Source organism: Chitinophaga sp. YR573 (assembly GCF_900110995.1).
Taxonomy (GTDB): Bacteria; Bacteroidota; Bacteroidia; order Chitinophagales; family Chitinophagaceae; genus Chitinophaga.
This window is the reverse complement of the sequence record NZ_FOJF01000001.1, coordinates 3,140,116-3,255,458: the sequence shown is the minus strand read 5'-3', so window position 1 is coordinate 3,255,458 and position 115,343 is coordinate 3,140,116. Positions and strand designations below refer to the sequence as shown.

Sequence of the window (115,343 nt, the reverse complement as noted above, 5' to 3'; positions counted from 1 at the left end):
ATTAATAACGAACGGTGTATCACCATTGACAATTGCTTTGATCATTGTTGCACTTTAACTGAGCTGAACAAAAATAGTATTTTTAAGCACTTTAGCGGGCGCAGGCATTGCGAACGATCCCTAATTATAGCCAATTATCACGATTTAGCCAATATTAACAGTATGAGGTACTATTATTTGTGATAATTCCTGTTAATTCGTGGCAAAAATTGATCTATAAGATGTCTAAACCTTTTAAGCAAGTGCTGAAAAGCCTGCTGTTGGGAGGTGTTACCGGAATGTTCTTTCTTACTCCGGCAGTCGCACAGCAACAGGAAACCCCTCCGCAAAACGATCCCCTGCTAAAAATCTACCGGGGCACCACTACCAGGATAAATGATCTGGTGAACACCAAACTGGATGTACGTTTCGACTATCCTAAAAGATACCTCTACGGGAAAGCCTGGATCACATTAAAACCCCACTTCTACGCTACTGATTCCCTTTTGTTGGACGCTAAAGGTATGGAAATCAAACAAATAGCAGTAGTAAAAAATGGTAAAAATACACCTTTAAAATATGAGTACGACGGCTCCCAGCTGCACATTAAGCTGGATAAATCCTATCAGCGTACCGAGTCATATATTATATATGCAGACTATACTGCCCGTCCTGAAGAGGTAAAAGCAGAAGGCAGCGCGGCTATTACAGATGCCAAAGGTCTTTATTTCATTAACCATGATGGTACTGAACCCAATAAACCCATACAGATATGGACACAGGGTGAAACGGAATCCAACTCCGTATGGTTCCCTACTATAGACAGGACCGCTCAGAAAATGACGGATGAAATCAGTATGACCGTGGAAAAGAAATATGTAACCCTTTCCAATGGTAAGCTCGTAAGCCAGAAAGATAATGCAGATGGTACCCGTACCGATACCTGGAAAATGGAACTCCCCCACTCTCCTTACCTGGTAATGATGGCAGTTGGAGATTTCTCCATTGTAAAAGACCAATGGCGTGGTAAAGAGGTCAACTACTATGTAGAAAAACCTTACGCTCCATATGCCAAGGCCATCTTCGGTAACACACCGGAAATGCTCAGTTTCTATTCTGATATCCTGGGTTACGAATATCCCTGGGCGAAATACTCCCAGATCGTAGTAAGAGATTATGTATCAGGCGCTATGGAAAATACCACTGCTACCCTGCATGGCGATTTCCTCCAGAAAACTGATCGTGAACTGCTGGACAACAACCATTATGACGAAGCTGTTGTAGCACATGAACTGTTCCACCACTGGTTCGGTGACCTGGCTACTGCTGAATCATGGAGCAATCTTACCCTCAACGAATCTTTTGCAGACTATAGCGAATACCTCTGGCTTTCCCATAAATACGGGAAAGATATGGCGGATGATCATGCTTATAAAGCTGCTAAAAATTATATACAGTTTACAGAATATGCTGGTGACCGCGACCTGGTCCGCTTCCATTACCATGATAAAGAAGATATGTTCGATGCTGTTAGCTACCAGAAGGGTGGCCGTATCCTGAACATGCTGCGGAATGTGGTAGGTGACAGCGCGTTCTTTAAATCCTTAAATCTTTACCTGAAAACGAATGCCTTTAAATCTGCCGAAGCACATCAGCTGCGTCTTGCTTTTGAAGAAGTGAGCGGACAGGATTTAAACTGGTTCTTTAACCAGTGGTACTTTGGTCAGGGATACCCTATCCTGGATATCAGTTATAATTATGATGATGCAGGTAAAAAGGTAAGTGTGATCATTCAGCAGAAACAACCCGGTGATAAAGTATTCGAACTGCCGATTGCTATTGATGTATACGCTGGTGGTAAGAAAACACGCCATCTTGTTACCATTAATGATAAGTCTGAAACCTTTACTTTCCCTTATACTACCAGGCCTGATTTTGTGAATGTGGATGCGGAGAAAGTAATTCTGGATGATAAAGATGATCATCGTGATATAAATACTTACATCTTTGAGTATGCGAATGCGCCTGAATATGGTGATCGCCGTGAAGCTATTGAGGCTTGTCTGAAAGAACAGACAACCAATCCTGCTGCACGTAAGACCGTTATTGCTGCACTGAAAGATAAGTTCTATGGCCTGCGTTCCCTTACTGTAGCGGGTCTTGAAATGGAAGATGAAAGCGTGAAAACTGCTGCTCTTCCTGTATTACAGCAACTGGCTCAGAATGATGAGAATTCCTCTGTAAGGGCTGCTGCACTGAGACAATTAGGCAAACTGAAAGATAAACAACTGATCCCTTTGTTTGAGAAGGCAACAAAAGACCGCTCTTATGCTGCTGCAGGTGCCGGATTAGCTGGCCTGGCACAGCTGGACCTGGAAAAATCGTACGCCCTGGCTAAACAACTGGAAGCAGAATCCAAAGGTGCATTGAGTAATGCAATTGCTACTGTGTACGCACAGAAAGGGAATGATGCTGATGTAGCCTTCTTTGCAAAAGCATTTGACGAAGCGAACGGGCAGGAGAAGTTTGAGGCTGCCATGCAGTACATCGGCATCTTAGCGAATGTTGATAACACAGAAACTGTGATCAAAGGGCTGGACCAGATCCAAAATATGGCTAAGTTGTTTAACAATAAAATGGTAAACAGCTATCTTGTTAAGATGCTGCAACCGCTTGCCAAAAAGAAACAGGATAAGGCTTCTCTGGCTACTCCTGAAATAAAAGCGGAGTTGAATAAACAGAGTGATTATATATTGAAGATTGTGAATAGTCTGAATAAATAGATAATTCCTTTACAAAAAGAGGATGTATCGTTTGATACATCCTCTTTTTTATTTTGTAGATTTTACTTAAAGAGGAACAGAAGAGCAACTGATAAGCTTCAAAAGAGCTTTATCTTACGCTTATCCTTCGCTTTTTAGCGTAAGACAAGCGTAAGATAAAGCTCTTCAGTTGCCCTTCAGAACCTATTCAGTGTATTGTTACAGTGCTATTTCCGAATGTCTCTCAGGTATTATAATATCAAAGAATCCCTTTTTCTTCAACCAATCGGCTAAAATAAGCTGTACTTCGTACTCCCCATGTACCAGGAATAATTTCTTTACTTTTTGCGGGTCCTGGCAGGCTAACCAATGCCCAAGGTCTTCATAATCTCCATGCGCACTCATAGAACGGATAGATCCTACTTCTGCCTTCACTTCATAATGGGTACCATAAATAGATACTTCCTTCGCACCTCTCATCAGCCTTCCGCCCAGGGATTGGGGCTCACAATAACCAACCAGCAGGATCGTGTTCTTCGGATTATTAATATTATTGACGATATGATGTTTTACACGCCCAGCTTCCGCCATACCCGATGCAGAAATGATTACGCAAGGTTCCTCCCGGAAGTTGAGTTGTTTGGATTCATCTACCGTTTCGATAAAATGCAGGCCGGGAAAGTCGAAAGGATCATCATCTATCTCCAGTAACTTCGTCAGTTTTTTATTAAAGACTTCCGGATGGCTTCTTACTACTTCTGTTGCTTCCATTGACAACGGACTATCTACAAAGATCTCCACCCTGGGTAACCTCCCCTCTAACTGCGCCTTATTTAATGTATATAATAATTCCTGGGTACGCCCTACGCTAAAGGCAGGGATGATCAGTTTACCCCTTTTCTCTATACAGGTATGCTGAATATGTTGCAGAAGCAAAGGCTCGGAAGGAGCAGCTTCTGCATGCAACGTACTGCCATAGGTAGATTCCATCAGGATATAATCCGATTGAGGGAATACATCCGGGGAACGGAGAATATCATCATTATAGCGGCCAATGTCTCCGCTAAAAGAGATTTGTGTAGTCTTACCATCTTCCTTAATCCGCAGGTGTACTGCGGCACTGCCGATGATATGGCCCGCATCGGTAAATAATACTTCCACATCTTCATCTACCTTAAACCAGGTCTTATAATTTACGGGTTTAAGCGCCTTTACACTCTTTTCCGCATCAGGAATGGTATATAAAGGCGCTATTGGTGGCTGTCCTTCCTTTTGCCTTTTCTTATTGATATACTTTACATCATCTTCCTGGATCTTTGCAGAGTCCATCAATAAGATTTCTGTAAGATCGAGTGTAGCAGGGGTACAGAAGATCGTCCCTTTAAAACCTCTTTTTATCAGTAAAGGGATCAGACCAGTGTGGTCTATATGCGCATGGGACAGGATCATGTGTGTTACCTGTGATGCATCAAACCCAAAGTCTTCATTCAGCGCATCTGTTTCTTTTCCCATTCCCTGGAACAATCCACAATCCAGCAAGATCTTCTTGCCATTTTTTAAAGTGATCAGGTGTTTAGAACCGGTGACAGTCCGTGCTGCTCCGTGAAATGCTATCTTCATATTTATATTTTTGCCTTAAAAGACCAGGTGATCCTGAAGATTGCAATTGCTGTACCATCATGGCTTTTACCGGTACTGTCAACTGTGAGTGTTACTCCTTCTCCTGTCTCTATTGCTTTATTTACGGCTGTTGCTATTGCACTCCCTCCATCGCAGGTGAAATATGTTTTACCTGTAGCCTTTTTCACAAAGGTGGCTTCCATACCGGTTACCAGCATGGATACCTGTTTGGGGGCAGCAGCGCGGACATGTATAATGGCCAGCATTCCTGTACTCATTTCAGCCGCCATACCCAGGCATGCGAAATAGGTAGAACGAAAAGGATTCTGCGAGAGCCATTTGTATGGTACTACTGTTATACAACTATCTTCCTGTATTTGTTTTACTCTCACACCTGCCAGCCAGGCGCTGGGCAGTTTCCATAACAGGTATAATGAGAACTTTAGCGGATGCTGTACAAAACGGATGAAGGAAGTGTTGCTCATGGGTTATTGGTTTACATAATGGGCAGGGTTCAGTGCATCCGGCGACCATTCCTTCAACATCGCCTCTACTTTCTGCTTGTCGTAAGTGTCAGCAGATTCCAGCAAAGCCGAGTTTTGTGTATGCAGTCTTTTCCCTTTGGCATCAAGAATAACCAATACCGGAAATCCGAAACGCTGGGGATAACCCAGGCTCTGAAGTATAGGCAGGTTCTTGTTCTCTTTGCTATAGTTGAGGTGATATACGATATAGTTTTTGTCTGCGAGGGCGTGTAATGTGGTATCATCCTGCACAAACTTATAAAAGCGTTTGCACCAGATACACCAGTTGCCGCCTATCTGTAACAGGATATGTTTATTCTCAGCTGCTGCCTGCTTTTCTGCTTTGGCCAGGTCGGCGCTGGCATCAGCCGTTGGATCATAAATATGTTCCAGGTCCTGGGCCTTCAGCACAGGAGCGGCTAACAATAAAAGAGTTGCTATGATTAACGCCTTCATATGATTAATGATTTAGAGCTTCCACATATGCATGTATGGCCATTTGTGCATTTACCAGGGCTTCTCCCGGTGCCGGTTTCACTGGAACATTGTGCATGTTGGCATCCAGCATTGCTGCATTGGTATTATCAGCCAGCTGTAAGCGGATGATTTCCTTCAACTGCTCCTGTAACTGCGGTTCATAAATGGGGAAACATACTTCTATACGGCGGAGAAGGTTGCGGTTCATCCAGTCGGCAGAACCCATGTACACTTCTTCCTGCCCGTCATTGTGAAATATGAATACCCTGGCATGTTCCAGGTAACGGTCTACGATACGCCTTACTGTAATGTTACGACTTTCAGGTTGTTCCGGCAAGAGGCAGCAGATACTCCTTACAAGCATCCGTACTTCTACCCCGGCATCGCTGGCAGCGTACAGTCTGGCAATCATGTCTTTTTCCTGTAAGTTATTGAGCTTAATAGTGATACGGGCAGGTTTACCGGCTTTCGCATTGGAGATTTCCCGGTCTATCATTTCAGAGAAGCGGTCTACCAGGTTGAATTGTGCTACCAGCAGGTGCTTAAAAGGCAGGTAGCTGTAACGCCCCGGTTGCTCTCTTGTTTGCAGATAGAGGAATAACAGTTCCAGCTCCTGCGTCATACCCCGGTGGGCAGTCAGTAATACATGGTCTGTATAGAAACGGGCAGTGCTTTCGTTGAAATTACCGGTAGCCATCAGGCCGGCGTAGTCCCATACATAACCACGGCGGCGTTTTACCAGGGCTATCTTGGCATGGACTTTCAGTCCGGGGATGCTGTACACGATTTTCACGCCGGCGGCTTTCATCTTCTTGGCCCAGCGGATATTATTCGCTTCATCAAAGCGGGCTTTAAGTTCCACGAACACGGTCACCTGCTTACCGTTGCGGGCAGCACTGATCAGTGCGTTGGCGATCTGTGAGCCGGAAGCGATCCGATACAGGGTGATATAGATTTCCACCACGGTAGGATCTACAGCGGCTTCGTTGAAGAAGCGGAGTATATAATCGTATCGTTGGTAGGGAGCATGTAAAAGGATATCCCGCTTCAGCACTTCTTCCAGTAAGCGGGGTACATTGTCCAGCGCATGCATCTGTACGGCTGGCTGACGGGGGTAAGTGAATAAAGGGGATTTGACCGGCATCGGCAGGTCCATCAGGTCTTTCAGGTTATGATAACGCCCTCCCCTCACCATCTCTTCCGGCAGAATTTTAAAGTATACTGCCAGTAGTTGCCTTAATGCCAAAGGCGTGGCCGCATCATACAGGAAGCGGGTAGGAATGCCCAGTTCTCTTTTGGCGATCATGGTTTCTACCTGTTCCAGCACATCGTTCGCCAGCTCATTCATATCGGTTTCAGCATCCCGGGTAATCTTAATGCTGTAGCAGCCATTGACGGTATAACCAGGGAATATAAAACCGACATTCTCACGGATCACATCATCCAGCATGATGATGTAGGATATATCATCTATGGACGGCAACTCGGTAAAACGGGGTAACTGATTGCTGGGAATATTCACCAGCGCATATTTCAGCATATCCGGTTCTTCCGCTGTTGACAACGATACCACTACATACAGCAGGTTGTTTTCCAGGAATACGTCTTCCGGTTGATGCCCCTGCAGCCATAAGGGTTGCAGGAAAGCCAGCACACGGGTGAGGAAATATTCCCTGATATCTGCCTTGTGCGCTGCATGTACCGGCTCATTATAGTAAAGATGTATGTGATTGTTATGTAAAGCAGGCAGCAGGCTTTGTGTAAGGGTCTGACCAAACTCGCCCAGCTGACGGCTGATCTCTTCCTGTACAGCGGGCAGCATACTTTCGGCGGAACCAGCTGCAGAAGGATCTGTACGGAGCAGGTGATCTACTGCCAGCACTGCGGGCATACGTACACGAAAAAACTCATCCAGGTTGGATGAGAAGATAGACAGGAATTTTATACGTTCGTATAAAGGCACCGTGCTATCGTTGGCCATGCACAATACCCGATAGTTAAAAGACAACCAGCTCAGATCGCGGTCGAACAGCGGCAGATTCACAGAGATATTATCCATTGGTTAGTTCTTCACCGGAAAAAAGAGTGCAGCAATCAGGAATGCCAGCACTGATATAATCAAACCGAACATAAAGATGTTGTATGCTATCCTCAGTTGTTTGTATTTTTTACCAAGTACTACGCCAAGGTGATAAATATCCTGGATCATACTTGCATATACGTAGTCGTTGTCTCTCATCATTTCCGTCATACCCCAGGTATAATCTTCCAGGGACATTTTATGGAAATTACCGAAGAACAGGAGATTGGTCTTTTTCTTGTCAATGTCATCCCGGGTAAAACGTCCGACATTTACATTGGGGCGGGTAGCCAGTACAGAGAAAATGATGGTTACTACTCCTGTAAGTAAGAAGATAACAGCAGGAATAATCAGGTTGGGATAGTCTTCCAGTCTTCTGAACAATACACCCAATATCACTGATACGATAATTGAATTTACCGAAATCATGATATGCGCCTTACTATCTGCCATGGAACTCAAACGGATATGGTTAGTGGAAGTAGTACGGAACATCGTTTCTACCCCACGGCCAGGTTTAGGTTCTTTAGGCTCTTTTTCTTTCTTCTTTTTAGGCTCTTCTGCTACAGGTTTCTCCACCACTGCAAAAGCAGCTTCTTCTCTTGCCCCTTTTTTACCGGCAGCAACAACGGCTGCTTCTGCCTCTTTAACTTCATGTTTATGTTTCTTCTTTGCCTTATCCAATTGCTTTTCGAGTTTTTCTTTTAACCACTCAATATTCGCTTCTTTCTGTTGTTGCAATAATGCTTTGCAATAGGCGGTATGATAATGCTGTTCTTCCAGCAGACGCAGGGAACCTTCTGTCCAAACGGCTCCCGGAATTTCCTTGCCATACGTCAGTTCCATTTCCTCATGCAGCAGCTTGGTACGGGTCTTGAAATCTTTGGTACCCAGGTTGAACAGGTCTGCATCACAAACAATCTGTTCCAAAAGGTTATGAGGGTCCTGCGGCATTTTGGTAGCCATAATACAATCGCTTACCTGCTGTTGTACATTTAGCGGAACCTGTTGTACAATTAAAAAATTCCGTGCCAGCTCCACCCCCTTCTCTTCATGTGTTTTAGCCTCTCCCAACAGGTATCCCAGGTCATGAAACCAGGCCGCTACATATACTACCAGCAGGTCCGTGTCTTCCAGCCTGTAATGCGCTGCAATCTGCTCTGCTGCTGCAACCACCTGTCTTGTGTGTTCAAGATTATGATACACCAGCTGGGGATGCGGATGATCTTTATACTGTGCCGTTACATATTGTTGGGCAGCCTCTATGATTAAACCTGTTTGCATAAGCATTAGTTAAAAAAGCACTACTAATACAGCAAGTTACTGCATTTTTAAGTTAATTTTATTTCACGAATCGTAAATACAAACAGCTTTCATTAAACGTGCACTAAATAATAGGAAATGTGCAACAATTAATTCCGGATTTATGCGTATATGGCATCTTGTAATACCCCTCGTTCTCCTTTCCTGTAACCAGTTTAAAAACCGGCAGGATAAAAATTTCGACTCTCCCAAAGGTTATGATCTTAGGGAGCCAGTACGTTATTATGTAAGACAGTCTATGCAGGAAATATCAGGTATTCTGCTGGCTCCGGATGAGCAGCATATACTGGCTATCAATGATGAACAGGGCCGTGTATTTTCTATAGATGTTAATGCCAATAAACCCTATCCTTCCTGGAAATTTGATAAAAGCGGTGACTATGAAGACATTGCTACCGATGGGAAAGATGTGATGGTACTCAAAAGCAACGGACATCTTTACCATGTACTTAACCTCTTCTCAGATTCTACCGATGCAGAATCTTATAAATTTCGTGAACCGGGTAAAAGGGAATTTGAATCACTCTACTTCGACTCTACCCGCAATAGTATGATCCTGGTCTGCAAAGCCTGTGAAGAAGATAAAGGACAACGCAGAACAACTGCCTACAGCTTCAATATGGCTACATGGGAGTTTAGTGATACCCCTGCTTACCAGATCAATATAGAAGAGATTGAAAAAATAACCGGTGATAAGATCGCGCAATTCAAACCTTCTGCTGCGCTGATACATCCCATAGAGAAAAGGTTGTATATCCTTGCCGCCGTGAACAGATTACTGGTGATCACAGACCTCAACGGCAAGGTGCTGGAAGCATACAACCTCAGGCATACTATATTCAGACAACCAGAAGGAATCTCGTTCGCTCCAAACGGAGATATGTATATATCCAACGAATCAGCAGACGAAGCACAGGCGAATATTTTAAAATTCAAATATCACCATTGAATTTATAACGATGATGAAAATTAGACACATACTCCCCTTATTACTCCTTCCTGCACTTGCACAGGCGCAGACAGACAGCCTCGCCCGCAGGATCATCCTGATAGGCGATGCAGGAGAATTACACCAGGACGGACACAACCCGGTAATAGATGCGGTGAAGAAACGTTTCGATCTTCAGGATTCCAGGAACACAGTACTGTTCCTGGGTGATAACGTATACCCGCTGGGAATGCCAGACCCCGCGTCTTCCCGCTTCCCGCAGGCAAAACAGATACTGGATTACCAGGTAGACCTGGTACGCAATACTGCGGCACAGGCGATCTTTATTCCGGGTAACCACGACTGGAAACGGTCTAAGCCCGATGGATGGCGGACCGTTATGAATGAACAGCAGTACATAGACTCACTGCAACTACCCAACGTTAACTTCCTGCCAAAGGATGGTTGCCCGGGACCAGTGGAAGTGGCGCTGGATAAAAACGTAACACTGATCATCATGGATACGGAATGGTGGCTGTTCCCTTTTTCCAAACCGGGACCAGAATCTTCCTGCGACTGTAAAACAAAAGACGATGTGCTGGCACAGCTGAGTGATATCATCAGCCGCAACCGTAATAAACTGATTATCTTTGCGGCGCATCATCCTTTCCGCAGTTATAGCGTACATGGTGGCTATTATACCATCAAGCAACATATCTTCCCTTTTACTGATCTTAAACCCAATTTATATATCCCGCTACCCGTTATCGGTTCTATCTACCCACTTACCCGTGGGGTATTTGGTACTCCGGAAGATATTCCAAATCCAGACTACCAGCAGATGATAAAGGGTGTGGAAGCGGCCATGAAACCACATGGTCCTGCGGTATTTGTTTCGGGGCATGACCATACTTTACAACTGATCAAAGACCAGCAGAACTTTTATGTAGTGAGTGGCAGTGGCGCTAAAGAGAACCGTGTGAAGAAAGGCAGTAAGTCTTTGTTTGCCAGTAATGAAAACGGTTACACGGCCCTGGAGATTTCTACCAGCGGTGCAGTATCTGTAAAATATTACACAGTAGAGAAAACTGAAGCCCCTGTTTATGGAGCACAGCTTTTCAGCATACAGGATGTACGTTCACAGGAAATAGCGAATACCACTCCGCCAGCCAGTGAATTACCTTCTACCATCAGAATGGCGGCTGATACGCAATACACAAACAAAAGCAGTTTCCACCGCTGGCTGCTGGGGAACAACTATCGTGAGGTATGGGCTACCCCGCTGAACTTCCCGGTAATGGACCTGCACAAAGAAAAAGGCGGGTTAACCATTTTACAGCGTGGGGGTGGTATGCAGACGTTATCATTACGTCTGAAAGATAGTAATGGCGAAGAATGGGTATTGCGCTCCCTGAAGAAATATCCTGAGAAAGCAATCCCTGAACCACTGAAGCAAACAGTGGCCAAAGAAGTGGTACAGGACCAGATCTCTGCTTCCAATCCTTATGGTCCACTGGTAGTAGCGCCACTGGCAGAAGCTGCGGGTATTCCTCATAATAACCCAACATTTGTATATCTCCCGAAAGATACTTCCCTGGGTATTTATATGAATACCTTCGGAGATGATGTTTATCTGTTTGAAGAACGTGAAGCGGATGTAAAAGGCAAGACACTCAATACACTGAAAGTATTAGATCAAATACAAGGTGACAATGATAATACAACTGACCAGCCGGCAACTTTAAATGCACGACTGCTGGATATCATGATGGCTGACTGGGACCGCCACGATGACCAGTGGCGCTGGGGTGTAGAAAAGAACAAGAAAGAAAAAACGAAAGTGTTTTATCCTATTCCACGCGACAGGGACCAGGCATTTTTCGTTAATGAAGGTGTTATCCCAAGAGCCGCTTCACATAAATGGGGGCTGCCTAACTTCCAGGGATTCCGTAAAAACATTCCTAACGTAGAAAGGTTCAATGTATCTGCACAGGTTTTCGACCGCTCTTTCATGAATGAACTGAGTGAGCAGCAATGGAAAGATATCACACATGCTTTTGTATTAAAGATGACGGATACCGTACTTGCCGGTGCTGTAAACAAGCTGCCCGATACTATTAAAGCAATGGTAGGCAACCGTACTTATACTACGATGCAGGCCCGCAGGGATATCCTGGAAAAAGAATCCAACAAGTTCTATCGTTTCCTTGCACATAACGTGGATGTAACGGGTAGTAAGAAACAGGAATTATTCTCTATAGAACGTTTGCCTGAAGGACGTTTATCCGTTAATGTGAATAAGGTCAATAAAAAAGGAGAGCTGGAACAAAGCATTTATTCCCGCGTTTTTGATCCTAAAGATACCCGTGAAATAAGGTTGTACGGTTTAGGCGGAGAGGATAAATTTGAGATCAGGGGAGATAATCATACCCCTATCAAAGTACGTATCATTGGCGGTAAAGATACTGATACTTATGTAGATAGTTCGGGGATGCGTGCAGGCGGACATATTAAGATCTATGATCTTTCCAACGGTAAAGACAGCTTCTTACTGAGTGGTCATGAGAGAAAGATCTTATCATCAGATCCTGAAGTAATCAGTTATAAGCGAATCTTCCCTTATAAATACGATAAACTGATGCCGCTGGCAACAGCAGGATATAACCCGGATGATGGTATTTCCCTGGGCTTAGGATTTCAGTTTACAGGACAGGGCTTCCGTAAATCTCCTTTTGCCGTAAGACATACGCTCACGGCAGGGCATGCACTGGCTACCAATGCATGGCAGTTCCGTTACCTGGGAGAGTTTACAGATGTTATTGGTCATACGGACTTTGTATTGTCTGCCTCTGCCAAAGCACCGGATAATACGATCAACTTCTTCGGATATGGTAATGAAACTGTGTATGACAAGAATAATCCGCTGAAAATCCGTTATTACAGGGCAAGATTTAGTCTGTACGACTTACAACCATTACTGCAAAGCAAATTATCTCCTGATGTAAAACTGATCTATGGTCCTACATTTAATTATTACAGGATGGATCAACCGGATAATATAAACCGTAATATTTTTGACTTTGCACATAACGGACTTGACTCTGCGGATGTATACCAGGCAAAGACCTATGCAGGTTTAAAACTGGGTTTACAGATAGATACCCGTGATAATAAGGTCTCTGCTACCAGGGGAATATTATGGTCTACCTATTTACATGGTAACCAGGGACTGAACCAGGAGAACAGGCATTACCTGCAGTTACAGACAGATATGAGTATCTATACCAGCTTCAACGTTCCTGCCAAACTGGTATTGGTAACACGTTTCGGAGCTAATAAGATCTGGGGAGAGTATGAATACTTCCAGGCTGTAACGCTGGGTGGTGCGCAGAATCTGCGTGGTTACCGTAACTATCGTTTTGCAGGAAATGCTTCTGTATATAATAATACAGAGTTAAGGTTGAAACTGTTTGAATTCCAGTCTTACCTTTTCCCTGCAAGTGTGGGACTGATTGCATTTAATGATGTAGGGCGTGTATGGCTGAAAGGTGAAACATCCAAGGTATGGCATGATGGGTATGGCGGAGGATTGTACTTCTCTCCTATCAATATGTTTATACTGACGGCTACAGTAGGTAATTCAAATGAAGGCTTGTTGCCGTATATTTCGTTCGGATTTAAGTTCTGATAAAAGATATAAAAAAAGCCCTGTTGCTCTCCGCAACAGGGCTTTTTTATTTATATATAGTCTGGTTAGTCCACGATCACTTTTACCCTCACGGCTCTTAGCCCACTCACTCCCTGTAAATCTTCCAGGTCCAGCATTTCTACATCAGAAGACAGGATACCTTTGTTTTGCAGGAAGTTGATATATTTCAGATATTCTTCCATCTCTTTCGCATATGCATATACGATAGCAATAGTACCTGGCTGCGTCAAACGTTCACCGGTCTGGCGTACTCTTACTTTATCTATCCGTTTTTTGATGATCTCATAACGGATATTATAAGCGCCTTCCACATCAAAGCGGCGTTCATCCTGGCGGAAGCTGATATCTATAGGGTTGCTGTGCGCCAGTATCAGCTGTGTGGTTAATAAAGGCACTTTCAGTTTAGGGACCAGTTTATGTGTAAGCCTTGCAATCTCCGCCATAGATGACATCTGCCACAGGCGCAGGTTGCGCAGGTATAACATGTCGAACTTACGGTTTTGTGCAATAGCCTGACCTATATAGATATTGTATTCCAGTCCATCGGTACGGTACTTCTCGAAGTAACATGGGAAAGACTGCTGGATTTTATCTTTCTCTACATCCAGGTACTGACCTATTTCAACATTGAGTTGAGCCAGGCTGTCTTCATATTCTTCACGGTGATGCTGAATATGTCCTTCTGTTTTACCTACCAGAGAAAAGTAGTTTTCAAGGGCAGGTTGTAGAATCGGGTGACTATCATACAGGTGACGGAATAGCGGTTGTATTTCATCATCCAGGTAATCATTCACCTTTAGTTCATCTTCAGACAACATACCACTGGTGATACCGGTGATCAGGTCATTATTTTTATATTGCAGCTCTTCCAGGAGAGGCAGGTAAATAGCCTCACTGGCGTGTTGCAGGGTATCTTTGATAAGCAATAACTGTTCTTTCAGATCGTCGTGAATAGCATTACTACGTTCTGTGGAAGAGTTGCGGATATCTACCGCACCATATAAAGGATATACATCTTCAAAAGAAATGTTACCGATGTCTTCTCTTTCCTTTTTAGGTGTATGCAGGTAATGCCATGCAGCATCTATGAATTTCCATTCTACAGCAGGCTGTAAAGCAGTGAACTGTTCTTTTATAACACCTACGATCTTATTATTCAGGATATCCAGTCCACGGTTAAGTAACATGATCACCAGCGAATACGCAGGTATTGCCCTGCCCATTGTTTCCTGACTGATCCTGTTTGGGATGGAAGAGGCCAGCTCTACGATACCCAGCAACTGATCTTCGTGCCATATAGGGCACATTACAAAACTCCTGATCCCTTTCAGCGGAAGATATTTCAGGAAAGGATAGCTGATAGGGGTTGTTTCATTTACATCAGGAATCAATAAAGGATCGCGGTGAGACATTACATACTGCTGCAGTTGCTGAAACAATTGCTGCTGTTGTTTTTCATTTCCCTTCACGCCTAACATCAGACCTGTTTCGCACAGATTGCATTCCAGTACGTAGCGCCCATTGATTTTAGGAACGGGTATGATATGTACTGTCAAATCCGTTTCCTGCATCAGTGACTGCACTTCCTCTTCCATGCGGCGGTAGGTTTGCTGTTCGTTACCTTCCGACATATTCAGGATCAGGTTCCTCATGCTGTTCTGCACTTCATCTCTGGTTACATCCTGTACGGTCCAGATTACAAATCCTTCCAGGGAAAAGTTTTGCAGTGGTATTAACTCCTGTAATGCATCCAGTGAAAACTGGCGCATACAGAGGTTATCGTAAGCGACCTTTGGCGCATCTCCTTTTATCTTTACATCAACGAAACGGGGATCGATATTTACTTTTATGTATTTCTTCAATCCATTTCCTTCCGGTACTGTTATCTGGTGAATGATTTCGTTTGCGTATGTTACCGGGAACCCATATACTTTTTCCAGAATCAGTTTATACAGCCACTCCAGTCTATCCCGTTTAATCTTCTCATGCGGGATTCCTTGTGGTACAGCCACCAGTCCTTCTCCATTAGCTCCGAACAGATCTTTGAAAAGATCTGAATAATAGAAAATTGCGAATTTACTAGGGATACCTATACCATAGATATCTTTATTCATGTCTACTGTAACCGGAAATATAGTAGCGATTACCAGGTCAATATATTCCTGGTAAGCAGACATGTCGTCTGCTCCTGCGATAGGACCCAGCAGAGCCGGATTACCTTCAAAGCGTTTTATGATCTGTTGGTAGTACGCGGCACGTGCGTCTTCTTTGTTGTTTGCCTTTTGTTTCAGAAAATTTACATAAGGGGCGAACGAGATATGGCTGTCTATCAGAACTTCTCCTTCCTTAAATATTTCCGAATTGGCGGATAATACTTTCATAATCTAATATGTGTAAAAATGACTCATCTCTTATATTTAGACGATTAAGAGCATAATATATTGTGTCTGTTAAAAGCAGTGGTGTCAGTGTGCAGGATTAAGCAAAAGGTTGAGATAAGATTTAGCAAAGTTATAACAATTCACTTATATCAGGAGCAAAAAAAATTGCAGATTTGCCTTCGCAAACCTGCAATAATATTTTAACATCTGTAATTGTTATAGTTCTATCTGGTTACGCAACAGGTCTTCAAAAACATCTCTTTTTCTGATAAGCTGAGCTTTGCCATCTTTGATCAGCACTTCAGCCGGTTTAAAACGGGAATTGAAGTTTGATGACATTTCGAAGCCGTAAGCACCTGCATTATAGAATACCAGGTAATCACCTTCTCTTACATCATTCAGTTTACGGTCCCAGCCGAAAGTATCGGTTTCGCAGATATTTCCCACTACGGTATAGATCCGTTCTGTTCCTTTAGGATTGGAGATGTTGCGGATCAGGTGGAAGGCATCGTAGAACATAGGGCGGATCAGGTGGTTAAAGCCTGAATTTACACCTACGAAAACGGTAGCAGTGGTTTGCTTGATAACATTTGCTTTTACCACGAAATAACCACTCTGGCTTACGAGGAACTTACCAGGTTCGAACCACACCTGCAATGGGCGGGTATAAGTTTTATTGAACTTATTGAAAGCCTCAGACAGTTTTCTGCCCAGTAATGCGATATCTGTTTCAGGATCACCCTGTTGGTAAGCTACTTTGAATCCGCTACCCAGGTCGATGAATTCCAGGTCGGGGAAGTTTACGGCCAGTTCGAACATGATATCTACTCCGCGCAGGAATACATCCACGTCTTTGATTTCTGAGCCGGTATGCATATGTAAACCCGTCACTTTCAGTTTGGTGCTCTTCACGATGCGTTCGATATGGCGCAGCTGGTGAATGGAGATACCGAACTTGCTGTCTACGTGGCCGGTAGAGATCTTGTAGTTCCCACCTGCCATGATATGCGGGTTCAGCCTGATACAGATAGGGTAGCTATCGCCGAAGCGGTTACCAAACTGTTCCAGGATGGAGATATTATCAATATTGATGTTTACACCCAGGTCTTTTGCAGCGATGATCTCATCCAGATCTACACAGTTAGGGGTAAAAATGATGTTTTTAGGCTCAAATCCTGCCTTTAGACCCAGTTGTACCTCATTGATGGATACAGTATCCAGTCCGCAGCCAAGGGAGTTAATATACTTCAGGATATTGATATTGGTAAGGGCCTTACAGGCATAGAAGAAGCGGGCATCCGTCTTTATGAAAGCATTTTGCAGCTTTTCGTACTGGATTTTTATTTTTTCTGCATGGTATATGTATACCGGTGTTCCAAATTCTTCTGCCACTTTCACCAGGAACTCTGTGGAGAGGACGTCGCTTTGTTTAGACATTTATGCATTCAGATTTACAAAATTCATATCGGAGCCTTTCGGACTCTTCCTAAAAGTCTGCGAATTTACTACGCAAATTCCAGAAAAGAGAATATACTATTGGGTAGTATGGGTCCGATTTAAACTTTTGCGTGGGGGCCACTCACTATTCTTCTTCGTCTTTATCATCCATAAAGTCGTCAAGGCTGCGTCTTTCCTTTTTGGTAGGCCTACCGATCTTGCTGGGGCGTTTACCGGTGTCAAAGCTGAAGGCGGTACTCTGCATGGCCAGTTTATCTTCTTCAGGGGTGATATCCAGGTAGTGTTTAATGGCTTCTGCATATTGTACCCTGCTTGGCAACAGGCTGAGGACTTCGATTTTCCATTTACGGGCTTCGTTCCTGATGTCGTACTTATCTCCTATTGCTACTGCACGGGAAGCCTTCACGGATATACCATTCAGCTTTACTTTCCCTGCTTCGCAGGCAGCGGATGCCTGGGAACGGGTCTTAAAGATGCGGATAGCCCAGAGATATTTATCCAGCCGGAGTTTTTCTGTGTTCTGCATAGACTTATTTTGATCAAAAAGCAACTTCTTTGTGACAGAGCTTCGCTCCATCACAAAGAAATTGAAAGGATCTTGCAGGGCTTCGCCCTGCACCCAATTTATTTACTCAGTTCGGCAAAGTACTGATGAAAATAAGGGATTGTTTCGATACCCTTATAGAAGTTAGCCAAACCATACTTTTCATTGGGAGAGTGCAGGTTATCGCTATCCAGACCAAAGCCCATCAGGATGGTTTTAAGTCCCAGCTCTTTCTCAAACAGCGCTACGATAGGAATACTTCCACCGCCACGCATAGGGATGGGAGACTTACCAAAGGTAGCTTTGATGGCTTCGCTGGCAGCTTTGAAAGCTACGTGATCGATAGGCGTAACATAAGGGCTGCCACCATGGTGGGTGGTTACCTTTACTTTTACTGACTTAGGTGCTATTTTCTCAAAATGGGCTTTGAAGAGTTCGGAGATCTCGATCCAGTCCTGATTAGGCACCAGGCGCATAGAGATTTTAGCAGATGCTTTTGAAGGCAATACTGTTTTGGAACCTTCGCCGGTATAACCACCCCAGATACCGTTTACTTCCAGAGTAGGACGGATACCGGTACGTTCGATAGGTGTATATCCTTTTTCGCCCCAGAGTTCATTCACGCCCAGATCGGCTTTATATTCCGCTTCGTCGAACGGAGCAGCGTTGAGGGCAGCTCTTTCTTCTTTGCTCAGGTCCTGTACTTTATCATAGAAACCCGGAATGGTGACATGATTGTTTTCATCATGCATGGAGGCAATCATCTGACAGAGGATAGTAGCAGGGTTGGCTACTGCGCCACCATATACACCACTGTGCAGGTCGCGGTTAGGGCCGGTTACTTCCACTTCCATGTATGACAGTCCGCGCAGGCCGGTATCCAGGGAAGGATTTTCCAGGCTTAACATGGAGGTGTCGGAGATGAGTACTACATCTGCCTTCAGGCGTTCTTTATTTTCTTTGATAAAGATACCGAGGTTGGCAGAGCCCACTTCTTCCTCTCCTTCTATCATAAATTTGATATTGCAGGGGAGGGTATTGGTTTGGGTCATGGTTTCAAATGCCTTTACGTGCATATAAAACTGACCTTTATCGTCCGCGCTGCCACGGGCGTAGATCTTATCATCTTTAATAACCGGTTCAAACGGACCGCTATCCCACAGTTCAAGCGGATCGGCGGGTTGTACATCATAATGACCATATACCAGAACGGTAGGGAGCGCTTTATCGATGATCTTTTCACCATATACAATAGGGTGTCCGGCGGTAGGACATACCTCTACTTTCTCAGCTCCGGCTTCGAGTAACCGCTGCTTTACGGCTTCAGCACAAGCCTTTACATCTTTGCTGTAGCTTGAATCTGCACTTACAGAAGGGATGCGCAGCAGTGCCAGCAGCTCATCCAGAAAACGATCTTTATTCTTTGCCTGATAATCTTTCCAAACTTGCATGTTTCAGTGTAGTTGACTTTAAGAATGCTGCAATTTAAGGGAAAGTCATAAATTAAAGTGGGGAGTATTTCATTGTTATTTATGATCGTTAACCAGTCATTAACAATTTTCTGGATCTTTTATTCGAACTTGAACGCCTGTTTTAAACCATAAAACCGTACACCATTACAAATACCATTGCGTATGCAAACCAGCGAGGATACCGCTATGTTATCCGCATTAAAGGATAGCAACCTTGATGCCTACCAGTACTTTTTCATGAAATACTACAAGCCCCTTTGCGTAAAAGCATGTCAGATGTTGGGGGATATGGAAAAAGCGAAGGAAATGGTGCAGGGTCTTTTCATAGAAGTATGGCAAACAGGCGCATATAGAACGATTGATCATTCCCCCGGAGGATTTTTTTATCAGCTTGTGTGTCAGGAATGCAGTCATCTGCAGACAGGTACAGAACGGATAAAGGCACAATGCCCACCCTGTAAGACCGGGCCGGCACTTATACCCCAGGCATTGCACCCGCAATTGCTTGTATGAACGAATGACAGATTTAACCAATCACCCTCTATAACCTCTTCTTTGTATGAGATACGACCAAGAGTATATATACACATTACTATTGCGAAAGCAACTTGGCGACTTGAGCGAAGTAGAAGACAAGCTACTGCAAAAGGTGATGGAAACTGATGAGCAGGTGCGTAACTGCTGGATCGAACAGGAAGAAGCCAGGCGTTATACGTTTAATGCTTTTCTGGAAGACCTGCGTGTGGAACACGACTGGTGTAAAATAAGGGCGGTGTTAACACCTAAACCTTTACATACGCGTATTTACTATTTCCTGAAAAGGTACAGGGCTGTTGCGGCCATGCTGGTTGCTGCTATGCTGACGGCAGCTGTATTTGTTAGTACCCGTCAGCATAAAGCGCCATCGGCTATCGCTCATTTTGCACCACATAAGAAAGTAACACGTTACCATTCTTTTATTGCACCGGTGATTATTCATCCGGATGAACCAATAGAGGAGGAAACCGCAGCTGTAACAGATACTGCTATGCCTGTTGTGCAGGTCGTTGCCAGGCATATAGAGAACGATACGATTTACCAGAGCAGTACTATTGAATGGAATACACTTACGGTACCTCCGCAAACAGATTATCATATTGAACTGGCCGATGGCACAGAAGTGCACTTAAATGCCAGTTCCACACTGCGCTTCCCTTTCATTTTCCCGGGAAAAACGAGGGAAGTATACCTGGAAGGAGAGGCTTACTTCACCGTAGCGCATAACCCTGCACAGCCATTTATTGTACATACTGGCACGGCATCGGTCATCGCATTGGGCACAGCTTTTAATGTCAACTCCTATGATAACAAGGTGATGACAACATCGCTGGTACAAGGCACGGTAATAACAGATGTAGGAGATAGCCTGGATGTAACCCTTAAACCGGGTTATGAAGCCATTTACAGGCCAGGAGAACCATTTAAGGTAAAGCGCTTTGATGAAACGGTCACCCTTGGTTGGAGGGATGGTATGTACCGCTTTGTGAATAAACCGCTGGAAGATATTGGCCCGGTAATCATGCGCTGGTTTGGTCTGAAACTTGATTTTTCAACACCTGCATTATCTCATCACTTATTCTCTGCTAATCTTGATAAAGACAAACCCCTGTCTACGTTCCTGAATGAAATAAGCAGTGAGTCGGACATTGATTACAAAGTGTACGATGAAACAATACATTTCAGCATACGTAAATCAGGAAATTAATTTCTGACGTAATAAAAACTCCAGTTTTTCATTTACGTCCAGCAGTTTTGCCGTTAACTCCTTGTTTTCTTTACGGAGAGAATACACTTCGTATGCCTTCTCAATATTATGCCTTAACTCTTCTTCGTTCCATGGTTTGGAAAAGTACTTGTACACCTGTCCTTTGTTGATAGCGTCTATTACGGCATTGATATCTGCATAACCGGTAAGTAATATGCGGATAGGTTCGGGGTACTTGTCCAGGATAGATTCGAAAAATTCGATGCCCGTCATTTTAGGCATCCGTTGATCTGAAATGATGATCTGGATTTCTTCTTTTGCCAGCACCGCTTCTGCCTCTTCCGCAGAGGCTGCCGTAAACACGGTGTAAAGTCTACGGAAAGATGCTTTAAAAGCATTTAGATTATGAATCTCATCATCTATATACAGAATATGGATGTGTTGTGCACTCATTGACGCAGACTTAAATTCAATTTAATTAAAAATAAAAAGCGTTACAAACGAATGAAAGACGAGTGGGTATGCGTAGTAAAAGTTTGCTCTGTTTAAAACGCCATAACTCCCTTATAGATAATCTGTTCCATATCTGGTTACCGGGAAATGACTGTAAAATTATAGAGAAAGCCGCATTCGGAGTTTGTTTTTTTCGACAATGACAACAACTTTTCTGTGAAAGTAAAGTAACGACGTTTTATCGTTCTACGAACAGTGTATGATTAAAAAATGCAGACAGGTTTGTTTTTGCATTTTGCATAATTTCGTGTAGGTTTGATATACTCAGTACTCTTGTGTACTAATATGCACATAACCAAAGAAATATACTCGTAGTATTGTTTAATGTGTTTATCAGCATTTAACTCTAAATTAAAACTCAAATGAAAAAAAGTACACTCGTTATCGTGATTATCCTTGCCGTAGTAGTTATTTTCGGCGGCTGTGGTGTTAAGAAATATAATTCTCTGGTACAGCAGGATGAAGTTGTAAAAAGCAAATGGGGCGCCGTTCAAAGCCAGTACCAACGCAGAGCAGACCTGATACCTAATCTGGTAAGCACTGTAAGAGGCGCGGCTAACTTTGAGAAAGAAACTTTAACCCAGGTAATGGAAGCCCGCGCCAAGGCCACGCAAATCACGGTGAATGCAGACGATCTTTCCCCTGAGAAAATTCAGCAGTTCCAGGCAGCACAGGGACAATTAAGTTCGGCATTAGGCAGGTTACTGGCAGTGTCTGAAGCATACCCTGAATTAAAAGCTAACCAGAACTTCCAGGATTTACAGGCACAACTGGAAGGAACTGAAAACAGGATTGCTGTTGCACGTAATGATTTTAACGATTCAGTAAAAGGGTACAACAGTGCTGTACGTACCTTCCCTGGTAATATCGTTGCCGGTTTTGGCGGATTCCATGAAAAAGGATATTTCGAAGCAGATAAAGGATCTGAAAATGCGCCTAAAGTGCAATTCTAAAAACCAGTTCTATGGGCATATTTCCTTTCTCAAAGAAAGAGTTGTTAACCGAAGCTGAGAAGCAACGGCTGGTACAGGCCATCCGCGCAGCCGAAAGGCTTACAAGCGGAGAGATACGGCTATACGTAGAAAGTCATTGCAAATTTGTAAACCCTATAGACAGGGCAGAAATAATATTCCTGCAACTGGGGATGCACAAAACAAAACGCAGCAATGGCGTGCTACTTTATATTGCTCTTAAAGACCGCCAATACGCTATTGTAGGCGATAAAGGCATTCATGAAAAAGTAGGGGACGAATTCTGGCAACAGCAATCAAAGTTGTTACTCTCCCATTTTTCCGGTCAAAGGGTGATAGATGGTATCGAAGCCTGTATCAAAGAAATAGGAGAATCATTGTGTCAGCACTTCCCTTTTGAAGCCGGTGATGATAATGAATTACCGGATGATATCGTTATCGGGAAATAAATAAATTATTAAACCATGAGGAAATTTGGCTGGTTATGGATGCTTGCGCTATTGGTCACCACCGTTACTGGATGGGCACAGGATGTTCCTGCACGCCCTGATCCTCCGCGCCTGGTCAATGACCTTGCCGGCGTTCTGCTGAGTAATGAGGCGGATGCGCTGGAAAGCAAACTGATAGCCTATAACGACAGCACCTCTACCCAAATAGCCGTTGTTACTATAAAAACTACCGGCGTTTATGACATCAGCGAAGTAGCCTTAAAAATACTGCGGGGCTGGGGTGTAGGGACTAAAGAAAAGAATAACGGGGTTGTTTTACTGATTGCAGTAGACGATCATAAAATAAGAATTGAAACAGGTTCCGGCATGGAAGGCGTACTGCCTGATGCTATCGCCAACAGGATCATAGACCAGATCATCGCTCCTAATTTCCGTGAGGGACATTATTACCAGGGGATAGATGAAGGCGTTGATAAGATCATACAGGCAGCTGCGGGAGAGTACAAAGGTATTCCCTCAAGCCGCAAAGGCAGTGGTGGCGGTGGCGCCATACTGGTGGGTATTATCATTCTCGTGATTATCATCTCCTATTTTAATAACCGTGGCGGCGGTGGTGGTGGTACTACCATCAGCAGACGCGGATGGGGAGGCTGGATAGCCCCTATGATAATAGGTAACGCTCTTGGTGGAGGATTTGGCGGTGGTAGTCGTGGTGGTGGTGGTTTCGGCGGCGGTGGAGGCGGCTTTGGTGGCTTCGGAGGAGGCTCCGGCGGCGGCGGTGGCGCCAGTGGAAGCTGGTAAAAAATATCAGGCTCTCAAACATATTAAGGCTCCGTTAGGAGCCCCGTGTTTGTAGCAACAATCTATCTTCTACATAATAGACTCCGTTAGGAGTCCCCTAAAATTGCTAATATCAGGGGACTCCTAACGGAGTCTGTGTTTTGTTGTTTAACATGTTTTCTACAAACACGGGGCTCCTGACGGAGCCTATTATGCTTCTCCTAATGGGAACCATACATTTACTTTAGTCCCGCAAGCCTGTCCGTCCTCATCAAACAGATCTTCAATATCGAATGTAGCATCTAAATTAAAACGCTTGTTATAGAGGGCCAGCCTGTCTCTTGTAATTTGTAATCCTTTTGAATTATGTCCGGATTGTTGTCTCAGCGCTGCTGCTCCTACCCTTCCAATCCCATTATCCTGAATGATACAGAGTACCCGGTCCTTTACTTTATGGAAAGCAATGCTCACATTTCCTCTTTCCTTTTTATGCAGTAAGCCATGCCATATTGCATTCTCTAAAAATGGTTGCAGCACCATTGTAGGGATATCTGTGTAGTCCGCATCCAGCTCATCATCAATTGTAATCTCATAAGTAAACTGATCAGCAAAACGTAGTTTCTCCAGCTCCAGGTAGTTCTCCAGCATCTTTATTTCTTTGGATACGGGGATGATGTTCAACTGGGATGTATCCAACACATTCCTTATCAGTCGAGCAAAACGGCTGAGGTAAGAGAGGGCCTGTTCTGTCTCATTCTTCATCATGAACGTCTGGATAGAGTTCAATGCATTAAAGATAAAGTGAGGATTCATCTGCGCACGCAGCGCTTTCATTTCCAGCTGGGCCATCTGCTGCTGGATAACTGCTCTGCGTCTGGCAGCCCGTTTAATATAATAAATGCGCATCCTGAAGTAGAGATAGATCAGGGATATGATCAGCAACAGCACCAGCATCCTGAACCAGGTCGTTTGCCAGAAGGCGGGCAGAATATTGATCTTTAGTTCCGTGATACCTTCTGAAAAGGTACCTGCTGTATTTACACTTCTCACCCTGAATGTATAGTTACCCGGGGGCAGGTTCGTATATCTTGCTACCAGGATATTCTCTGCCTTCAGCCATTCTTCATCCACTCCTTCCAGTTGGTAGAGATAGCGGATGGGTTCATGATGATATTGCAGGCTTTTAAATTCTATGCTGATAAAGTTCTGACGGTAACTTAATGTAACCGGCTTCCCCGTTGTCATATGTACGGTGCTGTCCATCGTACGGAAACTGAGTATTGTTACATCCGGTGGTGGTGGCGCTACATTTAATTTAGCCGGATCAAATATCACGAAGTGATCGGAAGCGCCTACCATGAGTCGCCCGTCTTTTAGCCTGGCAATACAACGTCTTACTTTACGGTTGTTATCGATGATATCTCCGGACTGTACAAATGTACTGAGGGTGAAATTTGCTGCATTGAAGCGATAGAAGCCGTATTGCGTAGTGAACCACAGTCCGTTTTCACCATCCTTTTGCATGCTTAATACCCATTCATCAAACAGGGCACTGTTGATTTTTAAGGGTTTTAAACTGCCGTTACGGGTATCATAAAGCCATAGGCCATGGTCTGTACCGGCAACTAAAGTGGTGTCATTCAGCAAATTCAGACAGGTGATATTACTGATAGACAGTTTATCAATATGAAAAATTGTTGCGCTGCTAACGTTTTGGGTAAAGCGGTTGAACCGGATTAATCCCGCATCGCTGGTAGCCAGCCATAACAGGGAATCATACTGCGGGGCGATATCCATGACGGTGGTAGGCCGTTTTAAGTAGCTGGTAAGCGCCGTATAATGATAGAACCGCTCATGTTTAGGATCCCAGCGTGCCAGTCCTTTTTTATACAGACCTATCCATACAGCGGTGTCGCTTTCTACCTTCATGTTCATGGATGTCTGATCTCCAAATAAAGGGGACTGATGGTGTGCGATAAATTCGCCTTTATCCGGATCAAACACTGATATCCATCCATTTTCCTGTCCTATAAGGACTTTCCCATCCGGCATTTCTGCAAAACTCCATACCAGGCTGCGCCCTTCGGGTAAGTTTTCTTTGTGGGTGAATTGTTTTTTGAGGACCATGGATGGCGTCATCCAGCTGAAACCCTTTCCCCAGTAACCGGCATAGATATAGCCTTTACTGTCCTGGAACAGACCTGTTACCTCTGCTTTGGGTAATCCCGCAGCGTTGTCATCCATGATATGAAAAGACTTATCAGGCAAACTCAGAATATTCACTCCTTCGTCTGTACCTATCCACAGATAACCATCACGGTCATTGAGGATACAGTTTACCTCATATGCATAGTGTAATCCGCCTTCATCTTTATTATTAGCAACAATATGTGTAGCGAATGTTCTGGTACTGTCATCAAACCTGTAAATACCATTCAGTTCCGTAGAAATCCATACACGATGATCTTTATCGGAAGTAATATCCGTGATCATATTGTCTTTGAGATAACATGTCAGTTGTCCTTTATCATAACAATAAAGGGTATGACCAATACGGGCAGAGACCCATAAACGATGTTGTTCATCTATATAAAACTTTCTTACGCTACCGACGACTGAGAGCAAAGGGTTTTTATCCGGGTTATTGGTAGCGCTATACAGTTTTTTCCTGCTGGCATCCAGCATGTAAACACTGTTCTTGCCGCTGATCCACAGGTTGCCGTCATCATCTTCTATGATGGCGCTGTACATTTCCTTTCTTAATTCTTCCGGAATACCGGGTGGTTTTATGAATGTTTCCCTTCGTTCATCGTATTGCAGCAGTCCTTCCTGGGTGGTAATCCATATGATACCTGCACGGTCCTGTACTATCTGACTGCAATTAAGGTTGCCTTGTACGGCAGGGAAAATATCTGTTTTAAGTACTTTTAGTTTAGCACTGTTAGGGTCGTAAAAACGGATATTGTCCGGGGCACCCATCCATATTCTTCCCGCCCGGTCTTCACACAGGCAGATATCATCATAATAAATAGATCCAGGTACTTTATCGAAACTGGCTACGGTGACCAGGTTATATCCGTCATAGCGTTGGAGGGCTGTACTGGCTATCCAGATAAATCCTTTTCTATCCTGCATAATAGCGGAGACGTGGTTGCTGGCCAGTCCGCTTTTTATATCCAGGTGTATGAAAGAGTAAGAGATGCCAGGGTCCTGAGCCCGGACAGGCAATGTAATCAGCCATAAAAATGCGAGCATCCATCTCATAAGGTGGCCTCTAAATTAAGTATTCTGTGTTGCCTTAAGATACATTTCTTCATCAAAGGCATTTTCACTTTTAGCCATTACTATTGTTGCTACTCCATTGCCTATCAGGTTGGTAATAGCTCTTGCTTCCGACATGAAGCGGTCTACACCTATCAGGATTGCCAGTCCTTCTACAGGAATTACTTTGATAACAGACAGTGTAGATGCCAGCACAATGAACCCGCTGCCGGTGATTCCTGCCGCTCCTTTTGAGGTGATCATCAGGATACCGAGCACCGTTAATTCCTGCCAGATGGTTAAAGGTACGTTGAATACCTGCGCCAGGAATATGACCGCCATAGAGAGGTAAATACTGGTGCCATCCAGGTTGAAGGAGTATCCGGCAGGGACTACCAGTCCAACCACTTCCCTTGAACAGCCTAGTTTTTCCAGGCGTTCCATTAATCCGGGTAAGGCGGATTCCGAAGAGGAAGTGCCCAATACCAGCAGTATTTCGTTCTTTATGAATTTGAGGTAGCGCCAGAGATTGAAGCGGTAGTATTTAGCAATAATATTCAGGACTACGAAGATGAAGAGGAACATGGTGAGGTATACGCATCCCATCAGTTTAACCATGGGCTTCAGGGAGTCTACACCGAAACTTCCTATCGTGTATACCATGCCACCGAAGGCGCCTAGTGGAGCCAGTTTCATGATGAATTTGAGGATATTGAAGAAGACTTCCGAGAGTCTTTCAAAGGTGGCCAGTAGTGATGTGCCACCGTTTTTCATTTTGGTGATGCCGTAACCGAATAAGATCGCGAATACCAGTACCTGAAGAATATCTCCTTTCGCGAAGGCATCTACGGCATTGGAAGGAATAATATGCATCAGGAATTCGGTCCAGCTGAAGCCGGCAGCATCTTTTTCTATTTTGGCGAGGGCGGTAACGTTTGTGTTGGTGAAGACGACGCCTTGTCCAGGTTTGAGCAGGTTGGCCAGGATGATACCTATGGTGATGGCCATGGTGGTCACTATTTCAAAGTAGAGTAAGGCTTTGCCTCCTACCCTGCCTACTTTCTTCATATCGCCCATGCGGGCAATTCCCAGGACGATGGTGAGGAAGATGATGGGGGCGATGAGCATTTTGATCAGGTTGATAAAGACCTCACTGATTATTTTGCCTGTGCCTGCCATACCGGGGAAGTATGCCCCTACGAGTATACCTAGGATGATAGCGATGATTACCTGGAAGTATAGGTGCCGGATCAATTTGCTCATCCATCAATATACAAAAAAAAATAAACGCCTGGCACTCTTGCAGTGTCAGGCGTTATAAGTGATTATCCTTTAATAGCTGCGATACCTGGTAATACTTTGCCTTCAAAGTATTCCAGCATAGCGCCACCACCGGTAGAAACGTAACTAACTTTGTCTGCCAGGCCAAACTGGTTTACAGCAGCAACGGAGTCTCCACCACCTACCAGGGAGAAAGCACCCTGTGAAGTAGCCTTAACGATTGCATCTGCAATTGCTTTGGTACCGTGCTGGAAAGCTGCCATTTCAAATACACCCATAGGACCGTTCCACAGGATAGTTTTTGATTGCTGGATCGTTTCGCTGAAGATAGCGACAGACTTCTCTCCTATATCCAGGCCCATCCATCCTGCAGGGATGTTATCATTGCTTACCAGCTGAGTGTTAGCGTCGGCAGCGAATTTATCTGCAGCGATAGAATCAACGGGCAGGATCAGTGCAACACCTTTCGCTTTGGCTTTAGCGAGGAGTTCCAGCGCCAGGTCGAGTTTTTCGGTTTCACAGAGTGAGTTACCGATTTCTTTACCCTGTGCTTTGAGGAAGGTATATGCCATACCACCACCGATGATGATGTTATTGGCTTTTTCCATCAGGTTTTCTATGATGAGGATTTTGTCGCTCACCTTAGCACCACCGAGGATGGCTGTGAATGGTTTTTCTGATTTGTGCAGTACTTTCTCTGCGTTACCAACTTCAGCTTCCATCAGCAGACCGAACATACGTTTGTCGGCAGGATAGTACTGGGCGATAACAGCGGTAGAAGCGTGGGCACGGTGAGCGGTACCGAAGGCATCGTTCACGTATACATCTCCTAATTTAGAGAGTTTTTCTGCGAAGGCGGTATCGCCTTTTTCTTCTTCTTTGTAGAAGCGCAGGTTTTCCAGGAGCAGGACTTCTCCGGCCTGGAGGTTTTTAGCAGCTGCTTCTGCAACGGGACCGATGCAGTCAGTAGCAAACTTTACTGTTACGCCACCGAGGAGTTTTATCAGGTGGTTTACCAGGTGTTTGAGAGAGTATTTATCGGTGGGACCGTCTTTTGGACGACCTAAGTGCGACATTAATATAACGCTACCGCCATCTTTCAGGATTTTCTGAATGGTAGGAACGGCGGCGGTCATGCGATTATCGTCAGTAATTTCAAATTTATCATTCAGGGGAACGTTAAAGTCTACGCGTACGAGGGCTTTATGACCACTGAAGTTGAAATCGGAGAATTTGCTCATTGGTGAACTATTTATTTATGGTAAAATGGTGAACAGTGAATGGTGATCAACACCATTTACTATTCACCATTTACATAGTTATATGATAACTTATTTGCTGATCAGACCTGCGAAGTACTTAACGGTACGTACCAGCTGGGATACGTAGCTCATTTCGTTGTCGTACCAGGAAACGGTTTTAACCAGTTGTTTGTCACCTACGGTGATTACTTTAGTTTGTGTAGCATCGTACAGGGAACCGAAGTGGATACCGATGATATCGCTGCTAACGATTTCGTCTTCGGTATAACCGAAAGATTCGTTAGAAGCAGCCTTCATAGCGGCGTTGATTTCTTCTGCAGTTACTTTTTTGTTCAGGATGGTAGTCAGTTCAGTTAAAGAACCGGTGATGGTTGGTACACGTTGAGCGCTACCGTCCAGTTTACCTTTCAGTTTAGGCAGTACCAGTCCGATTGCTTTAGCAGCACCGGTGCTGTTAGGTACGATGTTAGCTGCGGCAGCGCGTGCGCGGCGCAGGTCGCCTTTTGGATGAGGAGCATCCAGGGTGTTCTGGTCGTTGGTGTAAGCGTGGATGGTGGTCATGAAGCCGAGTTCAATACCGTATTTGTCATCCAGAACTTTCGCCATTGGAGCCAGACAGTTAGTTGTGCAGGAAGCGCATGAGATAACTGTTTCGCTACCATCGAGGATATCGTGGTTAACGTTAAATACAACAGTTTTCAGGTCGCCGGTAGCGGGAGCAGAGATAACTACTCTTTTAGCGCCGGCAGTGATGTGAGCAGCAGCTTTGTCTCTGTCTGCGAAGAAACCAGTAGATTCTATCACCACGTCAATACCATGCTGTCCCCAGGGAATCTGAGAAGGATCTCTCTGTGCGTATATCTTAATTTCTGCACCGTCTACAGAAATTGAATTTTCAGAATGCTTCACGTCTGCATCAAAGCGACCCTGAGCAGAGTCATACTTCAGCAAATGAGCTAAAACAGCGGGACTTGTAAGGTCATTAATAGCTACCACGTCTATGCCGGGCATTTTAGAGATCTGACGGTAAACTAAACGGCCAATACGACCGAAACCATTAATACCGATTTTAAGAGTAGTTCCCATTTTACACTGAGTTTGTTGAGATTGAAAAAAATTGAGTAGCGAATTTACAAGCAATACAGGGATTAAGCAATATAAATTTAAGTTAAGCAACTTTTTTTTGAAAATATCAAAATACGGGCTACCTTTGCAGTCCTAAATTAGACGCCGCGTTGGTAAATCGGTTAATACACCTCCCTTTCACGGAGGAATGACGGGTTCGACTCCCGTACGCGGTACCAACAACGACGGGGATAGTACGAAAGTATTATCCCCGTTTTTATTTTCGGGCAGTTGCCCCGCCTGTTGGGCAATGTCGAGGAAAACTTCATTTACACGCGAGGTTCGACACTAGTCGTTTTTCGGTTATTAGATTTTAAGCGTATTGAAAAGCGACATGAACCGTTCCCGAAATTCCTTATCACTTTGCAAAAAATATTCCCTGCTCCTTTTGCCTAATTCATGAAGGTCGTTACGCGCCAACACTTCTTCAACAGTTTTTCTGATAGATGCTGGATCGATATAAACTCCACTTCCCAGACTATTGGGTAATGTATATTCCACCTGAGCTGGTATATAGAAATTGCATTTAAATTCATTCATAGGCGGGTAGTCAGTTGTGATAACCACTGCACCACAAGACATAGCCTCATTAATACAGTGCCCAAAACCTTCCACCTGCGAAGGGTATATATGAATGAGTGTGCTGTTTCGAAGCCGACTGTATTCTTCCTTAGATAAATAATAATGAGCAGATATTGATTCGTTGGTAATGGTTGCTGTGTCAATAGTGCGGGTTGCCAGGTGTAACCTGGCGTCAGTAAAATTGTCCCAGGCATATATTAAAAGCTGTGTGCCTTTTGCCTTTGAATTGCCGGCCGCATGAAAACACTCTTTAGCTTTTTCTGACGGCACGTAACAATCTATTGACGTGAAACCTGTATAGTGAACATTGTTATGATAATTATTAAATATATTGTATGCATACCTTGATTTGCAGAATATCGCTTCAAATTTATGCAGGGACGGTAGCCATTTTCTCATAAACCACTCCTGGTTAGGAATAAGAATATTTCTCTTGCCAAAGCACCGCTCATCCACAACTTCAAGATGTATGCACAGATCAGTATCTTCACTTAACGGGGCAAAATCCCGATTGTCGCGAGCATCAACATCAAAGTTGTGCTCCTGCAACAATTTCGTTAGGATGATCTTATCCTTTTCGAGGCCTCCGTTATTATTAGCTCCGATTATTGTTATTTTCATAGGTCTATCATTTTTCCGTTTTCATTTACAGATATTTCTACGCGAAGGGGATACCCTTCTATACGCTCCTGCCGATGATGATAATTATATACCCTGATCCCTTTTTTCCAGGTCCTGTATCTTGCATCCAGGGCTTCAACAGAGTTTGCGACTATCTTGAAAGCTGCATTTTCAAAGATGATCTCCTGGTATGGGTATTGAGCAGAGCCGGGTGAAATAATGCCATTATTTGCCACCAGATCTTTGCCTATAATTTTAAAAAGCCATAGATCAACAAAAGGAAACTTATAATCATAACCATCTATCTGCTCCCCGTCGTCCATCCATAATTTATAAAACGGAATTCCCGACCTCTCTTCAATTTTCATCATTTGATACAGTCCTGTTGTTTTTTCTACTTCGGCTAAAAATGCGGGTAGGTCCTTTTCATTTATTCCAAGGTCAACATCATCATCCCATGGCATGATACCACCATGTCTTACATACCCAAGATGCGAACCTCCCTGTAATAAGAGGTCTATATTTAGCTTGGCGGCTATATTACTGATCGTCTTTAAAAGTAACTGTACCTTTTCCTTATTTTGCGGGGTCCAACGGCTTCTTTCCGTGATGGCCTCATAAATGGCCCTATTCCGGTCTCTAGACTTTAGTACTGGCTGTTGCCCATAATTAAACCATTCAACCTCCTGGCAAAAAACCTCGATCTTTTCATCCATAGAAAGTTGTAGAATTTCATCATCCACTCGTTGTCTGATACTAGTGTTTCCCATCAGTTTACGGCAGCCCTGTTTGCTGAGAAAATAAATACTATTGCCCCAGGAAAAACCAAGCAGATGAGGCAGAGGATCCTTTTTTTCCTTGGAATTCCAGTTTATCATGGAACGTAGCTTTTCCATTATTAACGCATTTTCCTCTTCCTGGATAGTCATCCTGTCAAACGGGAAAAAGACGTCCCAACCTTCGTCTAAAGTTTGCATCACCTCATTAATGGCTGTAGCAGAAGCCTCTAATTTTACCGAAGCATCAACTATTAAGCACCAATCGTCATTTTGCTTTAAGAATAACTGCCAGGCATTGTAGTGAAGCTGGTAATTTTTAATCTCAGAAGGTGACAGGTAGAAACCATATTGTTCAAAATGCCAGGATGGGTCAATCTTTAAGGTAATATCCAGGTTTTCAGGGGATAGGTAATGAATGTTGGCATCCACTCCAGGTATGCTAACAATAGGTTGCAGGTCACCCGTCAGTTCCTGATCACTGACCAATGGTATGAAATAAATAAGCATAGTATATAGGTTACATTAATAATAATTTATCTATTAATCCATTATCCAAATCATTGAGGTAATCGGTCAATACAATACCTATACCTGCTAAATCCCTGGTACAAGTGCCTTTTAATACCTCAGCATTAATTACCGCAATCCAGAAATTATATTCCGTACCTGCAACAGACAAGTCGAACGTTCTATGTAGTTTTTTGAAGATATAGGCCCACTCACCTAACCCATTTATACAGGTTAGGGGAAGAGGTGAATTTAATAAGTCTTCTCTCTTACTATATAAATCATTCAATATAAGCAACGCAAAGTCTTTCTGATGCTCATTTCCAATTTGTAACAGGATAAAGCATAAACGTAATTCGAAGAATAAGTACTCACTCTCATTATTCAAACGTTTAAGATCACTTCTCACTCCTACTATCCAGTCAGCAAAGCTGGATAACCCGGCATCTATGCCAGTGATTTGAGGAAGCAACTTCCTGAACTGTATTAATATTTTAACAATGTTGGTAATTTGATCGAGGATACGTAAGATCATGCTTCCATTCGCCCGTGTTGCGCCAGCACTAAGATATTCCATAATACCATCCATGTAAATGCCCAGTAATTTACTATCTGCCATAAGTGAGTGTACCTGGTGGAGATAACCTTTGGCCCTGGCATCAGGTAACCTTTCATACGCATATGGCACCGCCCCTAAACCTCCCTCCCAAAAATCATAATGTCCCTGAACAATAGACCGGAGAGATGATATATATACCGGCGTATCAATTGATTCACTCAACTCCCCGGCATCAATAGCAATGACGCCGGCATTCATCATGTAATTAATAGACAGGGCGACGCCAAAACTACCATCCCTGAAAGAAATGTCCTCCATCCCGGCATAGGCCTCGACAGCGGCTGTAATGAGTTCCCTGCTTTTTTCCAGATGAGATTCATTTTCGGAAGTTAAGTACAGCTGATGGTAAAAAATACTCAGGCCTGCACTACCACCTATCAATCCATCACCACTGGCACTTATTACACCTTCAATTTTCTCTAAAGCCGGCAATAATGCTATTTTATTTTTTTGCATTTCAACATTTCATTAAGAGATGGCGACCGATAATTAAAATCATATATTCTGAAACGTTGCTCAATATCACTCCAACCTACGCGTTGCCATGCCAGATAAGGGTATATAACGTAACAGGGATATTTCTGCTGAAGAAATGCATAGTAAACGTCCACAGGCAGCTCACATTTAGTCAGGAGTTCTATAAGTTCATCATAAAAATGAGATTGTATGCCAATCGCATGTGCCATGAGCATATTTGACACTTTTAGAATACCTGGTATAACCTCGGTTTGAGTGCCTTTTTCATTACCACCGAGATAAAGCAGCGACCAATCATCTGGCAATCCATCAATAGAGTCGAAAAACCTGTTTTGGATATCATCAACAAACTGAACGTCGTCCTCCAGGATTAGAATATTACTATAGTTGTGTGCTTTCGCTGCTTTTATAACCTCAAGATGAGATAACAGGCATCCAATTCTACCGGCTAACCTCACCTTATAATTATTATCATTCACTTCCAGGCCCATAGTTCCGTAGTCATTAAATGCTATCGGGATGCCTTCAATCGCCTCAAACCTTTCTACGCCCTTAATTTCATGTTTATCGAACTCCACCAGGCATTCTGCCCATCTATCACTGCGTGAGGAAAGATTTATACAATAAATATGATCAAAAAAAGAGTTTAAAGAATTAATCATATGGCATTACCATTAATAAATAAAAACTGCTGCTGACAACTCAGCTTAACTTCATTCTGACTAACCTGTTTAAAACACTATCTTCTATTCTCTCCAATAGTATTGAGATAGAGCCTTTGCAACAATCTCATGTCTTTAGTTACAACTTCTGCACCTGCTATCAGTCCTTCTCTGAATTGTATTTTTTTGCTGAAGGTCGTTTTTAAACCATCTGATAACCTAACCCTTGCCAGGTAACCACTATCTGTATTAATGTCACTTATAAATTCGATCTTTCCTCTCAATTCACCATATTCCTGGTAAGGGTAAGATGGGAATTTCAGGTTCACATCCTGATTAACCTCCACCTTTCCGAGATTAGTCTGAGTAATAAATACCTCTGCGAAGTATGCTGAGTTTAATGGGTTTACAAAACAGATTACCTGGTTACTCTGCAATTGTTGGTTTTCCTGGAAAAATTCAGCAAATGTTACTTTCCCGTCTACAGGAGACACGAGCAGGTATTTCTTCTGCCAATCCTCAATCTGGCTTTTTAACGTATTGACAGACTGTGAAAATATTGTTTGTTGCTGGGCGATTGTATTCTCCAATAGCTGAATCTCTTTTATCTTCTCATTCTGCTGCATTTCATTATTCAACAACTCAGTTGAAATTTGAGACACTTCAATTTTTTTACTGATTAACTTGCTTTTCTCACTTCTAAAGTTGAATTCGGAGATTACTCTATCTGCCTTCAGCGTTTCATTGGCTTTAAATGTACTCTCAGTCAAATCGAGGTCCTGTTCAAATAATGCCTGTTGCTTTAGCAAGATGGCATGGGCCTTTTTATAGTTAGCCTGGTCATACAACAATAACTTCATCTGCCGGTCGTAAAACCCATCCGGCAGGTATTGCCTGAATACCTGATATGAATTTATAAATGACTGATAAGACTGCTGCAACTCGCCAAGATTCTTGAAGCCTGCTAAGTCAATGGCCAGGTTGCCTTCGAATTTAGACGTCCTTAATTGCAATAAGTCGATTTGTTTAACCAGTTTAATGACTTCTTCATGGTTTGCGGTACTTTCAACAAAACCGAGTACTTTTCCTGTTTTAACGTATTCGCCCTCCTTTGCAAATAATTTTACCAATTTTCCATTTACGATCGCTATCACACGTTTGGGGGCATTTATAGACTTAAGTTTGGCTTTGGCAAAAACGATATCAGGAGCTTTCACAAACCAACTGGCAACAACAAGGCTAACAAGGATCAATAAAAGAAACATAATCCCGAACCGGATAAGAAATCCGGGCCTGTTTGAAATTATTTCCTGAAATGAGTCAGAGATATTTACGCTATCTACGGCTTCGGTATCATGAATAGTTTTTGCCATTATAATATATCAATTACCAAGTTCCAACTGATTTTTTACTAGCTCGTAATATTTCCCTTTCAGATTAGTTAACTCCAGGTGATTACCCTCCTCAATTATTTCCCCATCATTCAACACGAGTATTTTGTCTGCGTTTTTAACAGTACTTAATCTGTGAGCCACAATTACAACTGTTCTTTGTTTAAAAAAGTCAAGTAAATTATCCATAATGACTCTTTCATTATTGGCGTCCAAAGCATTAGTCGCCTCATCAAAGAAAATGAATTCAGGATCTTTGTAAACCGCCCTGGCAATTAAAATACGCTGTTTCTGGCCAGCGCTTATGCCACTACCTTCTGCACCAATTTTGGTACTGAACCCCATTGGCATGTTTTCTATAAACTTCAGGATATTAGCAACCTTGCAGGCGTGTAGTAATTTTTCCCTGTCAATGTTTTCACTTCCGATGGCAATATTTTTCTCTATGCTGTCACTAAATATAAATCCATCCTGCATAACACTTCCCGTAATGCTACGCCAATAATGATTATCAAGGTATTTCAAATTGGTATTTCCAATGTTTATTTGTCCACTGTAATTTTGAAAAAACTTAAGGAGAAGTTTCAATAACGTAGTTTTTCCACTTCCACTCATTCCCACTATCGCCGTTATCTTTCCACTGGCAAATTTTGTTGAAAGGCTTTTTATTACAGGTTGTTTATTTGTGCCTTCATATTCGAAATTAAGGTCTTCAATCACAATATCTCTATTATCAGATGAGATATTAATAATTGTTTCACCACCGGATTGTTCATCATCCAGTTGATAAATTTCATTCAGTCGTTCAATAGAAATTTTTGCATCCTGTGACTGCCAGGTAAACTGAACCAGTTGTGTAATAGGGTTGTTCAACTGTCCAATCATGTACTGAATGGCCAGCATTTGACCTAATGTTAATTCACCCCTTAGCACAAGGGTTGCAACCATGTATGTAATGAAAATATTCTTCCCTTCATTTATAAATACAGCTCCAATTTGCTGGTATTGAGATAATGAAAGCGCTTTGTAGTTAACCTTAAATAATGAGGCCTGTACACTTTCCCATTCCTGCCTCTTCATCTGCTCCGCATTGTTAAGCTTTATCTCCTGCATGCCAAGAACAAGCTGCATTGTCAATGAGTTTTCCCGGCTTAAAATTTGAAAGTTTTTATGGTCAAGACTTCTACGATATTTCAGAAAAAAACGTATCCAAAAAAAGTATAACAAACTTCCAGCAAAAAAGATAGTGAATACAGTTAGGTTATAGTATAACAAAACTATCGAAAAGGTGATAAGACTAAATATGGCAAATATGGTCTGGAGTGCTGTGCCGGTTAAAAAGGCTTCAATACGTTTGTGATCGCCAATTCTCTGAAAGATGTCTCCGATTTGTTTACTGTCAAAAAAGTTTAATGGCAACTTCATCAGCTTAATCCAATAGTCGGATAAAATGCTTAGATTAATATGAGTGCTCATGAATAACAATATCCTGCTTCGCAACAATTCAATGGCCGTTCTTGCGAAGAACAATGTGAACTGGGCTAACAGTATAAGTTGAATGAAAGTGATGTTATGGGTATTGATACCAACGTCAATAATACTTTGTGTAAGGAAGGGTAATGCCAGCTGCAGGAGATTGCCCAGTATCAACCCTAGGAACAATTGTATTACCTGTGCTTTATACTTTGTAGTATATCTTGAGAACAAGCTCCATCCTACGACTTTACCACCTTCATTTTTCAATTCATAAAACGAAGCAGTAGGCTCAAGCAACAATGCGAAGCCTTTTTCAACACCTTCATTTTTTAACGATATCCAATGCTTTTTGAATTCCGCCCTGGTATAGGTTACAAGCCCCTGTGCCGGATCAGCTATTACCAGTTTGTTTTTACTGATTTTTGGGGTTACAACTACAAAATGAGCCTGGTCCCAATGAACGATGCAAGGCTTATCTACATCTTCCATTAGTTCTTCAAAGGTAATAGCGGCGTTAATTGATCTTAAACCAACCTTTTCTGCTGCGGTGCTTAATCCTAATAAAGAAACACCTGATCGTGTTATGCCAGTGTATTTTCTAAGGGTTTCAAGTGAAATACTTTTCCCGTAATACTTAACAATCATTTTGAGACATGTAGGGCCACAATCCTTCTTGTCGAATTGCTTAAAATATGGAAAGCCTTTCATTAAAATCCATTTTTCGAAGTTGACAACGGGTCAAAGGTGTGCAATAATTTTGTCTAACGGGTGAACATTTATAAAGTCGATAATGAAATACTCAAAATATACTCAATTTGCAATTCAGTCCTTACTCGTACAAATTATATTTTTATCCGCAAATCGTACGTACATTAAATTAACATTAATTTGAACTATAAAAAATATTTATGCATTGAACTAATGATTACTTTGGAGTATTGTTAACTTAAATATACCCATAATGTCAAAAGAAGACAAAAAACCCGAAAAGCTCAAATTAAGCAAGAAAACCATTTCAGCTTTAGATTCAGCTACAGCCAGCCGCGTAGTAGGTGGCGATGACACTATCACCCGTCTCTGGACACCAACTTATTGCAGCATTCCGACACAAGTATATTTGTGTCCTACCAGCGTACAAACAGGATGTGCCAGTTGCTAATCTTTGGGACTGCTTTCAAATCGAAAGCAGTCTGATTTTCAACTTCGCAACTCATGCAGATTTAGGATACCAGCAGGCAGTTATCCCATTCCGATAATCCGTTTAACTGGGTGATTAACACTAACCCGATACCAGCTACGCCTTCCAGAACACCATAACAGTTTCTCCACCGGTGAATTGTTTTCTGGTCTTTTTCGTAGAAACGGTATTGACGAAAGCCGGCAGGACCGCTTTGATGCCTTGCAAGTGCTAGCGTCTTTTCAATCCATAATTCTGAAGTATCCTGAAATTTAGTTATACCTGTCAGATTATAATAGGATTTGAATAGGTGAGCTACTCCCGAGGAGCCATGACAAAAGCAGGCATCAAGATATTGGTAGTTGAATGATTCAAATCGCGTAGTTGACTTCGTCATCAGGTCTGTGGCTTGGGTTTGCCATTCTGTAATACCGAAATCCCGGCCACATTTCCAAAGGACGTTTGCAATCATCAGATCACCGTAACACCATGATAGATTAGTAGGGATAGGGTTCCGACGCAGGTCGTCCCTCACATTTGAAGGAAAGGCTGACACACTTTTCATATCGGTGATCCTGCAACTCCTGGTAAATTCTATTCCTCCGGTTATTAATTTTTTAGTTTCCTCAGGAAACAAGCCTGCCTGGTTAATTCTTCTAAGAGTTTCAACAATAGAAGGAATGCCATGCGCAAAACCTAAATTATATAATCTTGCACCTGCTTTACCAGGGTTGTTGAGAAAATCTGAATCCTCCCATTTTAACCCGGATTCATCTATAATTTTTATTCTATCGATCTCATTAATGAAATGTGAAATGAATAGCCTTGCCCGTTCTGTATGTACCCTTTCCAATGCGTATAAAGCTGCACCAATGCCACCGTGTAAAAAATCATACTTCCCGATACTCAGACAGTCTTCAGAAGTATGATATATCATATCATCCAGCTGTTCAAAGATATCCTCATCATAAGGACCAATAAACCCTTTTTTGAGTAAGTAATTAATTCCCCATGCAACACCTGTAAAGCCACTGCAAAAGGAATGAGTTATCAGCACCCGTGATAAACGTTTTATTGTTGTATCAATAATAGAATTGCACTTCTTTAAGAAAGAGCTATCACCAGTTAATTCGTATAGGTGTGCGTAAAAGATGGCGATACCAGTAGATCCCAGTAATAGGGACAAATCGTTAACTTTTTGTTGGGACAATGAGGATTCAATTTCAAGGATTTTCTCAAGAATACCTTTCATAAGTAATGATTAATTAACAAACTGTATTGAGTCAAAACGAAGGTAAATAATAAAAGTTGCTCAGCATGATTAAAAAACAAGCATTCATTTTGGCGGGTGATTTTCTTATAAGAACGCCGGTTTCACCCATCAATAGATTGGACCTCTCACATAACGACCTCAAACTCTTTGCACACGAACTAGCAAAAGATGATTTCTTTCTGGATGCAATTATAGCTTCCTCATCTGAAGTGTATGAAAGATTTGCCGAATGGAATAAAAACGGGTTCGACAAACCTGATAATGAGTTAAAACTACATTTAACACTTTTAAAGTACTGGATCAGAATGGCTAGCAGATGTACTCCATATGGAGCGTTTGCGGGCGTTGCTCCGGGATTAACCGGCAATAATACAAACCTGAATATACAAGGCCGCGACGAGCATATATTTAGTTCAAGAATTGACATGGGCTGTCTATCAGCAATCATCGAAGATTTAAATAATCGTAATGAGGTTAAAAGTCATGTAAGATATTTCATCAATAACACTATATATAAAATATCAGATCATTACAGGTATATTGAATTCAAAAACACAGGCAAACGTTTCAGGTATGCTATATCTGAAGTAGAATTCAATGAATACCTTGAGCTGGTGCTGAACAAAGCTATAGCCGGGTGTACGATTGGCGAACTGGTTGAGATACTCACTCAGGAAGAAATTTCGCAGGAGGATGCATTTGACTTCGTCCTGGAAATTATTGAGAGTAAACTACTGGTAAGCGAACTGGAGCCACTTATTACAGGAAATGACCCTTTGGAAACCCTGATTCATAAGATAAATAATATCCCATCCCTGGATGACATCGTAAATCGACTGAAAACTATTAAATCCATACTTTCAACAAGTAAATTGTTAAGTGTTAATGAACATAACCAGATATGTAGTCAATTAGAAAAAATTACTCCCGGATTTGTAAATTCCGCAATTATCCAAACCGACCTGTTTCTTTCAGGAAATTTTTCACTCAAGAAAGAAGTTCTTGAAGAAATCGTTCGTGACGCTACGAAGATTTACATGTCCAGGGCACAACGATATAAAGGCACGGCCATTGAAGCCTTCATAAACAGGTTTATGCAACGCTTCCCGGGACGGGAAATTCAATTAGTACTAGCATTGGATATGGAATACGGAATTGGGTATGGAGATTTTACAAATGAAAGAACAGACAAACCCAACCTTTTAAATGAGCTCGAAATTTTGGAAAATGAGCATATCGAAGACCCTGTTTACATGAACACCTACAAGCGTTTCCAGTTAAAAAAGCTGCATGAATCATTGGTAAATGGTGCGCGCGAAATCATGATCACCAATGAGGAAATGGACCGACTGATAAAAAGCGCAAATGTAGAAGCGCACGATAGCATGTCTATTTTTGGTTCCTTATTGGGGAAGAGCCACGAGGACATAGATAAAGGCAACTATAGCTTTTTTCTTTCTAACTGCGGCGGCCCTACATCATCAGTATACCTTGGCAGGTTCTGCTTAGGTAATGAACGTATCTTAGAAATGGTTAAGACACACCTGTCAGATGAAGCAGCCATGGAACCAGATTGCATTTTTGCAGAGATCGTTCACAATCCAGAGCCAAGACTGGCGAATGTGACAACACGACCAGTGTTAAGGCAATACGAAATTCCTATAGTAACCCAGAGTGCGGTAGAAAGTGCGAATAGGATTGCAATATCAGACTTGTATATTTCGATTGAAAACAGAGATATCATTCTTAAAAGCAAGTCTTTAAACAAACGTGTTATTCCGCGCTTGGCCAATGCCCACAACACGAAAAATAGTACTATTCCCGTTTATAGATTTTTATCCGATTTACAATATCATAACTATGCTCCCAGGTATTTTTGGGATTGGGGCGAACTAAGCGAATCCCCATTTTTACCACGGGTCACGTTTGGAAAAATTATATTATTCCCAGCGCAATGGCAATTAAAGAAAGAAGATCACGAAATATTAAAAGATTTTGATGCTTCTGAACTGGAAAAGTACTTTAAAGAAATTGCATCGAAGTTAGGTCTGCCAAAATTTGTTTTGATGGCAGAGTCGGACAATTACCTGGTGGTCGATATTGAAAATGGAAGTTGTTTATCCATTCTAAGGAACGAGCTGCTTAAAAAGGGGACAATATCTCTCAGGGAGTTTTTTGCTACACCAGACAATTGTGTGGTAACCGATAAAGATGGGAATAAGTACTGTAACGAAATAGTTATACCTATAAAGAAAAAGAACAAAGATACACCCCGGCGGGCTTTAAGGGAGATGCCCTCAATTAAACCAGAGTCATTTTCCCCAGGCAGTCAATGGCTCTATTTTAAGGTATATTGTGGAACCAAGACAGCTGAAAGACTGATGATAGAAGTAATTTCACCATTGGTTTCAAATCTGCATGAAGAAAAAATAATAAGCAAATGGTTTTTTATCCGGTACCGGGACCCTGAGCATCATCTTCGTATAAGATTTCATGTATCACAACCTGAAAAGATCGGAAACGTCCTTTCCCTCTTCAATAATTATACAAAACAATATTTAAAAGATGAGTTAATACATAATATCCAATTAGATAGTTATATCAGGGAAAATGATAGATATCTGCCATTTAATATAGAGCTTTCTGAAGAACTATTCCATTTTGACAGTGATGCAATGCTAAAAATTGTCGGACTCCTAAATGAGAGTGGTGATGAGCGCATGCGCTGGCTTATTGGAATGCGCGCATTAGACATGTTTTTGAATGAACTGGAATTTAACCTTGACGACAAAATTAGCCTGCTTACAAAACTCGAACATAACTTCGCTCAGGAATTTTTAAGTCATGAATTGTTAAGAGCAAACATGAATGCGAGATATAGACAGGAAACCAAATCGATCTTTAATGTATTGGACTATACCAGTGAACACAATCCATTGGTTGAAATGGCTATCCAGATATTCCATGAACGATCACTAAAAATGGCACCACTATTGTCAACAGTTAAAGAATATCGCTCAGCCTTTAAAGACATAGATCTTTCGCCCTTCATAGCGAGCCATATACACATGTTTTTCAATAAGCTGTTTGATTCGAATCCAAGAAAACAGGAATGGGTAATTTATAATTTCCAACTGAGATATTATAAATCAAATTTAGCGATCGCCAAATCAAAACTTCATAGGTAAACTACAAGAAATGTCAGAAAACCCTTTGGATTTGCAGGCACCAAGTGGTTACACCAGTATAATTTCGCACCTGGTTGCACAATTGACCATGACAAAATATGTTATTGTACAAAAAGTTAAGCCATTAAGTGTCGATAACCTGGATGCCAGAATAGTAAATCATGCCAACACAATTGGTTTGCTATTGAAACACATGATAGCCCTGGAAAAAAGAACACAAACAATAGTTTTTCTCAACCGCGACCTGAACGAGTTGGAAAAAACAATCTGGAATGAAGCGTTCTCCCCCAATCTATCTTTAAGTATTACAAAAGCTAATAGTATTGAATACTATTTAAACCTTTGGAAAGACGTTAGGAATTTTACCCTCGAGCATCTTAAAGCAGTCGATGATGCGTGGTTGTATAAACGTCCACATGGGTATTTAGCAGGATTGGGGAATAACTATTACTGCATATTTCACTTCATGGAAGATCAGATAAGCCACTATGGTCAGATCAAAAGTATGATCAAATATCTTTAAACAAAGAGATAATACAAAAAGAAGGTTGTATGTCTTCATGATGGAGATTAAAAAAGACTCAGGAATGAAAAAGATCCAAATGAAAAAATAAATAATGATATCCCTATTCTACTTGTTTATGAAGAAGCTCATAAATATGTACCTAACAGTGATTTAGCTAAGTATCACTCTTCTAAAAAATCTATTGAAAAATAGCTAAAGAGGGCAGAAAATATGGAATTATGTTACTTCTCGCAAGTCAACGGCCTTCCGAAATCTCAGAAACAATATTCTCCCAATGCAATAATTTCATAGCTATGCGTTTAACAAATCCTGTTGATCAAGGCTATGTAAAAAAACTTCTTCCGGATACATTAGGGACTTTAATTGATACAATGCCATCGCTAAAACAAGGCGAAGCTCTCCTTGTTGGAGAATCTATTATATTACCTTCTATAGTTCAAATTGATAGATGCACCAATGAACCGTCTTCTAATGACATACCTTACTAGGAATTATGAAAAGAAGAATGGAAAAATATGAGCATCTAAGAAATTAAGAATGAATGGTATAGTTAAACGTATAGTTAGGCGCATACTTAGCTTCGAAAACAGATTACATACTCCAGACTTTCGTGGATCATTTTAGAAGAGCTAGAGGGATTTTCCTTGATAAATCTCAGGATTTCAGTTTGATGGTTATTTGCCATTTTTATACATTTTTCATTTCAAGCCCAAAACACAGACAAATGTAGCCCAAATAACGCATTATTTGGGCTACAATCAGCCTATAAATGGGCTTGAAATTAATTGGGAATGGATTTTCCTGTCAAATCGCATATCCCTATTCCCGAAGGCTGCAGATTCTCCTTAATGACCTGCTTATTAATAAGTGGAATTAACTCCTTCAGTTATATAATGAGTTTCATGTATATCGTAAACTTTATTTAAAGATTGCAAAATTTCATGTATATCGTAAACTCAATATTATTGTAGTTTCTATGCTAAAAGTGTTGCATAAAATGAGGCAAAGTGAGGAAATCCTTTGAAGCAGGCTTAATTTGTAACAAAATAAGCCCATTTTAACCTATTATTTGTAACAGAATAAACCCATTTAAAAAATGAGCTTATTCTCTCTAATGTTCGTTTTATCATATTACCGGATTACAATCCAGAAATTACATAATATTACCGGATTACAATCCGGAATTACAATAATATTGCTGGTTCTAAGGCTTTTATTATAAAAATATTCTATTTCAAGACCGACAGAAAAGGCGAGTACTAAATAAATCCGCAGGAAATAGCTGATACAGTAACCAAACTGGTAGAGATGTAGCCTGGTACAAGACCATTTCACACCACTGTGAACCGCATTACCGATAACCTGGAGCAGGAGTATGCAGATACAAAAACATCGTATAACCAAGAATGGATAAAACGCATGGGCTTGGGCAAATGGTTGTAAGCGTTGAAATTTTAAGCGATATGGCCGTTTCGACAGTAAACAAACAATTATATGAAATAAAGAAGAGGGTGTTAGACACCCTCTTCTTTATTATTTTCTATCAACAGGGCGGTTTGCATGTCTCAAAAATGGTATAGAAACACCACATCCCCCGTGTAAGCTGGCTTTGCCTTACCTTTAATACTGAGAGTCGCACCAATTATCACTTTCGTGACACCTCTTAAATCGACTATAGAATTGAGTTTCGCTTTCAATTGAACTTCGTCGTTCACAAGCACCGCCTGACCAAATTTAAAATGCTCTATACCGTAGTTTATTTCCATTTTAACATTGCGGATTTCTGCAATTTGCTTCCATAAATAGGGAATTAACGCCAACGTCAAATAACCATGGGCAATAGTGCTCTTGAAAGGCCCTTCATTTTTTGCTCTTTCCTCATCGCAATGGATCCATTGATGATCAAGCGTTGCATCAGCAAATTTATTGATCTGTTCCTGATCTATTTTATGCCATTCAGAACTGCCTATTTCTTTACCCTCGTATGCTTGATATTCTGCAAAACTATTGACGATTACCATATTTTTTTGTTTATTATTTAAAGTTAAAAGAGCCTGAATAAACGAGTTTATAACCTACTCCTATTTCTTCATGTATCCAAACATTATTTCATTTTCATCTTAAAAACCCAAGATTTAACAGAATTTTTAGTTTGAGTAGTGACTGTTCGATGTAAGCTGTATAAGTCTCTATAGGTAGATCGCCCATTGTTTTCATATGCATTTCCCTGATCCTATTATACGATATTCTGTTGCACCAACCACGGTAAATAATCAGGGAGTTGTGTACCCAAATAGTACGGAAGATTCATTAATAAATAAGGCTTTTTATTGGGGGTGATTGCTTTTTCAATAGAGAAGGTACCACCATAAATTCTGATAGCATAGGGATGATCAACAGCATCTATAAATTGATGAAGTGACCGGAGTGAACCTGTGCTACCTGATTTTATCTCTATTGGAATTAAAAATTCACGATACACCTGTACCAGGTCTATTTCCGCATTTGATTGTGATTTCTCTCTTACCCAAAAAAGCGGATTGTTAGGAGATACTGTTTGTAGTGATATGAGCTCCTGTGTAATCAAATGAGGGATCACAGCGCCCTTATAGGCACTACTTAAATCATCCATACCCAACATCTGCGCCTGAATGGATAGCGTATAATTAACAAGACCGGCATCCAGTATCTGAAATCGCGGTGATTTTTTAAGATCAGCCCTGGGTGGTGGCAGCAAATCTGTGGTGGGATAAATTAAACGGATAATTTTTGCTTCTTCCAACGTTCTGAATGCCTCACTTACTTCTCTGGACCGGTAGGAGGAATTGCCAAATCCCTGGAATTTAACCCGCTCGTCTAAATAAAGAGGAGCAGTATCCATAATATGTTTGATGATCTTCCTTTCATTATCACTGGTTGTATATTTCTCTACATCATTTTTATACGTTCCCCATATACTTTCATATATTCTTGTAAGATCTGCCAGGTTATTTTTATCAATATCTGTTTTAATGATTTCGGGCATTCCGCCAATAATAGCATATCGATGAAATTGATCCATTAAGACTTTATGAGCAACTGGTTTTACAGGAACTGTTTTTAGCTGTTTAATGAGAGACTCCCTACCTACAGCTACCAGATATTCTTCGAAATTCATTGGATGGAGATATAAAAACTCTACCCTTCCAACAGGAAAACTTTTTACTTTTTGAATGGCAAATTCTAATAGTGATCCCGCACTGATAATGTGTAAGGCGGGTATTTCTTCATAAAAGAAACGTAGCAACTGAATAGCTTTCGGGCTCTCCTGTATTTCGTCAATAAACAACAATGTATTGCTTACCTCCAACAAAGGAATGTTATAGGTTAAAAACAGCGATTCACAAATTGTTTTTACATCATCAAAGTCCTCAAAGTACCTTCTATCAGCTGCTTTTTCCAGGTTAAGCATGATAAAATGAGAGTAAGACCTGGCAAAATCCTTTACCAGCGTTGTTTTTCCAACTTGTCGTGCGCCTCTGATAATCAGTGGCTTACGGGTAGGGTTAATTTTCCAGTCGTGGAGATATATTTCGACACTTCTTTTAAAAGCCATAATTGATTTGTCATAAAACAAGGGCAAATTTACGCTTATTTTGTAATAAAACAAGCCCATTTTAGTCGACAAATTGTAACAAAACAAACCCATTAATATTAATATGTTGTATATCAATATTTTATAAATAAACATGATAAAAAACTCACTATAACCAGATTCGGGCTTTAATTTACTATTAGCCTTCCCTTTCAAGAAAGTTTGACATTCATCTACTGACACTTGTTTCAAAAAATAATTTCTCTGCGTATATTGTCCCTCCGGGGCTTGCCCTGATACGATATATTACAATCCAATAATTGCATGAGAAGGCTGCCTTTTATTTTAACTTATCTGATTCTTGTATTTCTCTGGTGTGTACTATTTTACAAGTTCCTCGCTCCTGTAAAGGAATCTCAACTCATTCTGCTTCTACTTGCAGGAAGTCTTTTTTATAGTCTGATATGGGGGATATTCATTTCACTCTTTCAACGTATTGTGGGATGGAAAGGATATGGTATGTTATTGATCCCTATTGCTATTATGATCGTCTTTTTCCTGGGTATGGCCAAATCGACGTTCTTATTTATGGGTGGACTAATCCTTATAAGCGAACTTGTGTCTTTAGCTAAAATCTTTTCATACAATCGTAAAAAAGGGAATTAGCATCCACAGTTCAGCTTAAAATGAACTGTTAAGGTTTCAGCGATTACTGTTAAGAAGAACTTTAAGATGCTGTTCAAAATGCTTCCCTACAGGTATTTCTTCACCCTCAATGGTAATTATCCTTTGCTTTACCGATTCAATGCGGTTTACAGGGACTATGTAAGAACGGTGTACCCTTATAAATTCTTTCTCACTCAGCTTTTCTAACAATGTCTTCATGGTCATCCGGACAACTATTGGCAATTGGTTCTGCAAGTGAATTTTCAGATAATTATCCAGGCCCTCGATAAATAATATATCAGTCAGTACAACCTTTACAACACCATAATCAACTTTTAACATTAAATGTTTTGATTGTTCTGCAACCGTTGCGTGGTGAACCAGATTATAAATCTCTTTGGCCTTTTCAACTGCCTTTTCAAACCGGCTCAGCGTAAACGGTTTTAGTAAATAATCAACCGCATTAAGCTCATAACTCTCCAATGCGAATTCACTATACGAAGTGGTAAATATCAGCATTGGTTTATATGAGAGTGATTTGTAAAAATCAATCCCTGAAACGGCAGGCATTTTTATATCAAGAAATAATAATTGAACTGGATTTTTCTCAAGATATTGTAATGCTGCCTTTGTTTTAGTGAACCCTTTTTCAAATTGAAGGAAATCAATTTTCTCGCAGAATGCTTCAATTAATTCAAGAGCCAATGGCTCATCATCTAGTGCAATTGCTTTAATCATGACAACTGAAGTGAAAGAGTGACCGAGTATGTTTCTTTATTTTCACTAATCTGCAAGTTATGCTTTTCAGGATAAAGATGCTTCAACCGCTCACTGGTATTACTCATGCCAATACCTGTAGAATGATTCCCGGATGAACTTTGTACCTTTTTATTAAATACATATAATCTGATCCCGGTATCAGTAATCTGCAATGTTATTTCCACTATACAATCATCCACATCAGGATTGATCCCATATTTAAAAGCATTTTCAATATAGGTAATTAATATTAACGGAGTAATTTCCTTATTCCCCGGATCCCCCGAACATTCAAATCGAACATAGGTTGTATTTCCAAGCCTGGCCTTTTGCAGTTCAATATAATTCCCGATGTAATCAATTTCCTTTTGTAAAGGGATTTTATAATCATTAGCATCCTTAATCACATAACGCATGAGACCAGCAAGATGAATGATCGCCTCACTTGCCTTATTATCTTTCATTACCGATAAAGCATAGATACTATTAAGTGTGTTAAACAGGAAATGTGGGTTTATCTGTGATTTAAGCGATGATAACTCTGCTTTCAACTTCTCCTCCTTTACTTCAGACAAATGTTCTCTGGTCCTTAAAAGGAAAGAAAAAAAAGTGGCTGTAAAAAACAGATAAAGATGCCGCCGCAATTCGTCATACAAAAAGAAAAATGGGGAACGATTATGTGGTGGATGTGGAATATCTATATTGCCTCTGTGTGGAAGAAATTCATGAAAATCATGCTCCATTCTGAGCAAATGGGTTACTATGACATATGGAAGTACAAACGCTATGGTTAGCGAAAGCAATACACAGGATATGTATATAACATATTTGTGATTGAAAAAGAGCCTGGGGATGAAAATATAGTAATTGAGGTAAAAAAAACAGAGCAGCATACAATTTGCGATCGTATCCTGAACAAAAGGTCTGTTCAATTCAAAAACAGACTCTCCCGGAGGTCTGAGAAATACAAGAATAGGAACTACTATAAAAAGAAAAAGAAAAAAAATATGTGTCGTTATACCTCCTTTTATCTTTTTGAACATCTCGTCCTGTTTGGATACAAAGATCATTTTTATTTCCCTGCTTATATTAAGATTGTGGCAAAATATAGCTCCGGAGGGGTGATAATTCAAATAAAACCCCGGTATTAAATCAGAAAATTAACTTATAGATATTATTAATTTTTATAATTTTACTATTTCATAATAATGTATAACCTATATGAGATTCATTTCCCTGTACGCATTAGCGTCTATAATCCTATTTATATCAGCCTGTAAGAAGGATGACCCTTCACCTGAACAACCTGCTAGCATCGATTACACCACAGTAAGTTTTACCTATGATAAGTTCGGCTCAACTGAACTGTATTATATGCTTTCGAGTGTTAATCCCGGGGCAAAAATAAGCACCGGTAAATCCTCCAGCTCTTTCAGTTATGAATTAACCGGTAGCAATGGATTGAAAAGAGCATCAGATACCCTTATAAAAGGCAGTGGCACACTAGATGGAGCAGGTAATACCACCCTCCCATTATGGGGATTATGGAATTATAAGGATGGAGAGATTACCTTGAAAGTACACTTCACTGCAACGGATTCAACTATACAGGTAAAAACACAAAAAATAGAGTATCAGATCAGGAATTACCGGGATTTCATGTATATGAGCCCTTTCGGTACTGCTGATACTTCCGACCATTTCGTACAGGTAAATGACATCGCTTTCCCGGATACGGTATTTACAAAAGCACCATGGAACTCATACTTACTTGGAAGTTATGATGGGAAAGGATTTAAAATCACCAATCTCACTATTAAGTCTCCCGGAGCAACTTCCAACGAAATTGCACGTATTGCCTTATTCGCAGGCGCTGATAGCGGAAGTGTATTGAAAAACATACGACTGGAACTCTCTGATGCCGGCATTACATCTACTGGACAAGTTGAGTGCGGCGGATTGGTTGCTTTTGCCTCTGGTTGCACTATCAGCCAATGCTCTGTAAAAGGAAATATCCTGATCCCAAAAGATGTATCCTCCTTTATAGGAGGTATTTCCGGTCATAATAACAAAGTTACGATGACTGGTTGTTCTTTCAGAGGACGCATCACCGGAAGTAATGTCGGCGGATTAATGGGTAGCATGGGCACATCCTCAGTAATAAATATGTGTTATGCCTATTTCTCATTTGATTCCTATGCGGTTGGTGGAATCGGATCGGTGTATTCACCTTCTTCCGTTTTAAGTATTTCCAATAGTTATGTAGTTGCTCATGATTATACTTCACCAACATTTGTAGCTATAGGCCCTGTACAATATGCAATGACATCAACAACTGTTACCAATTGTTTTGCAAATGCAGGAACAGCACAGACAGGAGTAACTATTTTTGCTTCTACTACTGACATTAATACTAACCTCTCTACATTTACAATAGCCAACTGGCCTGCAGAAGCAACAGCCCCTGCAGACAAAAAGCCTTATAAATATGATACGGACCCTACTGCTCCAATGAAATTGTGGTGGGAATAATCAGGAATCTCTTGTATATAAAAGGGGAACAATACGTGTATTGTTCCCCTTTTTATTACTTTTAAAGTATGGAAGCAAAAGAAATATTAAAAGAACATATAGCTAAAACAGCTTCATTAACTGATGAGCAGTTCGATTATTTCTTTTCCCATTTTAAACTGCTATCCTACAAGAAAGGACAAACCGTAATTACGGAAGGGGATAAAGTTGACTGTGAATATTTTGTACTCTCAGGATGCTTAAAGGCGTTTTTTATTAATGATGATATCAAAATGTACATTTTACAGTTTGCCATGCCCACCTGGTGGACATCAGACTATAACGCGCTTTACAATAACTCCAGAGCAACTATAAATATAGACTGCATCACAGATGTAGAAATACTTTGCCTTTCAGGCGCCGACAGAGAAAAACTCTGTAATGAAATACACCAGGTAGAACATTTCTTCCGGTGGAGGACAAACAGAGGCTATGTGGCTTCTCAAAAAAGATTGTTGTCATTTATGAACAACGATGCCAGGAAACGGTATGAAGAACTTCTGGCATTATATCCTCAGCTATATAACCTCGTTCCCAAGCACCTGATCGCTGCTTATCTGGGTATTAGCCGGGAAACATTAAGCCGGCTTTACAGCGCTCATTAGAATGTGATGTACATCACGTAGCTATCTTCCCTTTCCTTCCTTCCTTTGTGTTGTAATAAAAACACAAACAAATGGGAACACAGAAATTTGCTGTAACAGGCACACAAAGCAACATCGAATGGACCGGCAGAAAAATAACCGGTTCGCATAACGGGACTATCGCTATTAAAGAAGGTTACCTTGACCTGAATAATAGCAAGCTCACTGCTGGCAGGTTTATCATTGATACTACTTCCATTAAAATACTGGATGTAACGGATCCTGCTACTAATGCACAGTTTGCCGGTCATCTGGCATCTGATGACTTCTTCTCTATTGAAAAATTTCCGGAAGCCGTTTTGGAGATTACTCATGTTATTGATGAACACATTGAAGGAAATCTGGTTATTAAAGGTATCAGTCAGCCTGTAGGTTTTGATGCTGCTATCACTACTAATGGCGATACCTTAACCGCATCAGGTAAACTTGTGATCGATCGTACCAAATATGATATGAAATTTCGCTCCGGTAATTTCTTCAAAGACCTGGGTGATACCCTTATCTACAACGACTTTGATCTGAATGTAAACATCACCGCAAAAGCTGTCTGACAAGACGGCTTTTGCTCAAAAAAATTAGTTATGCCATACGTAAAAATCGAGGTTACACGCGAAGGTGTTACCCGCGAACAAAAACAACAACTCATTAAAGGGGTGACAGATCTTATTGTGGATGTATTAAACAAAGATCCTCATCTGACACATGTGGTTATTCAGGAAATAGAACTGGATGACTGGGGATATGCCGGAGACCAGGTATCTGTTTTAAGAGAAAAAGGGATCACCGCTAATAAGAAATAAAATGAGGACTTTATTATTAACTGCTTTACTGGTTTGCAATCTGCTGGTCAGTAAAGCACAAAAAAACAAGGCAATGAAAACTGATTCATTGGCGATTTCGCAAGCGCTGGAGAATTATTATTTCAAGGGAATATATGAAGGAGATCTTGCGCTTTTACATCATATCTATTATCCCGGCACATTACTTTTCGGAGATGTCAAAGGTCAGCCTTATGCCAAAACACTTGATCAATATCTTGATGGTGTAGCGCATCGTCAAAGTCCGAAAGATTCAGGCAAGCCATTTAAAGGAGAGATTTTATCTGTTCGTGTCATCAACTCTATCGGAGTAGCAGAAGTGAAAGTGAAAATGTATGATTTCCTTTATCATGAGTTTTTATCTTTTCATAAAATTGATGGTACCTGGCTGATTGTAAATAAAATGATCTCTGACGTTAATCAATAAATCATGTGGTATAATACTAAAGCCAAGGAAATACTGGGAATTGAATATCCCATCCTGCAAGGGCCTTTTGGAGGTAACCTTTCCACAGTAGAGCTGGTAGCTACAGTATCCAATGCCGGTGGACTCGGTGGTTATGGGGCTTATACATTGAGTCCGCAGGAGATTATTGATGTAGACAAGCAGATAAAAACTGCTACTGATAAGCCTTATAATATTAATCTCTGGGTGTCTGATAATGATGGTTCAACTATCACAGATGAGCAATATAATCGGGCCAGACAGTTATTCCAGCCTTACTTTGATGAAGCAGGTATTCCTTTGCCGGACAAGCCCGCCCCATTTAGTTCCAGGTTTGAAAACCAGCTGCAAGTGATACTGGATATTCGACCGAAGGTGTTCAGCTTTATATCTGGTGTGCTGTCTGCTGATGTTCTGGAGTTATGCCGTAAACGGGGGATTATCACTGTCGGTGCTGCCACTACATTAGATGAGGCACTTGTATTGGAAGCGACAGGTGTTGATATGATCATTGCTTCGGGTTTTGAAGCGGGTGGACATCGCCCTTCGTTCTTAGCCTCTGCGGAGGCTTCCACTACGGGGACCTTTGTATTGCTGCAACTGATCAGGGAGAAGGTAAAAACGCCTGTTATTGCCGCGGGAGGCATTGCCAATGGCAGAGGAGTTGCTGCCGCGCTTATGCTGGGAGCAAGTGCGGCGCAAATAGGCACAGCCTTTCTGGCTTGTGATGAATCGAATGCTTTGCCTATACACAGGCAAATGTTATTCTCTGAGGCGGCTAAATACACTACTTTATCCCGGGCTTTTACCGGCAGACTTGGCAGGGGACTTACCAGCAGGATTGCCAAAGACCTGTCGGGCAAAGAATTCCTGCCATTCCCTTTGCAAACCACCTTCATGTCTCCTCTGCGAAAAGCAGCCCTGGACCAGCAAAAATGGGATATGATATTGTTCTGGGGAGGACAGATCGCACCGATATTAAAACACACCAAGGCGACAGCGCTGATGCAATCCTTAATTGAAGAAACGACTGATTATTTAAAATCAGTATTGTAGTTTACCTGTTTATTTTCTGCAACCTAACTGCATTATTCTGCCACATAAAGCAACCAACTGAAAAAACGGCAATTGCCACTATCAGCCATATTGCATATTGGTACGCGCCTGTAATAAGCCCTGTGATGAAATTTGGTACGCCTGTATAGCGCTCCACAATCCATGCAATGGAAACAATACCGGCCGCCACTGCTGCCGTCACACGAAACCGGCTGTACATAGGTGTTTGGCTTAATAATAATAACCAGGGAATAATAAGTGCAACAATGAAAAGCTGCATCAGTTCAATACCCAGGTTGAAACCAAGTATGCTTAATGCCAGTGTGCGTGCGCCCAATCCCATACCAGACAATACAGAGGCAAATGCCATTCCGTGGATCAGTCCAAAGCCACCGGCTACAAAATACTCTTTGCCGGGAAAAATGGGGCGTAAAGCATGAATAGCAGAAACCAGGATTGACACGGCTATCAGCACTTCAATAGGCTGCGCTGGTGGCCGGAACCAGCCCAATGCTCCTATCAGCAAAGTAATGGAATGTCCAACAGTAAAGGCGCTAACTATTTTAAACAACCGGGTAAGGCTGTATTTTGTACCGGCATACTTTGTCCATTTTCTATTCTTTACCATTAGCGTTGCAGGCAGCAGCAATACAATTAAAAACAATAAATGGTCGGTTCCTTCCTTAATATGTTGCATTCCCAGCTCCACCATATTTTCAAACCCTTTCCACCAGCTACCGTTTTCAAGATTGATAGTGAGTGGTTCAAATTTTCCAATCTTAAAATTGGTTGCAATTACCCCCAATGGCTCTCCTGCATTTTCCGAATACAAGCCACTCTTCCAGTCATTTTTCAGATATACTAATATGCTGTGCGTTATGATCTGGTGAACGATAACATCGTAGTCAAACAAAAATTTCCTGAGGTTACCCCCTTTTGGCGGGACCATTGTAAACCATACGATCACTTCACGGTAGTTTCCCACATTTACATCTACATTATCTTCCGTACCTATGCTGTCGATGGTAGTTGCCCATAGTTCCTGCCCGTTGTATGATTTGATATGCTGGCGAAAATACTCTTTGAAAAATGGGGTATTTATATCAAGGTAATTGTTTGCCTCCATTTTCAGAGCGCCTTCAATATCAAGCAAAGGCATTTTCGCTTCGCCTGTAATGCTGTTCTCCAGGACAGACAGGGTGACAATCGAGCTTGGCATTGGGTGCGCAAATGAGCAAAACCCTGATAATAACAGCAATGTGCTTAAAATATACCGCTTCATAAAAAATCAAATTAAATTATAACTGCGCCTGTTTCCAGGCGCAGTTGTCCAATATCCACTAGCTCTCAATTAGTTTTTAGTTCCTCCATAGTCGTATGATTTATCTCTCCAAACTGAATGCGGATGTGTATAGCTTGGTAATACAACACCACCACCAACGGAGTATTCGATCCATACGTGAGGTCCATCGATCCTTATATAGTCATACTTTGTTTTTAGGCCTGTACTACCTGAATAAGCTATATATGTGCTAGACAGCTCATTGGTATAAGTAGTAATGAAAGATGAAGAATCTGCGATGTCATCTACATATGTTTTAATCGCAGTTAACAACAATGCTTTTTCAGACGATGACAAGCTGCTGCCTACAACACCTATTGAAGTGGTTGGGAAACTCCAGTCCTTTTGCGGACCGCAAACCAAGTCACTGTAAGTGCTGCTCTGCAGGGCAGATGCCAGATTGCTGCTGCTAAGTCCTGTAAGCAGGGCAGATAATGCGGTGCCTTCCTGATCCATCGGTACAATGCTTGTACCATTGTAAGTGAAAGATGTTCCAGCGCTATAGCTGCATGGCTCTACACCTCTGAAAGAAGGAGTACCGCCTACCAGCGTACCGTTTATATAAGTGTTGGAAAGTTGTGTATGGTGACCGCCAAAATAAATTTCAAAAGTACCACTTGTAGAAGGTGTACCTAAAATACAAATATGGAAATTAGCCTGGCCATAATCGGTACCACCGCCATTAGCGCTCAGGTAATTGTCAGCAGCAAGCAATTGCATCAGTTCACTGAAGCCCTCATTTGCACTGGTTCCGGATACTGCTTTTAATAATGAATCTGCCAGAGCGATCTGCGCGGTGGACATATCACCAAACGTCAAACCTATTCTATTACCATAAATAGCATCAGGGAAGTTAGACCATCTTATTGCGTAAGAATAAGCATAGCTAAGTTGCAAAGATGCCAACTGTGTAGAACTGAGTGATGCTTCAAGACTACTTATAAGGCAAAGCACCTTGTCAATACCGGTCTTTGAAGAACAGTCTGTAGTAGTAGTTGTTGTTGCAGAGTCCACACTTAATGCAAATGTGCAGCTTTGTCCTCCGAAAGTGATAGCGAAAGAGGCTGTACCGCTATCCGATGGCGTACCGCTGATGGTGTAGCTGAGGTTGCCGGAGCCACTGGCCAATGTTCCTGCTACTAAAGTAGCTGTAAGCCCCGTAACACCTGTTGAACTAATAGCACTACCTGCGCTGTAAGTCGCCCCGTTTCCGCCGGAATAAGGCACGGTAGCAGTAGCGGAGTACGCTGTACCTGCTTTAGCCGAATCAGAGAATGTAACCGAAGAACAACTTAATGCAGTAATCGTAGCCGATGTGGTAGTAGTACTACTCGTATCCTTCTTACAGGCATTAAGAACTGCCGCAGTTAATAATCCGGTAGCAAAGAGCAGCAAAAGGTTTTGTTTCATTTTCGTAAGTTTAAGTAATAGTATTTGGCTTTATAGGTTGATACCGGGTCGGTTGAATTATACCCGGTATGCTATAAATTTCTTATCAAGTAGACACAGAAATACAACAATGGTTTAGTTAAGAAAATACAATTGGGGTAAAGTGTGGGAGTTGTGGGGTAAAATGAAATGTGGGTGTAATTAATGATAATTTTCTAAGGACAAACAGGGCTTCCGGGCTTTGTTTTCATATCATTAAGCAAATTCTTAAATCCCTGCTCAATAATTTTTTCGGGAACATCTCCTTTTACTATCACTTCATAAATATAATTACTGCAAGGCTTTTCCTTATTGCCTTTGAATACTCTCAGAATGAATTTCACTCTATTATCCTCTTCGGAAAGATCTCCAATAACAAATGTCCCCGCAGTAGAATCTTCTACTACGGCTTTAAACTTCCTTTCTTTATAGAAATCAGCTAATGCAGCTGAGTATTCATCGTTCTTTTCATTATTTACTTTGACGATTACGCTGATATCTGGAACTCCGTTAGTTCTCTTTTTATCTGATGACGTACATCCAAATAATAAAATACAGGTTATAATTAATATACTATTTCTCTTATGATTCCTCATAGCAATAAAGTTAACTATTAAATTCTTAAGAGAAGAGTAGTACCTCAGTTTGAATGTTATGACAGCGTAGATTGCCAGATGTTATTGCTCATAAATACACTACATCTGACTGTTTAGTTCTCTGATTTAGCTTTAGAATATGGGTTCAGGGTTTGTTTTCCAATTTGACCTCACCTAATATTCACGTCAGATAAGGTGTATTTATAAGCAATAACACCTGGCACGAAGATTATGTAATCAAACTGAGGCACTACCAAGATTAGAGAGGTAACAATTGTTTGTATCTGTTGATATAATAGAAATGCCTGCGATCATGAAAACATCATTCTTACTTATAGCTTTTGTCCTTATTATACAATCCTGCACACCTACTGCACCTCCTACACCTGCAGCGACTACTTACCACCCTATGGATTTATCTATCCCCAATTTCACGAATGCGAATGGTTATCAGCAACAGAAAACAATGGACCTGAAAACACATGCGTACAGCTTTACTGCCAGTCAGGCTGCAACCATTACCAAGCTGGGATATCAGCCGTGGGTAACGGGGATTACTTATAAACTAGCCTTGTGGCAGGTAGGAAATACTACACCATTGGCGACTATTACTGTAACACCTTCTACGATAGGTGTGATGCAGTTCTTTCCGTTATCAACGCCTGTTGCTGTTACTACCGGTAATACGTATATCGTAAGCCGGATGTATATATCTGGTGGTCCAACCGGTTACACCAGTGATTTTGTTGGCAATGTGGCCAATATGAACGGGAATTCAGTCTATCCGTATACACAACAGGCTATTACCTTTACGGATGGGTACTTTACTGATAATTTTGATCCTTTGCTTACAGGAAGTAATACAGTTAATGCACCGAATAATACACTGCTGCCTTTTCTGGATGTAGAGTATCAATAAAAATATGGGTATGGGACATGGCTTAGGGGCAGGGAGGGATCTTTGCCCCTTTCCTATTTGTAGGTTTTCAGTAAGCGGTCCCAGATACTGGTGTAAAAACCGAAATTATATTTAACATCCTGGTGATGGTTGTGATGGAAAGTAGAAGTACCTAAATATTTTATTACCGGCAGATTGCTGATTCTTCCTGGTAAAGGTTCTATTCCTAAATGCCCTATCAAACCAAAGACAACGTTTACAACCAGGTAGGTTATGATTGCGTAAATGTTGAAAGGATATAGTGTTAATAGTATCAGCCATAAACTTCCAAATCCAATCGTTTCTATTGGGTGTAAGACGAATAAATCAATTGGGCTTGGATCTATTGATTGATGGTGTAACTGATGCACCGCTTTAAATAGAAATGTTTTGTGGATGATGTAATGAAAGATGAACATGAGTAAGTCCATCGCTAAAAAGAGGATCAGGAAATCTATTACGATCATCCATGAGATATTTGTAGCAATGTGAATGATGCTATTCTTCCACATCCAGAAACCGGCGTAGGTGACTATTGTGTTTAGTATGTTGGTAAGGATGCAGATTCTCCACTCTCTTGCAGTATAGGTGTAAGGAGCTTTGTGTAATAGCCTGCCTGAGAATAATACCATCGCAGTGATTATTACATTTTCAAGGAAGAAAATGAGCCATAGTGATAATACCGGCAGATGTAATAAATAACTGAGCGCTGATGGCATATGCTATAAAATTAAACAATTTAGATTATCCGGGAGCAGCGCGATATATCTTTGAAAGAGAGGGTGTTTTGTATGGTCTATTGAGTACTACTATTTTAGGTGGTTTATTCTTTTTGATAACAGGTTTAACAGTCTTAGTTCGTTTAGGTACCGGCAGATATTCTCTTGTTAGCCTGGTTATGATAACATCTTCTTTCTCCCCTGCTTTCAGCAGGAGTATAGCTTTACCGGTAATCTCCCGGTATATCGTATGTTTCTTTACAGGCAGCTGCCGGTAGATTTTAGACCCAATACGCGAAGCATCTCTCAGTCTTACAGAACTATTACGGAAACCTTTGAAAGCAGGATCTTTCTTAATTCTTTTGCCGGTAATGGAACTTTGCAGGCGTACGTAGTACTGCTCATCATCTTTGAGCCGGTAAACGGTAATACCGTCTTTTGTACCCGTAAAAGGAGGAGGCTTTTGCCCGCACCATCTTGCCATAGTTTGTGTCTTTTACTAAATTTAATGAATTTTTACGCCATTTCCATGACAATATCTTTTGACCTTGATGATACTTTAATACCTGGTGTTAAGCGTTTTAATACTGAGCCACAAACCTTTTTACAGAAGCTTTGTGGTATTGAGAAATTGAGACTTGGCACTATTGATCTTATACAAACTTTACAGGCACAGGGACATACAATATTCATTTATACTACATCTTTCCGGAAAACGAGAAAGATCTGGTGGACATTCCGTTCATATGGTATTAAACCAGACAAAATCATCAATCAGACTATTCATGAAAAGATACTGGGAGAAAACCGTAAATATTACTCAAAATATCCTCCTGCTTTTGCAATAGATATTCATATAGATGATTCTAAAGGTGTTGAAATGGAAGGAAACCGGTTTAACTTTAAAACGATCATTATAGCAGAAGATAATCCCAACTGGACTGAGTTTATCCTGAATACAATAAGTGCATAGATTCGCTTTAACCGCGCACTTTTACAAGGCCCAAACTTATGCCCGGGGCCGCATCGCACGTTAAACCTGCGTAACGAACGAAGGATGAACGTAGGATGACCGAATCTATACCGGAATCAGCAGCCTGAGATAAACCCTTACAATAATCCCTTACTCAATTCCGTTTAATACCAGACCTGTGGCAACCTTAACCGAATAACCATACCTTAAATCCTCTACATGAAATACCCAATTTTACTATTTGCTTTATTGCTAAATGTACTGTTCGTCAATGCGGGAGACATTGTGCTTCCTCCGGTATCTGCGTCCATTAAATTTACTAATCCCGTGGTAGCCAGTAATATGGCGTTTGGGATAGAAACCAATGCCAGTGGCGAAGGATATACAGAGATTACTACCGTTGATGGTGTACCCTGCCGTAAGATTCCCGCAGGGAAGTTTATGTACGTAAACAGTAACAGATCCGCAGTTCCCAGTACTGCTAAACAGCTGATCCTTTCCATTACCTATTACGATAACAGCATGAGCTACCTCTGGTTAAACTATACCAGGACAGGTACCGGCTGGGGTGGAGCGGACTTTAAAAAATCGAACACTAAGAAATGGATTACCCGGCTCGTTATCCTTACTGATGCAGGATTCGATGGCTCTATGGGCTATGGCGGAGATATCAGAATGGGATTTGGCAGCGAGGATAATTATATCAAAGATATTACTGTATATACAGGTACTTTAACTCCTGATGCACAGCCTGTTCCGGCAAGACCCACCACCACTTCAGAGTTTATTGGAAAGTCGTATGCGGGGTACCAGTTATGGCACGAAGCCGGTAATGAACCGAAAGACTGGAGTCATTGGGCTTATGGCAAACTACCTGCCGCAGGGAGAGGGAATCATAATACAGAAACCTTTCCCTATATCGCTGATTATGCCAATACTAATGTAACCATGTACCCTACCAACTTTGCAAATCTGGGGAATGGCAGTCCGGCGAAATTGTATAATTCTACTGATAAAGGTGTGATAGATGTGCAGATGTCATTACTGCAAAAAGCAGGTTTTGATGGTGTGGCGATACAAAGAAATGCACCTGTGGGAAGAGACCTGAAATATACTTCTACAGATGATTATTATGTGAGTATCAAGAATGCCTGTGAAACAAATGGCAGATCATTTTATGTAATGTATTGCATGCCAGATGTGAATAACGGAGCCGCTTTGTCTGCTGATCTCGTGGAAGGAATTAAACGGGATTGGGTGTATCAGATGGAACAGATCTATGCACTCACTTCTTCGGGCGCGTATGCTACCGTAAATGGCAAACCTGTTGTTGAGCTGTGGGGTTTAGGATATTCGACGATTACAGTGGATAGGACACAAGCATTAGCACTCGCCCAGTTTTTTAAAGACAGAGGATGTTATGTGATTGCTGGTGTACCCCGCGACTGGCGACTAATGGACGGTGGCTCCAGAACAGATTTCGCAGATGTGTATAAGGCATATAATATGATCTCACCCTGGACAGTAGGTGTGTATAGCGATACTACCGGCGCTAATGATTTCAGGACGAATTACATGATTCCTGATCAGCAATATTGTACCCAGAACGGGATGGCTTTTTATCCTGTGATATTCCCGGGCAGCGCCTGGTCTCAGCATGTATCTGGATATCCGAATGATACGAAAAGACTTGGTGGGGAGTTCCTCTGGAAGCAGGCTAAAAATATCAAAAGCCTAGGGATTAAATCCATGTACTTCGCTATGCTGGATGAGTTTGAAGAATCTACTAATATCATCAGCTCCGCCGTTGATTATTTTGATATCCCTACAGATCAGTATTTTGGTACATTGGCCATGGATGGTGTATGGACTTCTTCTGATTATTATACAAGACTGGCTGGTGCAGCTTCTAAAATGCTGACAAGCGCTACTATGCCTGCTGAAATACCTATCCCCTATTCTAATGGTCCTCTTTATTACAGGAACAGCTTTGAAAGCAGGGTAGCTAATTGTTTAATCAATAATGTAGCGACAGATATCATCTCTCCTATTGATGCCTGTTTTTATAAGAATGCGTTATTATCCGGATCTGCTGTGAGCAATACTTCTGTAGCAATTGTAAATGAGTCTGCGTTTTCTAAAAGCGGTATTTATAGTGTAAAGATCAATGGTACAGCTGCTGGTGCAGGGAATTATTATTATAAAATATCTGAGACGAAGATTGCGGTGAAAGCTAACATGCAATTGAGTTTCTGGAAATATACAGTGAATGATCCGGGAAGATATACGTCGGTGGATCTGGCGTTTAAGTCGGGGAAAGTGTTGCGTAATCTTACTGCGTATAAAGATAATAAAGGGAATAGCATGCATCCCCGTACTGCAAGAGGTACAATCGGTGCATGGGAGAAATTTACCTGTCAGATAGGGAAAGGAGAACTGATAGGTGATGAGATCAACAGTATTATTGTTGCTTATGATAACCCTTCTTTAAGTGGCAGCTTCTCTGCTTATTTTGATGATGTTATTGTTGAAGATGCCATTGATAGCAGCATTACTACTAAAGCTCCTATAGGCAGTGTTATCTCATTAACGAATGGAGGCTTTTATGTTTCCTCTGAGAATGGTAATGCAGCAATGAATTGTAACAGGACAGTTGTAGGGGCCTGGGAGAATTTTACCGTAGTAGATGCAGGTAATGGTACAATTGCCTTACAGGGGAATAATGGTTTGTATGTGAGCGCTACCAGTCCGATGTATTGCAACAGCAGTACGATGGTACCATTTAACTGGATTGATTTAGGTAATAATGCAGTGGCTTTCCAGAGCGCAGCAGGACTATATATCTGCTCTGAGAACGGAGCTACGTCTATGAACTGTAACAGGACTGCCATTGGTGGCTGGGAGACTTTCAACTGGAATAGTACTACCGCAGCAAGACAAGCAGTTGCTAAAGAGACTTTGGTGACAACGCTTAAAGTATATCCCAATCCTGCCAGCTCTTATGTGATCATCAGTTATGAACTGAAAACAGCAGGTGTTGTGTTGATAGAGATTGCCAATATGCATGGAGAGGTGGTGAAGACGGCAAAAGTTAATGCTCAGTCGGGAGTGCAGCGGTTGAATGTTTCATTAAATGGTCTTACGTCTGGTATTTATATGGTGAGGATGGTTGCCAATAATAATGTAGAAACAAAGAAACTGGTCGTTTATTAATGTCCCTTCGCATAATGTAACCCCAGGAAGCTGTCTCTTGACAGTGAGGCAGCTTCCATTTATTTGTTTAACTTCATTATATGACTACTTTAAAAGATAATGTGCAAACCCTGAATGAGCTGATCATTAATGATGAGACAGTGAAAGCGATGGAGTTATTTTATTCTCATGATGTGGAGATGCAGGAAAATGAGGATAAGCCGAGGAAAGGGAAGGAAACAAATATAGAACATGAGAAGATGATCCTGGATACGTTTAAGATTGTGAGTACGCTGATCAATCAGGCGATTGATGAAGAAAGGAATGTAGTATTCAGTGAGTGGGAATTGCTCATCACTAATAAAGAGACGGGTAAGACTGCAAGAAGAGTGGAGGTTTCGGTCCAGCAATGGCATGAAGGTCTTATTGAATCAGAGAAATTTTATTATAACAGAACTCCTCAGAAAATATAGCTCCCGACCGGGAGCTTTTTTTATCTTCTTCTTTCAACTTTTTTCTGCAAACATCAAAGTCTTGTCTTTTTAAATTGTCATTATATCAGACACTGTGCTGAGAAACCTATCCACGTCATTTTTCACCCTTAAAATAAACCATTCTTTTATGCACAAAATTGCAATGCTAATCATCTCTTTAGCTGTTCTATCCAGCTGTAGCAAAGAGGCCGCACAAAACACACCAACAACTACGACTACTCAGAACGAGTCTGCACGTACAGCAGCTGCTGCTTCTACTATCAGTTTCAGTGGTTATACATGGGAAGTAAGAACCGAATCCGGTACTTCTGGTCCTGGTCCAAACTACTGGAGCAACAGTAGCAGCAATGTATGGGTAGACGCCAGCGGATACCTGCATCTGAAGATCAGGAAAGATGCTTCTACTGGCAGATGGTTATGCTCTGAAGTAACAAGTACTACCAACTTCGGATATGGTACTTATTTATGGGAAGTAGAAGGTGCTGTTGATAAACTTGATAAAAACATTGTACTGGGGCTGTTTAACTACAAAGCCGGAGATGATGGTCACCATGAAGTAGATATCGAGTTTGCACGCTGGGGTAATAATGCATGGCCTAACTACAATTACACCGTGTATCCTGCTACGGGGTCCGGCAGTGTTTCCCAGACAAACGAACTGGCTCTGAATGGCACTTACACTACGCATACATTTACCCGTACCAGTTCAGCGGTATCTTTCCAGGGATATCATGGACATACAACGGCTCCGGCTAATGCATTTTTCCCATGGACAACTCCTGCAGGATATAATGTAAGTACCCTGGCTTTGCCTGTTCATATGAACTTGTGGTTGTTTAATGGTAATGCACCATCTAATGCCACTGAAGTAGAAATTATCATACATTCATTCAGGTTTACGGCTGCGTAAAAATGAGTATCCTCAAAAAAGTAAGCATATAGCCCGCGTTGACGGGCTATATGTTTTTATAGCTACTGCGATATTGTTTCATTCAGGCACCAGACAAAGTGCGCGGTTAATACGGCTGAGATATGACTCAGCTATGAAGGAGGCATGCTTCTACTCTTCCGAAAGGAAGACGTAGAGTTCTTTGGCAAACTCGTGGTAACGGTCCGGATTATCCGGTTTATCAAAATGCCTGACAGCACCTAACTGCTGGCACTTCTTTATATTATCATCTGCGGATGAACTGGCGAATGTCACTACAGGGATTTCCCTGAAGGCTTCACTGGTTTTGATGTAATATAGTATGTCATATCCGGGAGCAACATCAGACAGGATAAGGTCGGGATAAAAGATATCCGAATCTTCCATAATGCTTTTTAGTTCCTCTCCGTTTTCTGCGATAGCCATGACATTGAACAGGCCGGAACCTTCAAAGGATTCTTTGATGAATACCTTCCCTTCTGCATCATTTTCTGCTATCAGGATGTTTAGCTTTCTCATAATAATGCAAAGGTAACTCCTTCATTCACAAAATATAGTGCATGTTTTACACATCACATATAATATTGATAATCAAATTTAAAAACATAGAAATCGAATAGATACATAGGTGTTGTAATAAATAGCATAAATAAATTTTGAAATATTCAGTATTTCCTTACCTTTGCCATCCCAAACACGAAATGCCGCGTTGGTAAATCGGTTAATACACCTCCCTTTCACGGAGGAATGACGGGTTCGACTCCCGTACGCGGTACACATTATAAAGAGCCTTGTAAATGAAAGTTTACAAGGCTCTTTTGTTAATATTCTTCATGCAATGTCGAGCCCTCAGATAAAACATAATTCCGTCAAAAGGGTTCATTATTCTGGTCTACTTCATTTTCTTCAGTGTTAATGGCATCAAATATTTTTAATTTTAATTCTTCACTGAACTGAGATTCATTTATTATAGAGGCCACAATTTCATAAAGTAAATCTTTATCAATTCTATTATCAGCAATATCAACTGCTACATTTTCCATCCCGATTATAAATCTTGAAACACAAAAATCAAGATCATTTATCTCTAGAAAATATGCTCCTAAGGCTATGCTCGTTCTTTTATTTCCGTCTGTAAATGCATGACTCTTATTTATAGAGAAAACCAAATGAGTAAGCTTGCATTCAATGTCTGGATAATATAAATCGTTTTGAATATGCTCTAAAATACTGGAGATTAAATTAATATCCCTTTCCCCATGAACTCCTCCTGAGTGATTAATAATAAACGTATGAGTTCTTCGCGCGTGAACTAAGTCAAAATACTGTAAGGCCATGCTAGCGATCTTTTAAACGTTTAAAAACATCAATATTCTCCTTTAGTCGCTCTTCTAAAACCATTGTTCTTTCTCCCAAAAACTTATCAAATTCTTCTGCATTTAAATGGGTTATGTAGTTCTTTAGCTTTTCGTGCAATGCGTCTCTGAATGCCATATCGCGACTAGCCATCAGGCTGCGCGCCTTTTCAATCAAAGGTGTTAATAAAGAATTACTTGAACCTGCAAACTCGCTAAATAATTGATTAGCTTCCGACAACTTTAATCGTCTTCCTAGTTTTCCCATTTCTTTAGCAAGCGCATCTGCGAAACCATTCTCATAAGCAGCTATTAAGTCAAGCACTTCGCTATACATAGTTACCCGAACACTTTCTTTTGATTTAAGATTTAAAATTTGCCTATACTCTTTGGAATTCTCCTTGAATATAGTTTTATAGATCTTGTCTGTAAGTTGAGCATATTTAAACTTACTTGGTTCAATACACGCATCTAAGGCATTAGTAAAACTTTGCCTGTAATTATACTCCCGAATTGCGCTTGAAACAAATTCCTCTTCTCTTTGATTAATATATTTTGTGCTACCACCAGCTTTCTTGTTTAATACGTCTATTGCAATGTCAAGAATTAGCGTCCTGAGTAATTTTGCATTTTCACTTTCAGAAAGCAACATCCCAATATTCAGAAAGGCTTTGAATGTAAAAACGCCTAAACTTGCAGCAAATTTATCTATCCCTAATTCTGGAAGGTCAGCGACATTAATGTCGCCGACCTTCTGCAACTTAAAGGTTCTCAAAGAGTTATACTGAAGTACTTCATAACCATTTTCAGCTATTTCACTAAAATGGCTTTCTACAAGTCTTTCTATTGTACGTTCATCAACCTGAAAAAAATCTGAAATCTGCTTTTTAGTAAATCTGTATTTCCGTTCAAACATAATTCCCGGAAATGCAACTTCTTTATATAATTCAGTTAAGGCCAAATTATTATTTAGAATATTTTTCCGATGAATGCTGCTATTTGTTAAATCAGTCATACAATAACATATTATCATTTTTCGCCTTTGTAAAGACGCATATACAATAATAAAAAATATACTCCATTAAATCAGAAAAACAGCTAAAATGGGATTAAACCGATTTCTTACCCCTTAACTAGAAATCAAATGATTCTCTGTGATAAGCTCATACTCACCACTGGATCACGATTGATTAAAAATCTGGAGATTGTTTCATCGTTAGAATCATTCTAAAATCCCCCACCCAATAGTTCGACATTTGTCCGCCCCGTTGTACGAAGAAAAGGTTGCTCGATGAGCAACCTTTTCTTTTGATTATTACTATGCCTCACTTCTGGAATATTCAAACTTCAAACTCTGTTACCCTGTATAAAGGTGATGACCCCAGATATTGGATCATTAAAAAGGGTGTCATGACGCCAATCATCGTGAATGGTTTGTTTACGGTAGTAAGTGGAACAATGCTTTCACTTCTGGAACGTCATGTACCTGACAGGTTCACTTCTGATCCTATAATAATTTACGACAGGTCTACTGAAACTCAGATAGCAGGATATCACAGACTTTATATAAAAGAAACCATTGAAAGAGCATCAACAAATCAACTGGATACATCCGGTATGAAAATATGGGCATATGAAAATTCTTTGAGTGGTGGAATTCTCATTTCTGTTTCTTTAATGGGAGAATTAAAAAAATCCGGTATTAGTGGGTTAGTTTATCATCATGGATTTTCTGGATATGGAGGATAATTAAGGAGATAACAAGTAATGTCGGCTTAGAGTAATCCATTATTTTTCATATGCGTTTCCCGGATCCGATTAGCTTCAGCATCAGTCAAACGATGTATAAAACGTGTTCATCGGCCCGAACGCTCCTTTCCAGTAACTGCTCCATCTCTTCCACACTACTCAGGGCATTACTGGCATACATTGCCGATGCGAAACTATCAATTCCTATTTCCATGATATTGTATTTATTTATGAGAAAACTGGCTCCTGATCCGGCTCAGCGTTTCCCTTGATACACCCAGGTAAGAAGCAATCATATGCAGAGGAACACGATAAAAAATGTCCGGAAAAAATGTCATGAACTCCTGGTATCTTTCCTCAGCAGTACGACTGATGTTGCTCATGATCCTATTTTGGCTGGCATCAAAACTTCTGGCCTTAAGCTTTTCTATAAAGTTATTTAACCTGGGTATAGTCGTCGTTAAGTTATTGAAGTCCGGCTTGTCTATCAAGATCACTTCACTGTTTTCCAACGCATCGATATTGCCTTTTGAAGGATCCCCGGTATTATAACTTTCACGGTCGCTCATCCACCAATTCTCTACGCCAAAACGAAGTATGTGCTCTGTGCCGTCTTCCCCAACCCTGTACAAACGAAGACAGCCTTTTACGATAAAGCAGTTGTAATGGCACACATCCCCCTCCTGCAGCAGGTATTGTCTTTTCCGGATCTTTTTTTCTATGCTAACAGCCCGCACTGCCACCATTTCGTCAACAGTCAGATCCGCTTTTTCCTTTAAGTATGTTTCGAAAGTTTTAAACATGGCTACATCACATTAGATCAAATCTATCCAAAATCTCCCTTTGGGCAATTTATAAATTGACAAACGGGGTACTGAGCGTGAAAATACCGTGATAAATGTCACGGGTATTTTGTCTCAAATGTCCTTGTCCCCGACAGTCTGTTCTCATGACCTTTGTGAAGTATTTCACTATTGATATTTAAATAAGAAACATATGTCAAAGAAGGTTTTAATAACAGGAACAAGTTCAGGATTTGGAAAGCTAATGGCTTTTGACCTTGCCCAAAAAGGATACCGGGTAATTGCTGCTATGCGTAACGTATCCACCAAAAACGCTGGCATAGCAAGGGAACTGGGCGTAATACCAAACATCGAAGTGGTTGAAATGGATGTTACCAGTACAGAATCTGTAAATGCTGCGGTAGTAGCAATAGTTAAAAAATACGGGCAGATCGACGTGTTGGTGAATAATGCAGGAATAACCGGTTTTGGGCTGTTCGAAGCAACAACCATTGAGCAAATGAAAAATATCTTCGAGGTGAATGTTTGGGGTTCCATACGCAATGTGCTTGCAGTGCTACCGTCTATGCGTGAGCACCGTTCGGGTCTGATCATTAATATTACCAGTGGTTTGGCCTTAATTACCGCGCCATACCTTGGGCCTTACAATGGCTCGAAATGGGCGATTGAAGGCATCACGGAAACGCTTCGTTACGAGGTACAGGATTATGGGATTGAAACCGTAACGCTTCAACCAGGTGCTTTTCCAACCGGCATTAGTGATAAACCGGAAAATGGATCTGACCGCCCCGAGATAACGGAAGCTTATGGCAACGCAACATTGGAAAAGATCCAGAAATTCGGCAGCATTATGTATAGAAAGATCGAAGAGTACAAAATGAATCCGCAGGAAATAGCTGATGCAGTAACCAAACTGGTAGAGATGGAGCCTGGTACAAGACCGTTTCACACCACTGTGAACCGCGTCACCGGTAACCTTGAGCAGGAGTATGCAGATACAAAAACACCGTATAACCAGGAATGGATAAAACGCATGGGTTGGGGCGAATGGTTGTAAGCGTTGAAATTTTAAGCGATAAGACTGGATGTATGGCCGTTTCGACAGTAAACAAGCAATTATATGAAATAAAAAGAGGATATCATAGAGGCTTTTCGATGACAATCGGGAATTAAAGAAATTCGCGCTCAAACACTCGTATGCGGTCGATAACGGTGTTCTTATTCTCGAATTTCAGCCGATCAGTCAATCGGATAAGTCTTAGGCGAGCACTTCATATTATTTTTCTAAACCATACTTATTCTCTCAAAATCCTTCACCCAAAAGTTCGACAGTTGTCCGGTCCGGTGTACCAACAACGACGGGGATAGTACGAAAGTATTATCCCCGTTTTTATTTTCGGGCAGTTGCCCCGCCTGTTGGGCAATGTCGAGGAAAACTTCGGATTAATCCCAAATGTTGTAGAGCTGGAGCTTCTTAAGCATACAATTGTGTTAGTGCTGAAATCATTTTCATTTCCATCCCCAATCGTATAATGTCTTGTATTGAAATCAATTTGACTACAACAAATACCAACTCGGATACATTTCATCGGACAACTATTAAGAATTTTGCAATGAAATTTAAGTAAGTGCAAAAATGGAAAATGTAATATTAAACAATGGAGTAACGATGCCGCTGCTTGGTTTTGGCACGTACTTGCTTCAAGACGGTTTTGAGTGTGAGCAGTCTGTGCTAAATGCTTTAAATATTGGCTACAGACTTATAGACACAGCTTCGGTATATAATAATGAGGAATCAGTGGGCAGAGCGATTAAAAAAAGTAATGTCAAACGGGAAGAAATCTTTGTAACTACAAAATTTTTGCCAGCGGATATAGGGTACGAAAAAACAAAGAGTGCCTTTAAAGCATCACTAGCAAAATTGGGTCTTGACTATATTGATCTGTACCTGATACATCTCCCGCAGGGAGACGTAAGCTCATCCTGGACTGCAATGGAAGAATTATACAAAGAAGGTAAAGTAAGGGCTATAGGTGTAAGTAATTTCAATATGAATCAGATTCAGAATTTACTGAAGCAGCATAGTGTGATACCAGCAGTCAATCAAGTGGAAACACATCCATTTTCCCAAAAAACAGAAATGCAAAAAGATTTGAAATCTCAAGGCATACAGTTGGAGTCTTGGGCACCCTTTGCTCAGGGTAAAAATAATCTTTTTAACAATGAATCTTTAATAGTGCTTTCAAGCAAATATAATAAAAGTATTGCCCAAGTGGTTCTACGATGGTTAATTCAGAAAGAAGTCGTTGCTATTCCAAAATCAGCAAATGTGAAAAGGATCAATGAAAATTTCAATGTATTTGACTTTGAGTTGTCTGCGGATGATATGGAAACTATCAAATCGTTAGATCAAGGTGGCGGACTAATTTATAGTGTTTGAAAAACGTTTGAAAATTTGACTACAACAATTACCAATCCAACTACTTTTTATAGAACGACAATCAAGAATTTTGTACTTGAGATTTATTCAGTTTCAGAAACAATCAAAAAAGAATTATGCAAAAAAGAAAATTAGGAAATAGCGGATTAGAAGTTTCCGCATTAGGTTTTGGCTGTATGGGTTTAAACTTTTTGGATGGCAAAGGTCTTGATAAAAAAGATGCCATAACACTACTGCGCAACGCAGTTGAAAGGGGTATCACATTTTTTGATACCGCAGAAGCCTACGGGCCTTACACCAATGAAGAACTTGTTGGCGAAGGATTACAGCCTTATAGAAAAGACGTTATTATAGCAACAAAATTTGGTTGTAAAGATGCCAGACCAACAACAGGTTTAGACAGCAGACCCGAAACTATCAGAGTAGTAGTCGAAGCATCTTTAAAAAGATTAAAAACAGATTATATCGATCTGCTTTATCAGCACAGAGTTGATCCCAATGTTCCAATAGAAGATGTTGCAGGTACAGTAAAAGACTTGATACAAGAGGGTAAAGTAAAATATTTCGGTTTATCGGAAGCAAGCGCAAAAACTATTCGCAAGGCACATTCAATTCAACCTGTAACAGCATTACAAAGCGAATACTCTTTGTTTTGGCGTGAACCCGAAAATGAGATCATACCAACATTAGAAGAGTTAGGAATTGGTTTCGTTCCGTTCAGTCCTTTGGGCAAAGGCTTCCTCACAGGTACAATAAATTCAAAATTAGCGGATGTCGACCGCAGAAATGTCATTCCTCGTTTCAGCGAAGAGAACATAAAAGCCAATCTGGTTCTAGTGGACGAACTTTCTAAGATTGCTAACAAAAAAAATGTTACAACCGGACAATTAGCATTGGCTTGGATCTTAGCTCAAAAGCCCTGGATAGCACCAATACCGGGAACTACAAAATTGCATCGTTTAGAGGAAAACATTGACAGTACAAATATTGTACTAACAGCTGATGAACTTGCAAAGATCAACACAACAGTAAATGGAATTACACTTGTGGGTGACCGCTATCCCGAAGTTTTAGAAAAACAAATAGATAGATCATAAAGCTGCACCAAGTGTGAGCAACTATGAGGTGTGTGTGCAAGACAAGTAATGAGCTTGCACACACACGCCTTAGACCGCAGGCGAAAGAATATGCAATATCTTAAAGAAAAAGTTGTAGCTGTTACAGGTGCAAGTAGTGTCATTCGTCCGTCAAAACAAAGTTGATTACATTTGTAACAAAAAAAATGCAACGAGAATCTAACATAACTCATATTAAAAGTATATCGCAACTTGTACGGGTATTGGGACTTCCTGCGCCATTGCACCCATTAATTGCATTGGTTGATTACAATAATGTTTCGATTGAAATGTTTCCAAGAGGGCAAAAAACAAGTCTCGATTTTTACAAAATTTCCTTTAAGCCTACATTCACTGGACAAATAAAATACGGACAAGCATATTACGATTTTGAAGAAGGCGGATTAGCATTTTTGAAGCCAAAACAAATTGTTTATCCACCAGAAAACATAGAAAGCTATGAAGGTCTTGCTTTGTATTTCCATCCGGACTTTATACGAAATTATCCATTAGGAAACACAATGAATCAATATGGCTTTTTCTCTTACGATGTTTCAGAAGCCTTATTTTTATCTGCAAGAGAAAAAGAAGTTATAGCCAGTTTATTTGCTTCAATAGCCAATGAATTAAACAATAATATTGACAATTTCAGCCAAGATGTTTTGGTGTCGCAAATAGAATTGTTGTTGAATTACAGCAATCGTTTTTACAATAGGCAATTTATTACGAGGAAGGCAATCAATCACGACATCATAACTGCTTTGGACAAACTTTTAAACAACTATTTTGAAGAGGGAAACAGCCTGAAGAACGGTTTGCCATCCGTGAAATATATCAGCACAGAATTAAAGCTATCGCAACGCTATTTGAGTGATATGCTGAGTTCATTGACAGGACTAAACACACAACAATACATTCAGAATGCAATCATAGAAAAAGCCAAAGAAAAATTATCAATGACAAATCTATCCGTTTCGGAAATTGCTTATGAATTGGGCTTTGAACATTCACAGTCGTTCAGCAAACTTTTCAAGACAAAGACAAACGTTTCGCCTCTGGAGTTCAGACAGTCGTTTAATTAAAAGACGACAGAAAAGCAGCCTGCTAAAAGCCAATGCCACTAACAAGGGTTTGGTGTCAGGCGGGTTTACTCACCGAATACTAACCGCTTTATCGTTTATCCGGGCAAAGATCGTTTCCCTGCAGCTAATAACGTAACTGTTTTGCCTTTGATCGATATGATGAATGAGTTAAGAAACATGTAATATTTGTTTGTATGCGCTTTTCAAGCTCAAAAGAAAGGTAAATGAAGCCCAAATAAGTCGTTTTCTGAGCTACAATCCTTCATCTTGTGAGCTCCATCTTTAAAATCATTCTAAAATCCCCCAACCAATAGTTTGACATCTGTCTGCCCCGCGATACTCTTTTAAAAGGTTGTTTATTTGAGCAACCTTTTTTATTCCCATTCACTCCTACCAGCCACTCATCCTATAATGCAACAAGCATTACAAAAATATTCACTCCAACTATTTACAGTAGTGCTGTTGATTATAATTCTTATAAGGGTAATTTTAAAAAAGGGAACTACGAAGATCTAAGCAGGTATATTAACCCGAAACGCATTTATGAAGAAACTGTTAAAGTGCATAGCACTCCATCATTATAGGAATTGATATTAAGGTACTTTTTTATTAATACCCTTAGGTAAACCTACTCTACTTAAAAGCTTTTTTACAGCATTAGCTTTTTTCTCAAAAAAAGGATGTCCTTCAAATGAAGGCAAGGCCGGGTCTACCATAACTAATGGCTTAGTACCGACCTGAACTAGAATCTCTTTTTTTGTTTTGCGTAACATAATACAAATTTAGTTGTTTTTTCTTAATAGCCCGAATTGCCGTGTTATTCTATTGATAATCAATACAATACGCAGAGAGGGGATTTTTGTTTTTTATCGATTTTCTAATGGCCCTATGTTGCCAGGAAACGCGGATCAGATACTAAAGGCTATCTTTGCATAGTGAATTGAAAAACGATGCGTAAAAAACCAACCTCCATTCCTGTAAATCATTTTGGTGATGAGTATGGCTCAGGTATTTCTATTGAAAAATTATCTCTTAACGATTTACCCGATTTCGAGGGAGAGGAGCAATCTGAACGGCACGACCGCCATACATTCCACTTACTTGAAAAAGGTACAATTACTATCGAGATAGATTTTCAAAAGTATGAAATCGAGTCTCCATCTATCGTCTATATGCACCCAAATCAAGTGCATCGTATAATGGCATTTGAAGATGTAAGAGTCAGCAGTTGCGCAATCAATAATGAAAATCTGAATCCTGAATATCTGAAATTGCTGGAAGACATCACACCTGCAAAACCATTATTGTTAACGAAAGAAACGTTTTCCATTATCTCCGAAGCAATATCACTTTGCATGAAATTTTCTGAAAGGAAACATGGTAAGCTATATCATTCCTTACTAAAAGACAGTTGCAACGCATTGGCGGGATTAGTCATTTCACAATATATAGAACAATCAAAATCATCAGACAAACTATCACGATTTGAAACTGTTACCAAAGCCTTCAACGAAATACTGGAACGTAATTACAGCACGACCAAACGCCCGACAGCGTACGCACAAAAACTCAACATATCTACTCCTTACCTGAACGAATGTGTGAAAAACACAACAGGTTATTCCGTGTCATATCACATACAGCAGCGTATTATGTTAGAAGCAAAACGCCTGCTTTATCATTCCAATAAATCGGTAAAAGAAATTGCAGCTGAACTGGGCTTTGATGATTACCCTTATTTTTCACGGCTCTTTACCAAAGTTACAGGAATGACGGCTTTAGCTTTCCGAAACAAAAACCTCGATTAGTCCAATACTTACTTTGCATTGATATTGTTTACCCCTGTTATACGATCTTCCTTTGCACCAACAAATAAATCGTATAAGAGATGGAATCAAAAAGAATACTCGTTTCTGGTGCTAGTTTTTCCGGCCTTTCAACCGCTTACTGGATGAACAAATTAGGTTACAAAGTAACTGTTGTTGAAATTGCAGACGAACTTAGAAAAGGTGGTACCCCTGTTGATCTGCGTGGAAATACGATAGACATTGTTAAGCGTATGGGCCTTTTTGAGCAAATAAAATCAAACAGGTTGAATTTGGAAATGTGGGAATTTAAAAATGCCGACGATGTTACGGAAGGTGCGTTTTTTCTAAGAAAAGAAGGTGAACCACTTCCTGATGATGAGTTCGAAATTGAACGGGATATACTACTGGATATTTTATTTGATGCCATAAAAAATGATGTTGAATTTATTTTCAACAATAGTATCACAGCTTTAAACGAAAGAAAAGACGATATACAGGTTACATTTAAAAATGGCCCGCAACGCTCATTTGAACTGGTGTTTGGCTGCGATGGCATACATTCGGCCGTAAGAAAAATCTGGTTTGGTAACGAAGCTGAATACATGCATTTTCTGGAGCAATATTTTTCTATCACCATCGTAGACAAATTGCTGATAAAACAAAACACAGCACAAATGTATAATGTGCCAAATAAAGCAGTAATGCTTAATGCCCGCAACAATAAGACCGATATAATTTTCTGTTTCCGCTCAGAAAAAGAAATCCCTTATGATTATCGTGATGAAGCGCAACAAAGAAAAATTATTCTGGAGCAGTTTACCGGAGAGAGCTGGAGAACGGCAGAACTACTGGAAGAAGTAAATAATTCGAAGACGTTTTACTTCGATAAGCTCTGTCAAATAAAAATGTCGTCGTGGACAAAAGGCAGAGTGGCCCTGGTTGGCGATGCTGGCTATTGTGCTTCGCCTGCTGCAGGAATGGGTGGATCGTTGGCAATAGATGGAGCTGCCGCATTAGCGGATGCTTTTCAAAAACACAGCGAAAGTTTTGAATTAGCGTTTGAAGACTACAACAAACATTTTCGTCCTTTTATAGAGGAGGTTCAAGCGGAAGCTGTAAGAGTCGGATTAGAATCTCTTGTTCCAAGAACCGAAGAAGCTATCCGCAAAAGGAACACTGCAGGCTTTGGTTTTTAACATTTATACACTTAGCGGTTGTCTTCAGTACCAATAACCAGCGAAGCAGAATATTTGGATTTCTTATTTCCAGATTTGATACCATTTCTTCTTTTCCTGTGCCGGGTTTCCGTTTTTAAGACTTACTATTTCTTTGTTTAGAATTGTCTTATTCGTCAGCCCATATTCGGACAGCCGATGGTTTAGATTTGCTAAAATATAGTCCTGTTCTTCCGGAAACTTTTCAGCAATCCGTTTATAGTGTTGCAGGAGCTTTGTATCATGCACATCAGAAAGCGCCTGCAATGTTATATGAATGACACGATTTGAATTATCGTTTAAGCCCTTTATGAAAGTGTCTAAAAAATCTTTTTTATTTTTTAATTGCCCCAATGTATAGAATGCCGTTATCCGTATGTTTTCATTCTCTTTTTGTGTGAATGGAACAATCAGGTGTCCAAAATCTATTTTAGTTGCTATTAGTATATACGTACAAAACCTGAATGTCTCGTCATCATCAATACTCTTTATATATTCAGCAATCAAAGACAACCATTCAGCACTTTTGTCTTTTGCATACCAGTAAATGAACTTACAAACAGATTGCAAATCGGTTTTGGCTAATTCAATTAAGTAGGGCTTTGCCTTTTCATAATCAAATTTGGTAAGTATTTGAAGCAGTATCGTTTTGAATTCGTCTGTGCCGTTCAAAAACTGTTCCTCAATAATTTGTATCGTTACTGTTTCAATTTTTTTCTTACTTAAAATACCTTTTAAACAATCTGCTTTTTGTTGAATCGTGTCAGCATCTAAAAATATACGGATTATTGCTGTATCGGAACCTCCCATTGAATAGCCGAACCAATTGGGCCCCTCTTTCAGTAATTCGCCCGAAATAACTTCGTCAAGCCATCTTTCGTACCAATCTAAAAAATTGTTCTCAAAAGTGAATTGAGGCTTTTGTCCATCTATACATAGATTCACAACACGCCCCCTGTATTCTCCATGTATAATAATCCCATGAAGATATGAGCAACCCTGAGAGCCTATAGGAAGAATTCCCCCCAATATTTTGCCCCGTTCTTTTCCAAAATCTTCGTCCGAAAGATCATCATTGTTGTCAATGTTCTCATTCAATGATTTCCAATATTGATCGGACATTGTCGGATAGATGACACAATTGTTTTTCAGATATTTCTCTGTATTGTCATAAATGAGTTCATCTACGTTTTCGCCAAACGGGTAAATTCCATAAAAAGGCCCCGCTGCAGAATTTGCATAAGCAATTCCGGCATTTCCAACCTGAAGTATAAACGACTTGTAACAATCTGGTAATTGAATACCGTATTTTTCTTCAAATCCTGACACTTCTTCTGCAGTTACCGGGGCATTCAGTTGATATTTATGACTGTCTGCTCCAAATACTTCCAGGTTTTTGTCGGCCTTTTTTGCCTGGGGAAGTTTACTTTTTATTCTTTGTATCTGATCGTTAAACACTGTCATAAATGTTGGTTATACAATCTCCGCTATCATAGTAACAAAATACGATAAAGCTCAGGACTCCATAAATATTTGCTTTTTTATTTACCATTCCGTAGTTTTACATAACTGGTTATGCAATCAATTATGTTTTATGAAACTATTTGAGAAAACAGGTAAAATGGCTCTGGGGAGTCGGCTACGTCTGATGACCGCAAGGATAACTGATGATGCGGCTAAGATTTACGAGTTGTATGATGTGGAATTCTCCCCCAAATGGTTCCCGGTGTTTTTTGTCCTTTCAGAAGATGGAGAAAACACTATTACAGAAATCGCCAATGAAATTGGCCATTCGCAACCCTCTGTCAGCAAGATAATTCAGGAAATGACAGGGGCCGGATTGGTACAGGAGAACCGGGAATCGCCGGATAAGCGGCGGAACGTTGTAGCATTGACTAAAAAGGGAAAGAGGGTTTCAGAGCGGATCAGGGTACAATGCGCAGATGTGGATGCTGCTATTGGAAGCATTATTTCGGAAGCCAGGCATAACCTGTGGGAAGCGATCGAGGAATGGGAGTTTTTGCTGGAACAAAAGTCGTTGTTGAGAAGAGTTCAGGAACAAAAGAAACTGCGGGAAAGCAAAGATGTACGGATTGTGAATTATGAAGACCGATATCAGGCGGCCTTTAAATCACTCAATGAGGAATGGATCTCTACATATTTCCAAATGGAAGAAGCGGATTACAAGGCTTTGGACAATCCCAAAGGATATATTCTGGACAGAGGTGGAAAGATATTTGTAGCGCTGTATAATAATGAACCTGTCGGGGTTTGCGCACTGATCAAAATGGACGATCCTGATTACGACTTTGAACTGGCCAAAATGGCTGTATCGCCTAAAATTCAGGGTAAAAGTATTGGCTGGTTGCTTGGTCAGGCAGTTGTAAATGCCGCAAAAGAGTTGGGAGCATCCCAAATTTACCTGGAAAGCAATACTGCTTTGAAACCCGCGATTAACCTGTATCAAAAGTTAGGATTCAGGAAGGTGGTTGGCAGGTCCACACCTTATGAGCGTTGCAATATTCAAATGGAATTGCAATTGAAGTAACCTTAATAACCAACTTACATATGGAACCAGCCTTCTCCAGAGATCTATACATAATCGGTAATGGTGTAATTGCAAAAGCCTTAGCTGTGGCCCTTACCATCAATGGGAGAAAAGTGACAATACTCCGGGGGAGTATCGATCAACAACCCGTTTATTCGGAAAATATCCAGGTAGAAATAGACGATAAGATATTACAGGCTGATGTAACGATCAGCACGATAAGTAATTATGAAAAACTCGACGGAATAATATTATTAACCAACAAATCATTTGGAAATGAAGGGTTGGCTGATAAGCTTAAGCTAAAAACAAAACAATCGCCGATAGTCTTTCTGCAAAATGGTTTGCATATTGAAAATAGCTTTATTGACAGGGGATTTACTCAACTTTACAGATGTGTTTTATTAGCAACCAGTCAGTCCATTACGAAAAATAAAGTAAGATTCAGACCTGTTGCATCATCTCCGGTTGGCGTGATTAAGGGTTCGGCAGAAGTCCTTCACAGTATTGTTGATGAACTGAATACGGACATCTTTTCTTTCCGTGCAGAAGCAGACATACAGACAGTAATCTGGAAAAAAGTAATCAGCAACTGCGTGTTTAATTCCATTTGTCCTTTACTGGAAATAGATAACGGAGTATTTCAACGAAATGATGCTGTACTTCAAATTGCAAAAACAGTGATCAGCGAGTGTTTAGATGTTGCAAAAGAAAGTGGGATTAAATTAACAATGGATGATGTACTGCAAAACGTCCTTTTTATAAGTAAAATGTCTGACGGACAGAAAATATCAACCTATCAGGATATACTCAATAAGCGGGAAACAGAAATAGAAACACTGAATTTTGCTGTAGCCAAAGCTGCCAACAGAGCCCATGTTCCGATGACAGCCTTATTAGGTGAATTGACAAAAATAAAATCCGAATTATCCAGGATGTGAGGTTGTACTATAACATCTTTTGTTCTAAATCGGCCACCCTTTGGTATTCAGCCTTATATTTCTCCCTGTTATTACTGAACAACTGGCTTGTCTTTACCTCATCCAGCAGTTGCTTTGCCAAAGGAAGATGCCCCTGTTGTATTGCAAAGTCGGCTCTTAAGGTCATTGCTTTATAGAGATTTATACAAGGGAATATCTTTTCTTTTTCAGTTACACTTTATGCAGTAAAGTTAACTTTTAATGTTGCCTATAAAAAAGGCTGCTCAAAACGAGCAACCTTTACTGGTTATTAAGGATAGGGATATAATAAGAGTTTATAAGATGAGGAGCTCTTCCAGCTTCTTCTCCAACGCTTCCCCTCTAAGATTCTTCGCCACAATCTTTCCCGTTGGATCAATCAGAAAATTCTGAGGAATAGCCCTTATGTCATATTGCTTTGCCGCAGCATTGTTCCAGAATTGCAGGTCTGACACCTGCGTCCAGGGTAATCCATCGGCTTTAATAGCGGCCAGCCATGCCTCTTTTTTACCCGGCTGGTCCAGTGAAACACCCAGCACCGTGAAGTTTTTATCTTTGTACTTATTGAAAGCCTTCACTACATTGGGATTCTCTGCACGACAAGGCCCACACCATGATGCCCAAAAATCAAGCAGCACGTATTTTCCTCTGAAATCCGACAGCTTCACCGGTTTGTCATTTACATCATTCTGCGTGAAGTTCGGCGCCATAGCACCTATTGAAGTGGCTCCAATGTTATAAAGCAATTTAGCAAAGTCTGTTCCTGCCTTAGTATTGCGCAACCTGGCGGAAAGCCCTTTGAAAAGAGGTTGTATTTTATATATATCAATATCCTCACCTGCCAGTTCTGTTAATACTTCCAGGCTGAAATAGGAATCAGGATTTTGCCTGATATAGACATACTTAAGGGAATCGCTGAGTTGATTTGCCTTGTTCACTTTCTCCTTCAGACTGGCAAAAAAAGCTGTATCGTTCTTTTTAGCATCAGGGGCTGCTATATATTCCGCATCAATAGCGCCGAGTGCTTTTTCGACTACAGCAAATGTTTTGCTATACTTTGTATATTCTGTGTTAAGGGCTGATCCTGTAACGACGGCATATTTAACGGAATCCTTTCCTTTTATGAGGATGTTGTCATCTGTGAGATACACGACATGAGTATCCGCCATTCTGTCAAGGTTTTGCAAACCCTGTATGGAATGATCTATTACAAGCATTGCTTTCATGTTATCTTCAGCTGTCCCCTTAAAAGAGAAAGTCCCCTTTATTAGTTCAGCAGAATCTATTACGCGTTGGTTACTCCATCCGTACCCATATACCAGGTATGCTTTTGAAGGCATCTTTAAAGTCGGCAGTTTTACTGTTAGTTGGTAATCTATACTTTGCGCCTGGCCTAACAGAGGCGCTATCGCTAAAGCTGTGAATATTAGTTTTCTCATTTTTAAATTATTATCAGTAACCTGGGTTCGGTGTTATATTTGGGTTCAGTACAATATCGCCCGGAGGTATTGGCCACAGTTGCATATAGTGACTCCAGGATGTTCCTTTCAGAGGTGCTACCACATTCATCACATCATCTATTTTACCGGACCGTTTCAGGTCAAAGTACCTGTTCCCGCATTCTGTAAACAGTTCCACCTGCCTTTCCCTGCTAATGGCTGTCAGCAATTCATCCTGAGTAGAAGCTGTTGTACCCGGAAGCCCTGCCCGTGTTCTGATGGCATCCAGGTCTGATTGTGCGCCGCTGATATTATTCTGCCGGGCACGTGCTTCGGCCCTGGTCAGGTACAGATCTGCCAGTCTGAGCACTATCTCCTTTTCAACCCCATTGGTAGCAGATTTATATTTATTAGGGAAATAATAAGTAACGGCAGGCGTTGTGGCTGTTGCTTTAACAGTAGTTGACCTTACCCAGTTCGTATAACGGGTATCGTTAGGTTCAAATGCATTGAGCAGAGGACTGTTCATTGCCACCAATACAATATAGGCATCTACAAGGTCCGCGGGTGGCGTGATTTCCGCCGGCATACCGTTGTTATAAAACCCGTATTCAACGACTTTCGTATCGGAAACCGTTGCCAGCGCCCAGATGGTTTCTTTGCTGTTTGCCAGAAATACCTGGTCAGGCGATATCAGCTGATAGGCGGAATTATTGATCACAGCAGTGGCCTGTGCTTCAGCACTGTCCCATTGCGCTGTATACATATATACTTTTGAAAGTAATGCTGTCGCCACGACCTGATTGGGCCTTACACGATTATTAGTTGTTGCGCCAAAACCATCTTTATAATCGGCACTTAACAACGTTTGTGCCCTTTTCAGGTCTGTGATCATCTGCTGGTAGACCTGGCTCTGTGGCGCTCTGCTCAATGTATTGTTCACCCTGTAATCAGAAGATAAAGCCAAAGGCACATCTCCATAAAGGTTTACCAGGTAATAGTAGAGTAATGCCCGTATAAAATAACATTCTCCCAGCCATTGGTCCTTATAATATAATGTTGCAGTAGTGTTCTGTATCCCTTCAATAGTGCTATTGATCACATACATTTTGCCATACAGATCGGACCAATGTCCTACCCTGCTGCTCGTAATGGTATTTTTATAAAAGGCATCTGCAAAAGTGGCCGTACTGATATTTTTCAGCTCATCTGTATAAAGCCCTGTTATATATGCAATGTTTGCAGACGAAGACCCCGTGAAAGGGCCTGAATTGTTTAAACTTATAAAGCTGCCTGTTACAATGGCCGATGTAGAATTATCTGAAACAAAAGCATCCGTTCCTGCAATAGTGCCGGAAGGTAATTGTGTATTTTCCAGGTACTTCTCACAGCTCATCAGCAGGGATGATAATATCATTATAATGACGGCATATTTAGTATTCCTATTCATGCTGTAATGCTTTAAAATGTAATGTTTGCGCCTGCTGTAAATATCCTCATTGGAGGTATGGTGCCTGCGTCCAGGTTTTCAGGGTCCAGGCCGCCATACCGGGAGATGGTCAGTAAATTCTGTCCCTGCAGATAAATTGCTAAGTCCTTCACATGCAGTTTTTGAAGCAATTCATGTTTGAGATGATAGTTGATGCTCACGTTCTGTAACCTGGCATAAGAAGCATCGCTATAGGCCCCTGTGCTGGCTCTGAAATAGTCGTGCCTTGACCAGTTACCAAAATCGGCGCTTACTTTAGGGATATCAGTTACGTCTCCCGGCTTTTGCCAGCGGCGTAACCATTCTGTTCCACCGTTTATGCCCACATACCCAAACGGAAATCCGCTCTGTCCCAGGAAATTCTGGCCCTTCCTGCTTGTAAAGGCGAACGTAAAGTCCACAGACCATTGTTTGTAACGGACACTATTCTGAAAATTGCCAAAGTATTTGGGAGCAAGGTCTAAAAATTCTGTTTTGTCAGCATCCTCTAATCCGCTATTGAAATCATCCGTAGTCCCCTTGGCGTTAGTAAAACTGTAATATCCTGTTTGCGGGTTTATCCCTGCAAATTTATACAACAGTATACCCGTTACAGGCTTGCCAACTATATAACTGGCGCTCAGGTTCCTGTGGGTGGGCAGTTTTTTTAGTTTGCTTGTTGGAATAGATATATTCATCCTGGTTGACCAGGTGATATTGCGGGTTTTTATATTGGAGGAGCTAAGACTTATTTCCCATCCGCTGTTGCGTATAATGGCATCGGAGTTCATAGCATATCCACTGAAACCAGTGACAGTTGACAACGACTGTTTGATCAACTGATTAGATGCCACGTTGCGGTAAAAGCTCGCTTCTGTGTAGATCCTGTCGTTCAAAAAACCTAATTCCAGTCCTACCTCTGAATTTTTATTCTTTTCCCAGCTAAGCAGCGGATTAGCCAGGGAACCATTGACAAGTCCTGTTTTTCCCTGGTAGGTACCGGTTAATGTACTGTATGTACTCAGATAAGAATAGTCAGAAATGGCATCCCCTCCAATAACACCTGTACTGCCTCTCAGTTTCCCATAACTCAGGAACGAAGCATGTTCTTTTATCCATGCAGCTTCACTGAAAATCCATGCAGCAGCTATAGAACCAAAGTTCCCGAACTTCCTGCCTGCCCCGAACTTGGTAGACCCGTCCCTCCTACCGTTCAGGTTAATGATATATCTCTGATCCCATACAAATTTGATGACCGCATGAAAGCCAAGGGACCTATATGGTGTTTGTGTATAAGTGGATATTACTGTAGTTCCTGCGGCCGGATTACTGAGCAGGGCATCTGAAGGAAAGCCGACACCTTCTATCTCCTCTGCATATTTCAATTTATTGTCTATCATCCCACCTGTCTTGATGTTCAGATTGCCTTTCCCCCACACTGTTGCATTGTATTCTGCATAGGGAGAAACTGTTATAGTCCGTACCTCATAATTATTTACCAGGCTATGTGTTTCCGCAGCAGCATTGGTATAAGTAGGGGCCTTTGTGGTGGTAGGATAACCCATGAACTCCCTGCCTGTTATATTGTTATAGCCCAGGATAGCGCGTAAGGTTAATTGCTTAATGGGTTTGTAAGTGAGTGTACCATTCGCCAGCAGGTTATTGGTTACGTTCTTATATATTTTGTTAATGTCGTCTGCCAGGTCATTGGCACCCGTTTCCCAGTTGATGCTGCCATCGGGCAAAAAGAGAGGTGGCGCATTGGGTGCAGAGAGAGCAATACTGGAAGAAAAATCAGTAGGCACCATAGTACTGGTTGAGGAAAGATAGCTACCGGAAAGCGTAAAGCCGAGTTTATTATCTGTTGTGGCAGTATTGAGCGAAAACCTAAAAGTGCCATCCCCCATTGATCCTTTATGCCTTTGAATATTCCCGTTGTTCCTCAGGCTACCATTGAGCAGGTAGCTGGTATTCCGTGTACCTCCACCATAGGAAAGGTTGATGTTGGTGGTTTGAGCATGACTGCCCATCAATACTTTCCTGAAATCTGTATAACGATCTTCCGGCCAGGTGCCGTTGATGTCCTTATCAAATATAGAAACAGCAGTGCCGTCATTTGCCAGCGCCTCCCTTCTCAGCATAAGGTATTGCTGAGTGTTCAATAGTTTGGGGGTTGTACCCAGTACAGATACACCGGTATAGATATTGGCGTTAAACGTTGACGGTCCGGGTTTGGCTTTCTTTGTAGTGATCAATATTACGCCATATGCACCTGATGAACCGTATAAAGCGGTGGCATCTGCATCTTTCAGCACACTGATACTTTCAATATCGTTTGGATTCAGGTAATTCAGTCCGCTGCCACCTTTTAGAAAATCAGCAGTGCCATAACTTGTATTTGCAGACATTGGTAATGTACTGCCGGGATATATCACTCCATCCACTACTATCAAAGGCTGTGGTGGTGGGACTGATGGATCTGTTACAAAGTTGGCGGAGCTTCTCAGCCTGACGTTGAATGCGCCGCCTGGCTGCCCTGTCACCTGCTGGATAAACAAGCCCGGCACCTTTCCCTGTAAAGCCTCAAACACATTGTTCACCGGGTTCTTCGCAATTTCTTCCGCAGTCACGGTAGTAACGTCTCCCGGGTTCAGGCGTTTTGTAGTGGTACCGTAGGCAATCACCACTGTTTCATCCAGCTTGTTGATATCCATATTTAGCTGCGCCTGAATACTGTTTCCCCTGACAGGTATTTCCCTTCTTTCATAACCCAGAGAACTGATCACTACCAGGGCATTACGCTTTACATTAGAGAGTGTGAAGATGCCCTTTTCATTTGTAGTGGCACCACTTTTAGTTCCCTTTACTGTTACGGTAGCTCCAATGACAGGCCTGCCATTGACATCCGTTACTTTACCCGTAACGGTTTGCAGGATGCTAGTATCTATAGCAGGTGGTGGAGGCAATGCTTTTTTAATGATAACAATGGTCTTTCTTTCAATGGAGTACTCCAAAGGCTGCCCTTTCAGTATCTCCAACAGAAAATCCTTCATTGGCATATCCTTTACAGAAAGCGAAACCAGCTTTGTCTGATTCAGCAAAGCATAGTTACAGAAAACAAGGTATCCGGTCTGTTCTTCTATTACCGGGAATATTTTCTCCAGCGGGACATTCTTACCGGAAAAACTGATCTTCTGAGAAAGTCCTGTTGCGCTCACATGCAGCGCGCCTACAAGTAACAGTATGGCAGATAGTCTCATAACCCTGCTCATTTTGGTTGATGGGAATGGCGTGCCAACTCCGTATTGGCACAACACGTAAAAAATCATAATTTCGATTTTGGGTGATCAGATAATTACTTCACATGATGATCCTGGTTGCCCCTTGCGCCGGTAATGTTCTAGCATTACCGGTTTTTTCATTCAGGTACAGTTGTGTTTTATGGCATTGGGTGGTTTTTAATGAGTAAATGATTTATATAGGCGTTACTATTATTTTCCTTCCATCAATACGAAAACGGACCCCGCTTTTCTCCAATATGCTCAGTACTTCAGACAGGTCCAATTCCCGTTGCATTTTGCCCAGGAATTGCAGGTCAGGGACATTTCCTTCATACACCACTTCCACATCATACCAGCGTGACAGCTGCCGCATAACAACCTGTAAAGAGGACTTGTTGAACTGGAAAATACCGTTCTTCCAGGCTACAGCTTCCCGTACATCCACATTATCTAATACCTTCACCTCATTATCAGCAGTTACAACAGCCTGCTGGCCCGGATGGAGTACCCGGCCGCTCACCTTTACGGAGCCTTCCAGGAGCGTTGTCCTGATGGCCAGTTCATCATTGTAAGCCATGATGTTGAAGTGGGTGCCTAACACGTCCACCATGCTGTTATTTACTTTTACCCTGAAAGGCATTGCTGATGAAGCCTGCACTTCAAAATAAGCCTCCCCGGTAAGCTCTACCAAACGCTCGTTCCCGGAAAAGGCTGTGGGATATCTGAGTGAGGATGCTGCATTCAGCCATACTTTACTGCCGTCAGGCAATATGAGCTGATATTGTCCGCCACGTGGTGTTGTGAGCGTATTATAACTGAAAGCCGGTGCATTTCCCTGTACGTTGTATTGCAGCTGGCCATTTTGCTGATATATAGCGGTATTACCCTGCCGGAATATCTTTTTGCCTGCGCTGTCCAGCGTAATGGCAGATCCGTCAGATAAAGTGAGGATTGCTTTGTTCATGCCCGGCGTTACTTTAGTATTCACCCGGGTCATTGCCGGCCGTTGTTCCCTCTGTGACCAGAAGTAAGCTGCCAGTATTATTACCGCCACAGCCGCAGCCCAGCTTAACCATCTCCGGACTGGGAGTATACGCCGGACTGGCTTGTCAACAGCTACTATCCGTTCAAATGCGTTTTCCCATTCACTGGTATCAAACACGGGATCAGCCTCACGGGCTTCCATCTGGCGGGTAATTTCGTCTGTGATATAAAGGCGGTGTTCCTCCATATGGAGGATCTCCGTTAACTCATCCATTTCTGTCTGAGTCAGTTTGCCAGCCTGATGTTGCTGTAGTAAATAAGTAATGCGTTGTTGCATGTCCATCTGTCTTATAGAACCATGAAAAGGAAGAACGTACTAATGGGGTTTAAAAAAAATACCAGATCAGGATAATGGGTAGCAGGATACCTTTATCAGCCAGGTAGGTCCTTATTTGTTCCAGGGTGGTGGTCAGTGTATTTTTTATCGTACTGACAGACAAATTCAACTCAGTAGCAATCTGCGCCGGCTTTTTGCCTTCCAGCCGGCTCATTTCATAGATCTTTTTCCGCTGCGGGGTTAGTTGTGCAATGGCTTCATTCACGTACTCCCTTGTTTGTTTATACTGGATATCCGGTTCCTCAAAGTGTTCCTGCTTAAGGTTGTCAGAGATCTTCATGTCATAGGAGATCTTCCGGAGCGCCTTATAACATTCATTGGCAGCTACTTTGAAGATCCAGGATGCAGGATACTCGATGGCTGACAGTTTGTCCCTGTTCATCCAGATGCGGATGAAAGCTTCCTGTATAACGTCATCAGCTGCAGATTTTACCATGTCTACCAGATAAGGGCGGAGCTTTGGCAGGTATTGAAGATATAGCTGTTTAAAGGCCTGCTCGTCCCCTTCTGCGATACGTGAGAAAAGTTCTTTTTCAGTATTTGAGACACTAGTTGTCAATCAGTTGATTTGCGGATTAAACTAACACTTTTTTCCTGTTATTTCTTGTAAAGTATAACCTAACCTATATGAGACTTGCCTTTAGATATGTTATATTTGTTAAATCTGGGAATGCTCATTTTTATACTAATCGCATAAATATATGAAACACGGACTTTTGATTGACATGGATGGCGTCATTTATAGTGGTGAAACTCTAATTGAAGGTGCTGATAAATTTATTGGGAATCTGCTTAAAAATGATATCCCCTTTACTTTTATGACCAATAATAGTCAGAGAACAAGACTTGATGCCGTACGGAAGCTCAAGCTTCTTGGTATTGAAGTTACTGAAAACCATATTTATACAAGCGCTATGGCTACAGGGAAATTCCTTGGGGATCAGGGCGCTCATACAGCATACGTTTTGGGTGAAGGAGGGCTGTTAACCAGTTTGCACGAAAATGGCATTAGCCTGGTGAATTCAGACCCGGAATTTGTTGTTTTAGGAGAGGGCAGAAATTTCACATTAGAGATGGTTCAGCGCGCCGTAGATATGATTCTGGCAGGTGCGAAATTTATTACTACCAACAGGGACCCTTCTCCTAAAAAACCAGGATGGAACAACTTAGGTATTGCTGCCACTACCGCCATGATTGAGGAAGCCACCGGAAGGAAAGCTTTTGTTACCGGAAAACCCAGCCCTGTGATGATGCGTTCTGCACGGAAATATTTAGGACTGGAAACAGCTGAAACAACCGTTGTGGGAGATACAATGGAAACTGATATACAGGGAGGTGTACAGATGGGATATAAAACAATTCTGGTACTTTCCGGGATTGCAAAAAAAGAAGATTTAAGCCAGTATGCCTTTAAACCGGATTTGATAGTAAGTTCTGTAGATCAAATTGAAACCCCTTTAAAATGGTGGTCATAGGACTTTAATTAGATTATTATTATTTTTAATGACTCCTTGTTTATCGTATGTAATTTCTGTAAACTTGTAGAATTATATTGTTTGCCCTGCCATAGGCAGAAAAATTCTTTATTGAAAACTATTGCTAAAACCTATTCTTAACTAACATACTCTTTTAAAAACCCATATACCTGATAACAGTTGATGAGTTCCAATGGAATACTCATTGCATTTTAACCATAAAATACACCCGATGAAAACCAGATTTACCCTCGAAAAACCTGCGCGTGCGCACAAATTGCGCCTGCTTGGTACCATTTTACTGATGGCGTTTCTCCAATTCAGCTATGCACAGAGTTTCAACTATGCAGAAACATTGCAAAAGTCGATGTTCTTCTATGAATGCCAGCGATCCGGCCAACTTCCTTCGGATAACCGGGTAGCCTGGCGTGCCAACTCCGCTATGAATGATGGCAGTGATGTAGGCCATGATCTGACAGGCGGCTGGTATGATGCCGGTGACCATGTCAAATTTAATTTTCCTATGGCTTTCTCCGCTACCATGCTGGCATGGGGAGGTGTAGATTTTGCCGCCGGGTATAATGCTTCCGGACAAATGAAATACCTGAAAAGCAACCTTCGGTTTGTAAATGATTATTTCATTCGTTGTCATACAGCTCCTAACGAATTGTATGGACAGGTTGGCAATGGTGGTACGGATCATGCCTGGTGGGGATCGTCGGAAGTAATGGCCATGTCCCGCCCTGCTTACAAGATCGATCAAACACACCCGGGCTCAGACCTTGCTGCCGAAACAGCAGCAGCGATGGCAGCCGCCAGTATGGTATTTAAAACGGATGATCCATCGTACAGCTCCACATTGCTGAGCCATGCCATACAGTTATACAATTTTGCCGACACTTATCGCGGAACATATACCGGCGCCATCACTGATGCTGCCGGATATTATCAATCCTACAGCGGCTACAATGATGAACTGGTATGGGGCGCTATCTGGTTATATCGCGCTACCGGCGATGCTGCATGGCTGACAAAGGCAGAAACCTATTATGCTAACCTATCCGTAGAATCCCAGAGTACTATCAAGTCTTATAAGTGGGGACTTGCCTGGGATGACAAATCATTCGGATGTTATGCCCTGTTAGCAAAACTTACAGGTAAAGCCCAATACAAAGAAGATATAGAAAGACACCTCGACTACTGGACAGATGGTTATAACGGTCAACGTATTACTTATACTCCCGGTGGCCTGGCCTTCCTGGATGTATGGGGCGCATTGAGATATGCTATCAATACCGGGTTCCTGGCAGCTTATTACAAGGATGCGGCAACAACAACCGCCAAAGGAACAAAGTACTATACTTTTGCGCAGCAACAAATGAACTATGCGCTGGGTAATAATCCCAACAACCGCAGCTATGTATGCGGATTTGGCAATAACCCGCCTACTCAACCACATCACCGTACTGCGCATGGAGCCTGGGCCAATAATCTGAATGGCCCTCCTACGGCAACACGGCATACCTTATATGGTGCACTGGTAGGTGGCCCGGGAAGTAATGACGCCTACACGGATGATCGCTCCAACTATGTAAACAATGAAGTTGCCTGTGATTACAATGCTGCTTTTTCAGGACTGCTTGCAAAGCTTGTTCAGGATTACGGAGGAACACCGCTGGCCAATTTCCCGGTTGCAGAAACTCCTTCCGGTGAATTCCTGATCGAAGCAAAATTAAATGGCAGCGGAAATACTTATACTGAATGGTCCGTGTGGGTAAACAATCATACTGCATGGCCTGCACGCATTGCATCCAAACATGCTTTCCGTTTGTTCATTGATGTTTCAGAAGGACTGACGGCAGGTTATACTCCTTCACAATATGTTGTTTCATCTAATAATTCGGATGTTACTTTTACGCAGTTAATGCCATGGGATTCTACGCTGCATATTTATTATACTGAAGTAACGTTTAATTCCAGCATCAAGATCTGGCCTGGCGGACAGGGTGAGTCAAGAAAAGAATCGCAGATACGCATACGACTTCCTTATGAAGCCAGTGCTGCTGCCTGGAATCCTTCCAACGACTGGTCTTCACAGAATGTTGACGGCACTCTTAAAGAAGTTTCCAACATCCCTCTTTATGTAGATAATGTGCTTGTATATGGCAATACGCCAACACAAGTTCCGGTAGTACATGTTACAGGGGTAACTATAAGCCCTGCAAGGGATACCCTGAATATCAACACCACCCAGCAACTCACAGCTACAGTATTACCGTCTAATGCTACCAATAAAAATGTAAGCTGGACTTCCAGTGCGCCTGCTATTGCTACTGTAAGCAGTACCGGCCTTGTAACAGCCCTGGCCGCAGGTACAGCTACCATCACTGCTACTACTGTGGATGGCGGATTTACTGCCAGCGCTGCTATCACAGTTACAAACGTGGTAGTGCCCAAACAATATACAATCACTACAGCGGTAACCGGCTCAGGATCTGTTACGCTCAATCCTTCCGGTGGTACTTATACTGAAGGAACTTCTGTTACAATTACTGCAATCCCGGCAACCGGATATAAGTTCAGCAACTGGAGCGGAGCCATATCAGATACCATCAATCCTGTTACTGTAACCGTAAATACCAACATAGCTATAACAGCAAACTTTACTCAAACTGGAAATCAGGGAAGTTGTGATAATCCAAGTCCGGTAACACTTCCATTCAAAAAAGATGGTGCGGGAGAATATTGCTACGTTATCTCAGGTAATATTTCTTTCATCAATTCCTGGAACCTGAGCCTTCTGGAGATCAATGGCGTTAACTATACCAATACCTGGTCTAACAGTCTTCCGGCAAGGGTGAATGGCAATTATTATATTCATTATGTTGGCCCGTATGCATGGTCACACTTTGAGGCAGATGGATCTGAGTCCGCTGCAAGAAGTAGTTCAGTTGAGGGAAAACGTACTGGCGCTATTTATCCTAACCCTGTTACACAACATAGTTTTGCTATCCGTATCTCTGATCCGGCGATTACGGATGTGATAGTAACACTTACTGATATGTCTGGCAAAGTAGTATTGAAGAAGACAGCAAAAGCGAATGAGACTTTTACTATTAGTTCTTCTATACCTGCCGGTATCTATCATGTTGATGTTAGCAGTAAGAATAAGAAAGTGATGAGTACGAAGTTGATGATACAGTAATTATTTTATAAATAAAAAAAGCCGGCAACATTCTGTTGCCGGCTTTTTTATGAAGGGTTTTTGCAGGGCGAAGCCCTGCACCCAAAAGTCAGAGTAGTTTTTATTTCCAACCGCCTCCCAGATTTCTGTAGATATTCACTACAGCATTCATCTGTTGTTTTTTAGTTTCTATCAGTTCCAATTTAGATTCCAAAGCATCTCTTTGCGTCATCAGGACTTCAAAATAATCAGCTCTTGCGGACTTGAACAAATCATTAGAAATGTCGATTGACTTCGTTAGTGCATCTACCTGTTTAGCCTTCAGATCATAACTTTTTTCAAGGTTACCGATGTTCGAAAGCTGTGTAGACACTTCAAAGTATGCATTCAGAATGGTACGCTGATAGTTATACAAGGCTTGTAATTGTCGTGCACTGGCACTGCTAAACTCAGCTTTGATAGCATTCCGGTTAATCAATGGTCCTGCAAGATCTCCTGCCAGAGAGTAAAGCAAGGACTCAGGGAACTTCACCAGGTAGGATGGCTTAAATGCCTGAAGTCCTGCCGCCGCTGAAATACCAAATGAAGGATAAAACTCTGCCCTGGCAATTTTCACGTCCAGCTTCGCCGCTGTTAATTCCAGTTCCGCCTTTTTAATATCCGGACGATTAGCCAGTAATTGTGAAGGGATTCCTGAATTGACTACAGCTGGCAACAAATCCAACATATTGCTTTTATCCCTGATTATTGTCTGCGGATAACGGCCTAACAGGAAGTTGATCTTATTTTCAGATTCCGTTATGTTTTGCAGAATTTCAAATTCAAGGCTCTGAGACTTCAGTACTTCAGCCTCAAATTTCTTAACGGCCAGTTCTGTTGCTCTGGCAGCCTCTTTCTGAACTTTTACTATTTCCAGCGCGTTCTTTTGCAGTTCAATGTTTTGTCTTACAATCAACAGCTGATTATCAAAAGACAGCAATTCGTAATAAGAATTAGCTACCTCTGCGACCAGGTTAGTCACTACAAAATTCTTGCCTTCAACCGTTGATAAATACCTGGTAATGGCAGCTTTCTTAGCATTATGCAGTTTTTTCCAGATATCCACTTCCCAGTTCGCATAAGCAGCGATGGTATAATCCATCAGCGGGTCCGGCATTTCTTTCCCCGGCTCGATCTCCGTAGAGGCATCACCGGCACCCTGACTGGTATACCTGCCTACTTTTTCAACACCTGCTCCTGCCCTTACTCCAACTGTTGGAAGTAATGCACCCTGCCTCACCCGGATATCATTCCTTGCGATCTCAATTTCCTGCAAGGTCATCATCAACTCCTGGTTATTTTTCAGCGCAGTATCGATCAGGCTCACCAGGTTCTGGTCTGTAAAAAACTTTCTCCACTCAATATTTGAAATATTGGTTGTATCCCCATTATTGTTATAAGTGCCGGGAACTGGCTTGTTCTCATCCGAAGATGTGATCGCCGGGACCTTGCAGCTTGCTATCACCAGACAAACACTCAGCAGCCCAATGCACTGATTTATTCTGAACTTATACATTATGATCAATTTCTTCGGTTAAAGGATTTTCTTCTTCATCTTTAACAAGAAGATGTTTTTCTGCGATTTTGCCGAATATGTAGTACAATCCGGGTATAACCAGCACTCCGAAAATGGTTCCGAAAAGCATACCTCCGGCAGCAGCAGTACCAATTGTTCTGTTACCAATTTTGCCCGGGCCTGAAGCAAAAACCAATGGGATCAGACCTGCGATAAATGCAAATGAAGTCATCAGGATAGGACGGAACCTTACCTTAGAACCTTCCATTGCAGCACTTAATACGGATGCTCCTCCCCTGTGTCTCTGAACAGCAAACTCCACGATCAGTACAGCATTCTTACCTAACAGACCGATAAGCATTACCATCGCCACCTGCGCATAAATGTTATTCTCCAATCCTAATAATTTCAGCAACATGAATGCCCCGAAAATACCAGCCGGTAATGAAAGAATTACCGCCATCGGTAGTACAAAACTTTCATATTGTGCAGACAGGATCAGATATACGAAACCAAGACAGATCAGGAAGATGTAAATAGCCTGATTACCCTGGCCCACCTCATCTTTCGAAATACCGGCCCAATCTATCCCATATCCTCTTGGTAAAGTTTTCTTTGCCACTTCTTCGATCACCTTAATGGCTTCACCACTACTATATCCAGGAGCAGACGAACCACTTATTTCCGATGCATTGGCCATATTATGCCTGGTGATCTCTGATAACCCATACACTTTTTCCATTTTCATGAAAGCAGAGAAAGGCACCATCTCATCACGGTCGTTCTTTACATATAACTTCAGGATGTCTTCAGGCAATGCCCTGTACTCCGGCGATGCCTGTATGATCACCTTGTACTGGCGATCGTATTTAATGAAGCTGATCTCATAGTTACTACCCACAAGTGTGGAAAGCGTATTCATGGCATTGTCGATAGACACCCCTTTTTGCTGGGCAATGTCATTATCAACTCTCAGCATATACTGAGGGAAACTGGCGCTGTAAAAGCTGAATACAGAGGATAGTTCCTTGCGTTTATTCAGTTCCGCCACAAAGTCATTACTCACCGTTTCCATCTTTTTATAATCACCGGAACCTAATTTATCCAGTAAGCGCAATTCGAAACCACCGGCAGCTCCATACCCCGGCACAGCAGGTGGCATAAAGAATTCAATGGTAGCTCCTCCAATATCTTTGGTTTTCTCTTCCAGCTCCTGCATGATTTGCTGAGCAGAATGTTTCCGGTCCTCCCAGCTTTTCAGATTGATCAGACATGTACCTGAGTTTGATCCGGTTCCTTCTGTCAGGATCTCATAACCTGCGAGGGAAGAAACGGATTGTACTCCTTCAATGCCCTGAGCGAGTTTCTGCACTCTTTCAGCCACATCATTTGTTCTTTCCAGGGATGATCCCGGGGGAGTCTGGATGATAGCATAGAACATCCCCTGATCTTCATTAGGAATAAATCCTGAAGGCAGGGTATTATTCACGAAATACGTTCCGGCGCAGAAAGCAAGCAGCATGATAAAGGTGATCGCTCTTCTGTTAACGATAACACCCAGCACTTTCTGGTATCTTCCTGTAAGACGGTTGAACGAGTTATTAAAACCACCCAGGAATTTATCCAGTATATTTTTCTTCTTTTGCTGTCCGTGATTATTTCTCAGGATCATGGCACAAAGAGCCGGAGTAAGGGTCAATGCAACCACACCAGAAAGCACAATGGCCGTTGCCATGGTGATGGAGAACTGTCTGTAGAATATTCCCACCGGACCAGACATAAATGCCACCGGAATAAATACCGCTGTCATTAAGAAGGTGATCGCAATGATAGCTCCACTGATCTCATGCATCGCTTTCTTTGTAGCCTTCAGCGGGGAAAGATGTTCTTCTTCCATCTTGGCATGTACCGCTTCAATTACCACAATGGCATCATCCACCACCACACCGATTGCCAGCACCAATGCGAACAAGGTGATGAGGTTCAGTGTAATACCGAAGAACTGCATGAATAAGAATGTTCCGATAAGAGATACCGGTACAGCCATTGCAGGGATCAGCGTAGAGCGCCAGTCCCCAAGGAACAGGAATACCACCAATCCCACCAGGATGAAGGCTTCCACCAGGGTGTGAATTACCTTTTCAATAGAGGCATCCAGGAATTTGGAAACGTCATAGCTGATCTCGTAATCCATTCCTTTAGGGAAAGAATTTGCTTTGATCTCCGCCATTTTCGCCTTTACATCCCTGATTACCTGGCTGGCATTACTTCCATATGATTGTTTCAGTACAATTGCAGCTGAAGGTTTACCATTCAGGTTGGAGTAAATATCGTACATCGAAGAGCCGAATTCTACATTTGCCACATCTTTCAGACGCAATATTTCACCATCTGCACTGGCCCTTAAAACAATATTTTCATATCCTTCCTTTGTGCTGAACCTACCGGGATATTTCAATACATATTCAAATGTCTGGGACCTTTTACCGGAGCTTTCACCTGTTTTACCTGGTGAGGCTTCCAGACTCTGTTCATCCAGTGCTTTCATCACTTCATCAGCAGAGATCTTATAAGCCAGCATACGGTCGGGTTTCAGCCAGATCCTCATGGCATATTCCCTGTTCCCAAGGATATCTGCAAATCCAACACCATCCACTCTTTTCAGTTCCGACAACACGTTAATATCCGCGAAGTTGAAGAGGAATTTCTCATCTGATTTAGGGTCTGTACTGTAAAGGTTAATGTACAGGAGCATGTTAGATTCCTCACGGGTAATCTTTACACCTTCACGAACAACTAACGGCGGCAATTTATTTACCACTGACGCCACCCTGTTCTGCACATTCAACGAAGCCTGGTTAGGATCTGTTCCCAGGTTAAATACTACCTGTATGTTAGCCTCACCATCATTACCCGCAGATGATTCCATGTATTTCATTCCCGGAATACCATTGATAGCTCTTTCCAGAGGAATGACAACCGCTTTGATCATTAACTCCCCGTTGGCACCGGGATATTCTGCAGTCACATTCACCTTTGGCGGTGATATGGAAGGAAACTGCGTTACCGGTAATGAAGTCATAGCCAGGATCCCCAGGAAGACGATGATCAGCGATATGACTATTGACAGTACCGGCCGCTGTATAAATTTATTAAACATTGATCTATGCTATTAGAGATTAAACTACTATTCTGCTTTTAATCGCAGATGAGAAATAACTTCCTGAGGTACCTGATATTCATAGTTGATCTTATCATCATCTTTTACCTTCTGAACACCCTCTAGCAGGATCTTATCATTTTCTGAAATGCCACTTTCAACAACGTACAGATCGGGCATACGACCACTGATGGTAATATTCCTTGATTTTACTACATTGTTCTTGTCAACCACAAAAACATAGATCTTATCCTGAATTTCGTAAGTTGTTTTCTGTGGGATAACCAATGCATGGCTAAGCGGAACAGTCATTAAGACCTTACCGGTTTCACCATGTTTCAACAGTTTATCGGGATTTGGGAATCTTGCCCTGAAGGCAATGTTTCCTGTTTCATGATCGAACTCACTTTCAATAGTTTCCACATTTCCTTTATACTTCAGGGAAGTATTATTTGCTAACAGCAGACCTACCTTGGTGTTTCCACGATCTTTTGTATTGGTTTCGTAGTCCAGGTATTCCGGCTCAGATACATTGAAATAAGCGAACATCTGGCTGTTATCTGAAAGGCTGGTCAATAAAGCACCTTCATCGATCAGGCTTCCCAATTTCAATGGGATACGGTCAACCGTTCCATCAAACGGGGCCCTGATTTCTGTAAATGACAGGTGGAGTTTAGCCAGTGCCATTTCGGCTTTTGCCTGATCCAGTTTGGCCTGCGCCATTGCCTGTTCATTTTTTGAGATCACATTTTTATCTACCAGGGTTTTAGCGTTCTGCAGTTCTATTTCTGCACCTTCTGCTTCAGCCTGTGCTTTCACCAGTTCTGCCTCATATATTTTAGGCATGATCCTGAACAACAGCTGACCGGCTTTCACAAACTGGCCTTCATCAACATAGATGTTTTGCAGGTAACCCTTTTCCTGGGCCCTGATTTCAATGTTCCTGACAGATTTTATCTGCGAAACATACTCCTTGGTAAAGGAAGTATCAACCCGTAAAGGACTTGTAGCGGTGTATTTGCTGGCTTCTTCCTTTTCTTCTTTTTTAGGTTTACAGCCTGTCTGGTACAATATAACAGACAAGCATGTGAACATGACAATTCTCTTCATGATATTAAATGGATATTGAACGTTTGAATGGTTGGAAAGTCAAAGATTCCTTTGAACAAATAAAGATATCAGTCGCAAGGTGAGACCTGAACCCTCAGGTTTACATACATGATCGCACATAGGTAACTGATACATGTTATTGATCAGATCCTTAAGACTTGTTGTGTGATATATTTATAAGATGAAAGACTGCCAAAGTTCAGAGGGGCTTTGCAGCAGTTATGGAGATATTGTAAAGAAAACAGATGGGAGTTAATCAAACTGGCATTGACCAGCAATCTATATTTTCTGGCAAAAAAACTATCCGTATCATCATCTTCAGGATCATCACCGATGAGATATTCATTATCATCATCCGGGTCAGTATCCTGGGATAAAGAATGGCCCTGACTGGTATGTTTAAATTTTACCAGTTGTGCTTTTTCACTATGCTGAGCTGAAGTGTTGGTACCTGTATATACATAGTCATACCCCTTTAGCAGAAGGACGCATAGGCATACTAAAAATACAGTTAGTCTCATTTGGAAGCCGAAAATAATAAAAGTTTGAGAGCCGAAAAAAAATTTCATCCCCTCTACTACTAAAAAAAATGATTCCCTTTTCAATTCCTATCATCAGACTTTCACATTGTTACTTATCCTTATTTTTTGTTACGTATATGACAAAAGAATGGGGTTTTCACTCATCATAAATTATGTAAACCCCTTATTTATTTTTCTATATTCATGCTGTTTAAACTACGTTATGAAAAGAAGAGACTTTATAAAAACAGGTAGCCTTGCCGGCATAGGAACCGGGTTAACTATTCTCAACTTCCCGGTCTTCGGGAAAAATGCACCCAGTAATAAACTGGTACTGGGAGTAATGGGTGTTAATTCCAGAGGGAACTGGCTGGCACAATGTGCAGCTAAGCTACCAGGTGCCGAAATAGGCTATATCTGTGATGTTGAAGACTCCGCCATTGCAAAAGGGCTGAAAGCCATAGCAGGTGCCCAGGACCGCAAACCTACCGTTATAAAAGATATACGCAAATTGCTGGAACGTTCCGATTTTGATGCGCTCTTTGTAGCCACACCGGACCATTGGCACGCACCGGCGGCAATTATGGCTACGGCAGCCGGCAAACATGTTTATGTGGAGAAGCCTTGTGCCCATAACCCCGCGGAAGGTGAACTGCTGCTTGCTGCTGCAAAAAAATATAACCGGCATGTGCAGATGGGCAGTCAGCGCCGTTCCTGGCCTAATATGCAACAGGCGATAAAAGAGGTGAAAGAACAACATGTATTAGGCAAAGTATATTATGGAAAAAGCTGGTATGTGAATAACCGTCAGCCTATAGGGGCGGGTAAAAAAATAGCGGTACCGGGAACGCTGGACTGGGATCTATGGCAGGGACCGGCACCTCGTCGGGATTACCTGGATAATATTGTGCATTACAACTGGCATTGGCGCTGGCATTGGGGCACTTCAGAGACATGTAATAACGGAACCCATGAGCTGGATTGCTTACGCTGGTTCATGGATGTGGAGTTTCCTACTAAAGTGACTTCCGCAGGCGGCCGTTATGCTTATTCCGGAGATGATTGGGAAACACCGGATACGCAAACACTGAACTTTGAATTTGAAGGCGGAAAAGCTATTTCCTGGGAAGGACGGAGTTGCAGTCCCTTCAGTCTTGAGGGCAGTGACCGCGGATTTGTGCTTTATGGGGAAAATGGCAGTTTGTATAATACCGGAGGTGACAGCTATAAGATTACAGACCTGAAAGGAAAGGTGGTGAAAGATGTGAAACAGTCAACTAATACCGATCAGAGCGTGACTAATACCGTGAGCCCGGCCGGGGAATATTATGACGCTATACATATTAATAACTTCCTGGAAAGCATACGAGGCAATGCCGCACTCAATGCGGAGATAAATATTGGTTACCGTAGTGCGCTGCTGCCTTTATTAGGCAATATTGCCCAGCGTACCGGCAGAATATTACATACAGATCCTTCCAATGGACACATTCTGCATGATGATGAAGCGATGAAATTATGGAGAAGGGAGTATGAAAAGGGCTGGCAGCCAAAGGTGTAACCAGGTTATAAAATTTATTAAATTATCCGTTAAGATGAAACCCGTTTTATTATTAGTCGCTCTCTTTATGGCCCTGCAGGGCTTTTCCCAGACTACCGTAAAATTAGTAAACCCTCCTGCCCTGGCTACTCCCAAAGGTTATTCCCATGCAGCAGTAATTGATCTTGGTACAGCTAAGATGATTATTATGTCTGGTCAGGTAGCGTTGGATAAACAAGGGACCCTGGTAGGCAAAGATGATCTTGAAAAACAGACGGAGCAGGTTTTCAGGAATATTAAAAGTATTGTTGAAGCTAATGGCGGTACGATGGAGAATATCGTGAAGCTGGGGTATTTCATTACTGATGTATCGAAGATATCTGTTGTACGTGCCGTGAGAGACCAGTTTATTAATACACAGCATCCACCTGCAAGTACATTGGTACAGGTGAGTAAACTGTTCAGAGATGATGTGATGATTGAAATAGAAGCGACTGCGGTAATTCCTCTGAAATAGCGGAAATTTGGTTAATTTCCGATCTACTTATGGATAATAATAAGCCTGAACTCAGAACCGTCAATGTGATAAGATATGTCACACCATTGCGCGAAGGGGGCTCATTACCTGCTATAGCAGAAGCAGATGATGGGTTTCTGTACGTGCTTAAATTCCGTGGTGCCGGACAAGGCGTAAAAGCGCTGGTAGCAGAATTAATAGGAGGCGAAATAGCCCGTACGCTTGGAATAAAAATGCCGGAACTGGTATTTGCCAACCTCGACGAAGCATTTGGCAGAACAGAACCGGATGAAGAAATACAGGACCTTCTGAAGGCAAGCGTAGGACTTAACCTTGCGCTGCATTACCTCTCCGGGGCCATCACTTTTGACCCTACCGTTAATAAAGTAGCGCCTAGAGTGGCCTCACAGATCGTATGGCTGGATTGCCTGCTCACTAACGTAGACCGTACCGCCCGTAATACCAATATGCTGATATGGCACCAGGAGTTATGGTTAATAGATCATGGGGCTTCTCTTTATTTCCATCATTCCTGGCAAAACTGGGAAGAACAGGCTAAACGCCCATTCGTACATGTAAAGGATCATGTGCTGCTACCCCAGGCATCTGAGCTGGAAGAAGTGGATGCAGCGTTCCGCGCGATCCTTACTCCGGAAAAAATCAAGGCGATAGTTGCTGTAGTCCCGGACGCATGGCTGGCATCAGGATCAGAAGAAGAGACAGCGGAAGAACGCAGACAGGTATACGCACAATTTTTAACGTCAAGAATCGCTACGTCGGAAATCTTTGTAAAAGAAGCACAAAATGCAAGAAAATCACTTATTTGAGTATGCCGTTATTCGGGTTATGCCACGGGTTGAACGGGAAGAATTTCTCAATATCGGTGTCATTCTTTATTGTAAACAACAAAGGTTTTTACAGGCGATTTATACACTGGACGAACAACGGCTTTCTGCTTTCTGTGCATCTTTAGATATAGCTGTACTAAAAGAATATCTCCATGCATTCGACCAGATCTGCATAGGAAATAAAACAGGAACTATTGCAAGCCTGGATATGGCGTCCCGTTTCCGCTGGCTCACAGCTACACGTAGTACCATATTACAGACCTCCAAAGTACATCCGGGATTTACCAGTAATCCGGAGGCGACACTTATCAGACTACATGAGCAATTAGTATTGTAAATTTTTATACATGAAAGTTTTAATCGTAGAAGATGAAAAGGAGCTGTCGGATAGTATCTGTACTTATCTGAACAATGAAAACTTTATTTGCGAAGCAGCATACGACTTCAATACTGCCAGTGAAAAGATTCATCTGTATGATTATGCCTGTATCATACTGGATATTACTATCCCCTATGGGGATGGACTTGATATCCTCAAAGAATTAAAAGCATCCAATAAATCAGAAGGGGTACTTATCATCAGCGCTAAAAACTCTCTGGATGATAAAGTACTCGGGCTTAACCTGGGAGCAGATGATTATCTCACTAAACCTTTTCATCTCCCCGAATTAGGTGCCAGGGTATCTGCCATTATCCGGAGAAAATCATTTGAAGGGAAAACTATTATCCGCTTAGATTGTCTTACCCTCAATATCCAGGATAAAACATTGACCGGTACAAAAGGTGTCCTTGTTGATCTTACCAGGAAAGAGTATGAGCTACTGGTATACTTCTTCGCCAACAAAAACCGTGTCATCACCAAAGAAGCTATCGTAGAACATTTATGGGGAGATGATATTGATATGGCTGGCAGCTACGATTTCATTTATACCCATATTAAAAACCTGCGTAAAAAACTGATGCAGGCGGGATGCCCTGATTATATTAAAGCCGTGTATGGCATGGGTTATAAGTTCACCATTAATCAATAAAATCAATATGAAACTATTTACCAGATACAACCGTATCAACCTGTTTGTAATGGTAATTGTTTTCCTGTTATCCAGTTGTGCTTATTACATTGTGTTGAGTTATGTACTGCTGAATGAGTCTGACAGAGATCTGCATGTGATTAAAGATAAGCTGGAAGAATATGTAGCGGAACATCACCAGCTTCCTACGAACAGGCTGATAGATGATGAACAGATTACTTATGCTCCTGTATCTTCCCCGGGAACAGGGTCTGAGATAGCGTTCCGTAAGCTGTATGATCCTGCAATGAAAAAGAAAATAACCTTCCGGGTGCTTACTTTTTTTATCCTCGCAGGAGAGAAACATTATGAGATCACCATCACTAAACCAACAGAAGCTACCACAAGACTTTTACGCACGATTGTTATACTTACCATCTCTACTATCTTCATCATCATTATTTCTTCCCTGCTTATCAACCGTCTTGTGCTGCGCAAACTATGGCAGCCATTTTATACCACGATAAGTATTATGCGGAATTTCAAGTTAGGTACCAAGAACCGGCTTACTCTGCCTGAAACGGATATTGAAGAGTTCTCCTTTATGAATTCGAGTCTTCAGCATGTAGCCCGGAAAGCAGATGATGAATACCTGGTGCTGAAAGAATTTACGGAGAATGCTTCTCATGAAATACAAACCCCGCTGGCCATCATACGTTCTAAACTGGACCTGCTGATACAGGATGAAAACCTGTCTGAGACACAGAGCAAAACGTTACAGAGCGCTTATGTGGGAATTAAGAAGATTTCCCGTTTGAACCAGTCTTTACTGCTGCTGACTAAAATAGATAACTACCAGTTTACGGATATTCAGGCAGTAGATATTAAAGAGAATATAGAAGAAAAGATTGCCCAGTTCCAGGAGTTATGGCAGAATAACCAGATAGAAGTGATTAAAACGCTGGCACCGGCTACGATCAATGCCAATCCTGAACTGATAGAGATCCTGCTGAATAATTTGCTGAGCAATGCTACCAAGCATAATATAACCGGTGGCTCTATCGGGATTACCTTGAAAGAAGACAGTCTGGAGATTTGTAATACCGGTCCGCCCCATGCCCTGGACCAGTCCCGGTTATTCCAGCGTTTTTATAAAGAGGCCCGGCACAGTAATCACAATGGCCTTGGGCTATCCATTATCAAGCAGATTTGTGAGGTATCAGGTATTACGCCTGCGTATTCATTTAAAGAGAATAAACACTTCTTTCTCCTTAGCTGGACCTCTTGAAAAATATTATAAATTTGAATATGCAGCATACGGAACAACACCTTAAAAGCTCGGATTTTATTACTGATATGGTCATAGGTATGAGTGATGGGCTGACTGTCCCCTTTGCACTGGCAGCAGGGCTGAGTGGAGCTGTTAGCAGTAATAATATTATTATCACTGCTGGCATCGCTGAAATCGTAGCCGGTTGTATTGCCATGGGTTTAGGTGGTTTTTTAGCAGGGAGAACAGAACTGGAACATTACCAGAGTGAGCTGAAAAGGGAATATGATGAGGTGGAAAAAGTGCCCGAAAAGGAAATGGAAGAGGTAAAGGAAGTATTTGCCGAATATGGGCTTAGTGCGGAAACCCAGGACCTGATAGCCAATGAAATGGCCAAAGACAAAACCAAATGGGTGAATTTTATGATGAAGTTTGAGCTTGGACTGGAAGCCCCCAATCCTAACCGCGCCCTGCAGAGCGCCCTTACCATTGGCGGGTCTTATTTTGTAGGTGGGTTACTCCCCCTCTCCGGTTATATTTTTACATCTAATCCTCAGCAGGGACTGGTAGTGTCTGCCATTCTTACTATTATCTGTCTTTTTGTATTTGGCTTCTTCAAGAGTAAAGTAACAGGACAACCACCTGTTCAGGGCGCATTAAAAGTAACCATGATAGGTTTACTGGCTGCAGGCGCAGCGTTTGGTATTGCTAAAGTAGTGGCTTAGGATGTACATATCATCGGTTCCCTCGGCAGTTAGCAGGATAATAAGTAACTTTAACTGACATGAATAATATTACAACTGAATGGCTGCAATCTGTAGAAGTGCTACAGGATGTTCCCGTGGATCAGCTTCAATGGCTGATAGACCAAAGTGAGTTACTCACCATACCTGCAGGTGGGTTTTTATTCAAAAGCGGAGACCCACTGGCATCAACCCTATTCATTATATCCGGCTTAGTGCGAATATGCCGGGTCCTCAATGACAATCAGGCTCAGGAAATAGCCCGTTTTGAAGACAAATACATTATTGGTTACCTGCCCTTTTCAAGAGGACTGACTGCTAGTGTTCACTGCGAGGCCATTGTAGACACCCTCATCATGCGTTTTCCCATCGGGAAAATGAATGAACTGATCCGTAATTATTTTGAACTGACGCAGGCGCTGGTGCATGTAATGACCGACAGGGTACGTAACTATGCCGCTCTTGTTCAGCAGAATGAAAAGATGGTAGCGCTGGGTAAACTCTCTGCCGGCCTGGCACATGAGTTGAATAACCCCGCAGCAGCTGTGGTACGCGGAGCAGTGTCTTTAAAGAAACACCTGCATTTATTACCGGAATCATTTAAAGATATCCTTTCTATAAGGATGAGTCCTGAAGATGTGGATATTGTGAATGACAGAATGTTTGCCGTATTGAACCGCGCGGATAAACCAGTGTTATCTTTATTAGATAGATCTGATAAGGAAGATGAACTGACCGACTGGCTGGATGATCATGAGATAACAAATAGTGTGGAACTGGCGGAGAATCTTGTTGACTTTGGGTTTACGGAGGAAGATCTGGAGTCTTTTAAGGAACATATACCAACGGCCCACCTCTCTGCCGTCTTCATGTGGATCAATAATAATCTTGTGACTGAAAAAATGGTGACTGATATTGAAGAAGCTTCCAGTCGTATTGCACACCTGGTAGGCTCTATCAAAACATTCACCCATATGGACCAGGGACTGGAAAAACAACTGACCGATATCCATAGCGGGATTAACAATACGCTGACCATCCTTCAATATAAGATCCGTAAAGGGAATGTTGAAGTGGTTGAGCGTTTCGACAGGGACCTGCCACAGATACTGGCCTATGTTGGTGAATTGAACCAGATATGGACAAACCTGATAGACAATGCACTGGACGCTATGGAGCCTAATCAGAAAGGTGTCTTAGAAATATATACGCTGAGAGAAGGGGAGTATATACAGGTTTGTATTATTGATAATGGCCCGGGTATTCCTGAGGCTACCATGTCGAAGATTTTTGATCCTTTCTTTACTACTAAAGAAGTAGGAAAGGGAACCGGTCTGGGACTGGATATTGTACACCAGATTATTCGTCATCACCGTGGCAACATTAACGTTAGCTCTGAACCAGGGCGTACGGCATTTGTTGTTCACCTTCCGATCAATGGATAATTTGCATATTTAAACTGGTATTGTATGCCAACAGATAAAACAATGAATTTACCTATCATTCTCTGCATCGACGACGATGCGCAAGTACTACGAGCTTTAGTCCGGGACCTTAAAAGTAAATACCGTGATCAATATAAAATAATCAGTACTGCTGATGTGAAAGAGGCGCTGGCAAGTTTGCTGGAACTGAAGAATAAAGGCGAGACAATTGCCATGTTCATCACAGACCAGCGTATGCCTGGTGTAGAAGGTGTGGCCTTCCTGGAGAAGGCGATATCGTTTTATCCGGAAGCCAAACGTGTGTTACTGACGGCTTATTCAGATACAGATGCTGCTATTAAAGCGATCAATACGGTGCAACTGGATTATTACCTGGTGAAACCATGGGACCCACCGGAAGAGAAACTGTACCCGGTTATCAGCGGATTGCTCGAAGACTGGCAAACTGAGTATCATTCTGATTTTAAAGGGATTAAAGTAGTAGGGCAGCAGTATTCCAGAACATCTCATACCATCAAGGAGTTCCTGGCGGGGAATCTTATTCCCTATAAATGGCTGGATGTACAGACGGCGGAAGAATCCGGTCGTTTGCTTAAACTGAATAATCTCAGCAATGATAATCTACCTGTTATCTTTTTTGAAGATGGCAGTTATCTGATCAATCCTACTATTATAGAGATTGCCCAAAAAGTGGGGTTGAATCCACAGGTGAAACATGATGTGTATGATGTGGTGATCATTGGTGGTGGCCCTGCGGGTCTTGCAGCAGGAGTGTATGGCGCTTCTGAAGGGCTGAAGACATTACTGATAGAAAGACGCGCGCCTGGCGGACAGGCAGGCACCAGCTCCCGTATAGAGAACTACCTGGGCTTTCCTACGGGGTTGAGTGGTGCAGAGTTAACACGTCGTGCGGTGACGCAGGCGGCGAGATTAGGGACGGAGTTGATTACACCACAGTCAGTGAAGGATATTCAGCAGAAGGATGGATATAATAAGATTATCCTGGAAGATGATACTGTCATTAACACCCGCAGCGTGATTATCACTACCGGTGTTGATTACCGGACCTTAGATACAAAAGGGGTGGCTGATTTTACAGGAGCAGGGATTTATTATGGGGCTGCTATGACGGAAGCTACGGCCTGCAGGGATAAGGAAGTGTATGTTGTAGGCGGGGGTAATTCTGCTGGTCAGGCGGCGATGTATTTGTCCAAGTTTGCGAAGAACGTGTATATCCTAATCCGTAAAGATGATCTTAGCAGTACGATGTCTGCTTATCTTATTGAACAGATAAAGGGGGTGCCTAATATCATTTTACGCCCCAAGACTGAGATTACGGAAGCCAAAGGGTCTGATAAATTAGAGCAGTTGACACTGATGAATATTGAAACGTCCGAGACGGCGACCGTGGAGGCCGATGCGTTATACATCTTTATAGGGGCGAAGCCTTTTACGGACTGGATTGCACTGGATATTATCAAAGATGAAAAAGGCTTTATTGAAACCGGGCGCGAGTTGAAGGGATATGAGAACTTTACTAAGATCTGGAAACAGAACCGCGATCCTTATCTGCTGGAGACCAGTTGTCCGGGGATCTTTGCTGCTGGCGATGTGCGTGCGCGTGCAATGAATAGAGTTGCGGCAGCTGTGGGTGAGGGTTCAATGGCGATTAGTTTTGTACATAAATATCTTGCTGAAGTAAAATAATAATACATGGAACCAGATATCTGTCAACACCTGCAAGCAATTCACACATTAAAAGTTGAGCATGAGCATGTATGTGAGGAATGTATAAAGACGGGCGACGACTGGGTGCATCTCCGTACCTGTCAGACCTGTGGGGTAACTTTATGTTGTAATGATTCTCCGAATCAGCATATGCAGAAACATTATCACAAGACAAAACATCCGGTTATTTCATCGGCAGAACCGGGAGAAAGATGGTTGTGGTGTAATGTGGATGAGATGATGGTAGAATATTAATTTTCTAAAGAGGCTCATAATTGAAATGCCCCAAAAAGTGTCGGGGCATTTCAATTATGAGCCTCTTTTTATTTTTCAAGTATTACCGTAGCTCCTTGTCCACCTGCGGCACAAACAGAGATAAATCCCCTGCCACTCCCCTTTTCATGCAGCAATTTGGCCATAACGGCCAGGATACGTCCGCCGGTGGCGGCGAAGGGATGTCCTCCTGCAAGGCTGCTGCCGTTTACGTTTAGTCTGGCTTTGTCTATACTGCCCAATGCATGATCAATCCCGAAAGTTTTCATTAGTTCCGGGCTTTCCCATATTTTAAGGATGGCCAGTACCTGTGCCGCAAAGGCTTCATGAATCTCGTAGAAATCAAAGTCCTGTAACGTGAGACCGGCTTTTGTGAGCATACGGTCAGCAGCATATACAGGTGATAATAAGAGGTTTTGTTTGTGTTCGATGTATTCTATGGCTGCGACTTCTGCATGCGTGAGATAAGCCAGAATGGGCAGGTTATGTGCTTTTGCCCAGTCTTCACTGGCCAGCAGGATACAGGAAGCCCCATCTGTTAAAGGGGATGAGTTACCGGCAGTGAGTGTACCATTTACTTTATCGAAGGCTGGTTTCAGCTTTGCCAGTTTCTCCAGACTGGTATCTCTCCTTAAATTATTATCCTTTTCCAGGCCAAGGAAGGGCGTTAGCATATCATCAAAGAAGCCATTATCATAGGCTTTTGCCATTTTCTGATGGCTTTCCAATGAGTACTGGTCCTGCGCTTCTCTTGAAATATTATAGTATTTAGCAGTGATCTCTGTATGTCCGCCCATAGATAAACCGGTCCTTGGTTCTATGTTCATAGGCGCTATGGGACTAAGGTCTTTCAGGCGGATCTTTGAGAACTGTTTTAGTCTTGCACCGAAGGTTTTTGCTCTTCTGGCGGATAGTAGAATATGTCTGAGTTTTTCTCCCAGTACTAAAGGGACATTGCTGGCGGAGTCTACACCTCCGGCGATACCGGAGTCTATCTGCCCCAGGGCTATTTTATTAGCGATATATATTGCAGCTTCTATTCCGGTGTTACATGCCTGCTGGATATCACAGGCGGCAGTGTTCGGGTCCAGGGAAGTACTCATCACACACTCTCGTAGCAGGTTGATTTCCCAGCTGTGTTTGATGACAGCACCACCGGCTACTTCACCTAGCAGTTCTCCTTTCAGCTGATAACGCTCTATTAAACCGTTGAGGGCTGCTGTCATCATATCTTTATTACCGGCCTCTGTATAGGCGGTATTGTTCCGGGCAAAAGGGATGCGGTTATAACCTACGATTGCAACTTTACGTGGAATCATATAATTAGTTTAATGGTTATTCCAAAGTTCTCGCTATTTTGTTAAAGAAATAAGATTGTTTTTGTTCCGGAATATCTGTCCTTTCTATGATAAAAGATGTGTTGTTTTGGTTCAAGCCGGGACGTTCTGTGGGGTTTAGAAAGGTGATAACTGCTGTTTTTCTTTTCTTTGTTGTTTATGCAGCATTGTTGATAACAGTTGCTCTTCTTGCTGTTGCTGTTTGTTATGCCGGTCTTTGGATTATTATTACTACCCCTGAATTCCTGATTGTTGTTACAGGGGTGGCCCTGGTTGCCTTTGGTGGGTTGGTGTTGTTCCACCTTATAAAATTCCTGGTTAAGCCCTGGCGGTACGACAAAGTCATTTATGCTGTTATAGTGAGTGCGGCGATGGCGCTTATTGGTGTTTGTGGTGCTTTGGGTATCTGGATCATTATGACCAGACCTGCTATGGCAGACATTTTAGCGGGTGCGGCATTGATTGCCGCTGATGGTTTGGTATTGTTTTTTCTAATCAACTACTTGTTCAGGGGATACAATCCAGGTGGGGTAGAAATTACAGAAGAAGAACATCCTCAGTTGTTTACATTTATCCGGCAATTGACAGCCGATGTTGGCATCCCATTTCCTAAGAAGATCTTTCTATCTCCTGCAATAAATATCAGTGTACGTTATAACGCCAGCTTATGGAGTATTTTCTTCCCTGTATCTGGTAATCTTGAAATCGGGCCGGGGTTTGTGAACAGTATTAATATCGATGAGTTTAGGGCGACTTTAGCTTGTGAATTCGGGTACTTTAGCCGGAAAAGTACAAAACGGTTTGTATACGAGGCTAATTACCTCATTTATAATATGCTGTATGATAATAGCAGGGATGCAAAATTTATGCAATCCAGGGCAAAGATGCGCGATGTTTTCGCATTCTTTGCTTTGCCTGCAGGTAAGATTGGTAAGGGTATTTTACTGATCTTACAAAAGGTGTATAAGATTATCAGTAAAAACTATCTGACGATAAGCCATGAGGTTTCGTTTCATGCAGATGCGATTGCAGCGGGTGTTGCCGGAGGGAATAATCTGGTAACTGCGCTTAACAGGATTGCTGTTGCCGGTGGTTGTTATACCATTGCACTGAATGCGGCCAGTGCATTTATGAAAGAGAAGAAGGTAACGCGTAATATTTTTAGCAATCAACTAACGGTATTACGTTCCAGGTTTGTCCATCCTCTTTCAAAGTCAAGGATCAATTATAAAAATCAGTGGGCCTGTTATCCAACATTGAAAGAAAGAATACAACGTCTTGAATCTGCTGCTCCAACAGAATTTCCCGATCTTTTTGAGCCGGATGATACAAGCGCCTGGGAGTTGTTCAATAATGCAAAGGCCTTACAGGAGACATTAACAGCTAATATCTACAGGGAAATAACACAGGGACGCAATTTTCAGTTTTATGAGGAAGAGGAGTTTGATACATGGTATCAGACAAATCCATATAAGATGCCTGCTGTTTATAAAGGGCTCTATGATCAACGTTATATTGATCTTATCGGCTGGGATCTGGAAGCATTGGCTACTCAACCTGTATACGTGCAGTTCGGGGAGTTGTTCAATGAAGAAAATGGACAGTTACCCTCTTTTATCTCCCGTAATGAAAAGGATATTGTTACTTTAAAAGCAATTAAAGAAAAACATATTCGTGCTGAGTCTTTTGATTTCGAAGGAGCCAGGTATGTGCGGAGTAATTGTGATACACTCATTGCAAAAATGGAAGAAGAGATTGTGTTGATGAAAGAAAAGCTATTGCAGATGGATAAACAGGCATTTGCTTTTTTTTATCAGCAGAATAATAGTGTGATGGTGTTATATCAGCAGTGCCAGGCCATTCAGCAGCAACAAATTACTTTCGCGGAAACAGTAGACCAGATCAAACAATTGATACACTCTTTTTATATCAGTATGCTTACTCCTGAAGAAGTGAGATCTGCCTTAGATAAAATAACAGCGCATGAAATAGTGATAAAGAAAGTGATGCAGTCTATAATAAAAGAGAATATAATTTCTCCGGAATCATCTTTATATAAAAAGATCAGTAATTATATTAATACGCAGTATGTATATTTTAGTGATAAGGGAAAACATGATGAGGAGTTGTATGTATTGAGTGAAATGCTTACCAGCAAGATCCCCTTATTGGAAGAGATACAGCATAAGTATTATAGAAAGATGGTCGAAGGTCAGTTATCTGCATAGGAAAGGACTGTCTCAAAATATAAGACAGCCCATTTATTCATAGGATATAATATGTTTACTTTCCAGGCCCGTATACATACACGCCAAAAGTGCCCGGTTTAATTTGTTTGTCCTGTAATTCAGCTCCGCTGATAAAAATGTTATGAGATGCTTTACTATACACCAATGTTCTTAACCCCGGATGTGTTTGTAAAGTTTGTATTACTTCGTAATGATCTGCATCTTTCTGATGGATAAAAGTGGCATTCCCTTCTCCGTTGGAAGTAACAATCAGTTGTTGTGCCTTATCATAAACAACAGCATCTACCCTTCCACCGATAGGCAATTCAGCAACGATCTTTCCATCTGCGGCATCTAATACCAGCAGGTTTTTAGTATCACTGCAAACAGTGAATAACCTGTTGTTAGTCTTATCCATTGCAATACCGGTAGGCGCTTCTCCTTTCTTTAAAGCATAACGCCTGATTACCTTACCTGCTTTGGTATCAATCACAACTACTTCGTTTTTATCTTCCAGGTTATTATATATCAGTCCTTTTCCATCGGAAACTGCAAACTCCGGACTTCCTCCCAGTTGAATAGTACTGGTTTCAGTATCTGTCTTTACGTCAATAACAACTGCATTCTGACTGTTCCCACAGAAGGCGTATACCTTATTGGAGAATTTATCATACATGATACAGTCTGGCTTTTTACCGCTGAGAGGAATCGTTTTGAGGACTTTAAAGGTTGTATAATCAAAAACGGTCACTGAGTTCGTTGTACCGTTAGAGATATATCCTTTGTTCTCTTCCTTAACCAGTGCAATGCCATGTACCCCACTTAAGTTACCGATTTCCGCCAGCGGCTTACCGGTTGTGAGTGATACCACATGTACCCTGTCTGCATGAGAGACGAACAGCCGGTTATTGTCATCATCCATCATCAGGTAATCCCACTTGCCGTCTCCGGGTAAGTTGATCTTTTCTACCAAATGATAGGGTTGCTGTGCATAACCCCAAAAACCTGTGAGCAGTATGATTGCCAGGAATGTTATCGGTTTCATGTGGCAAAATTAACGGGCAATCCTGTAGTTATTCTGAAGTTCATTACTTTCAGGAATAATTTATTTCTGTGTCAATACAACAATTATTCATATGCGGATTCAATTAGCCTGTGATATTTGTTGTACATCTCTTTTGATACTGAGACAGGATTACCAGATGCTGTTACAGGGAAAACCTTTTGTTGATTTACCCATTTCCATTCCCATTGACTGATTGTTTTTTCGAATGTATTCAGATCTGGGGCTGTGTTTGTTACAAGAGATTTATTGAGCAGGGTGAAAAACTGTTGCCAGCGTGCTTTATAGAAGTCATTTAATAAGCCGTTCCATTGCCGGTTAGAGTATTCGTGTAAAGGGCTTTCTGCATCTCCCCAGAGGGTGATGAGGTCACGGGCATTACGTTCGTATAGCGCTTTCTCCTTTGGAGTAGTTCCCCATTTTCTTGCATCCGCTAACCATGGCCCCAGCATAAAGTCCTTCTTTGTAGCCAGCAGTCTGTCCAGATCTTCTATCAATGTTAAAAATGCGGTACTTGTTTTCCTGAAAGCAACACTGTCCTTTGCTTTGTAGGCTTTGATCCATTTCTGCTGTAAAGGCAATGCGTAGTTTGCCATTACCTGACGGGTAATGTCTACAAGATCATAAGTGAAGCCGTCGGTTTTTATATCAGCTGATCTGATAAACAAATCCCAGGCCGGGAGTAATTCTTTAGGCGGATAATTGAGTAATGTCCTTGTCCATTTAGTAGTTGAGTCAAAAGTAGGGCGGCCGGTGATAATAGATTCTGCTCCATCTCTGATCAGTTTACCGTTGTAAACAGTGTGCCTTAGTATCTGCCATGCTTTTAACAGACTATCGTTTTGTGTGCCGTAGCGGTTCTGTATATATTTAGGCAGCCATTCATCTAACTGTACAGGTTCTGTTTGCCAGGTATGCTGCATGGTTAATTCATAGATGACAGGGTTCTGCTCAATGGCTTCCATAGTAAGCCCTATGCCGGATAAGCGTTTAGAGGCAGTATCATGTAACGCCAGTGCAGGACCGGCAGCTACGCCATCCATACGGCCGAATAAATTTACATTACCACCGAAGTTGTTCAGCATATTCCAGATCCAGGGCTTGCCGTAGAAGGCTTCCGTCCTTTTCCAGACAGGTTCTATTTCTGCGGCCAGGTCCAGCAGGATCATCTTATCATCCGGCACGGCTTTTAACAATGCTTCTATCTGAGGAGCTTTCCAGAACTTACGGTCGCTGTAAAATAACCATCCCTGCATCACCCAGATAGCTGCTGTATCCGCCTGTCTCATGCCTTCATAAATCCTGGCGCTTAACTGGGAGAGATAAGCCGAATCATCTGAAGGAGGTTCGTTTTCATTAAAGGTATCAGCAGAGTATAAATGATCTGTCCCGAATAAACGGGTTTGTGTCTGCAGGAATTTCTTTCCTATCTGTGCAAACAGCGGATCCTCTGAATCCAGGATATAGGTATCAGCAAAACCGTTGGTCCAGTTGGTGGCTTTGAGTTTTGCATTCGGGAATTTCTTTTTAAAGGCAGAAGGGACATGGCCGGTAAAAGCCGGGAGTACAGGACGCATACCTAATGCTCTCTCCTGTTTTACGATCTTTTCCTGTAAGGTCTTATGACTTTTCATCCAGCTGAGAGGTAAAGGACCACCCCAACCATCCAGGTTTCCCATCCAGAACCAGCCGAAGTAAGCAGGGCCGCAGAAGAAGTCTTCCAGGTCTTTATCTGTAAAACCCATGTTTTTGTATACTTCGTACCAGGTATATTCTTCTCCTGTAAGGGCCAGCGGCATGTTGATGCCATGCAATGCCATCCAGTCAATTTCCTTTTGCCAACGGTCCCAGTCCCACCAGCTCATACTGTAGTTGAAGGTGCAGTAGTTGAGATAGTAGCGATATTCGTAAGGTGTTGCTTTTTTTATCTTCTGAGGAACAACAGGTAGTTTAACCGGTAGTTTCAGGTTGCTGCCATTCCAGGTGATCTGGCAATGACCATATTCCGTGAGGTAATAATATAAAGCAGAAGCAACTGATACGCCGTTATTACCGCGAAGAATTATTTTCCCTTGTTTGCTTTCTATTTCAAACACATCTTTCTGCGGTAAAGACTCGACTGTAAACGCTGCGGCCTGTTGCGGCACTACTCTTTTTATCAGCGCTAAAGCAGCTTCTTTATTCAGCTGAGCAACGGCAGGAAGCTGCATGGATATTACCATTACGCAGATCATGCGTAACAATTTATTGCATATTTTCATGATGTTTTATTTCTTACTCAACTGGAACAAGGCTGTTCCATGCGGATTGATCTTCTGTTTAAAACTATTTTTAGCAACACCTGCTGATGTTTGTTGCCATAGGTCTTTTACCTGCCAGCTTCCTTTTATACCCAGTGCGGAAAAGTCTACAGCTATTTCCTGTGGCTCATCTCCCAGGTTAAAGAATGCGATGTTCCAGGCACCTGTAGCAGGCATCTGAGAAACCCATACAACAGCGTTTTCCTTACGGTATAACTGCCGGCTGTTAATACTGTGCTGATCAACATCCAGCACATCTTTATTGGTCAGTAACTGTTTTACAAAGTCTGTATTCTCCGGCATATTCCCTCCCATCATCAAAGGAGAATTA

The 115,343-nt window shown here is 41.6% G+C and carries 98 protein-coding genes and 2 tRNA genes (2 of these 100 only partly in view); 48 read left to right on the top strand and 52 right to left on the bottom strand.

From position 1 onward, the window contains the following. Positions 1-45, bottom strand: the start of a protein-coding gene (locus BMW86_RS13760) for a biotin/lipoyl-containing protein (protein ID WP_089782320.1). 456 nt of this gene lie to the left of the window's left edge; the window shows 45 of its 501 coding nt (coding positions 1-45); it begins with the start codon at positions 43-45; its stop codon lies off the left edge, out of view. Positions 46-221: 176 nt separating this feature from the next. Between BMW86_RS13760 and BMW86_RS13755 the strand changes: the two genes are divergently transcribed. Next, positions 222-2,762: a M1 family aminopeptidase gene (locus tag BMW86_RS13755; RefSeq protein WP_089782319.1), complete on the top strand. Its 2,541-nt coding sequence runs from the start codon at positions 222-224 to the stop codon at positions 2,760-2,762. 198 nt (positions 2,763-2,960) lie between these two features. Here the strand turns inward: BMW86_RS13755 and BMW86_RS13750 are convergent, their stop codons facing one another. Genes BMW86_RS13750 through BMW86_RS13730 form a run of 5 tightly spaced genes read right to left on the bottom strand, consistent with a single transcriptional unit; the run spans position 2,961 to position 8,726 of the window. After that, positions 2,961-4,361 carry an MBL fold metallo-hydrolase RNA specificity domain-containing protein gene (locus BMW86_RS13750; protein WP_089782318.1) on the bottom strand — a complete coding sequence of 467 codons (1,401 nt, stop codon included), beginning with the start codon at positions 4,359-4,361 and terminating at the stop codon, positions 2,961-2,963. 2 nt (positions 4,362-4,363) lie between these two features. Next, entirely contained in the window at positions 4,364-4,846 is a 483-nt protein-coding gene (locus BMW86_RS13745; protein ID WP_089782317.1) for a DUF4442 domain-containing protein, read from the bottom strand. Positions 4,847-4,849: 3 nt separating this feature from the next. Beyond that, positions 4,850-5,341 (bottom strand): thioredoxin family protein, encoded by a 492-nt coding sequence (locus BMW86_RS13740; RefSeq protein WP_089782316.1) that lies wholly within the window; start codon positions 5,339-5,341, stop codon positions 4,850-4,852. 4 nt (positions 5,342-5,345) lie between these two features. Further along, positions 5,346-7,421 (bottom strand): polyphosphate kinase 1, encoded by a 2,076-nt coding sequence (gene ppk1, locus BMW86_RS13735; protein WP_089782315.1) that lies wholly within the window; start codon positions 7,419-7,421, stop codon positions 5,346-5,348. Between the two features lie 3 nt (positions 7,422-7,424). Further along, the gene (locus BMW86_RS13730) at positions 7,425-8,726 is read right to left on the bottom strand and encodes a Pycsar system effector family protein (RefSeq protein WP_089783677.1); all 1,302 of its coding nucleotides are present in this window, start codon (positions 8,724-8,726) and stop codon (positions 7,425-7,427) included. A gap of 142 nt (positions 8,727-8,868) precedes the next feature. On the opposite strand from BMW86_RS13730, the gene BMW86_RS13725 reads away from it, so the two are divergent. Together BMW86_RS13725 and BMW86_RS13720 are read left to right on the top strand one after the other, a co-directional pair. Then, positions 8,869-9,714, top strand: coding sequence for an SdiA-regulated domain-containing protein (locus BMW86_RS13725; RefSeq protein ID WP_089782314.1), 846 nt, complete (start codon positions 8,869-8,871; stop codon positions 9,712-9,714). Positions 9,715-9,724: 10 nt separating this feature from the next. Continuing rightward, a complete protein-coding gene (locus BMW86_RS13720) occupies positions 9,725-13,381 on the top strand; it encodes a BamA/TamA family outer membrane protein (RefSeq protein ID WP_089782313.1) in 3,657 nt (1,218 codons plus the stop codon). Between the two features lie 65 nt (positions 13,382-13,446). Here BMW86_RS13720 and BMW86_RS13715 read toward each other — a convergent pair whose 3' ends face one another. From BMW86_RS13715 to BMW86_RS13700, 4 genes are all read right to left on the bottom strand, one after another. Next, on the bottom strand, positions 13,447-15,783 hold the full coding sequence (locus BMW86_RS13715; RefSeq protein ID WP_089782312.1) for a GAF domain-containing protein: 2,337 nt from the start codon (positions 15,781-15,783) through the stop codon (positions 13,447-13,449). 216 nt (positions 15,784-15,999) lie between these two features. Then, on the bottom strand, positions 16,000-17,220 hold the full coding sequence (gene lysA / locus BMW86_RS13710; protein WP_089782311.1) for a diaminopimelate decarboxylase: 1,221 nt from the start codon (positions 17,218-17,220) through the stop codon (positions 16,000-16,002). Between the two features lie 145 nt (positions 17,221-17,365). Continuing rightward, positions 17,366-17,767: an RNA-binding S4 domain-containing protein gene (locus BMW86_RS13705; RefSeq protein WP_089783676.1), complete on the bottom strand. Its 402-nt coding sequence runs from the start codon at positions 17,765-17,767 to the stop codon at positions 17,366-17,368. 98 nt (positions 17,768-17,865) lie between these two features. Next, positions 17,866-19,236, bottom strand: a complete 1,371-nt coding sequence (locus BMW86_RS13700; protein ID WP_089782310.1) for a dipeptidase — start codon at positions 19,234-19,236, stop codon at positions 17,866-17,868. A gap of 183 nt (positions 19,237-19,419) precedes the next feature. On the opposite strand from BMW86_RS13700, the gene BMW86_RS13695 reads away from it, so the two are divergent. Both BMW86_RS13695 and BMW86_RS13690 read left to right on the top strand, forming a co-directional pair. Then, positions 19,420-19,770, top strand: a complete 351-nt coding sequence (locus BMW86_RS13695; protein WP_089782309.1) for an RNA polymerase sigma factor — start codon at positions 19,420-19,422, stop codon at positions 19,768-19,770. A gap of 46 nt (positions 19,771-19,816) precedes the next feature. Further along, positions 19,817-21,001 (top strand): FecR family protein, encoded by a 1,185-nt coding sequence (locus tag BMW86_RS13690; protein WP_089782308.1) that lies wholly within the window; start codon positions 19,817-19,819, stop codon positions 20,999-21,001. On the opposite strand, the gene BMW86_RS13685 is transcribed toward BMW86_RS13690, so the two are convergent. After that, positions 20,990-21,454 (bottom strand): response regulator, encoded by a 465-nt coding sequence (locus BMW86_RS13685; protein ID WP_089782307.1) that lies wholly within the window; start codon positions 21,452-21,454, stop codon positions 20,990-20,992. The two genes, BMW86_RS13690 and BMW86_RS13685, sit on opposite strands and share 12 nt — an antisense overlap. Before the next feature lie 422 nt (positions 21,455-21,876). On the opposite strand from BMW86_RS13685, the gene BMW86_RS13680 reads away from it, so the two are divergent. From BMW86_RS13680 to BMW86_RS33270, 3 genes are read left to right on the top strand one after another with little or no spacing between them, the layout of a single operon-like run. Then, the gene (locus BMW86_RS13680; protein WP_089782306.1) at positions 21,877-22,467 is read left to right on the top strand and encodes a LemA family protein; all 591 of its coding nucleotides are present in this window, start codon (positions 21,877-21,879) and stop codon (positions 22,465-22,467) included. 11 nt (positions 22,468-22,478) lie between these two features. Continuing rightward, positions 22,479-22,934 (top strand): TPM domain-containing protein, encoded by a 456-nt coding sequence (locus BMW86_RS13675; RefSeq protein WP_089782305.1) that lies wholly within the window; start codon positions 22,479-22,481, stop codon positions 22,932-22,934. A gap of 15 nt (positions 22,935-22,949) precedes the next feature. Beyond that, positions 22,950-23,735, top strand: a complete 786-nt coding sequence (locus tag BMW86_RS33270; protein ID WP_089782304.1) for a TPM domain-containing protein — start codon at positions 22,950-22,952, stop codon at positions 23,733-23,735. Positions 23,736-23,924: 189 nt separating this feature from the next. Here BMW86_RS33270 and BMW86_RS13665 read toward each other — a convergent pair whose 3' ends face one another. The 4 genes from BMW86_RS13665 to gap all read right to left on the bottom strand — a co-directional run bounded on the left by BMW86_RS13665 (position 23,925) and on the right by gap (position 30,604). Beyond that, positions 23,925-26,978 (bottom strand): ligand-binding sensor domain-containing protein, encoded by a 3,054-nt coding sequence (locus BMW86_RS13665; protein ID WP_089782303.1) that lies wholly within the window; start codon positions 26,976-26,978, stop codon positions 23,925-23,927. A 15-nt stretch (positions 26,979-26,993) separates the two neighbouring features. Then, on the bottom strand, positions 26,994-28,238 hold the full coding sequence (gene dctA, locus BMW86_RS13660; protein ID WP_089782302.1) for a C4-dicarboxylate transporter DctA: 1,245 nt from the start codon (positions 28,236-28,238) through the stop codon (positions 26,994-26,996). A 62-nt stretch (positions 28,239-28,300) separates the two neighbouring features. Beyond that, positions 28,301-29,497: a phosphoglycerate kinase gene (locus BMW86_RS13655; protein ID WP_089782301.1), complete on the bottom strand. Its 1,197-nt coding sequence runs from the start codon at positions 29,495-29,497 to the stop codon at positions 28,301-28,303. Between the two features lie 90 nt (positions 29,498-29,587). Then, positions 29,588-30,604, bottom strand: coding sequence for a type I glyceraldehyde-3-phosphate dehydrogenase (gene gap, locus BMW86_RS13650; protein WP_089782300.1), 1,017 nt, complete (start codon positions 30,602-30,604; stop codon positions 29,588-29,590). 143 nt (positions 30,605-30,747) lie between these two features. Here gap and BMW86_RS13645 point away from each other — a divergent pair. Further along, a tRNA-Glu gene (locus BMW86_RS13645) sits at positions 30,748-30,822 on the top strand. A gap of 127 nt (positions 30,823-30,949) precedes the next feature. Here the strand turns inward: BMW86_RS13645 and BMW86_RS13640 are convergent. The 6 genes from BMW86_RS13640 to BMW86_RS13615 all read right to left on the bottom strand — a co-directional run bounded on the left by BMW86_RS13640 (position 30,950) and on the right by BMW86_RS13615 (position 38,465). Next, positions 30,950-31,846 (bottom strand): glycosyltransferase, encoded by an 897-nt coding sequence (locus tag BMW86_RS13640; RefSeq protein WP_089782299.1) that lies wholly within the window; start codon positions 31,844-31,846, stop codon positions 30,950-30,952. Continuing rightward, on the bottom strand, positions 31,843-33,132 hold the full coding sequence (locus BMW86_RS13635) for a LicD family protein (RefSeq protein WP_089782298.1): 1,290 nt from the start codon (positions 33,130-33,132) through the stop codon (positions 31,843-31,845). Before BMW86_RS13635 ends, BMW86_RS13640 begins: the two co-directional genes overlap by 4 nt. Before the next feature lie 10 nt (positions 33,133-33,142). After that, positions 33,143-34,207: a glycoside hydrolase family protein gene (locus tag BMW86_RS13630; RefSeq protein ID WP_089782297.1), complete on the bottom strand. Its 1,065-nt coding sequence runs from the start codon at positions 34,205-34,207 to the stop codon at positions 33,143-33,145. Then, on the bottom strand, positions 34,189-34,890 hold the full coding sequence (locus BMW86_RS13625; protein ID WP_089782296.1) for a glycosyltransferase family 25 protein: 702 nt from the start codon (positions 34,888-34,890) through the stop codon (positions 34,189-34,191). The genes BMW86_RS13630 and BMW86_RS13625 overlap by 19 nt, the downstream gene beginning before the upstream one ends. A 77-nt stretch (positions 34,891-34,967) precedes the next feature. Then, on the bottom strand, positions 34,968-36,263 hold the full coding sequence (locus BMW86_RS13620) for an HlyD family secretion protein (protein WP_089782295.1): 1,296 nt from the start codon (positions 36,261-36,263) through the stop codon (positions 34,968-34,970). 9 nt (positions 36,264-36,272) lie between these two features. Further along, a complete protein-coding gene (locus tag BMW86_RS13615; protein WP_089782294.1) occupies positions 36,273-38,465 on the bottom strand; it encodes a peptidase domain-containing ABC transporter in 2,193 nt (730 codons plus the stop codon). A gap of 253 nt (positions 38,466-38,718) precedes the next feature. Here BMW86_RS13615 and BMW86_RS13610 point away from each other — a divergent pair, with 253 nt between their 5' ends. Further along, the gene (locus BMW86_RS13610; RefSeq protein ID WP_089782293.1) at positions 38,719-38,916 is read left to right on the top strand and encodes a hypothetical protein; all 198 of its coding nucleotides are present in this window, start codon (positions 38,719-38,721) and stop codon (positions 38,914-38,916) included. Positions 38,917-38,977: 61 nt separating this feature from the next. On the opposite strand, the gene BMW86_RS13605 is transcribed toward BMW86_RS13610, so the two are convergent. Next, a complete protein-coding gene (locus BMW86_RS13605) occupies positions 38,978-40,186 on the bottom strand; it encodes a lanthionine synthetase C family protein (RefSeq protein WP_089782292.1) in 1,209 nt (402 codons plus the stop codon). A 65-nt stretch (positions 40,187-40,251) separates the two neighbouring features. On the opposite strand from BMW86_RS13605, the gene BMW86_RS13600 reads away from it, so the two are divergent. The 3 genes from BMW86_RS13600 (at position 40,252) to BMW86_RS33010 (ending at position 44,409) form a co-directional block, all read left to right on the top strand. Beyond that, on the top strand, positions 40,252-43,395 hold the full coding sequence (locus tag BMW86_RS13600; protein WP_089782291.1) for a lantibiotic dehydratase: 3,144 nt from the start codon (positions 40,252-40,254) through the stop codon (positions 43,393-43,395). A 10-nt stretch (positions 43,396-43,405) separates the two neighbouring features. Beyond that, positions 43,406-43,918 carry a mycothiol transferase gene (locus BMW86_RS13595; protein WP_089782290.1) on the top strand — a complete coding sequence of 171 codons (513 nt, stop codon included), beginning with the start codon at positions 43,406-43,408 and terminating at the stop codon, positions 43,916-43,918. 296 nt (positions 43,919-44,214) lie between these two features. Beyond that, a complete protein-coding gene (locus tag BMW86_RS33010) occupies positions 44,215-44,409 on the top strand; it encodes a hypothetical protein (protein ID WP_218149143.1) in 195 nt (64 codons plus the stop codon). Between the two features lie 1,077 nt (positions 44,410-45,486). On the opposite strand, the gene BMW86_RS13585 is transcribed toward BMW86_RS33010, so the two are convergent. The 4 genes from BMW86_RS13585 to BMW86_RS32810 form a co-directional block, all read right to left on the bottom strand. Next, on the bottom strand, positions 45,487-45,942 hold the full coding sequence (locus tag BMW86_RS13585) for a MaoC family dehydratase (RefSeq protein WP_089782289.1): 456 nt from the start codon (positions 45,940-45,942) through the stop codon (positions 45,487-45,489). Between the two features lie 215 nt (positions 45,943-46,157). Then, positions 46,158-47,516 (bottom strand): ATP-binding protein, encoded by a 1,359-nt coding sequence (locus tag BMW86_RS13580; RefSeq protein ID WP_089783675.1) that lies wholly within the window; start codon positions 47,514-47,516, stop codon positions 46,158-46,160. 681 nt (positions 47,517-48,197) lie between these two features. After that, the gene (locus tag BMW86_RS13570) at positions 48,198-48,899 is read right to left on the bottom strand and encodes a LytR/AlgR family response regulator transcription factor (protein WP_089782287.1); all 702 of its coding nucleotides are present in this window, start codon (positions 48,897-48,899) and stop codon (positions 48,198-48,200) included. After that, entirely contained in the window at positions 48,896-49,495 is a 600-nt protein-coding gene (locus BMW86_RS32810) for a sensor histidine kinase (RefSeq protein WP_177189260.1), read from the bottom strand. Before BMW86_RS32810 ends, BMW86_RS13570 begins: the two co-directional genes overlap by 4 nt. A gap of 57 nt (positions 49,496-49,552) precedes the next feature. Here BMW86_RS32810 and BMW86_RS32805 point away from each other — a divergent pair, with 57 nt between their 5' ends. From BMW86_RS32805 to BMW86_RS13535, 7 genes are all read left to right on the top strand, one after another. Beyond that, positions 49,553-49,714 (top strand): hypothetical protein, encoded by a 162-nt coding sequence (locus BMW86_RS32805; protein ID WP_177189259.1) that lies wholly within the window; start codon positions 49,553-49,555, stop codon positions 49,712-49,714. Positions 49,715-50,141: 427 nt separating this feature from the next. Then, positions 50,142-51,452 (top strand): hypothetical protein, encoded by a 1,311-nt coding sequence (locus BMW86_RS13560; protein WP_089782285.1) that lies wholly within the window; start codon positions 50,142-50,144, stop codon positions 51,450-51,452. Positions 51,453-51,520: 68 nt separating this feature from the next. Continuing rightward, a complete protein-coding gene (locus tag BMW86_RS13555; protein WP_089782284.1) occupies positions 51,521-52,096 on the top strand; it encodes a Crp/Fnr family transcriptional regulator in 576 nt (191 codons plus the stop codon). A 71-nt stretch (positions 52,097-52,167) separates the two neighbouring features. Beyond that, a complete protein-coding gene (locus BMW86_RS13550) occupies positions 52,168-52,686 on the top strand; it encodes a YceI family protein (protein WP_089782283.1) in 519 nt (172 codons plus the stop codon). Positions 52,687-52,716: 30 nt separating this feature from the next. Then, positions 52,717-52,935, top strand: a complete 219-nt coding sequence (locus tag BMW86_RS13545) for a tautomerase family protein (RefSeq protein WP_089782282.1) — start codon at positions 52,717-52,719, stop codon at positions 52,933-52,935. Between the two features lies 1 nt (position 52,936). After that, positions 52,937-53,380 carry a nuclear transport factor 2 family protein gene (locus tag BMW86_RS13540; protein ID WP_089782281.1) on the top strand — a complete coding sequence of 148 codons (444 nt, stop codon included), beginning with the start codon at positions 52,937-52,939 and terminating at the stop codon, positions 53,378-53,380. Between the two features lie 3 nt (positions 53,381-53,383). After that, positions 53,384-54,454, top strand: coding sequence for an NAD(P)H-dependent flavin oxidoreductase (locus BMW86_RS13535; protein ID WP_089782280.1), 1,071 nt, complete (start codon positions 53,384-53,386; stop codon positions 54,452-54,454). A gap of 1 nt (position 54,455) precedes the next feature. Here the strand turns inward: BMW86_RS13535 and BMW86_RS13530 are convergent, their stop codons facing one another. The 3 genes from BMW86_RS13530 to BMW86_RS13520 all read right to left on the bottom strand — a co-directional run bounded on the left by BMW86_RS13530 (position 54,456) and on the right by BMW86_RS13520 (position 57,820). Then, positions 54,456-55,736 carry a HupE/UreJ family protein gene (locus BMW86_RS13530; RefSeq protein ID WP_089782279.1) on the bottom strand — a complete coding sequence of 427 codons (1,281 nt, stop codon included), beginning with the start codon at positions 55,734-55,736 and terminating at the stop codon, positions 54,456-54,458. Positions 55,737-55,805: 69 nt separating this feature from the next. Then, positions 55,806-57,206 (bottom strand): DUF3500 domain-containing protein, encoded by a 1,401-nt coding sequence (locus BMW86_RS13525; protein WP_089782278.1) that lies wholly within the window; start codon positions 57,204-57,206, stop codon positions 55,806-55,808. Positions 57,207-57,400: 194 nt separating this feature from the next. Then, positions 57,401-57,820, bottom strand: coding sequence for a hypothetical protein (locus BMW86_RS13520; RefSeq protein WP_089782277.1), 420 nt, complete (start codon positions 57,818-57,820; stop codon positions 57,401-57,403). Between the two features lie 313 nt (positions 57,821-58,133). Between BMW86_RS13520 and BMW86_RS13515 the strand changes: the two genes are divergently transcribed. After that, positions 58,134-58,739 carry a DUF4082 domain-containing protein gene (locus tag BMW86_RS13515; protein ID WP_143056568.1) on the top strand — a complete coding sequence of 202 codons (606 nt, stop codon included), beginning with the start codon at positions 58,134-58,136 and terminating at the stop codon, positions 58,737-58,739. Between the two features lie 53 nt (positions 58,740-58,792). Here the strand turns inward: BMW86_RS13515 and BMW86_RS13510 are convergent, their stop codons facing one another. Both BMW86_RS13510 and BMW86_RS13505 read right to left on the bottom strand, forming a co-directional pair. Further along, complete coding sequence (locus BMW86_RS13510; RefSeq protein WP_089782275.1) at positions 58,793-59,476, bottom strand: sterol desaturase family protein; 684 nt, start codon at positions 59,474-59,476, stop codon at positions 58,793-58,795. A 25-nt stretch (positions 59,477-59,501) separates the two neighbouring features. After that, on the bottom strand, positions 59,502-59,960 hold the full coding sequence (locus tag BMW86_RS13505) for a hypothetical protein (protein WP_089782274.1): 459 nt from the start codon (positions 59,958-59,960) through the stop codon (positions 59,502-59,504). 45 nt (positions 59,961-60,005) lie between these two features. On the opposite strand from BMW86_RS13505, the gene BMW86_RS13500 reads away from it, so the two are divergent. From BMW86_RS13500 to BMW86_RS13485, 4 genes are all read left to right on the top strand, one after another. Beyond that, positions 60,006-60,449: a hypothetical protein gene (locus tag BMW86_RS13500; protein WP_089782273.1), complete on the top strand. Its 444-nt coding sequence runs from the start codon at positions 60,006-60,008 to the stop codon at positions 60,447-60,449. 219 nt (positions 60,450-60,668) lie between these two features. Continuing rightward, entirely contained in the window at positions 60,669-63,662 is a 2,994-nt protein-coding gene (locus BMW86_RS13495; RefSeq protein ID WP_089782272.1) for a T9SS type A sorting domain-containing protein, read from the top strand. 80 nt (positions 63,663-63,742) lie between these two features. Continuing rightward, positions 63,743-64,114 carry a nuclear transport factor 2-like protein gene (locus BMW86_RS13490; protein WP_089782271.1) on the top strand — a complete coding sequence of 124 codons (372 nt, stop codon included), beginning with the start codon at positions 63,743-63,745 and terminating at the stop codon, positions 64,112-64,114. A gap of 148 nt (positions 64,115-64,262) precedes the next feature. Continuing rightward, positions 64,263-65,045 (top strand): glycoside hydrolase family 16 protein, encoded by a 783-nt coding sequence (locus tag BMW86_RS13485; protein WP_089782270.1) that lies wholly within the window; start codon positions 64,263-64,265, stop codon positions 65,043-65,045. Between the two features lie 150 nt (positions 65,046-65,195). Here BMW86_RS13485 and BMW86_RS13480 read toward each other — a convergent pair whose 3' ends face one another. Next, positions 65,196-65,582, bottom strand: a complete 387-nt coding sequence (locus tag BMW86_RS13480; RefSeq protein ID WP_089782269.1) for a response regulator — start codon at positions 65,580-65,582, stop codon at positions 65,196-65,198. 184 nt (positions 65,583-65,766) lie between these two features. On the opposite strand from BMW86_RS13480, the gene BMW86_RS13475 reads away from it, so the two are divergent. Beyond that, positions 65,767-65,838: transfer RNA gene (locus BMW86_RS13475), tRNA-Glu, on the top strand. Positions 65,839-65,932: 94 nt separating this feature from the next. Here the strand turns inward: BMW86_RS13475 and BMW86_RS13470 are convergent. Continuing rightward, entirely contained in the window at positions 65,933-66,400 is a 468-nt protein-coding gene (locus tag BMW86_RS13470; protein ID WP_089782268.1) for a type II toxin-antitoxin system death-on-curing family toxin, read from the bottom strand. A gap of 1 nt (position 66,401) precedes the next feature. Continuing rightward, positions 66,402-67,433: a DNA-binding protein gene (locus tag BMW86_RS13465; RefSeq protein ID WP_089782267.1), complete on the bottom strand. Its 1,032-nt coding sequence runs from the start codon at positions 67,431-67,433 to the stop codon at positions 66,402-66,404. A gap of 395 nt (positions 67,434-67,828) precedes the next feature. On the opposite strand from BMW86_RS13465, the gene BMW86_RS13460 reads away from it, so the two are divergent. Then, positions 67,829-68,167 (top strand): hypothetical protein, encoded by a 339-nt coding sequence (locus BMW86_RS13460; protein ID WP_143056567.1) that lies wholly within the window; start codon positions 67,829-67,831, stop codon positions 68,165-68,167. An 85-nt stretch (positions 68,168-68,252) separates the two neighbouring features. On the opposite strand, the gene BMW86_RS33175 is transcribed toward BMW86_RS13460, so the two are convergent. Then, positions 68,253-68,381 (bottom strand): hypothetical protein, encoded by a 129-nt coding sequence (locus tag BMW86_RS33175; protein ID WP_255372918.1) that lies wholly within the window; start codon positions 68,379-68,381, stop codon positions 68,253-68,255. Between the two features lie 10 nt (positions 68,382-68,391). Further along, the gene (locus BMW86_RS13450; protein ID WP_089782265.1) at positions 68,392-68,970 is read right to left on the bottom strand and encodes a Crp/Fnr family transcriptional regulator; all 579 of its coding nucleotides are present in this window, start codon (positions 68,968-68,970) and stop codon (positions 68,392-68,394) included. A gap of 193 nt (positions 68,971-69,163) precedes the next feature. Here BMW86_RS13450 and BMW86_RS13445 point away from each other — a divergent pair, with 193 nt between their 5' ends. The 4 genes from BMW86_RS13445 (at position 69,164) to BMW86_RS13430 (ending at position 73,607) form a co-directional block, all read left to right on the top strand. After that, entirely contained in the window at positions 69,164-70,027 is an 864-nt protein-coding gene (locus BMW86_RS13445; RefSeq protein ID WP_089782264.1) for an SDR family oxidoreductase, read from the top strand. Positions 70,028-70,606: 579 nt separating this feature from the next. After that, positions 70,607-71,410, top strand: coding sequence for an aldo/keto reductase (locus tag BMW86_RS13440; RefSeq protein ID WP_089782263.1), 804 nt, complete (start codon positions 70,607-70,609; stop codon positions 71,408-71,410). A gap of 116 nt (positions 71,411-71,526) precedes the next feature. After that, the gene (locus BMW86_RS13435; protein WP_089782262.1) at positions 71,527-72,507 is read left to right on the top strand and encodes an aldo/keto reductase; all 981 of its coding nucleotides are present in this window, start codon (positions 71,527-71,529) and stop codon (positions 72,505-72,507) included. Positions 72,508-72,692: 185 nt separating this feature from the next. Then, positions 72,693-73,607, top strand: a complete 915-nt coding sequence (locus tag BMW86_RS13430; RefSeq protein ID WP_089782261.1) for a helix-turn-helix domain-containing protein — start codon at positions 72,693-72,695, stop codon at positions 73,605-73,607. A 593-nt stretch (positions 73,608-74,200) separates the two neighbouring features. Here BMW86_RS13430 and BMW86_RS13425 read toward each other — a convergent pair. Continuing rightward, positions 74,201-74,380: a hypothetical protein gene (locus BMW86_RS13425; RefSeq protein WP_089782260.1), complete on the bottom strand. Its 180-nt coding sequence runs from the start codon at positions 74,378-74,380 to the stop codon at positions 74,201-74,203. A gap of 177 nt (positions 74,381-74,557) precedes the next feature. Between BMW86_RS13425 and BMW86_RS13420 the strand changes: the two genes are divergently transcribed. Both BMW86_RS13420 and BMW86_RS13415 read left to right on the top strand, forming a co-directional pair. Next, positions 74,558-75,415, top strand: coding sequence for a helix-turn-helix domain-containing protein (locus tag BMW86_RS13420; protein WP_089782259.1), 858 nt, complete (start codon positions 74,558-74,560; stop codon positions 75,413-75,415). Positions 75,416-75,495: 80 nt separating this feature from the next. Then, positions 75,496-76,611 (top strand): FAD-dependent monooxygenase, encoded by a 1,116-nt coding sequence (locus BMW86_RS13415; RefSeq protein WP_089782258.1) that lies wholly within the window; start codon positions 75,496-75,498, stop codon positions 76,609-76,611. 63 nt (positions 76,612-76,674) lie between these two features. Here the strand turns inward: BMW86_RS13415 and BMW86_RS13410 are convergent, their stop codons facing one another. Next, positions 76,675-78,093 carry an SMI1/KNR4 family protein gene (locus BMW86_RS13410; RefSeq protein WP_089782257.1) on the bottom strand — a complete coding sequence of 473 codons (1,419 nt, stop codon included), beginning with the start codon at positions 78,091-78,093 and terminating at the stop codon, positions 76,675-76,677. A gap of 130 nt (positions 78,094-78,223) precedes the next feature. On the opposite strand from BMW86_RS13410, the gene BMW86_RS13405 reads away from it, so the two are divergent. Then, the gene (locus BMW86_RS13405) at positions 78,224-79,177 is read left to right on the top strand and encodes a bifunctional helix-turn-helix transcriptional regulator/GNAT family N-acetyltransferase (protein WP_089782256.1); all 954 of its coding nucleotides are present in this window, start codon (positions 78,224-78,226) and stop codon (positions 79,175-79,177) included. A gap of 20 nt (positions 79,178-79,197) precedes the next feature. Then, positions 79,198-80,118, top strand: a complete 921-nt coding sequence (locus BMW86_RS13400) for a ketopantoate reductase family protein (RefSeq protein WP_089782255.1) — start codon at positions 79,198-79,200, stop codon at positions 80,116-80,118. 7 nt (positions 80,119-80,125) lie between these two features. Here BMW86_RS13400 and BMW86_RS32800 read toward each other — a convergent pair whose 3' ends face one another. The 6 genes from BMW86_RS32800 to BMW86_RS13375 form a co-directional block, all read right to left on the bottom strand. After that, entirely contained in the window at positions 80,126-80,284 is a 159-nt protein-coding gene (locus BMW86_RS32800) for a hypothetical protein (protein WP_177189258.1), read from the bottom strand. Between the two features lie 148 nt (positions 80,285-80,432). Beyond that, positions 80,433-81,575, bottom strand: coding sequence for a TlpA disulfide reductase family protein (locus BMW86_RS13395; protein ID WP_089782254.1), 1,143 nt, complete (start codon positions 81,573-81,575; stop codon positions 80,433-80,435). 13 nt (positions 81,576-81,588) lie between these two features. Next, on the bottom strand, positions 81,589-83,025 hold the full coding sequence (locus BMW86_RS13390; protein WP_089782253.1) for a RagB/SusD family nutrient uptake outer membrane protein: 1,437 nt from the start codon (positions 83,023-83,025) through the stop codon (positions 81,589-81,591). 11 nt (positions 83,026-83,036) lie between these two features. Further along, on the bottom strand, positions 83,037-86,303 hold the full coding sequence (locus BMW86_RS13385; RefSeq protein WP_177189257.1) for a SusC/RagA family TonB-linked outer membrane protein: 3,267 nt from the start codon (positions 86,301-86,303) through the stop codon (positions 83,037-83,039). A gap of 214 nt (positions 86,304-86,517) precedes the next feature. Then, entirely contained in the window at positions 86,518-87,645 is a 1,128-nt protein-coding gene (locus tag BMW86_RS13380; protein ID WP_177189256.1) for a FecR family protein, read from the bottom strand. A 49-nt stretch (positions 87,646-87,694) separates the two neighbouring features. Further along, positions 87,695-88,264 (bottom strand): RNA polymerase sigma factor, encoded by a 570-nt coding sequence (locus BMW86_RS13375; RefSeq protein ID WP_089782250.1) that lies wholly within the window; start codon positions 88,262-88,264, stop codon positions 87,695-87,697. 142 nt (positions 88,265-88,406) lie between these two features. Here BMW86_RS13375 and BMW86_RS13370 point away from each other — a divergent pair, with 142 nt between their 5' ends. Both BMW86_RS13370 and BMW86_RS13365 read left to right on the top strand, forming a co-directional pair. Continuing rightward, positions 88,407-89,180, top strand: a complete 774-nt coding sequence (locus BMW86_RS13370) for an HAD-IIA family hydrolase (RefSeq protein ID WP_089782249.1) — start codon at positions 88,407-88,409, stop codon at positions 89,178-89,180. A gap of 232 nt (positions 89,181-89,412) precedes the next feature. After that, positions 89,413-92,385, top strand: coding sequence for a glycoside hydrolase family 9 protein (locus tag BMW86_RS13365; RefSeq protein ID WP_177189255.1), 2,973 nt, complete (start codon positions 89,413-89,415; stop codon positions 92,383-92,385). 100 nt (positions 92,386-92,485) lie between these two features. On the opposite strand, the gene BMW86_RS13360 is transcribed toward BMW86_RS13365, so the two are convergent. From BMW86_RS13360 to BMW86_RS13345, 4 genes are all read right to left on the bottom strand, one after another. Further along, positions 92,486-93,919, bottom strand: a complete 1,434-nt coding sequence (locus BMW86_RS13360) for a TolC family protein (RefSeq protein WP_089782247.1) — start codon at positions 93,917-93,919, stop codon at positions 92,486-92,488. Next, positions 93,912-97,079 (bottom strand): efflux RND transporter permease subunit, encoded by a 3,168-nt coding sequence (locus BMW86_RS13355; RefSeq protein WP_089782246.1) that lies wholly within the window; start codon positions 97,077-97,079, stop codon positions 93,912-93,914. The genes BMW86_RS13360 and BMW86_RS13355 overlap by 8 nt, the downstream gene beginning before the upstream one ends. Positions 97,080-97,106: 27 nt before the next feature. Then, on the bottom strand, positions 97,107-98,189 hold the full coding sequence (locus tag BMW86_RS13350) for an efflux RND transporter periplasmic adaptor subunit (protein ID WP_089782245.1): 1,083 nt from the start codon (positions 98,187-98,189) through the stop codon (positions 97,107-97,109). Positions 98,190-98,332: 143 nt separating this feature from the next. Beyond that, positions 98,333-98,710, bottom strand: coding sequence for a hypothetical protein (locus BMW86_RS13345; protein ID WP_143056566.1), 378 nt, complete (start codon positions 98,708-98,710; stop codon positions 98,333-98,335). Between the two features lie 223 nt (positions 98,711-98,933). On the opposite strand from BMW86_RS13345, the gene BMW86_RS13340 reads away from it, so the two are divergent. Genes BMW86_RS13340 through BMW86_RS13295 form a run of 10 tightly spaced genes read left to right on the top strand, consistent with a single transcriptional unit; the run spans position 98,934 to position 108,066 of the window. Continuing rightward, positions 98,934-100,271, top strand: coding sequence for a Gfo/Idh/MocA family protein (locus tag BMW86_RS13340; RefSeq protein ID WP_089782243.1), 1,338 nt, complete (start codon positions 98,934-98,936; stop codon positions 100,269-100,271). A gap of 34 nt (positions 100,272-100,305) precedes the next feature. After that, on the top strand, positions 100,306-100,767 hold the full coding sequence (locus BMW86_RS13335; protein WP_177189254.1) for a RidA family protein: 462 nt from the start codon (positions 100,306-100,308) through the stop codon (positions 100,765-100,767). Positions 100,768-100,796: 29 nt separating this feature from the next. Then, the gene (locus tag BMW86_RS13330; protein WP_089782241.1) at positions 100,797-101,594 is read left to right on the top strand and encodes a HipA family kinase; all 798 of its coding nucleotides are present in this window, start codon (positions 100,797-100,799) and stop codon (positions 101,592-101,594) included. Continuing rightward, the gene (locus BMW86_RS13325) at positions 101,572-101,952 is read left to right on the top strand and encodes a DUF3037 domain-containing protein (protein WP_089782240.1); all 381 of its coding nucleotides are present in this window, start codon (positions 101,572-101,574) and stop codon (positions 101,950-101,952) included. Before BMW86_RS13330 ends, BMW86_RS13325 begins: the two co-directional genes overlap by 23 nt. A gap of 10 nt (positions 101,953-101,962) precedes the next feature. Then, a complete protein-coding gene (locus BMW86_RS13320; protein WP_089782239.1) occupies positions 101,963-102,646 on the top strand; it encodes a response regulator transcription factor in 684 nt (227 codons plus the stop codon). Positions 102,647-102,653: 7 nt separating this feature from the next. Next, positions 102,654-103,913 (top strand): sensor histidine kinase, encoded by a 1,260-nt coding sequence (locus tag BMW86_RS13315; protein ID WP_177189253.1) that lies wholly within the window; start codon positions 102,654-102,656, stop codon positions 103,911-103,913. Positions 103,914-103,933: 20 nt separating this feature from the next. Further along, positions 103,934-104,620, top strand: coding sequence for a VIT1/CCC1 transporter family protein (locus BMW86_RS13310; protein ID WP_089782237.1), 687 nt, complete (start codon positions 103,934-103,936; stop codon positions 104,618-104,620). Between the two features lie 59 nt (positions 104,621-104,679). Then, on the top strand, positions 104,680-106,083 hold the full coding sequence (locus tag BMW86_RS13305; protein ID WP_089782236.1) for a sensor histidine kinase: 1,404 nt from the start codon (positions 104,680-104,682) through the stop codon (positions 106,081-106,083). Positions 106,084-106,107: 24 nt separating this feature from the next. Then, entirely contained in the window at positions 106,108-107,790 is a 1,683-nt protein-coding gene (locus tag BMW86_RS13300) for an NAD(P)/FAD-dependent oxidoreductase (RefSeq protein ID WP_255372917.1), read from the top strand. 6 nt (positions 107,791-107,796) lie between these two features. Beyond that, positions 107,797-108,066, top strand: coding sequence for a UBP-type zinc finger domain-containing protein (locus tag BMW86_RS13295; protein ID WP_089782235.1), 270 nt, complete (start codon positions 107,797-107,799; stop codon positions 108,064-108,066). Positions 108,067-108,134: 68 nt separating this feature from the next. On the opposite strand, the gene BMW86_RS13290 is transcribed toward BMW86_RS13295, so the two are convergent. Beyond that, on the bottom strand, positions 108,135-109,403 hold the full coding sequence (locus BMW86_RS13290) for an acetyl-CoA C-acetyltransferase (protein WP_089782234.1): 1,269 nt from the start codon (positions 109,401-109,403) through the stop codon (positions 108,135-108,137). Between the two features lie 86 nt (positions 109,404-109,489). On the opposite strand from BMW86_RS13290, the gene BMW86_RS13285 reads away from it, so the two are divergent. Next, the gene (locus BMW86_RS13285; RefSeq protein ID WP_089782233.1) at positions 109,490-111,649 is read left to right on the top strand and encodes a M48 family metallopeptidase; all 2,160 of its coding nucleotides are present in this window, start codon (positions 109,490-109,492) and stop codon (positions 111,647-111,649) included. Between the two features lie 55 nt (positions 111,650-111,704). Here the strand turns inward: BMW86_RS13285 and BMW86_RS13280 are convergent, their stop codons facing one another. The 3 genes from BMW86_RS13280 to BMW86_RS13270 all read right to left on the bottom strand — a co-directional run. After that, positions 111,705-112,694: a YncE family protein gene (locus BMW86_RS13280; RefSeq protein ID WP_143056565.1), complete on the bottom strand. Its 990-nt coding sequence runs from the start codon at positions 112,692-112,694 to the stop codon at positions 111,705-111,707. Between the two features lie 83 nt (positions 112,695-112,777). Further along, a complete protein-coding gene (locus BMW86_RS13275) occupies positions 112,778-114,973 on the bottom strand; it encodes an alpha-N-acetylglucosaminidase (RefSeq protein ID WP_218149142.1) in 2,196 nt (731 codons plus the stop codon). Positions 114,974-114,979: 6 nt separating this feature from the next. Beyond that, positions 114,980-115,343, bottom strand: partial view of a glycoside hydrolase family 27 protein gene (locus tag BMW86_RS13270; RefSeq protein ID WP_089782232.1) — the end only. The gene runs 989 nt beyond the window's last position; the window shows 364 of its 1,353 coding nt (coding positions 990-1,353); the start codon falls outside the window, past its right edge — the gene reads right to left on this strand; the stop codon is at positions 114,980-114,982.

What these genes read in the sequence shown, in the direction of transcription:
- BMW86_RS13555 (WP_089782284.1), top strand. Translation starts at nt 51,521, where the DNA reads ATGGAAGCAAAAGAAATATTAAAAGAACATATAGCTAAAACAGCTTCA.
- BMW86_RS13425 (WP_089782260.1), bottom strand. Translation starts at nt 74,380, where the DNA reads ATGTTACGCAAAACAAAAAAAGAGATTCTAGTTCAGGTCGGTACTAAG.
- BMW86_RS13360 (WP_089782247.1), bottom strand. Translation starts at nt 93,919, where the DNA reads ATGTATAAGTTCAGAATAAATCAGTGCATTGGGCTGCTGAGTGTTTGT.
- BMW86_RS13700 (WP_089782310.1), bottom strand. Translation starts at nt 19,236, where the DNA reads ATGCAAGTTTGGAAAGATTATCAGGCAAAGAATAAAGATCGTTTTCTG.
- BMW86_RS13355 (WP_089782246.1), bottom strand. Translation starts at nt 97,079, where the DNA reads ATGTTTAATAAATTTATACAGCGGCCGGTACTGTCAATAGTCATATCG.
- BMW86_RS13295 (WP_089782235.1), top strand. Translation starts at nt 107,797, where the DNA reads ATGGAACCAGATATCTGTCAACACCTGCAAGCAATTCACACATTAAAA.
- BMW86_RS13545 (WP_089782282.1), top strand. Translation starts at nt 52,717, where the DNA reads ATGCCATACGTAAAAATCGAGGTTACACGCGAAGGTGTTACCCGCGAA.
- BMW86_RS13430 (WP_089782261.1), top strand. Translation starts at nt 72,693, where the DNA reads ATGCAACGAGAATCTAACATAACTCATATTAAAAGTATATCGCAACTT.
- BMW86_RS13585 (WP_089782289.1), bottom strand. Translation starts at nt 45,942, where the DNA reads ATGGTAATCGTCAATAGTTTTGCAGAATATCAAGCATACGAGGGTAAA.
- BMW86_RS13560 (WP_089782285.1), top strand. Translation starts at nt 50,142, where the DNA reads ATGAGATTCATTTCCCTGTACGCATTAGCGTCTATAATCCTATTTATA.
- BMW86_RS13755 (WP_089782319.1), top strand. Translation starts at nt 222, where the DNA reads ATGTCTAAACCTTTTAAGCAAGTGCTGAAAAGCCTGCTGTTGGGAGGT.
- BMW86_RS33010 (WP_218149143.1), top strand. Translation starts at nt 44,215, where the DNA reads ATGCGTTTAACAAATCCTGTTGATCAAGGCTATGTAAAAAAACTTCTT.
- BMW86_RS13600 (WP_089782291.1), top strand. Translation starts at nt 40,252, where the DNA reads ATGATTAAAAAACAAGCATTCATTTTGGCGGGTGATTTTCTTATAAGA.
- BMW86_RS13285 (WP_089782233.1), top strand. Translation starts at nt 109,490, where the DNA reads ATGATAAAAGATGTGTTGTTTTGGTTCAAGCCGGGACGTTCTGTGGGG.
- BMW86_RS13635 (WP_089782298.1), bottom strand. Translation starts at nt 33,132, where the DNA reads ATGCTTATTTATTTCATACCATTGGTCAGTGATCAGGAACTGACGGGT.
- BMW86_RS13405 (WP_089782256.1), top strand. Translation starts at nt 78,224, where the DNA reads ATGAAACTATTTGAGAAAACAGGTAAAATGGCTCTGGGGAGTCGGCTA.
- BMW86_RS13320 (WP_089782239.1), top strand. Translation starts at nt 101,963, where the DNA reads ATGAAAGTTTTAATCGTAGAAGATGAAAAGGAGCTGTCGGATAGTATC.
- BMW86_RS13690 (WP_089782308.1), top strand. Translation starts at nt 19,817, where the DNA reads ATGAGATACGACCAAGAGTATATATACACATTACTATTGCGAAAGCAA.
- ppk1 (WP_089782315.1), bottom strand. Translation starts at nt 7,421, where the DNA reads ATGGATAATATCTCTGTGAATCTGCCGCTGTTCGACCGCGATCTGAGC.
- BMW86_RS13500 (WP_089782273.1), top strand. Translation starts at nt 60,006, where the DNA reads ATGACAATATCTTTTGACCTTGATGATACTTTAATACCTGGTGTTAAG.
- BMW86_RS13680 (WP_089782306.1), top strand. Translation starts at nt 21,877, where the DNA reads ATGAAAAAAAGTACACTCGTTATCGTGATTATCCTTGCCGTAGTAGTT.
- BMW86_RS13420 (WP_089782259.1), top strand. Translation starts at nt 74,558, where the DNA reads ATGCGTAAAAAACCAACCTCCATTCCTGTAAATCATTTTGGTGATGAG.
- BMW86_RS32805 (WP_177189259.1), top strand. Translation starts at nt 49,553, where the DNA reads ATGCCGCCGCAATTCGTCATACAAAAAGAAAAATGGGGAACGATTATG.
- BMW86_RS13595 (WP_089782290.1), top strand. Translation starts at nt 43,406, where the DNA reads ATGTCAGAAAACCCTTTGGATTTGCAGGCACCAAGTGGTTACACCAGT.
- BMW86_RS13740 (WP_089782316.1), bottom strand. Translation starts at nt 5,341, where the DNA reads ATGAAGGCGTTAATCATAGCAACTCTTTTATTGTTAGCCGCTCCTGTG.
- gap (WP_089782300.1), bottom strand. Translation starts at nt 30,604, where the DNA reads ATGGGAACTACTCTTAAAATCGGTATTAATGGTTTCGGTCGTATTGGC.
- BMW86_RS13725 (WP_089782314.1), top strand. Translation starts at nt 8,869, where the DNA reads ATGCGTATATGGCATCTTGTAATACCCCTCGTTCTCCTTTCCTGTAAC.
- BMW86_RS13470 (WP_089782268.1), bottom strand. Translation starts at nt 66,400, where the DNA reads ATGGCCTTACAGTATTTTGACTTAGTTCACGCGCGAAGAACTCATACG.
- BMW86_RS13675 (WP_089782305.1), top strand. Translation starts at nt 22,479, where the DNA reads ATGGGCATATTTCCTTTCTCAAAGAAAGAGTTGTTAACCGAAGCTGAG.
- BMW86_RS13715 (WP_089782312.1), bottom strand. Translation starts at nt 15,783, where the DNA reads ATGAAAGTATTATCCGCCAATTCGGAAATATTTAAGGAAGGAGAAGTT.
- dctA (WP_089782302.1), bottom strand. Translation starts at nt 28,238, where the DNA reads ATGAGCAAATTGATCCGGCACCTATACTTCCAGGTAATCATCGCTATC.
- BMW86_RS13450 (WP_089782265.1), bottom strand. Translation starts at nt 68,970, where the DNA reads ATGTTTAAAACTTTCGAAACATACTTAAAGGAAAAAGCGGATCTGACT.
- BMW86_RS13315 (WP_177189253.1), top strand. Translation starts at nt 102,654, where the DNA reads ATGAAACTATTTACCAGATACAACCGTATCAACCTGTTTGTAATGGTA.
- BMW86_RS13275 (WP_218149142.1), bottom strand. Translation starts at nt 114,973, where the DNA reads ATGAAAATATGCAATAAATTGTTACGCATGATCTGCGTAATGGTAATA.
- BMW86_RS13750 (WP_089782318.1), bottom strand. Translation starts at nt 4,361, where the DNA reads ATGAAGATAGCATTTCACGGAGCAGCACGGACTGTCACCGGTTCTAAA.
- BMW86_RS13460 (WP_143056567.1), top strand. Translation starts at nt 67,829, where the DNA reads ATGACGCCAATCATCGTGAATGGTTTGTTTACGGTAGTAAGTGGAACA.
- BMW86_RS13385 (WP_177189257.1), bottom strand. Translation starts at nt 86,303, where the DNA reads ATGAGACTATCTGCCATACTGTTACTTGTAGGCGCGCTGCATGTGAGC.
- BMW86_RS13510 (WP_089782275.1), bottom strand. Translation starts at nt 59,476, where the DNA reads ATGCCATCAGCGCTCAGTTATTTATTACATCTGCCGGTATTATCACTA.
- BMW86_RS13685 (WP_089782307.1), bottom strand. Translation starts at nt 21,454, where the DNA reads ATGAGTGCACAACACATCCATATTCTGTATATAGATGATGAGATTCAT.
- BMW86_RS33175 (WP_255372918.1), bottom strand. Translation starts at nt 68,381, where the DNA reads ATGGAAATAGGAATTGATAGTTTCGCATCGGCAATGTATGCCAGTAAT.
- BMW86_RS13620 (WP_089782295.1), bottom strand. Translation starts at nt 36,263, where the DNA reads ATGGCAAAAACTATTCATGATACCGAAGCCGTAGATAGCGTAAATATC.
- BMW86_RS13535 (WP_089782280.1), top strand. Translation starts at nt 53,384, where the DNA reads ATGTGGTATAATACTAAAGCCAAGGAAATACTGGGAATTGAATATCCC.
- BMW86_RS13530 (WP_089782279.1), bottom strand. Translation starts at nt 55,736, where the DNA reads ATGAAGCGGTATATTTTAAGCACATTGCTGTTATTATCAGGGTTTTGC.
- BMW86_RS13370 (WP_089782249.1), top strand. Translation starts at nt 88,407, where the DNA reads ATGAAACACGGACTTTTGATTGACATGGATGGCGTCATTTATAGTGGT.
- BMW86_RS13350 (WP_089782245.1), bottom strand. Translation starts at nt 98,189, where the DNA reads ATGAAGAGAATTGTCATGTTCACATGCTTGTCTGTTATATTGTACCAG.
- BMW86_RS13310 (WP_089782237.1), top strand. Translation starts at nt 103,934, where the DNA reads ATGCAGCATACGGAACAACACCTTAAAAGCTCGGATTTTATTACTGAT.
- BMW86_RS13640 (WP_089782299.1), bottom strand. Translation starts at nt 31,846, where the DNA reads ATGAAAATAACAATAATCGGAGCTAATAATAACGGAGGCCTCGAAAAG.
- BMW86_RS33270 (WP_089782304.1), top strand. Translation starts at nt 22,950, where the DNA reads ATGAGGAAATTTGGCTGGTTATGGATGCTTGCGCTATTGGTCACCACC.
- BMW86_RS13325 (WP_089782240.1), top strand. Translation starts at nt 101,572, where the DNA reads ATGCAAGAAAATCACTTATTTGAGTATGCCGTTATTCGGGTTATGCCA.
- BMW86_RS13665 (WP_089782303.1), bottom strand. Translation starts at nt 26,978, where the DNA reads ATGAGATGGATGCTCGCATTTTTATGGCTGATTACATTGCCTGTCCGG.
- BMW86_RS13605 (WP_089782292.1), bottom strand. Translation starts at nt 40,186, where the DNA reads ATGAAAGGTATTCTTGAGAAAATCCTTGAAATTGAATCCTCATTGTCC.
- BMW86_RS13305 (WP_089782236.1), top strand. Translation starts at nt 104,680, where the DNA reads ATGAATAATATTACAACTGAATGGCTGCAATCTGTAGAAGTGCTACAG.
- BMW86_RS13490 (WP_089782271.1), top strand. Translation starts at nt 63,743, where the DNA reads ATGACTACTTTAAAAGATAATGTGCAAACCCTGAATGAGCTGATCATT.
- BMW86_RS13400 (WP_089782255.1), top strand. Translation starts at nt 79,198, where the DNA reads ATGGAACCAGCCTTCTCCAGAGATCTATACATAATCGGTAATGGTGTA.
- BMW86_RS32800 (WP_177189258.1), bottom strand. Translation starts at nt 80,284, where the DNA reads ATGACCTTAAGAGCCGACTTTGCAATACAACAGGGGCATCTTCCTTTG.
- BMW86_RS13415 (WP_089782258.1), top strand. Translation starts at nt 75,496, where the DNA reads ATGGAATCAAAAAGAATACTCGTTTCTGGTGCTAGTTTTTCCGGCCTT.
- BMW86_RS13495 (WP_089782272.1), top strand. Translation starts at nt 60,669, where the DNA reads ATGAAATACCCAATTTTACTATTTGCTTTATTGCTAAATGTACTGTTC.
- BMW86_RS13335 (WP_177189254.1), top strand. Translation starts at nt 100,306, where the DNA reads ATGAAACCCGTTTTATTATTAGTCGCTCTCTTTATGGCCCTGCAGGGC.
- BMW86_RS13330 (WP_089782241.1), top strand. Translation starts at nt 100,797, where the DNA reads ATGGATAATAATAAGCCTGAACTCAGAACCGTCAATGTGATAAGATAT.
- lysA (WP_089782311.1), bottom strand. Translation starts at nt 17,220, where the DNA reads ATGTCTAAACAAAGCGACGTCCTCTCCACAGAGTTCCTGGTGAAAGTG.
- BMW86_RS13695 (WP_089782309.1), top strand. Translation starts at nt 19,420, where the DNA reads ATGCAAACCAGCGAGGATACCGCTATGTTATCCGCATTAAAGGATAGC.
- BMW86_RS13540 (WP_089782281.1), top strand. Translation starts at nt 52,937, where the DNA reads ATGAGGACTTTATTATTAACTGCTTTACTGGTTTGCAATCTGCTGGTC.
- BMW86_RS13550 (WP_089782283.1), top strand. Translation starts at nt 52,168, where the DNA reads ATGGGAACACAGAAATTTGCTGTAACAGGCACACAAAGCAACATCGAA.
- BMW86_RS13520 (WP_089782277.1), bottom strand. Translation starts at nt 57,820, where the DNA reads ATGAGGAATCATAAGAGAAATAGTATATTAATTATAACCTGTATTTTA.
- BMW86_RS13280 (WP_143056565.1), bottom strand. Translation starts at nt 112,694, where the DNA reads ATGAAACCGATAACATTCCTGGCAATCATACTGCTCACAGGTTTTTGG.
- BMW86_RS13630 (WP_089782297.1), bottom strand. Translation starts at nt 34,207, where the DNA reads ATGCAAAAAAATAAAATAGCATTATTGCCGGCTTTAGAGAAAATTGAA.
- BMW86_RS13410 (WP_089782257.1), bottom strand. Translation starts at nt 78,093, where the DNA reads ATGACAGTGTTTAACGATCAGATACAAAGAATAAAAAGTAAACTTCCC.
- BMW86_RS13625 (WP_089782296.1), bottom strand. Translation starts at nt 34,890, where the DNA reads ATGATTAATTCTTTAAACTCTTTTTTTGATCATATTTATTGTATAAAT.
- BMW86_RS13720 (WP_089782313.1), top strand. Translation starts at nt 9,725, where the DNA reads ATGATGAAAATTAGACACATACTCCCCTTATTACTCCTTCCTGCACTT.
- BMW86_RS13655 (WP_089782301.1), bottom strand. Translation starts at nt 29,497, where the DNA reads ATGAGCAAATTCTCCGATTTCAACTTCAGTGGTCATAAAGCCCTCGTA.
- BMW86_RS13610 (WP_089782293.1), top strand. Translation starts at nt 38,719, where the DNA reads ATGTCAAAAGAAGACAAAAAACCCGAAAAGCTCAAATTAAGCAAGAAA.
- BMW86_RS13345 (WP_143056566.1), bottom strand. Translation starts at nt 98,710, where the DNA reads ATGAGACTAACTGTATTTTTAGTATGCCTATGCGTCCTTCTGCTAAAG.
- BMW86_RS13615 (WP_089782294.1), bottom strand. Translation starts at nt 38,465, where the DNA reads ATGAAAGGCTTTCCATATTTTAAGCAATTCGACAAGAAGGATTGTGGC.
- BMW86_RS13505 (WP_089782274.1), bottom strand. Translation starts at nt 59,960, where the DNA reads ATGGCAAGATGGTGCGGGCAAAAGCCTCCTCCTTTTACGGGTACAAAA.
- BMW86_RS13380 (WP_177189256.1), bottom strand. Translation starts at nt 87,645, where the DNA reads ATGCAACAACGCATTACTTATTTACTACAGCAACATCAGGCTGGCAAA.
- BMW86_RS13525 (WP_089782278.1), bottom strand. Translation starts at nt 57,206, where the DNA reads ATGAAACAAAACCTTTTGCTGCTCTTTGCTACCGGATTATTAACTGCG.
- BMW86_RS13395 (WP_089782254.1), bottom strand. Translation starts at nt 81,575, where the DNA reads ATGAGAAAACTAATATTCACAGCTTTAGCGATAGCGCCTCTGTTAGGC.
- BMW86_RS13515 (WP_143056568.1), top strand. Translation starts at nt 58,134, where the DNA reads ATGAAAACATCATTCTTACTTATAGCTTTTGTCCTTATTATACAATCC.
- BMW86_RS13570 (WP_089782287.1), bottom strand. Translation starts at nt 48,899, where the DNA reads ATGATTAAAGCAATTGCACTAGATGATGAGCCATTGGCTCTTGAATTA.
- BMW86_RS13390 (WP_089782253.1), bottom strand. Translation starts at nt 83,025, where the DNA reads ATGAATAGGAATACTAAATATGCCGTCATTATAATGATATTATCATCC.
- BMW86_RS13365 (WP_177189255.1), top strand. Translation starts at nt 89,413, where the DNA reads ATGAAAACCAGATTTACCCTCGAAAAACCTGCGCGTGCGCACAAATTG.
- BMW86_RS13580 (WP_089783675.1), bottom strand. Translation starts at nt 47,516, where the DNA reads ATGGCTTTTAAAAGAAGTGTCGAAATATATCTCCACGACTGGAAAATT.
- BMW86_RS13730 (WP_089783677.1), bottom strand. Translation starts at nt 8,726, where the DNA reads ATGCAAACAGGTTTAATCATAGAGGCTGCCCAACAATATGTAACGGCA.
- BMW86_RS13435 (WP_089782262.1), top strand. Translation starts at nt 71,527, where the DNA reads ATGCAAAAAAGAAAATTAGGAAATAGCGGATTAGAAGTTTCCGCATTA.
- BMW86_RS13300 (WP_255372917.1), top strand. Translation starts at nt 106,108, where the DNA reads ATGCCAACAGATAAAACAATGAATTTACCTATCATTCTCTGCATCGAC.
- BMW86_RS13440 (WP_089782263.1), top strand. Translation starts at nt 70,607, where the DNA reads ATGGAAAATGTAATATTAAACAATGGAGTAACGATGCCGCTGCTTGGT.
- BMW86_RS13465 (WP_089782267.1), bottom strand. Translation starts at nt 67,433, where the DNA reads ATGACTGATTTAACAAATAGCAGCATTCATCGGAAAAATATTCTAAAT.
- BMW86_RS13480 (WP_089782269.1), bottom strand. Translation starts at nt 65,582, where the DNA reads ATGAGAAAGCTAAACATCCTGATAGCAGAAAATGATGCAGAAGGGAAG.
- BMW86_RS13340 (WP_089782243.1), top strand. Translation starts at nt 98,934, where the DNA reads ATGAAAAGAAGAGACTTTATAAAAACAGGTAGCCTTGCCGGCATAGGA.
- BMW86_RS13290 (WP_089782234.1), bottom strand. Translation starts at nt 109,403, where the DNA reads ATGATTCCACGTAAAGTTGCAATCGTAGGTTATAACCGCATCCCTTTT.
- BMW86_RS13445 (WP_089782264.1), top strand. Translation starts at nt 69,164, where the DNA reads ATGTCAAAGAAGGTTTTAATAACAGGAACAAGTTCAGGATTTGGAAAG.
- BMW86_RS13745 (WP_089782317.1), bottom strand. Translation starts at nt 4,846, where the DNA reads ATGAGCAACACTTCCTTCATCCGTTTTGTACAGCATCCGCTAAAGTTC.
- BMW86_RS13705 (WP_089783676.1), bottom strand. Translation starts at nt 17,767, where the DNA reads ATGCAGAACACAGAAAAACTCCGGCTGGATAAATATCTCTGGGCTATC.
- BMW86_RS13485 (WP_089782270.1), top strand. Translation starts at nt 64,263, where the DNA reads ATGCACAAAATTGCAATGCTAATCATCTCTTTAGCTGTTCTATCCAGC.